The sequence below is a fragment of the Gemmatimonadota bacterium genome, assembly GCA_026387915.1.
Lineage (GTDB): Bacteria > Gemmatimonadota > Gemmatimonadetes > Gemmatimonadales > Gemmatimonadaceae > Fen-1231.
In genome coordinates this window covers 173,015-268,940 of the sequence record JAPLKS010000018.1, presented here as the reverse complement: position 1 = coordinate 268,940, position 95,926 = coordinate 173,015, and the positions used below count along the sequence as shown (strand labels likewise).

Here is a 95,926-nt window from a genome sequence, read left to right as displayed (position 1 = left end):
CGCGCCAGACGTCATCGTCGTCGCGCCCGTCGATGACCGGTGCCTTCAGTGCCCGCGTGGCCCGCGCCGTCGTGTTCGCTTCCACCACCACGGGCGCGCCCCGCGTCGGGCGAGGGGGGAGCGCCGGCACAGCAGCATTCGCGACACCCTGAAAAGCAAAGAGCAGCGTGGGGAACAAGAACGGGTGTCCTGAGTGGGGAAGAAACAGGGAGGCACACAACGGCCCAGACCAGCGCATTCACTCTACGAACCCGCGTGTCCAGAAGATTCGACACTCCTCGGCTTCAAAAGGTTGGACAGGCGATTTCGTCTCAGTTTGGTACGCCTTGGCCGGAGGGGTGTTGACCCGCGCACCCTCGGGTTACCTTCGACACAACTATTCAGACGGATTTCCAGCAGCGGCGACTTGAGGGCGGGGCCCATGCGTCCACATCCCGAACATCACGACGCACAAGCGGTTGCGGCGCTCCTCGCGCCGGACATTCTCGACCTGCTCGAGACATCGCCGAGTTCGATCGCCGCCGACACCGAGGAAATGCACCCGGCCGACTTGGCCGATGTTGCCGAAAAAATGCCGCGGGAGTCGGTGCCGCTGTTCCTAGCCGCACTTCCGGCCTCGCGCGCCGCCTCGATTCTCGAATATCTGCACGAAGAGCTCCGCACGGAGCTGTTCGAGGCCATGAGCCCCGAGCAGGCCGCGTTGCTCATTGCGCAGATGCGCCCCGACGATCGCGCCGACACCCTCGACGAGATTGACGAAGACCACGCGGAAGACATCGTCGAAGCGCTGCCGCAAGCGACGCGCGACGAAACCGAACGCCTGCTCGAATACGCGGCCGATACGGCGGGTGGTCTGATGACCACCCAGTTCGTGTCAGTCCCGGAGACCAACACGGTCGAGGTCGCCTTGGCGAGCGTGCGCGAGATGGCCCGCGCCGGACGCCGCGAAGCGATGAACACCGTCTACGCGGTCAACGAGTTCGGCGCCCTGACCGGCGTGCTCTCGCTTCGCGAACTGCTCGCCGCCCCCGAGGGCGCGCGCATCAGCGACGTGGCGTGGACCGAAGTGCGCCACGTGCATCCCACGGCCGACCGTGAAGACGTGGCCCGCCTCACCACCGAGTACGACCTCGTGGCAGTGCCGGTCCTCGACAACGAAAATCGGCTGCTCGGCGTGGTCACCGTCGACGACGTCATTGACGCCATCCAGGAAGAACAGACCGAGGACGTCCAGAAACTCGGCGGTATGGAGGCGTTCAATGAGCCCTACATGCAGATGAGCGTGTTGGGTATGCTCAAGAAACGCGCGGGCTGGCTGTCCATTCTGATGGTGAGTGAAATGTTCACCACGTCTGCGCTCCAACACTTCGACACCGAACTCAACAAACTGCCGGTGCTCACGCTGTTCATTCCGCTCGTCATGAGCAGCGGCGGTAACTCCGGTTCGCAGGCCACCTCGCTCATCACCCGCGCGATGGCCCTCAAGGAAGTGCAACTCAAGGACTGGTGGCGTGTGGCGGCGCGCGAACTTCCCACGGGAATCGCGCTCGGCTCCATCCTCGGCGTCATCGGCCTCATCCGCGTCTTCGTCTGGCAGTACTTCGGCCTGTACGATTACGGCAAGAACGGCGTGCCGTACCAACTGGTGGCGCTGAACACGTTTTTCTCGCTCATCGGCATTGTGATGTTCGGCTCGCTCGCCGGTTCGATGTTGCCGTTTGTGCTACGGCGCCTCGGATTCGACCCCGCGAGCGCATCGGCGCCGTTCGTGGCAACGCTCGTGGACGTCACCGGCCTCATCATCTACTTCTCCGTCGCTCTTCTGGTGCTCGGCAAGTACATGGGTAGCTGACCACGGCATGACATAATGTCGCCCGCACGGTCACGCTCGGGCCCTGAGTCTACGGGCGTGGGCACGGCATTCACGCTGCTGGCCGCGCTGGGGTTTGCGGCGGTGAGCACGCTCACGACCGTAGCCGTCGCCGAACAGCTCTCGCTCTACAACGTGCTGACCTGGCGCTATGTGCTTGCCAGCGTCGTGATGGTTATGTGGGTGGGATCGCGCTCGCACGCGCGCATGCCATGGCGTGAGGCGGCGCGTTTCATTCTGGTGGGTGGTGGAGGCCAGGCATTCGTGGTCGGCCTCGCACTCTCGAGTCTGCAGTACGTGTCGGCGGCCACGCTCGCCTTTTTGTTCTTCACCTTTCCGTCGTGGGTCACGCTTGTGCACGCGGTCCGGGGCGCTGAGCCGCTCACAGCGCGGCGCGTGGCGGCACTCCTTCTCTCGTTCGGCGGGACTGTGGTGATTGTCGTGTTGCCCGCCCTTGAAGCCGGTGGCGGTACGTCAACTATTGCGATGGGCGGTCCCGCGATGCGTGGCGCCGCGCTCGCGCTCGGCGCGGCCGTTGTCTACGGGTTGTATATCCCGCTGATGGGGTGGATGCAGAAGTCGCACCCTGCGTCGGTGACGAGTGCCTATGGCACGATTGGGGCGGCCATCTGTTTTCTTATGCTCGCCGCTGGCAATCGCACGTTCACCACAACCATGAGCCCGACGGCGTGGGGCGCGATCATCGCGCTGACGCTGTTGAGCACGGTGCTGCCCTCCCTGTTCTTTTCGATGGGGCTCAGGCGGCTCGGACCAGTGCGCACAGCAAGCATGTCAGCCATCGAGCCCTTTCTCACCGCGCTGCTCGGCGCCGTGGTACTGCATCAACCGATCACCGCCCCAGTGATCGGTGGCGGCGCGATGATTGTCGCCGCGGTTGTCGTGCTGCAGTTCCGTCGCGAACGAGTCGCTTAGGCGGCTGGCGTGCGGCGCAGGAGGAAGACGGCGCCGACGACCGCGATGGTCGCAAAGCTGAACCACTGCATCGCGTAGCTTCGGTGCGGCCCTTCGTCGAGGATCGGCGTCGGCATGCGAACGGGCACGGAGTCAGCGTGCAGGGCGCTGTCGGAGGTCTGCACGAGCAGATATGGCGCAATCGGCAGCCCCACGAGCCTCGCAATCCGCGCTCGATCCAAGCGGTGCACCACTTTCGTGGTGTTGGTCGCCGCGTCCGTGGCGGGGTAGGTCTCGAGGTATCCAGACACCGTCGCGGAATCGCGTTCACGCCAGCGGGAGTAGTCGATGGTGGAGGCGTCCTCGGAATACGCCCAGCCACGATTCACCATCACCACCGTGTCGCTGCCGGCGAGTCGAACCGGAGTGAGGATGTTGACCCCCGGCGAGCCTTCACGCGTTCGGGCACCCCAGGCGATCTCACGGTCGTACAGGTAGACGCCGCGCGCCGTGGCACGGCGATAGTGCCCGGCGCCGGTGTCGGACGGCACCGCCGTGAAGTCGACCGGCGGAGCCGCCAATCGTGTTTCGAGCGTCGCATTGAAGGCGCGGCGCTCGGAGAGGCGGGAGAGTTGCCACACACCCAGCCGCGCAAAGAGGGCAGCAAAGGCGAGCGGGACAATGAAGCCGAGGAGTCGTCGCGACATGCGGGGAAGTCTACCACCCATCGGAGAACCGCGCACGGGGGGGAGAAAGTGCGCACCGCGCATGTAATGTGACGCGCGTCACAGGAGAAATCGGCCTCAAATGCTTTCGCGTGAGGGGGGAAGGCCGATAACTTACGGGGTTCGCCCGCCACGGTATTTCGGTCGGGACCGACCGCCCACTCTCGTCCCGACCGCCTCGAACGCATGCGCTTTCGCTTTTCACCCCGCTACCGATTGGCCGCGCTGTTGCCGTTGTTTGGCGCCGCCATTCTGCTGAGTTGTGGCCGAGAGGTCACGGCTCCTGCGGCGGGCATACTGCGATTTGCGCGCGGGTTGTCGTTCAACACGGTGTTCCCGAGCGTCTTACAACAGTCGAATGCGACGAGCCTGGTACCGTTTACGAAAGTGCGCGTGGTGCTCCGTCGCGCCGACGGATCGGTGGCGCTCGACACGCTTGTCAATTTTCCCTCGGGCTCCGATTCTGTCACGTTGAGTTTGACGGTGCCACTCGCCTCCACTGCCCCAGCCTCTGGAGAGCCGCTCAGCCTCAATCTTGGCTACATCAACGCAGCGGGCGACACGGTATTCAAGGGCGGACCCGTCGCGGTGACGGCGACCCCGGCGGTGGCCGGTGCGCCCGCGCCGCCGCCGGTTGAGGTGAAGGTCAACTACACCGGCCCCGGCGCGAGTGCCAGCAAGGTGCGCATCGCGCCAAGGTCTGTGACGGTGAATGTGGGCGATGGATTTGCGTTTACCGCGGCGGCGCTCGATGCGAGTGGCGCGGCCGTTCCGAATACGCCCGTGGTGTGGGTGTCGTCGAACCCTGCGATTGCGGCACTGGCATCTGCGACCGGCGGCGCCGGCACTGCGCTCGCGCGCGGCACAGCGCGCATCATCGCGCAGTTACTCACCGGCCCCACCGACACCGTGGACGTGACGGTGAATGCGAAGCCAGGGTCCGTGAACGTCGTCTCCGGTGACGGCCAGAGCGCCGCGCCGAATGCGGCCTTGCCACAGCCGCTCGTCGTGCGCGTGCTCGGCAGCGATGACAAGCCGCTGGCAGGCGTTGCCGTCACCTTTGCGGTGACCTCCGGTGGCGGATCGATTGAAACGACGAGCGCCACATCAGATGTGGGTGGACTTGCCAGCACGACGTGGCGACTCGGTCCCATCGAAGGCACACAGACCGTCACGGTGTCGGCGGCAGGGATTCCCTCACCAGCACGATTCTCGGCCAGCGCGGTAGTGCCGCAGGCCTCGCGACTCGCCTTCTCCAGTCAGCCGTCGTCGGTATTGCTCGGCAGTGCGCTTGGCACGGTGAGCGTCGTGGCGCAGGACGCCGATGGAAATTTTGCGTCGGGGTTCAACGGCGCGGTGACGGTTTCGCTCAACGCCGGAAGCTCTGGCGCGACACTCAGTGGCACGACGACGGTGAACGCCGTCGGTGGCGTGGCCACGTTTACTGGCTTGACCGTAAGCGCGGTCGGCACCGGTATGCGGCTGTTGGCGGCGTCTGGATCGTTGTCGGCCGCGGTGTCGCAGACATTTGACATCACGCTAGGCGAGGCGGTGTCGCTCGCGTTTACAACGTCGCCAGGCAACGTGTCCGCCGGCGCCACACTCGCCCCGTCGCCGACGGTAACGGTGCTCGACGCCGCAGGTCATGTGGCCACGGCGTACAAGGGCAACATCACAATCGCGATTGGCACCAATCCCAGCGGCGGCGTGTTGAACGGTTCGCTCGCGTTCGTGCCGGTGAATGGCGTGGTGCACTACGACAATCTGTCGATCAACAAGGGCGGCAAGGGCTATACGCTCGTCGCGACGTCGGGGTCGCTCAAGTCGGCTACAAGTAGCGCCTTCGACATTGGGTTGCTCCCCGCGAGCTTGATCACGGCCACGAGCGGCGACGCGCAGAGCGGCGTTGCGGCAGCGGCGCTCGCCAAGCCGTTGGTGGTGCAGACGGTGGATGCGTTCTTCAACGGCGTGGCCGATGTGACGGTGACCTTCGCCGCCGCCACGGGCGGCGGCACCCTGTCGCCGACCACTGTGAAGTCCGACAAAAACGGCTTTGCGCAAACCACCTGGACGCTCGGCACTCTAGTGGGCGCGCAGAGCGCGACCGCCAAGGCCGCAGGGGTTCAGAACACCGTGACCTTCAATGCGACGGGCACGGCGAACACCCCCAAGTCCATGAAGTTCGTGCTGCAACCCGCGAGTGTCGCTGCCGGAGCATCGCTCGGCACGCTCACGGTGCAAGCAGTGGATAGCCTCGGCAATCTCGCGTCCGCATTCACCGGTGAAGTCACGCTCAAGCTGAGCGGCGGCGGCACAACGGCCGACAGCGCTGCGCTCGCACTCTCTGGCACGACGACCGCGAAGGCTGTCGCCGGCGTGGCATCATTTACGGGGCTCTCAGTTTCGCGCGTTGGCAAGAGTTATCTGTTCACGGCCACCGGCGCTGGCGTTGCCAACACGGGCACGAGCGCATTGTTCGACATCGACGCAGCGGCGGCGTCCAAGCTCGCGGTGCGCACGAACCCCGGCACCACGTCGGCGGATTCCACGCTCACGGCGCCGGTATTCGAAGCACAGGATGCGTTTGGAAACTTGGTGAGTGGATTCACTGGCGCAGTGACGATCGCCATTTCGACCAACCCGGGCAGTGGCACATTGAGCGGCACTAAGACCGTCAACGCCGTAGCTGGCGTGGTGACCTTCCCGGGGCTGAACATCAACAAGACCGGCACTGGCTACGTGCTGACCGCATCGACCACCGGCCTCACGAGTGCCGGCACGGCGGCGTTCACGGTGTCGGCTGGCGCACCGAAGGCATTGACCGTGGTGAGCGGCAACGCACAAACGGGCTCGGCGTCCACCGCCCTGTCGTCGTCGATTGTGGTATCGGTGACCGACGCCAACTCCAATGCGGTGCCGTCGGAGAACGTGACCTTCACCCCCGCGAATGGCGGATCGGCGTCGCCGACGAGCAGCTCCACCGACGCCAGCGGGCAAGCGCAGACTACGTGGACGCTTGGCAGCACCGTGGGCGCACAGACGCTCGCCGTCAGCGGAACGAGGTTAGCCTCGCTTGCGAAAACGGTCACCGCCACGGCCACCGCAAACGCCGTGATCACCTGGACCGGCACGACCAGCACCGCGTGGGGCACGGCCTCAAACTGGTCGCCCGCGACGGCGCCGACGAGCACCGATTCCGTGTTGATCGCTTCGGCGACCAATCAGCCCGTGCTTTCGATTCCTGTCACGGTGAAGTCCGTGACGATCGCATCGGGTGCGACGCTGGCGCTCGGCACCAATGGGCTGACGGTGAGTGGTTCGCTCGCCAATAGTGGCACGATCAGTGGCAGCGGCACCATCACGATGACGGGCACCGGGCAACTGCGCGGCGCAGTGCCAACGGCCGTCACGCTCTCGGGCAGTACGACCATCGCCGACGCGACCACGGTCAGCTCAATGACGGTGTCGGGCGCGCTGAATCTCGGCGTCGCCCATCTCAAGGTGACCAACAGCATCGCCACGAGCGGATCTGGCACCATCACGATGGCCGCGGCCGCCGATTCCCTCACCGTGACCGGCAACATCACCTTTGGCGGCGGATCGCAAACCAGCAAGTTGACGGCCGGCAAGATTCTATTGGCGGGTAACTTTACGCAGAGTGGAACGATCACCGACGCATTCCGCGCGAGCGGATCGCACGAGGTGGTGCTCAACGGTACGGGGACTCAGGTTGTGACGTTCGCGAAACCGGATTCGAACTTTGCACCGGCGTGCACCGCATCCTGCTTCTATGATCTCCGGGTTGCCAAGAGCACCGGCAAGGTCACGATGTCCAGCACCGTGAAGGCGACGCACGATATCACCTTCACTTCTGCCGATTCCGTTGGCGCCGGGAGTTTTGACATTCTGGCCGCGCACTACGCGAACCTCGGCAACATCAGCAGCGTCAAGGCTCGTCGCGTAGGCTACGGTCCCGGCGTCCTCACGCGCGGCGGCGGATTCACGGTGGACTCGCTCGTGGCATTCGGGGACACCGTTCAGATTCCGTTGTCGGAGAACCTCCCCACCATCACACGCGGTATCGTGAAGCTTCCGACGCGGGTGAATGCCGGTGCGAGCATCTATGCGGACAGCGGCCTGTTGCTTGTCTCCGGTAACGATACGGTGGCTGGCACGCTCAGCACGCGCAACACGGGTGCCATTAAAATTACAAATTCCGGCGACCAGCTCGTCGTGATCGGCAATGCCACCTTCGGCGGCGGCTCGACCACGGGACTCCTCACCGACGGCGAAATCGAGTTCGAGGCGGACTTCCGGCAACTCGGATCGGCCTCGTCATTCGCGCCGAGTGGGAACTTCAAGGCGACTTTCTCTGGCGCAACCCCGTTGGTGTTCTTCACCGACACCTCAGCAAGCTTTTTCCGAAACCTCAAACTGGAAGGCGGCTCGATCCCCCGGCTCACCTCGAGCGCACACATCACGGGCACACTATCCCGGGGCAATGGATCCTCGAACACGGGCTTCTCTGCCACCGGCACTACCCAGTATCTCACCGTGAGTGGAATCGACAACAGCAGCTCAAATCCGATTGTCTTCAACAATGTTGGACTCAAGGTGGTGAACGGCACCACCAGTGTTACCGCGATGGGTCCGGGAATTTTCAACAGTTTTCCCGCGAACTTTACTGGCTACATGCTTGAGGTGAACCGGACACAGGCGACCGCCATCGTGTTCTCTGGCTGGAACTTCAACAACCAGACGCTCTCGGCAGCGGGACGCTACGTCTTCAACTCCGGTAGCACGAACATCTCGTTCCCCCTCGTGACAAACCCAACCAACACCGGCTGGGTGCTCAACACGCAGTACGGCATCGGCAGCGGCGCAGGCACCGTCACCTTCCCGTGATCCTTGGTGCCGGCGCGACTTACGCGCAAACGGGGGCGGCGCTGAGCGCCGCCCCCGTTTGGCAAGTGACAGGCGCCGCACACGCTAAAACAATGGCAACTGATCGCCGAGCGCTGCTGGATCCACCACTGTCTGCCCGAGCAGACGCTGCAACTGGCGCACACTCGCCGGACTGTGCCCAGCGAAATGGTTGTTCACAAATCCATAGGCAACGCGCAACGTCGCCGTGAGCGCGGGCAACACCGCGGCCCATTGCTCGAGTTCCGCGGTGCGATCCACCTGCACGCGCGAATAGTCCACAATACTGCGGTCCGGCCCCATCCACCGCACATAGGCAAAGTCAGCCGTGGGCCGCGCGGCCAACGCGAGCATGGTCTTGCGCGGAATCCAGCGCGCGTCCACCAGCGCCAGCGCCACACGATGCTCGGTAAGCAACGCGAGCGTGGGGTCGGTGGCCCATCCGCGCTGCCGAAACTCAATCGCAAAATCGAGGTCGCGCGGGAGTGTGGCGAGAAATGCCGCGAGCGCATCCACTTCACTCGCCGCAAAATCGGGGCCCATCTGAATCAGGATGGGGCCGAGCTTCGGCCCCAGTTCGCGCGCGACATCGGTGAACCGCTGCAGCACGTCGCCCGCATGCCGCAGTCGCAACTCGTGCGTGATTTCTTGCGGCAGCTTGAGGGCAAACACGAACTGTTCGGGGGTGCGCTCGGCCCATCCACGGACGGTATTCGCGGCAGGGACCGCGTAAAAGGTACTGTCCACCTCGACCGCAGAAAATGCGCGGGCGTAGGTGCTCAGAAAATTCTGCGGCTTGGTCTTGCTGGGATACATCGGCCCAACCCACGCCGTGTAGTTCCACCCTTGGCAGCCCAAGCGGATCTCGGCCGGCATGGCTACGGCGCGCTCCGCGCGGCAAGCGCATTCGGCGCGATCACATTGAAGGTGACCGTGATAAACACGGGCGAGTTGGTGATTCCCGCCGCCGCCGACACAACAGGCACCCTCGCCAGATACGCGCCTGGCACAATCCCCGTGGCATTCACCGCGAGCGTGAGTGTGGCGGGCGCGGCGGTGGCGCTCAGTTCGGCACTGAGCCATCCGGTGGCCGCGCCGCTGACATAACTCACCGAGCCAACGGACAGTGCGTTGAGCGTGCCGTTGGCGCTGTTCGTCACCGCGATCTGCTGCGTCGGTGCGGTGGCACCGGTGGGCGTCGCACTGAACGTGGCAGACGCAGCCGACACGGCGATAGCTGGAGCGAATATCGTCAGCGACACCGTCACGAGTTGCGGGCTATTCGTCACGCCCGTCGCTGACGATCGCACCGGCAGTGTCGCCGAATAGTTGCCACCGCTCAGCGCGCTGATAAACGGCGTGAGTGTGATCGTTGACGGGGCGTTCGATGAACTGGTGGTGGTCGAGAGCCATCCTGTGGGCTCACCCGTGTTATACGCCACGGGCCCTGCCGTCACTGATGTCAGTTGTCCGCCTCCGGCATTGCTGACCACAACCGCCTGTGCGCCCGGACCAGCGCCGCCGCGCGGCCCACTGAACGACACGAAGTTGGTGGAGAGCCCGATCGCGGGGGTATTCGCATTGGGCGCGCCGCCGGGCCCGTCGAGCGGCGCGTCTGCGTGCGAGAGGCACGACGACACCCCCCACAACAGCGGGATCATACTCGTGAGACGAAACGCTCGCGCCAGCATCACGCTACGGTACGACCGGCACCGGCGTCGGCGCAATCACCTTGAACCCACCACCTCCGGAGCCCGACCCGCCCAGTGCCTTGCTCGGATCGTGTATGATCGACACCGACGCCACCCCCACCCCACCGTGATCATCCGTCGCCGTCACGAGGACGTCGTATGGCCCCGCTTGCAGGTCGGCGATCACGATCTTCGCGACCCACAAAAAACTGAGGCCCAAAGCGCCTACTGGCGTGAGTTTCATCTCCATCACTTTCCGCTCGATGGATGCCATCACGGTTGCAATAGGAAAATTGGATTTCACTCCTGCGGCCACCAAGAGCGTGTCGCCTATCGTCACCGCCGCTGATGGTTCTGCAAAGCTCACTTCAAGCGCGCTGCCGGCTGTGCCGATCACCGCGATGGTCGCCGTGCCTGTTCGCCCTTCACAGGTGGCGGTCAACAGCGCCGTGCCCGACGTCATCGCCGTGACCACTCCTTCGGCTGACACGGTGGCCACGGCTTTGGCCCCCGAACTCCACACCACCGCACGATCGGCAAGCGGACGGCCGGCACTGTCGCGCAACGTCGCCACCAGCGCCTGCGTCTGACGCGGCGTGAGATTCGCCGACGACGGCGTGACGCCAATCGACGCGATCGGAAGCGTGATCGTAAAATGCGCGGAAGCACTGATGCCTTCACTGGTCGCCGTAATCACCGCCGCCCCAGCTGCGCGCGCCACTACAATACCGGCGGCCGTCACGGTGGCCCGCGTCGTGTCAGAACTGCTCCACACCACCGTGCGCCCCGGGAGCGGTGCGTCGCGCACGTCACGCGGCACCGCCATTACGGCCTGCGAACTCCCCACACCGAGCGCGGTGACACTTGGCGTGAGCACCATACTGGCCACGGCCACGTTCAACACGGTCAGTTCCGCGTGCCCGATCTTTCCGCCGAGTGATGCGGTGACCGTCGTGCGACCAGGAGCGATACCAGTGAGACGGCCGTTCTCAAAAATTTGCGCGACTTCGTTGGATTCAATCGTCCACACGGGGGAGCCCGCACCCATAGTCGCGCCATTGGCGTCGAGGGCAATCGCGCGTGCCGACGATGCCTCACCCACGCGGATGGTTGTGGGCGCGAGGGCGACGGTGACGGTCGCAACCGTCGGCGCCGGTGGAGCAGCCGTCACGCTGTTGGCCGTTCCGCCGCCGCATCCGACTAGCAGCAACACCCCGCACGTTGCGGCGTGCGCTTTGACCGGAGTTGCTCTGCGAATGGCGGGCACCTGCTCAAACTATGCGTTCCGGCAGAGGAGGAACAGCGTGAGGCGCACGCACGGTCTCTAAACACCAGCACACGGACCCGCTCGCGCGCACCGGACCGGACTCGCACGCCCCTCTCGCGTCCAGCCCCACCCGACGCCAACTTTGCACGATGTCTTTGCTCGCGCTCTTTCCGTCGCTTCTCGCCCGCCGAAGCACCGTCGCCCTCGAATGGGCCGGTCCCGACGGCCGCGTTACCGCGTTCTCCTTTGGCGACATCGAGGACCGCAGCAATCGCCTCGCGCACGCCCTTACCGCGCGCGGCCTCGTGAGCGGCGACCGATTGGCGGTGTTCCTCGCCAATCGTGTGGAGTTCATTGACCTGTATCTCGCCTGCGTCAAGCTCGGCGTGATTTTTGTGCCGGTGAACGTGCTCTACCGCGAGCGCGAAATCCGCCACATCCTCACCGATGCGGCCCCCGTCGCCATTGTCACCGGCCCATCGCTCCGCGAGCACTTGAGCACGGACGACCGCGTGTGGCTGATTGACGACCTCACCGCCGAAGCCGCACCGCGTTCGGCCGAACGCCCCATCAGCGCTTGCTCGCACGCGACGCCCGCCGCGCTCGTCTACACCTCGGGCACCACCGGCGCCTCAAAGGGTGCGATCCTCACGCACGGCAACTTTGCAGCGAACGCTGAAAATGTCGTCGTCGCCTGGCAGATGACCAACGCCGATCGCCTGCTCTGCGCCCTGCCGCTCTTTCACGTACACGGACTCGGCAACGCCGTGCACGGCTGGCTCGCGAGCGGCTGCCATATGCGATTGGTGGAGCGGTTTGAACGCGAGACCGCACTCGACCTGTTTGCGTCGTATCATCCCACTGTTTTTTTTGGCGTGCCCACGATGTATGTGCGGCTCCTCGAGTCCGACGCCGCTCGCGCGCGCGCCGTTGGGCACACGATGCGACTCTTCGTCTGCGGCTCCGCCCCACTTCCAGCGCAACTCCTCGAAGACTTTCGCGCGCGATTCCACCACACGATTCTCGAGCGCTATGGCATGACGGAAACGCTGATGAACATCAGCAATCCGTATGACGGCGAGCGGCGCGCGGGCACCGTCGGCGTGCCACTGCCACATGTGAAAGTGCGCATCGTGAACGAAGCCGGCCACGATGTGGCGGACGGCGAGATAGGCGAGCTCCTGGTGCGCGGCCCTAACGTTTGCGCCGGCTACTGGCGCCGCGACGACGCCACGCGCGCCGCATTTACCGACGGCTGGTTTCGTACTGGCGATATTGGCGTGCGGTCGGCCGACGGCTACTACACGCTCCAAGGCCGCCGCAGCGATCTGATTATTTCCGGCGGATTCAATATTTATCCGCGCGAAATCGAAGAGGCGTTACTCGAGCTCCCCGGCATTCGCGAAGCGTCTGTGGTGGGACAATCGGATGCCGTGCGCGGTGAGGTACCGGTAGCGTACCTGGTGAGCGACGGCGAACCCGACACCGCAGCGCTCGACGCCGCACTCCGAACGCAACTGGCCTCATTCAAACTGCCGCGCGGCTACGTCCGCGTGGGCGCACTGCCCCGCACCGCGCTCGGCAAAGTGCAAAAACATCTTCTCCCGCCATGGAGTGCTTCGTGAGTTCCGCTACCACCGCCGTTCGCACGCCGCTCAATCGCCAACAGATCCTCGGCTTCTGGGCTGTCTACGCCGGATGGGTGCTCGACGGCATGGACTCCGTGATCTACGCACTCGTGATGGCGCCAGCGTTGCACGAGTTGCTACCGAAATCCGGTATTGTCGATTCGCCAGCGAATGTGGGCTACGCCGGCTCGGTGCTCTTTGCGCTCTTTCTCGTGGGGTGGGGGCTCAGCTTTCTGTGGGGCCCCATTGCCGACCGGTTTGGCCGCACCAAGGCGATTGCCGCCACGATCTTCGTGTACGCCGTGTTTACGTTTGTGGCGGCCTTTGCGCAGAACGTGTATCAGCTCGGACTCTTTCGCTTACTCGCCGGCATTGGTGTGGGTGGCGAGTGGGCGATGGCCGGCACTTACATTGCCGAAGCATGGCCTGAGGATCGCCGCCGGATGGGCGCGGGCTATCTGCAAACGGGCTACTACGCCGGCTTCTTTGTGGCGGCTGCGCTCAACTATACGATTGGCGCCACCTACGGCTGGCGCGCGATGTTCCTCTGCGGACTCGCGCCGGTGGTGGTGGCCGTGGCCACGCTCTTCAAAGTGAAGGAGCCGGCGCGCTGGAAGGCGCACGAAGCCGAGGCCAAGCAGGCGCATCCGTTGCGCGAAATTTTCTCCCAAAAGTATCGCAAACGGACCATCGTGAATGCCGCGCTGCTCACCGTGGCGATCATCGGGCTCTGGGCCGGCGCCGTGTACGAGCCCGCGGCCATCACACAACTCGCCAAGAAAGCAGGAATGGACGCGCCAACGGCTGCAAAGATGGTGAGCGTGGGCACGGCGATTCTCTCTATTGGCACTATTCTCGGTTGCCTCTGCTTGCCGCCGCTCGCCGAACGGTGGGGACGCAAGCGGACGCTCGCCGCGTACTTCGCTGGGATGATGGTCACCATTCCACTCGCGTTTGGCTGGGCGTTCTATCTGCCCAATGGTCTGTGGCCCTTTATGACGGTGCTCTTCTTTATGGGCTTTGCCGGCGGAAGTTTTGCCGTGTTCAGTATGTGGCTGCCTGAGCAGTACGACACGCGCGTCCGCGCCACCGCCTTTGCGTTCAGCACGAGTGTCGGACGCTTTGTGGGTGCGGGGGTGAACTTCGCGCTCGGAGCTGCCGTGCTGAGCATGGGCACGCTCGGTACGCCGGTCGCACTCACGGCGATCGCCTTTGGCATTGGGATCCTGATTGTGCCATTCGCGGTGGAAACGCGCGGGCAGGTGCTTCCGGACTGACCGACCGGATGGCGGCAGCTATGATGGCGGCAGCTATATAGTTGCCGCCGCACCTGATCACTGGACGCAACAAAGGGGGGAGGGCAGCGGCTTGCCATCCCCCCTTGACGTATCCGATTCCAAAGTGATATCATATTGCTACCACTTAACCCGAGCATACCACGTATGTTTCGCGAACAAGACTACCGCGCCCCCTCCGGCTTTCCGTCGCTGCTCTTCTTCCTCGTCGTTGGCGTCCTGTCGTTCGGCGCCATTCTCCGAGGGGCGGCGGGCAATATGCCGGGCGTCTCCATTCTTGGCGTTCTCGCCTTCCTCGCCTGCATCACCAGCCTCGGCGGTTTGTTCGTCGTGAATCCTGGTGAGGCCAAGGTGCTGGTGCTCTTTGGTAGCTACAAAGGCACCGTCAAAAACGCTGGCTTCTTCTGGGCCAACCCCTTCCTCACCAAGCGCACCATCTCGCTCCGCGTGCGCAACTTCGAAACCCAGAAGCTCAAGGTGAACGACAGCGGCGCCAATCCCATTGAGATTGCGGCGATTGTTGTGTGGAAGGTTGTCGAAACCGCCGAAGCACTGTTTGAAGTGGACGACTATGTGAAGTACGTGCAGGTGCAGAGCGAATCGGCGGTGCGCGCCGTGGCGCAGAGCCGTCCGTACGACTCGCACACCTCGGGCGAAGAATCCCTCTCGACGCACACCGAAGTGGTGTCGGCGGCGCTGCAGCAGGCGGTGCACGAACGACTCGCCCGCGCCGGCGTCGAAGTGATTGAAGCACGTATTTCGCACCTCGCCTATTCGCCAGAAATCGCGCAAGCGATGCTCCAGCGCCAACAGGCGAGCGCGATCATTGCCGCGCGCTACAAGATCGTTGAAGGCGCCGTGGGGATGGTCGAAAACGCCCTGGAGCTGCTCTCGCAGAAAGGCATCGTCACGCTCGATGAAGAGCGCAAAGCGCAGATGGTGAGCAACCTGCTGGTGGTGCTCTGCTCCGAGCGCGCGGCGAGTCCGATTGTGAACGCTGGCTCCATCTACTAGACCGCGCATCACAGTGGCCGAGCGCAAGTCGTTTCTACTGCGGGTTGATCGCGACCTGCTGGACGCTGTCCAGCGGTGGGCGAACGACGACTTGCGCTCGTTGAATGGTGAAATCGAATTCCTGCTTCGCGACGCGCTCAAGCGCGCGGGGCGCAAAGTGACGCGGAACGCGCGTGCGGCAGACGCCGCGGCGACGCACGTGTCGGAACCGGAGGCGTAGATGGACAGCAGCTACGGGCAGTCGCAGATGGATCGGTCGCGCGATGAGCGCCACACGTTCTGGGCCACCATCGCCGCCGTGGTGGCGGCGGTCGTTGGGCTTGGGCTCACGCTCGCACTCTCGCCGCGCCGAGCCCACGCGCAGACGGTCGTGGAGACGGGCGCGTATATCATTCGCAACGGCTCCGACACGCTGGTGATCGAGCGGTTCCGCCGTGCGCCCACGGGGATCACGAGCTCAGTCTCGGCCAAAGGCGCGCCACGCGTGGATTACGCGGTCACGCTCGGAGCGAACAACACCGTGTATACGTTCACCCTCGACGTGTATGCGGCCAACGCGACGGTTGACGACAAAGCGATGCAGCACATTGTCACCACGATGAAAGGCGACACCGCCATCGTCGAGTTGCCCAACGGCACGCAGCGCATTGCCACAAAAACGAATGCCGTGCCCTCGATGAACAACGCGATGGCATTGTTTGAAGTGTTTACCCGACGCGCGCGCGCCAACCGCAGCTGGACCACCTCGCTCGACGAACCGTATTTTTCGCTTTCCGGCGGTGCGACGGTGCTCGTGACGATGACGCGCGTCGGCAACGACTCGATCATTGCGACGATTGCGAACCAAGCGCAGCGCCTGCGTGTGGACGCCGAGGGAAGGATCTTGGGCGGAACGCTCCCAGGTGGGCTGACCCTCGAGCGCATCACCGCTGAAGCGGCGGCGAGCCTCAAAGTCGGCAAGCCCGACTATTCGGCACCGAAGGACGCGCCGTACACTGCTGAAGAAGTCACGGTCAAGGGACAAGGCGGCATCACACTGGGCGGCACACTCACGCTGCCCAAGAATGCCAAGGGTCCAGTCGGGGCGATTGTGACGATCACCGGCAGCGGGCAGCAGGATCGTGACGAGTACATCCCGGTGGCCGGGGGGTTTCGGCCGTTCCGCCAAGTCGCGGACGCGCTCGGGCGCCGTGGGATTGCAGTGCTCCGTTTGGATGACCGCACGATTGGCGCCAGTGGTGGGCAGATTGGTACGACGGCCGATTACGCAGAAGACATCAAGGCCGCGCTCGCTTATTTGCGCACACGCAAAGAGATCGACGCCAAGCGACTCGGCTTGGTGGGCCACAGCGAAGGCGGCATCATTGCGCCGCTGGTAGCGAGCACCGAGCCGACACTTGCCGGCATCGTGTTGTTGGCCGGCCCAGCCTACACCGGGCACGACATCATTCGCTTTCAGCAGCGGTTCGCGCTCGAGCACGATACGTCGCTCTCGCAGCCCAAGCGGGATTCGCTCGCCAAGGTCAGCATTGCCGCTGTGGATTCGATTGCCAAAACCGAAGTGTGGATTCGCTTCTTCTTGTCGTACGATCCGTTGCCCACGGCCCGCAAAGTAAAGGTGCCGGCGCTCGTGTTGCAGGGCCAAAGCGATCAGCAGGTGACATACGAACAAGCCGAGAAACTCGGCGCTGCTATGCGAGCCGGTGGCAACAAGGACGTGACGGTGCGCGTGTTCCCGGAGTTGAACCACCTGTTCATTCACCATGTGAGCGGCAATCCGAGCGAGTACGCGACGCTGCCGACGAACAAGGTCAGCGCCGAAGTGATGACCATGCTGACCGAGTGGCTGGTGAAACATTTGGGCGGCACGGCGGCCGCGCCGTAAGCGGCGACCGCTTCACACACGACCTCACCAACTCGTCATGCGTCCTTCACGATTTGCGTTGCTGGTTGCCGTGGTGCTGAACGTTGCGGCGTTCGCCTATTACTGGCCCACGGCGCCCGATCCGCTCGTGTCGAAGTTTGACGCGAGCGGCGTGCCGGATGGATACAGCAGCAAAGCCGCCTTCTTTGCGCTCTGGGCGATGCTCGCCGCGCTCTTTCCGGCGATCGGCGTGGGGTTCGCGATGGCGAAGGGCTCGTTGAAGGACGACAACATTAGCATTCCCTACAAAGCTCTCTGGCTCGCACCGGAACAGCGAGAAGCGACGATCGTGGCCTTCTCGGACATGATGCTCTGGCTGATGAGCGTGATCTCGTACTTCATGACGCTGGGGATGGTTGCCACGCTGCGCGCCAATGCGCGTGCCCATGTGATGCTCGATCTGTCGCCGCTGGTGTACGTCAGCGTGCTGATTGTCGGCGTGTGTGGCGTGATGTTGCCGTACTTCGTGCACTGGTCGTCGCCGCCGACGCGATAACGCGGCGGTCGGCGCGGGACCGCACCGTGCGGACGCGGGGTGAGGCTTCCTCCGCTGGTGCCATTGGCATAAAAACGATTGGACTCCCGTAAAAACGGTGGCGCCTTATGGGCGCTCCCGTGGCATCGTAGCTACCGATTGACAAATCAAACCAGTGTCATTACTGTAATGGGTAATACATATTACGCATTACGGAGGACGCGATGCCCATGTCAACAATGACCACCAAGTATCAGGCCACCATCCCCAAACAGGTCCGCGAGGCGCTCGCACTCGGTGCGGGTGATCGGGTCGAGTTTCTGATCAACCCGGCAGGCGAGGTGCGGCTCCAGAAGGCCGTGTTTGCCGATGCGGAGTTGCAGGCGCTTGAGGCCACCCTTTCTCCCGAGTGGGATTCTGCCAGTGACGACGCCGCGTTTGCTGGGCTTTAGTAGCTATAGCGCCGGGGATGTGGTGGTGGTCCCGTTCCCATTTACGGAGCGAGCGTCCGCCAAGCGCCGCCCTGCGCTCGTCTGCTCGTCGCGCGAGTTCAATCTTCACTCGTCGCATCTCGTGCTCGCGATGATCACCACCGCTACTCACACGCCGTGGCCGGGCGACGTCACCATTCGCGATCTCGATGCGGCTGGGCTTCCGGGCGCGTCGACCGTGCGCTGGAAATTGTTCACGCTCGACCGCTCGCTGGTGCTGCGACGGCTGGGCGCGCTGGCGGCACCGGATCGCGCCACGTGCCGAGCGGCGCAGCCCATCTCGCTCTGAATAGAAAGAGGCGGGCCGCGTTTCGTGCTGCGACGGCGACGATTTACTTCGCCGCTTTAAACGCGATGTCGAACTGCACCGGCACTTCGTTCTCGATGGGGTTGAGCGGCGAGTCGAAGCTGATGTTGTAGTCTTTGCGGAGCATCGTGAACGCGCCTTTGACGCGCCCGACATTGCCCTTGCGATCAAAAAACACCAGCGTGGCAGGAATGGCGACGGTCTTGGTCACGCCGCGAATGGTGAGCTCGCCGGTAATAATGAGCTTCACATTGTTCAGTTCCGCACCGGCGGCCGGCGCCGCACCCGTGGCGCGGATGGACTTGGAGCGGAAGGTGATGGCGGGAAAGGAGTCGGCGTTGAAAAAATCTTTCGACCGCAGGTGGTTGTCTCGCGAGCCGATGCGGGTGTTCACGCTCTTGGCGTCGATGTCGAGGGCAAGCGTGGTGGCCTCGAGCTTGTCGGCGTCAAAGGCGATGGTGGCCGTCCACTTATCCCAGTAGCCCTGGGCGTCGATCATGCGCGAGCTGGCGGTGAAGTTGATCTGGCTATGCGCGTCGTCGCGCACAAACGAGGACTGCGCACCAGCGGCGTTGAGCGCGACGGCCGCGGACAGGAGGGGGAGCAGGAGAGTGCGAATGGGGCGGATCATGGTGACGCTCTGAGAAAACGAGGAGGTGTGGTGGTACCCGGGCACACGAGGCGCGGTCCTTTATCTGACTAATAAGTTACTCAGTAGTGAGATATACGTCAAGTGCCCCCTCAGTTCGCCACCGAACATGGTCACCGCTTCTTGGCTTCGACGTACACGCGCGCTGCCGCCGCCACCCCGACCTGATGCCGCTTGGCCCGCACGGCGAGGGTGATGGGCCCGTCGAACGGTGACCGCGCCGTCACCTTGACGGTGGCGCCCGGGCGGACGCCAAGTGTGGCGAGGTAGCGCAGAAACTCGGAGTCGCGGTCGCTCATGCGCACCACGCGCGCCGTTGCCCCCACCGGGAGGTCGGCAATGCTCTGGAGCCGGCGTTCGTCCACCTTGCCTTCGGCGGTGGGAATGGGCGCGCCGTGCGGATCTTCGGTGGGGTGCCCGAGCGCGGCCGCCATACGTTCCACGAGCTCGGCACTCGCGGCGTGCTCGAGCTGTTCGGCTTCAGCGTGGACGTCGTCCCAGGCAAAGCCAAGCCGCGTGACGAGGTAGCTCTCAATGATGCGGTGGCGACGTATCAACTGGAGCGCCACCGTGCGGCCGGCTGGCGCGAGCCGCGCACCGCGGTAGCGCTCAACCTTCACGAGTCCGAGCCGTGCGAGCCGCTGGAGCATACCGCTCACACTCGCCGGTGCGACACCTAATGCGGTGGCAATAGCGGTCGTCGCAGCGGGCTCCCCGCCCTGCTCCTTCTCATAGATGACCTTGAGATAGTCCTCGGCTTGGCCGGTAAGGGCGCCGTGCGAGGGCTCAGCGGTGCGACGGGTGGCCATCACGCAATTCCTGCGCAGCGGAACCGATTCATCACGCCGACGGGTTCGGGTCGCGCACGAGCAGCACGGGCACCATCGACTTGTGGCGCACTTCGTTCGCGACAGAGCCGTAGAGCAGATCTTTCACAAACCGATGCCCGTGCGTCCCCATCGCAATGAGGTCACACTGTTCGCGGAGCGCGGCGGCCGCGATTTCGGAGGCGGGATCGCCGCTCGCGAGCACGGCGTCCACTTGAAATCCGTCGGCGGCGAGGCGGGCGGCGGTGGCGTCGAGGTAATCGCGATCTTTTCGAATCTCTTCGGACTCGCGGAGCTTGAGTTGGTCGAGATTGCGCGCGGCGAATCCGTCGGCGACGTGAATGAGCACGATCGCCGCACCGCAGTGGCGCGCGAGGGCGCACACGTGCGTGAGGATGGTTTCGTCGGTGCTGGAATGTTCGAGGGGGACAAGCAGGCGCCGATACATCAGGACCACCATCCGCGGAAAGTCTGCACGAGAAGCCAGAGGTTGAGGCCGGCAATCACGAAAGCCACGACCCAGGCGAGGAGTTTGAGCCACTTGGCGTTGACGAACTCTCCCATCTTGGCACGATCGCTCGTGAATTGCACGAGGGGGAAGACGGCAAACGACAGTTGGAGCGAGAGAATGACCTGGCTGAGCACCAAGAGCCGAGCGGTGCCGCTCGCGCCGGACATGGCGGAGACGATGACGGCGGGGATGATGGCAATGCCGCGCGTGATCAGGCGCCGCACCCAGGGGCGGAGGCGCAGATCGAGAAAGCCCTCCATCACGATTTGTCCGGCGAGGGTGCCGGTGAGCGTGGAGTTCTGCCCGCTGGCGAGCAGGGCGAGGGCGAACACCGTACTCGCGCCGCCTACACCGAGGAGCGGCGTCAGCAGTTGGTGTGCATCCTGAATCTCCGCGACCTCGTGGTGCCCTGTCTTATAGAAGGTGGCGGCGGCGACAATGAGAATGGCCGCATTGATGAACAGCGCTATGGAGAGCGCGATGGTGCTGTCGAGAAAGGCGTAGCGCACGGCTTCGCGTTTGCCGACCGCGGTTTCTTCGTAGCGGCGCGTCTGCACGATGGACGAGTGCAAATACAGATTGTGCGGCATGACGGTGGCGCCGAGGATGCCGATGCCAATGTAGAGCTGCTCGCGGTTGGTAAAGAGTTCGGTGGTGGGAATAAATCCGCGCGCGACATCGGCGAGCGCTGGGCGCGAGAGAATGAGCTCAAAGAGAAAGCAGGCGCCAATGGTGGCGATGAGCGCCACGACCAGCGCTTCGAGAATACGAAAGCCCTTTTGCTGCAGGACGAGCACCAGCATCACGTCGAAGCCGGTGATGAGAATGCCTGCGGTAATCGGAATATGGAACAGCAGGTTGAGCGCGATCGCCGAGCCAATGACTTCGGCGAGGTCGCAGGCAGCGATGGCGATTTCGCAGATCACCCAATGGAAGAGGGCGACGGGGCGCGAGTAGTGATCGCGGCAGGCCTGGGCGAGATCGCGCCCGGTCACGATGCCGAGTTTGCTGGCGAGTCCTTGGAGGAGGACCGCCATCAAGTTGGAGATGAGGATGACGGAGAGCAGCGCGTAGCCAAAGCGCGAGCCGCCGGCGAGATCGGTGGCCCAGTTGCCAGGGTCCATGTAGCCGACGGCCACGAGGTATCCAGGGCCGGCAAAGGCCAGCATCTTCTTGTACCACTGCTTGTGGTTCACCGAGATGGTGCGGTGCACCTCGGCGAGCGACGGGGCGTTGCGGGCTCGGCGCCAGCCGTCCGGGCGAGGGTCGGTCGGCGACCCCGACGTTGGCAACGGTGCGGCGACCGGCGCGACCGGCGCGACCGGCGCGACCGGCGCGACCGGCGCGACCGGCGCTACCGGTGTCACCGGTTGCGCGTCGGTGATGGATTCCGCCGATGCCGACGATGCTTCTGAAGAGGATTGCTGATGACTGGCCACTCATATATTTTAGTACGTACTAACTTTTATGCAAGTACATACTCACATTTATCCGGCTGGACCGGGCGCGCGTCGGGTGCGCGCCACGATGGCGGGCGCCTGTGCGCTCGTACTGCTCTCGGCGTCTGCGCTCCGCGCGCAGGACTCCACCCGTTCGCCGCGCGATGCGCAGCCGGAACGCCCCACCGTCGCCACGCACGCAGGGACAGTGGCCCGCGGGTATCTCGAAATCGAGACGGGTGTGGAACGCGACCGTGGGCCGGGTGACGCGCGCAACGTGATTGGCGCGTTCGTGGCCAAGATTGGACTCGCGCCGAATGTGCAGTTCTCGATCTACACCAATGCGTCCGCGCCGGGCAACACGTCGCTCGGCGCGGGCGACGTCGCCCTCGGCGTGAAATGGCGGTTCCTTGACGATCACCCTGTCCTCGGGGATTTCGCGCTATCGCCGTCCGTGAAGTTCGCGACGGGATCGGTGAACAAGGGCACCGGCACGGGGACCACCGACGCGTCGCTGTTGCTCATCTCGAGTCGCGATGTGGGCCCGGTGCACATCGATCTCAATGCGGGGTGGACGCATCGCAGCGGGAATGGCGAGGTGGCCCCGCGCGACGCGTGGGTGTGGACGGCGTCGTTTGGCGGCGCGGTGAGCGGGCCGTTGGGGTGGACCGTTGAGGCGTACGGGTACCCAGGAACTGGGGGAGCGTCTGGGGCGCCGCCGATCGTCGCGGTGCTGGCAGGACCCACCTTTGTAGTGCAGAACTGGCTGGTGCTCGACGTGGGGCTGATCGTGCCGGTGCAGGGCGGGCAGCCGCATGCGCTGTACGGTGGCGTCACGTACAACGTCGGCCGACTGTGGGGTGGCGGGAAGTAGTCGCAGGAACTGAACGACAGGTGCTGGCCGAGCGTAGCTCGGGGCGGTAACGTCAGTTGACCGCTTTCCCGAGCCAATCGATGCGCACTCGTTTTTCACTCTCTGCCGCTACGGCGGCCCTCGCGATCACCGCGTTCGCTGCGCATGCGCAGCAGACGCCGGTGACCGCCGCTGCGGCGAATCCGCAGGCCACCCTTCCCTACGGCGCGACGAGCGATAAGCCCGTCTCCAAATGGACGCCGCCGGCTTCCGCCGGACGACAGCTCACGCTCAACGATCTCCTCGGCTGGAAGGGGATTCGCACGCCGCAGCTGTCCAACGACGGCAAATGGTTTGCGTATGTGATCGCGCCCAATGAGGGCGACGCCGAGGCGATTATTCGCCCGACGGCGGCCGCTGGCAAGGAATGGAAGTTCCCGATTGGCAATGCCTCGGGCGCAGCGGGCGGTGGTGGTGGCCGCGGCGGCGCGGGTGGTGCGACGAGCATCGCGATTTCCGGCAATAATCGCTGGGCGGCGTTCCTCGTGTATGCGTCATCGAATACGGGCGGACGTGGTGGGCGCGGTGGACGTGGGGGTGCGGCACCTGCCGCGGCGGCGTCTGCCACGACACCGGTGAAGCTCGCGGTGGTGAGTCTGGCCGACGGAACCAAGCGTGAGTTCGAGAATGTGCGCGCCTTCAAGTTCTCTGGCGACAAGTCGGACTGGATTGCTGTGCATCACAACGCACCGGCGTCTGGCGCGAGCGCTGCGGCCGGTGCCGCTGGCGGACGCGGTGGCGCCGCTGGCGCCGCTGGCGCCGCTGGCGCCGGTGGAGCCGGTGGATCCGCCACGGGCACGACGCTCGAACTCGTGAATCTCGCGGGCGGTACCACCATTCCGGTGAGCGACGTTACGGAGTTCGCGTTCGACGACAACGGTGACTGGATTGCCTACGCGATTGGTGTGTCCGACCAACTCGGCAACAGCGTACAACTGCGCCAACTCTCCACCGGTATTTCGCGCTCGCTCGACGCGCAGAAGGCCGGGTATCGTCGGCTCACGTGGGGTGACTCGAGCGATGCGCTCGCCGTGCTCCGCGTGGTGAGCGACACGGCCACTGGGGACGAGGACGCGGTGGTGCTCGCGTGGCAGCATGCGTCGAGCAGCGGGCCCAAAACGATGGAAGTGAGCGCCAAGAGCAGCGGCGTGAGCGGCGGACTCGTGGTGAGTTCCGATCGCGCGCTGGAATGGGGCGACAATCAAAAGGTGCTCTACTTTGGATTGCGCGAACCCCGTCCGCCGCGCGCACGGGCCACGGGCGCGACCTTCACGGCACCGAGCCCCGGTGGCACAGCGCCTGGCGCTGGCAACACTGGGCAGGTGGCCGCCGCTCCGCAGACCGACGCCGAAGTGCCGTCGCTCATTCTCTGGCACTACAAGGACGCGCGCCTGCAGGCGCAGCAGCAAGTACAGGAAGCCGCCGACAAGGCGTTCAGCTACCTCGCCGCGTATCACATGTCGGCGAACAAAGTGGTGAAGCTCTCCGACGACAAAATGCGCGACGTCGCCGTGGGCCCCAAGGACACGTGGGCGATTGGCAATGACGCCGCCGAGTATGAACGGGACGCCGGGATTAAGGGGTATGCGTTTCGCGATATGTATGCGGTGAATGTGGCCACCGGTGAGCGGAAGCTCATTCAGAAGAAGTTGCCTGGCGGTGGTGGCGGCGGACGCGGCGGCGGCGGCGCGCTCGCCTTCTCGCCGGACAACGGCAAGTACGTCTACTACGATGTGGGCGAATGGAAATCGTACGACTTTACGTCGGGCGCCACCAAGACAATCACCGCGGGCGTGCCGGCGAAGTTCTGGAATACCGAGGACGATCACAATCAGGTGAAGCCGGCCGTTCCGGGCGGGCTCGTGGGCTGGTCGACGGACAATGCCAGCGTGTATGTGAAGGACAACTGGGACGTCTGGAAGCTGTCGGCCACTGGTGGCGCGGCAGTGAACGTCACGGGCAACGGCTTGAAGGATCAGATCCACTATCAGAATCGTGTGTTGTTCGATCCGCGCGACCGCGGGACGATTGATCCCGCGAAGCCGTTGTATCTCGAGACGTTCGGCGAGTGGACCAAGAAAGAAGGGCTCGCACAGGTGGACGCCGTGAAGGGCGGCGTGAAGATGATTGCCAACGAGGACGCGAAGGTGGATTACCGCCGCGCCCGCGATGGCAACACGTGGGTGTACCAACGCCAGACCGTGGTGAAGTATCCCGACTTCTATGCGGCGGACGACGGCCTCACGAACGAACGCCGCCTCACCGATGCCAACCCGCAGCAGAAGGAAGTGGCGTGGACGCCGGGCGCGCGGCTGGTGGAATACAACTGCGACAACAACGGCGGCAAACACCAGGCGGTGCTCTATCTGCCGGCCGGATACGAGAAGGGAAAGAAGTATCCGATGCTGACGTACATCTACGAAAAGCTCTCGCAGGAGTACAACGTCTACACGGAACCGAACATCACGCGGTATTCCAACCCGAGCGTCTTTACGTCGCGCGGTTATGCGTTCCTCAAGCCCGACATCGTGTATCACCTCAACGATCCAGGGCGTTCGGCCACGTGGTGCATTGTGCCGGCCGTGAAGGCCGCGATTGCCACGGGTATTGTGGATGCCGAGCGCGTGGGGCTACAGGGCCACAGCTGGGGCGGCTACCAGACCACGTTCGTGACGACGCAAACGAAAATCTTCAAGACCGCCGTCGCCGGCGCGCCGCTCACCGACATGACCTCGATGTTCGGCTCGGTGTATTGGAACTCGGGAAGCACCGACGGCTCAATCTTTATTTCGAGCCAGGGGCGTTTTTCCGGTGGCCCCAACGAAGTGCCAGAGGCGTACGCCCGCAACTCGCCGCAGACCTTTGCGCAGAATCTCTCGATTCCGTTCATGATGCTACACAACGATCGTGACGGCGCGGTGGATTTCAATCAGGGGATTACGTACTACAATCACCTGCGCGAGTTGGGGAAGGACGTGGTACTGCTCGAGTACGTGGGCGAAAACCACGGACTCACGCGCCCGGCCAACCAAAAGGATTATGCGCTCCGCATGACGGAGTGGTTCGACACCTTCCTGCGCGACCAGCCGGCGCCCGATTGGCTCAAGGACGGCGTGCCACGCTTGAAGATGGAAGAGCACCTCAAGGCGCGTCGCCCGATGGTGGATCCCAAGGTGGCGCCGGAACCGCCGAAGGTGGTGCCGTAGTCGGCGCACGCATGGAACGCGTGAGCCAGAGCGGCTGACGCGGAGTTTCGTTCAGAATATCTGCAGACAGAAACAAAGCGGCGCCTCACCATCTGGTGAGGCGCCGCTTTGTTTATTCCTTCATTCCTTGGGTTGCGACTTGGTGAACTGCATCCAAAGCCCCCACCCCACCGCCCATCCGAGGAGCGCGCCGAACGTCACGTCGCTCAGGAAGTGCGCGTGGTCGAGGAGTCGCGTGATGCCGCAGCCCCAGGCCATCGCATAGAACACGCACTTGGCGCGCGGGAACATACGCGCCAGCAATGTTGCGGCGCCAAAGGCCACCATCGTATGCGAACTCGGCGTGGCCAGTCCCGCGGTGCTCCACGGGTGCTCGCTCCAGGGGCGGAATATCCATTCGCCGTCGTAGGGCGCTGGACGTTCGCGGCGGATGACGAGTTTGAGCACTTCGCACAGCAGCCCTGCCACCGCGGGTGACCCCACGAGTAGCCATGCACGACGAGTAGCCAGCGGCGCGTTGGTCGCGCGCTCCACGAGCCAGATGGCGAGGGCGACGATCACCCACGTCGGCCAAAAGCCCATCACGCGCAGCAGCCGCGCCCAGTCGAGTGCGTACACGTTGCGATGCCAGACGTGATGGTACGTCCAGCCGTCGGCAAGCGCAGGAATCAGCAGAAACGACAGCGTGATGGCGAGTGCGACCGTGGCGCGCACCGTGAGCGACGCCTTGGCGTACTGCTTCCACACCCTCACGCGATCACCTCAGCGAACTGCTTGAGGATCTGTTCCGTCATTCCCCAGATCACGCGGCCGTCGTAGTGAATGGCGTCGCGCCACATATGAAAGCCGCGCACGAGGATGCGCGTGTTCTTGGTATTCGCAGGATCGAGGATGGCGTCGAGGGGCGCCCAGAAGTGTGCGCCGACCTCATCGCTATGAACAATGGTCACCCCCGGCTCGACGCGCGCCACGTACGGACGCACGATCACCGGTGGCAGCATGGGATTGCGCGGCCGCATTTCGTCGAGCGCGCCGAACACGGCGCCATTGGCCCGCAGATCGATGGCCACTTCCTCGAGCGTCTCACGCACGGCGGTCTCTTCGAGCGACTGATCGGTGGTATCGTAGCGGCCACCGGGGAGTGCCACCTGCCCGCTCCAGGGATCGCCCTCGCGCATGGCGCGCTCAATAAAGAGCAGTTCGAGGCCGCCCTTGGGTGCTGGCCGCAACACGAGCGCCACCGCGGCTTCCCACCATTCTCCGTCACGTTCGGCGAGCAGGGGTGGCCGCGCCTGCACGGCAGCGGCAATGCGACTGAGATGCTCCGCAGCGCGGGCGGTGTTGGCGATCACATCGTTGTCAGACGGCACGCGACGGGGTGCGGGTGGGGGAACTGTGAAGGTCCTACGGGAAATATGCTCCGTTTTCATCATCCGCGCTGGCCTCTTCGAGCGCCGACCGGTGGGTAACTCGTGCGCGGCGGGTACGCGGGATATCTTTGGCGCCATGTCGCTCGCGCTGAAAGTCTTCGTTGCTCTGCTCGCCGGCCTAGCCCTCGGGCTCGGACTCTCCACTATTGGTGGCGAGCCATTGGCACGCATCGTGCCGTTGCTCGAGCCGGTGGGCGCGATCTGGATTGCGGCCATTCGTATGACGATCGTGCCGCTCGTGGTGTCGATGCTGATCGTCGGCGTGGGTGGTGCCCCCGACCCCAAAAGTGTGGGGCGGCTGGGTGCGCGTTGCATGATCTGGTTTGTGGTGCTCCTGAGCGCCGGCGCACTGGTCTCGGTGATCATCGCGCCCCCGATCATCGACCGCATTGCCATTTCCGCTGACGCCGTGGCCGCGCTCCGGGCCAGCGCTGTGAATGCGGCCGGCGCGGCGGTGGAAGGGGCGAAAAAACTCCCGAGCGCCGCACAGTGGTTAGTGGAGTTGGTGCCGATCAATCCGGTAAAGGCCGCGGCAGATGGAGCGATGCTGCCGCTCATCCTATTTTCGGTGGCCTTTGGTGTGGCCCTCACACAAATCGCCGACGAGCGCCGCCGCGCCTTACTTCGCGTATTTGAAGGGCTACAAGATGTTTCGCTCGTGATGGTGCGCGCCGTACTCGCGGTGGCGCCGATTGGCGTCTTTGCACTCGCGACCGCGCTCGCAGCAAAACTTGGCATGTCGGCGGCCGGCGCACTGGCCGTGTACGTGGTGGTGGTATGCACCGTCACGGTGGTATTTGCGGCGGTCGTGCTGTATCCGACGGCAGTCATTTTTGGAAAAACCAAACTTTCCGTTTTTGCGCGCGCCGCATTTCCGCCTCAAGCCGTCGCGTTCTCCTCGCGCTCCTCGATTGCGGCGCTCCCGGCATTGCTTGAAAGTGCGAGTGACCGGCTTGGCATTGCGCCGAGTGTGGCGAGTTTTGTGTTGCCGCTGGCCGTGGCGATGTTCCGCTGTGGCGCGGTGATCGGCCAGGTCATTGGTGCGGTGTTTGCCGCCAAGCTCTTTGGCGTGACGCTCGGCGCTGGGGCACTCGCGACGATCGCGGTGACTTCGGTGGTCACGACCTTTTCCATTCCCGGCATTCCCGGTGGTTCAATTATTATGATGGTGCCCGTCCTCCTCGCCGCCGGCGTACCGGCCGAAGGGGTGGGCGTACTGCTGGGCGCTGACACGATTCCTGATATGTTCCGCACGGCCACCAACGTGACCGGCGATATGGTCATCGTCACGGTGATGGCCGCACGCGAGCGCGCCTCCGGCGACACGGAAGGCACTGCTCACGTACGCCCAACCGCCAACGGCCGCCAGCTCACCACGCAGTGATCGCGCGGTTCCCCCCTTCCGGTTTGCACCTCCGATGATCACGCTCTTCGTGATCGGCATGCTCACGCAGGTCGCCCCTACGCATCCGTTGGTCTGGATCATGCCGTGGGTGGTGGTGCCGGTCGTTCTGATGTGGCGCATGCGAGACTCCGTGTCGCTCGACGCGTATTCCGCCGAAGCGGCTCCCAACGCGCCGCGCGTGAGCATCGTGGTGCCGGCGCGGAACGAAGCGCGCAACATCGAAGCCTGCGTGCGGTCAATTCTCGCGTCGAGTTACCCGAACTTTGAAGTGATCGTGATGGACGACGCGTCAAAAGACGGCACGGGAGACATCGCCCGTCGTATTGCGGTGGAGGATGCTCGCGTGCGCGTGATGACCACGCCCGAGCTGATCAATGGTTGGTTCGGCAAACAGTGGGCCTGCCATAACGGTGCGCTCGAGGCCGATGGCGCATTGTTGCTGTTCACCGATGCCGACACCCGTCACGGCCCCGAGTTGCTCGCCCGCGCGGTGAATGCGTTGCAGGCGCGCGGTGCGGATCTCTTGAGTGTGGCCGGTGACCAGACGATGGAATCGTTCTGGGAGCGCGTACTGCAGTTGCACGTGTTCGCGTTCATTTTTGGGCGGTACGGCGGCATGGAAAAAGTGAGCCGAGCCACCAATCCGCTCGACAAGATTGGCAATGGCCAGTACATGCTGATGCGGAGTGAGGCCTACGACCGTGCCGGCGGACACGCGGCCGTGCGCGACCATGTGGCAGAAGATCTGCGCATGGCGCAGGAATGGTGCCGACTTGGCTTGAGCGTGCAGATCGTTCTGGGCATGGGGCACATGACCACGCGCATGTACGAGGGCCTCGGCGAGATCATGCGCGGGTGGGGGAAAAACATTTACGCCGGAGGCCGCGACACGATCAATGTGGGACCGATCGGGCAGGCGTTGTTGCGCGTGGTCTACCCCGTACCCACGCTCTGGGAGATTGTGCCGACGGTGATGGTTGTGCTGGCGCTGAGCGGTGTGGTTGGGAACGCCTGGCTCGTGTGGGGTGCAACCGTGTACGGCCTGACGACACTGTTTTGGGTGGCCGCGTACCGGTGGGCCAAAACACCGGTGTGGTATGCACTGCTCCACCCGTTGGCGAGCGTCGTGCTGTTTTACGTCTTTGCGAAGGCGGCGTGGAAGGGGAGCGAGGTGGAGTGGAAGGGACGTCGCTACACGTCGCAGTCGCCGCGCCGCTAACTTGAGTGGATGGCCACAGAGCTGCGCGCAGTGCTGTTCGACCTCGACGGCACCCTCATTGATTCGATTGGGTTGATCATTGCCTCGTTCCGGCATGCCTTTGCGGAGTTCGAAGGCCCGCGCCCCGACGAAGCTGAGTTGATTGCGAGCATTGGCACACCGTTGGTGGCGAGCCTTGGCAAGCACGCACGCAGTCCCGAAGAGTTGCAGTGGCTGCGTGACCGCTATCGCGCGTATCAGGTAGAGCACCACGACAATATGGTGAAAGCCTTTCCGGGCGCCGTGGAAATGGTGACGGCACTCCGCGCGCGCGGACTGGCCACAGCAATCGTGACGTCCAAGGGCGTAGAGTTTGCGAGGCGTGGGCTCGCGATCAGCGGGTTTGGTGACGCGTTTCCGTTGCTCGTGGGGATTGAATCCACGGTGAACCACAAACCGCATCCCGAGCCCGTGTTATTTGCGCTCGCGCAACTTGGCGTGGAGCCGGAGCAGGCGGTGTTCATTGGTGACTCGCCGCACGACATCGCGGCGGGGAATGCGGCCGGGGTACGCTCGATAGCGGTGACGTGGGGACCGTTTACGCGAGCGGAGCTCGCCGTGGCGGAACCGTCAGCCTATTGCGATGAGGTGGCGGGGCTGCTCGCGATCATCTAAGCGCGCACGTTTGGATTGCGCAGCGAAGACCGCTCTAACAGCACTCGGCGTCGCCGTGCGGGCGTCCTGATGCAAGCGATCGCTCATCGTCGCGACAGGGTGATGATGGAGCGCGCTCGCGGTCGCGGCACCTTGGGCGCGTGTCCACCATCCGCGCCGCCGCCGACATTCTCGCGACCTGCCGTTCAGCGCGAGCCCTCGACTCCCTCGCCAGCCAGTTTGGTTTTTCCGCTGCGACGCCGCTCGACGCCAACACCGCGCGGGCGCTTGGACTAGACCCCGGTGTGCGGCGTACTGCCGTGAGTGCCGGACGCGGCGCGTTGCGCGCGGTGCGCTTCGAATGTGGAGGCGCCACCGCGACGCGCGAGTTGGTGGCGCGCGTGGCGGCTCGGCTCGCGGCGGAATCACCGCAACTCCTCTGGCTCGTGCTGGCGCTTGGCGCCACGCGCGATGAAGTGGTAATCGCCGCGCCTGCGCCGGGCGGCGATCGGCGCGTGGCGGCGCTGGTGGTAGACCGTCGGCGCGTGACCGAATCCGACGCTGAGACGGTGGTGGCGTTGATCGCCGCGGCGCAGGGGGTGGACTTGCTCGTGCATCAACGCTGGCGCGAGGTGCTTGGCCGCGAGGCACTCACCAAACGGTTTTACCGCGAGCTGGAGCGCGCGGTGGGTGATCTCGCGGCCACCGCGCGCGGCGCGGCGCGTGAGCACACACGGCGGGAGCTCGCCCTGCTGTGCACATCGCGCTTGCTCTTTCTCGCATTTCTCGAGGCCAAGGGATGGCTCGACGGCGATCGCGAGTTCCTTCGCCGTCACTTCGATGCCTGCTGCCTCGCGGGTGGCGGCGTGCACCAGCGCCTGCTCGACCCGTTGTTCTTTGGGACGCTCAATACGCCGCTGAGTAAGCGTGCGGCGAGGGCGCGCGCCTTGGGGCGCGTTCCGTTTCTCAACGGTGGACTTTTTGCGCGCACGCCAGCGGAGCGAGGCGCGCGCGATCTCCGCTTTACCGACGAAGCGTTGGGCCACGTCATCGGTGGCGTGTTGGGCAAGTTTCGCGTCACGGCGCACGAGCACGCCACCGCATGGAGTGAGGCCGCGGTAGATCCCGAAATGCTCGGCCGCGCCTTTGAATCATTAATGGCCGCGCCGGAGCGGCAGACTTCGGGGGCGTTCTATACGCCCCCCGCACTGATTGAGCGCGTGGTAAATGCCGGCATGGAGGCTTCGCTCGTTGCCGCAGGTGTTGAGGAGCAGGTGGTCCGCGATGCGTTGCAGCGGGGAGTCGTACCACGGCGATCGCGCGCGCCGTTCTTGCGCGCACTCGAAGCGATGCGCGTCTGTGATCCCGCGTGCGGCTCCGGCGCGTTTCTCGTGCACGCGCTTGACCGAATTGCTGGTCTGATGGAATTGGCCGGCGATACGCGTGGCACAGGCGACCGACGGCGCGACGTCCTCACACGGGCCATCTTCGGCGTGGACATCAATCCGACCGCGGTCTGGCTCTGTGAGTTACGGCTCTGGCTCTCGGTGGTGCTCGACACGCCCGACGACCATCCGCTCGCTGTTGCGCCGCTGCCAAACTTGGACCGCCACATCCGTGTGGGCGATTCCTTAAGTGGCGACGCCTTTGCCGCGACGTTGCTTGGCGATCGGGTGCACGGTGCGGTGTTGCCTCCCATGTCGGTCACGACGACGTCTGCGGTGGCGCGACTCCGCGGCCGATACAGTCGCGCCACCGGCACGCGCAAACGCACGCTGGCTCGTGCACTCGACCGCGAGGAGCGACTTGCCGCCGTTGCACACGCGTCTGCGCGAGTCGAAGCACTCGCACGCCGTCGTCGCGACCTCATCAGCGCCATTCGCGCACGCGACTTGTTCTCAACACGCTCGGCCCCCACGGCGGAACAGCGTCGCGCGCTTGAGGCATGGCGCAGGGAATCGCGTGAGGCCCGCCGGCAGCTTCGCGCATTGCGCGCCGGGGGGAGTCTGCCGTTTTCATTCGACACGCACTTTGGGGACATTGCCGCGCAGGGCGGATTCACTCTGATCATGACGAACCCGCCCTGGGTGCGGCTGCACAACATTCCCGCCCCCGCTCGAGACGCGTTGCGAGCGCGCTTTCGGAGCTATCGCGATGCCGCTTGGCTCTCGGGAGTAATCGGCACCGGCGCGACGCGCGGCTTTGGCTCGCAAGTAGACCTCGCGGCACTGTTTGTTGAGCGTGCGATTTCGCTTGTGCGGGCAGGTGGGGTTGTGGCTCTTTTGACGCCAACCAAACTCTGGAGCGCCCTCGCGGGGGGCGGCGTGCGCCAGGTCGTGGCGCGTGAGACAACCGTGCTCCGTGTGGAAGATTGGTCCGAGGCGGAGTCGACGTTCGACGCTGTGGTGTATCCGTCGCTCGTAGTGGCGCAGCGGCGTGCCGGTGAAGTACCGACTGAGAGCGGGACTGCGCAACTCTCCGCCGCGGTGCGCCGACGCGATCAGTCACTGGAGTGGCAGATGCCCGCCAACACGCTCGCGCTCGACGCGTCGCCTGGGGCGCCCTGGTTGCTCCTCCCCTCCGATGTGCGACGCGCGTTCGATGCACTGGCGCGCGTCGGGGAGCCGCTGGTCACGTCCAGCGTCGGACGCCCGCTCCTCGGTGTGAAGACTGGCTGCAACGAGGCTTTCCTCGTCTCCGCTCACGATTCTCCGAACCCGCAGCTCCCGACGCGTCCAGTGCTACGCGGCGAACAGGTGCGTGAATGGGGCACCGTCGCTGGCACCGATCGCATTGTGTGGACGCACGACGCTGCCGGCGCTCCGCTCCGGGCATTGTCCGATCCGCTTCGCGCGCATCTCGGACCCTGGCGCCGCCGACTCGAAGCGCGCACCGATGCGCGCGGCACCACCGCGTGGTGGAGTCTCTTCCGCACCGAAAGCGCGCGCGACGATGTGGCACGCGTGGTGTGGAGCGACATCGGAAAATCGCCGCGCGCGGCGGTTCTGCCGGCTGGCGACCACACGGTGCCGCTCAACAGCTGCTACGTCGCACGTGCCGCCACGCTGGACGATGCGTTTGCCTTGGCCGCTCTGCTCAACTCTTCTGTCGCCGCGGCTTGGCTTGCGGCGCTCGCGGAAACCGCGCGGGGAGGCTATCACCGTTACCTCGGGTGGACCATGGCTCGGCTCCCCGTGCCGCACGACTGGCTAGCGGCGCGCGCACGGCTCGCGCCGGTTGGCCGAGCGGCGCACGACGGTCGGCCGCCCGACGCGCACACGCTCACGGAACTCGTGCTGCGCGCTTACGGGGTGCGACACCGTGAGATCGCACCGTTATTGGTGTGGTGCCTCCGTTCGTGACGAGCGACCGTCGCAACGCGATGCGTCAGGCCAGCACGCCTGAGACCACCGCCGAACAACTCCGAGCGGTGCGCGACCGCATTGCGCAGGCGGTTCTTCTGGGAACGTCGGTTGACGGCTGTTCACACCCTGCGTCCGCACCAGCGGTCGCGCTCGGTGAGATCCATTTACAACCGGCGCAACGGGAGTCACTCGCACGAGTTCAGTCTGCCCTGCACGAGTTTGGTGGTGCGCTCCTCGCCGACCCTCCAGGGCTCGGAAAAACTTTTGTCGCGCTCGCCGCCGGTCGCTCAGCGGGCAGCATTCTCGTGGCTGCACCCGCGGCGCTGCGTTCTATGTGGCACGACGCCGCGCATCGAGCGCGCATCGCCATCACATTCGTCTCCCTTGAGCAACTGAGCCACGGCGCTCGGCCGGCCCGCGCGCCGTTCGTGATTGTGGATGAGGCGCATCATGTAAACAACCCTGCTACACGGCGGTACCGCGTACTCGCCGCACTGTGCGCCGGCGCGCACACACTCTTGATCACCGCGACACCCGTCCGAAACCGCTCAGACGAACTCATTGCGTTGCTCGCACTGGTCGTTGGCCCACGAGCCGCGCACTTGGATGACGCCAGTCGCGCTCGGCTCGTCGTACGGCGCCGTGCGCAGGCAGGAGACCGCCCCCGCATCGCCACTACGCGCTGGAAGCGTGCGCCAAGCGGCCCTGACTACGCCGCTATGATTCGCGCGCTTCCCCCTCCTCTCGCCACCCGTGACGGACGCTCCGCACGGCAACTCGTGTCGGTGGGGTTGGCCCGCGCGTGGGCGTCCAGCGCGTCAGCGCTCGACGAAACCCTCCGGCGCCGCATCGCCCGCGGGCTCGCGCTCGACGACTCGCTCGCGGCCGGCCGTCTCCCAAGCACCCGTGAGTTGCGCGCTTGGTTGATTGGCGACGATGCCGTGCAGCTCGCACTTCCAATATTTCACCTGGATGCCGCGGCAGAAACCGACGCGCACGCGCTGGAGCAGCATCGCGCGGCCCTTCACGCGCATATCAACGCGGTGCAAGTATTGCGCGCCGAGGTCAGAGCGTTCGTCGATAGCGACGCCCGTGCCCGCGCACTTCTGCTACGCCGTATTCTTGCGCACCATCCCGGTGCGCGCGCGGTCGCCTTCACGCAACACGCGGCCACCGCGCTCGCACTCTGGCGCGAACTGCGCGCCACCGCCGGCACCGCCCTGCTCACCGGGCGCGGCGCGCGCACCGCCAGCGGCCCGCGCACACGCGCCGAGTTACTGCAGGTGCTCGGCGGTGAGCGGTCACCCGCGACGCACGACGACATCCGACTTGCCATCTCAACGGACGTATTGAGTGAAGGAGTGAATCTCACGGGTACCTCCGTGATTGTGCACCTCGATACCCCTTGGACGCCCGCCGCACTTGAGCAGCGCGCCGGTCGCGCAGCGCGCATGGGGGCGCGGCACTCGGTGGTCACCGTATATGGTATTCGGCCCCCGCGCGCCGCTACACAGCTACTGCGTCTCGATGCGTTACTCGCACGCAAACGCCGCGCACACGCTGGCGCGGTGCGCGGCGCCTCTGCGGCGGCGTTACTGCGCGACGCAGTGCGGCCATGGCTGAGTTCGGAGCACGACGAATTTGAGGGGTCGACATTGATGCCCGACCACGATGCACCACCGGCGCTGGGTTTTGCGTTGAAAGACCACCGCGAGCTCGAGTCGCTGACCGCCGCTTGCTCTGCCCGCCACGCCGGCTTTCTTGCTGTGCTTTCCGATGGCGTGCGTCACTGGCTCACGAGCTCCCGCGGGCAGCGCCCCTCCAGCCTGCTCACACTGGTACGCGCGGCACGGCACGAGCCGGTGCAGACGCCCGTGCGCCTGCTCGAGGCTGCGCAGCGTCGCATCGTTCGAGATATCAACGCGGCACAGGCGCGACACCTCACACGCGCGGATCGAACCGGATCAGCGGCACGCACCGCGCTGTTGCGTCGCATCGATGCGATGGTATCGCACGCGCCAGCGCATCAACGCGCCACGCTGGCCGCTGCGGCCGCCGCATTGCACCTCGCGCTCGCTGTCGCACACGGTGCTGGTGTAGAGGCAGCATTACGCGCCATCAGCGCAGAATCCAGTGCAAACATTCCCACGGCCATATTGCAGTGGCTCACCAAGACCACCGAAACCGTCTCCGCTCTCGCACGCCCCAAACGCCACACGGGCGCGGCGGAAGATTCCGCCGCGCCCGTGCGCCTGATGGCTCTGCTCTTGCTCGTGCCCGAGGCGCGCCCTACCCCTGCTTCGGTGCTTCCAGTGCGCGCGCGTCGGCGCGTTCCGACAGCAGCCTCGACGTAAACCGCTGCCCCTCCGAAATCCGTTCGATCTCAATGGCCATCGCGTCGATGGAATCCTGCAACTGACGGAGTTGCGGTTCCACGTTGCGAGCGCCGCTCTCCACCGCACGATTCCGGCGGTCCACGAACCCGGTCAACAAACGAATGATCGGGTAGCCAAGCACCATCATGGTGATGGACCCAAAGATGATGCCGAGCATCGGGACCACTTCGGGCGGGATATCGTTGTTGTTCACCTTGAAAGCCGGCACGGGCTGCTCGGTGCCGGCGGTCGTCTGCCCGACGGCGACCGGCGCCTTCCCCTGCACGGAACGCGCGGCGTCCCTGGCAGTCTTGGCCGTTTGGGCCGCATCCATCTTGGGAATTGGCGGCAAGGGAGCGTTCGATCCCTGCTGCTGCAGTGCTTCAGGCATGGTTAGTTCTCCGGCCGGTTGGCGCTTCTGCCGTAAACTACGGCAAGTTCATATATAAAGTGTCACGGCGGGGGGACAGACCCCGCCTCGGTACCGTCCCAACTTCCTCGCTCGTCGGCCCTGCCATCAGCTTCTCCCGTCCCGTCCGCCCCAGCTCTCCCCCCGTTCAAACCTTTTCCCCCGTCCATCCGTCCGATACAGTGAGCCCGACCGGACCTCAAACTCCCCCGCCTTGCTCCAACCCTCAGTAGCCCAGTCCGATTCACCAGATGACGTTGCCCTCGCTACACGCGGGGACCGCCGAGCCTTCGAACGGCTCTACCGGACGCACGTCAGCCGCGTGTACTCGCTCTGCGCACGAATGGTGGGAGACAAAGCCCGGGCCGAGGAGCTCACGCAGGATGTGTTTGTGCGGGCGTGGGAAAAGTTGACGCAGTTTCGCGGCGAAAGCGCGTTTGGCACCTGGCTCCACCGACTCGCGGTGAACGTGGTGCTCAACGAACGGCAAACGGAACGCCGCCGCCGCGACAAGCACGACGACAGTATCGAAGAAATGGATTCCTTGGCCTACGCCGACGTGCGGCCAACCGAAGTCCCGGGGCTCTCGATCGATCTCGAACGGGCGATCGCCACGCTCCCGCCAGGTGCCAAGAAAGTGTTCGTGCTCCACGACGTGCAGGGCTATACCCACGAGGAGATAGGCGAGATGCTCGGCGTCACCTCAGGGGGCTGCAAGGCGCAGTTGCACCGCGCCCGCATGCTGTTACGCGCACAGTTGACCCAATGACCCTCTCTGCCATGACTTGCCAAGAATTCCAGTCGCTCGTGACGGACTATCTCGAAGAAGAGGCGCTCTCCGCCGAGCAGCGCGCGGCCGCCGACGCGCACCGACTCGACTGTGCGGAATGCGCGGCGTTGGTGGCCGACCTTCGGTTGATTGTGCAGCAGGCGGGCGACTTGCCGTTGCTCGAGCCAAGCCACGATTTGTGGAGCGGCGTGGAACAGCGCATTGCGGCTCAGGTGGTGGCATTGCCCGTCGTGGGAAGTGCGTCATCGTTTGAGGCGGAGCTCGAAGGGAGCTCCGCTCCGGCTGGCACACAGGGGCGGATGGCGCACCAAAAGGCGCGCCGCGAGTGGTCACCACGCGGCTTGGCCGTGGCCGCCTCGCTGTTGATTGTGGCGACGGCCGGTATCACCTGGCGCGTGGCGAGCGATCGGTCTGCGCCGGTGAACTCCGCCGAATCGGGCAGTACACCGGCGGCCGGTAGCGCGGGGAGCACCACCCCCGCCGTGCAAGCCTCGCACAAGCCGAGCCTCGACGAAACATACGACCGCGAGATTGCCGGACTGCGCACGTTGGTGGACCAGCGCCGCGCGGAACTCGACTCCGCGACCATCACCATTCTCGAAAAGAATTTGAAGGTCATTGATAACGCCATTCGCGAGAGCAAGGCGGCGCTGGCGCAGGATCCGGCCAGCGCGTTTCTGACCGAGCGCCTCTCTCGTGCCTACGACTCCAAACTGCAACTCATGCGCGACGTCGCCACGTTGCCCACGCGCAGCTAATGCACACCACCGAGAAACCTCCCATGACACGCACCCTCCGTACGCTGCTGCTCTCGGCCTTTGCCCTGACCGTCCTCGCACCGACACTCGTGCTCGCGCAGAGCGAGCGGAGCCGAGTGGACACCCTCTACGCCTTTGCAAAAGGCGGCACGATCGACCTCGGGCTGGTGAGTGGCAACATCATTGTCACCGGCTGGACGCGTCAAGAGGCCAAGATCTACGCGTTCATTGAGCACGGCGCGTTTGACGTGTCGCTCTCCGGCACGCAGGTCTCTCTCCAAGTGCGTTCGCGCCGCGGGATTACGCTGTTCGGGTCGAACGACAGCCGCATTGAGGTCATGGTGCCGATCGGCACGCGGGTGAGCGCACACACGGTGAGCGGCGACATTCGCATCAAATCCACCGCCGGCGAAGTGGAAGCACGGTCCGTGAGTGGCGACGTCGAGGTGATCGACGCCACCGAACGGTTGGTTGTGCACACCGTGTCGGGTAATGCGCACCTCGCCAACGCCCATGGCCGCATTCGGTTTGATGCCACCAGTGGCGACCTCACCCTGGACGATGCCTCCGGCGACATCGGCGCCAAGTCGGTGAGCGGTGACGTGCATTTGACCAACGTGCGGGCCAACCAGCTGCGCGCTGAAACCGTAAGCGGCGACATCACGTATCAGGGGAGTGCGGAGGGAACGGGCTCGTTCGACCTCTCCTCACACAGCGGCGATCTTCGTCTCGAAATGCCCGGCAACACGGCGGCATCGCTCAGCTTGCAGACGTTCAGCGGGGATCTCAATAGTCAGTTCCCGATGACGCTACAGCCTGGGCAGAGCGGTCGGCGCGGCCGGAAGATGGAGTTCACGATCAACGGTGGCGGCGCCCGAATTTCGGCGCAGACGTTCAGTGGCAATATTCACATTGAGCGCGGTGCAAACCGCGCGAGCAAGGAGAACTGATCATGCGGCGAATCCTCCCTATCGTCGCGCTGGCCCTCACCGGCTGCGCCCCTGTGTTTTATCCCGCGTTCGGTCAATCGCAGGAAACCGCAACCCCTTGGCACTGGAGCGGTGAGATTCAGAAGGATCACTGGGTGTATGTGCGCAATCTCAATGGCGCCGTCCGCGTGGAAGCAGGCACCGGCGACAAAGTGGAAGTCACGGCGGTCAAGCGCTGGCGGCTTGGCAATCCGGAGGACGTGAAGATCTCCGTGGTGCAGACCGGCGCCGGCAAAGGCGACTTGCTCGTGTGCGCCCTCTTTCGTGACGGCGACAGCTGTGATGAACGCGGCTACCACTCGTCCAGAACCAACTGGGTGAACTGGGGCAACCACGACGTAAGCGTAGAGCTCACCATCCGCCTCCCCGCCGGGGCGCGCATGAACGCGAGCACGGTGAATGGCTCGTTGAACATTGAAGGTGCGACCTCCGAAGTGATTGCCCACACGGTGAACGGTGGCATTACCGCCCGCTCCAGCGGTGGCGCAGTCAGCGCAAAAACCACCAACGGCAGCATCAACGTGCGGTCCGCCCTATTCGATCACGAACACTCAGAGATCAGCACGGTCAATGGGTCCGTCACCGTGGAGCTCACAGAGGCTTTGAACGCGACGCTTGATATGCGCACCGTCAACGGCAGCGTGAGCAGCGACTTCCCGATCACGATCAGCGGTGACATTAGCCGCCGGCACGTGCGTGGCACGCTCGGCACCGGCGGTCCAACGGTGAAGTTGAGCACGGTCAACGGCAGCGTCCGGCTTCGCAAAGCGTAGCCCGGAACGGGCCATGCGCGGGCCCCCGCGGGCCCCGCACGAGGATCGGCAGGACACGGCCACCACTGCCCCACAAACCCCGCCGGGAAACATTCCGGCGGGGTTTTCGTATGTTGAGGCAACGGAGGTTCCCCCGATGACGCTGCTCTCGAACGTTCGCACCTTGCGTTGGACTATGCCCGCCGCCTTCCTGCTGTTCGGTGCCTGCCACTCCCAGGGCGCGGAGCAGCACGATCCGAACGTCTTCAGTTGGTCGGGTAGCGTGCCGGCAGCGGGCTCCGTGCACGTGCGCAGCCTCAACGGACCCATCGAAGTGAAGCCCTCACGCGACAGTGCCGTGCACGTCACGGTCGGCGCGCGGTGGCGCCGCGGCAATCCCAAACGCGACCTGCAGTTTCAGGTGGCGTCTGCCGGGAACTCAGTGACGGTGTGCGTCATCTGGGGCAAAGGCGCGTGTACCGATCAGAACTACACGATGAAAAACCCCGGCATTCTCAAGATGGGGAATGGCAATAGTGGCACTGATGCCACCGCCATTATCACCGTGGAAGTACCGGCTCGTGTGCGCGTGGATGCCTTTACGGCAAATGGCGACATCAATATCACGGCCACGGCGCCGGTGCACGTTATCAATGTGAACGGTAACGTGACGGTAGCCACCGCGGTTGGCCCCGTGGACGCCCTCACCGTGAACGGCAACGTGGACGTGCGCATGACCACCCTCGGCGACACCGGCACGGTGCGCGCCGAAACGGTCAGTGGATCGGCCGTTGCGTACGTCCCGGCAACTATCGACGGCGACTTCACATTGAAGGTGATGAATGGTCGCCTGACCAACGACTTTGGCGCGGCGCTGGACGCCAATGCCAAAAGCCAGACGGGAACGCTAGGAAAAGGCGGACGCACGATCACGGTAAAGGCACTCACCGGCTCAGCTTCCCTGCGCCGCCTGAACGCCGACGGCACCCCAATGGCCAATCCGTAGGTCGTTGGCACTACGTCAGTTACGGCGGTCCGGAACCCAATTCCGGGCCGCTCGTTTATAATTCATATTGTCCTTCCATTACAGGGAGTAAGAGCTCGATGGGTTACTCACGGTTCGCTATGCCGGAACAGACGCTCGTTCGCACGGGCGAGGAACGCGCGACGCTCGTGCGTCGCACCTACTCGCTGGTACTCACGAGTGTGGTGGTCACGATTGGAGGCGTGTGGTTTGCGCTCAACAATCAGTCGATTCTCGAAGCGTCGGCTGCGCATCCGTTCATCATGATGATTCTGACGTTCGCGCCGCTGATGCTTGCGCAGTCCACGCGGCTTGCCACGCCACAGCGCCTCGCGCTGGTGTTGATGTTCACGGCCATCGAAGGCGTGTTCATTGCGCCGATGATTTACTACTACGACAAGATGCAGCCCGGCGTGGTTGGGCAAGCGGGCGCACTCACGTTGAGTGCGTTCACGGTGCTCACCGCATATGCCTGGTTCAGCCGTCGCGACTTCAGCGCGTGGGGCGGGTTCCTCACCGTGGGACTCTGGGTGATGCTCGGCACGATGCTGCTCAACATGTTCTTCCACAACGAAACAGCCTCGCTCTGGCTTGCCGCAGTGGGCGTGATGTTGATGAGCGGACTGCTGCTGTTTGACACGTGGCGCATTCGCAACACGTTTGGGCCGGATGATTATGTGCCGGCAGCCATCACGATCTACTTGGATTTGTTGAATATGTTTTTGTTTGTGTTGTCGTTGCTGGGGGGAGGGAGGCGGCGCGGGTAACGACAACGACCGTTGACGGCCGACCGTTTTCGGTTTTCCGTTGACGACGAACTACGAAGTACGAAGTACGAACTACGAACTACGAACTACCGGCGGCCTCATGGAATATCCCTGAGGCCGTTCGTTTCTTTACACCGCTTCATTCCCTCTAGACGACCCTTTTTAGGACAGCACTATTTCGATGGTTATCGGAGCGACGCGATGTGATTTTCCCTGTACTAGCGCGCGGCAAACGCCACTATAGGTTCACAAGTAGAACACGGCTCGGTCGCAATCGTGAAGATGTGAGAGTCGTGTAGCGATCGGCGGTGGCGCCGATCAACCGGAGAAGGCCGTGGAACGTGAACGGTCACCCGTACGCCGCGTTGGGGAGCCGTGGGTGGGGCCGGCTCTCGACTGGGTCGCGCGCATAGTCAGCGCGTCAGCCATTCTCGTCGGTAGCACGGTGCTCGTTGGCTGGGCGCTCAAAAACAACGCATTGAAAAGTGTGTACCCGGGCTGGGTATCCATGAAGGCGAACACGGCGCTCGCATTCGTGCTCGCCGGACTTGGGTTGCTGATCTTTCGTCCGGCCCCCTCCACGCGTGGCTCGCGACTCATCACCGCTCGCATCCACACGGCTCGGCTTTTCACTTGGCTCAGCGGTGCGATCGGACTGCTTTCGCTTGCCGAGTACGCGTTCGATTGGAATGCCGGCATTGATCAACTGCTCTTCGCCGAGTCATTAGGCGCCGTTGCCACCTCGCATCCGGGGCGCATGTCGCCGGATGCGGCGATCTGCTTTGCGCTCCTCGCCGTCGGAGTGTCGATCGCCCAGCGTTCGCTGCCCTCTGCCAAAACACGCGCTGCCGCCCTGATAGCCGGCTCGTTGATCTCGATGATCGCGCTAAGCGAACTGTTCTCGTATTTTGCGCCCGCGCTCCGGACAGAAGGCTGGGGCGGCCTAACAAAGATGGCGGTGCACACGGCGGCGCTGTTCGCGGTGCTCGGCCTCGCACTCCTGCGGGTCGCGGTGCAATTCGGCTCACCAGAATCGACCGTGGCGGAAGACCACGAGGAACACCCACTCGACCGTGGCCGAGCTCGGCTGCTTTTCGTGTTCGTGCTTCTGGTGGTCGGAATCATTGCCACGGGGATCGCGTACTACCGGAGCTATGTCAGTCGTTTCCAGCGCGAGGTGGAACAGCAGTTATCCGCCGTCGCGGAGTTGAAAGTCGGTGAGCTGCAACAATGGCGCAAAGAGCGGATCGGGGACGCGAATATTCTTTATAAAAACCCCGCGATCTCTGCCCTCGTGCAGCGCCTCTTCCACGGGCCAGATGAGGCCGGCGCGCGGCGCGAACTAATGATGTGGCTCGGGAAATACGGCACGCACTATCGGTATGACCACATCCGTTTGCTCGACTCCGCCGGCGTCACACGATTGTCGTGGCCCGACAAATTGCCGAATGCCGCTTCCACCGTCGTGAAGCACGCGATGGAAGCGTACGGGTCTGGACAGGTGGCCCTCCAGGATTTTTACCGTAGTGACTACGACAATGCCGTGCGGCTGGCGCTGCTGATTCCCATTCTCGACGAGGGGGTTCGCCATCGTTCGTTTGGCGTCATCGTCCTGCGCATCGATCCCACGTACTATCTCTATCCGTTCATCAAGCGATGGCCGAGCCCAAGCCGGACGGCCGAGACCCTCGTCGTCCGTCGCGAAGGCAATGAAGTGGTGTTTCTGAATGAACTCCGATTTCAAAAGAACACCGCGCTCGAGTTCCGCGCGCCGCTGAGCCAAATCAACATGCCGGCGGTGCAGGCTGCGCTCGGGCGCGAGGGGGTTGTGGCGGGCATTGACTACCGTGGCGTCGCGGTCCTCGCGGCCGTGCGTTCCGTGCCCGATTCACCGTGGGCGCTGGTGGCTCGCATGGACGAGGCCGAGGCGCTTGCACCGTTGTCCTCCATCTTCATTCAAGTGGTGGTCTTGATGGGGGCGTTGTTGCTCGGCGCCGGTGCCGGCGTCGCGATTCTCTGGCAACAGCAACATGTCCGATACCTTCAGGGAGAGGCGGCATCGGCGGACGCGCTCCAGGTGGAGAAAGAGAGCCTCGAACAACGGGTGATCGCGCGAACCGCCGCGCTCGAGGCCGCGAACAAGGAGATGGAGGCGTTCAGCTACTCTGTCTCGCACGACCTGCGCGCCCCTCTGCGGAGTATCGACGGCTTCAGCCGCATCGTGCTGGAGGATTACCAGGCGAAGCTCGATGACGAGGGCCGCGACAGTCTCAATCGCATTCGCGCGGCCGCGCAACACATGGCGAAGCTCATTGATGACATGCTCAAGCTCTCGCGGATTAGTCGTGCCGAACTGCGGCGCGAGCGAGTAGACCTGAGTGCGGTGGCCCGTGACGTTGCCGAGGCGCTGACGCAAACGGATCCGTCGCGGGCGGTGGAGTTCGTCATTACCGATGGCCTCGTCGCCGACGGTGATCCGACGTTGCTCCGCGCTGTCCTCGACAACCTGCTTGGCAACGCCTGGAAATTCACCGGCCGGCGTGCGCATGCACGTATTGAGTTCGGCTCGGTGCAGCAGGACGACTTGACGAATTATTTCGTGCGCGACAATGGCGCGGGCTTCAACGAGGCGCATGCCGGCAAGCTCTTTGACGCATTTCAACGTCTGCACAGTGGCACCGATTTTCCCGGCACCGGAATCGGACTGGCCACGGTGCGGCGCATCATTCATCGCCATGGCGGCCGCGTGTGGGCGCATGGTACCGTGGACGACGGCGCGACCTTCTCTTTCACCCTGAGTGCCTGAACGCCTGAACGCCCCCCCCCGACCGGATGGAGCTATGCACGGTAAGATTTTGCTCGTGGAGGACAATCCCGACGATGTGAAGCTGACGCTGCGCGCGTTCAAGGATCAGAACCTTAGCAATGACATCGTGGTTGCACACGACGGGGCTGAGGCATTGGAGTACGTCTTCGGCACGGGCGCCTACGCCGGCCGCGATGTGGCGGACCAGCCGGCCGTCATCTTTCTCGACCTCAAACTGCCAAAGTTCGACGGACTCGAGGTACTTCGCCGGATTCGCCACGACCCCCGCACGGCGCTGCAGCCCGTCGTCATCCTCACCTCCTCGAGCGAGGAGCAGGATATGATGCAGGGCTACGCGCTCGGTGCCAATAGCTACGTTCGCAAGCCGGTGGACTTCGATCAGTTTATGGAAGCCGCTCGAGAACTGGGGCTCTACTGGTTGCTCCTGAACCAAGCGCCGCCGAGAACGTCGCACGACGTATGACGATTCCGTTACGCCTCCTCGCCGTTGAAGACTCGGAGAATGACGCGCGTCTCATCTTGCGCGCGCTTCGCGCCGGTGGCTACGACGTCACCACGGAGCGCGTGGAGACCGCCGATGCGATGCGGGCCGCGCTCGCGCGTGGGCCGTGGGATCTCGTAATCTCAGACTTCCGGATGCCCACGTTTACCGGCATGGAAGCGCTCGATGTTCTGCACGCGAGCGGCGACGATGTGCCGTTCATTCTCATATCGGGGACGATCGGCGAAGATGTCGCGGTTTCCGCTATGAAAGCGGGCGCGCACGACTACCTGATGAAGGACAATCTCACGCGCCTGGTGCCTGCGGTGCAACGCGAGTTGCGCGACGCGGTTGATCGGCAGGCGCGCCGAGTGGCGGATGCCGCGCTACGGGTGAGTCACGATCGTGCGCGCGCGGTCACCGAGTCGGCGTACGACAGCATTATTACCGCAGATGCGGCGGGCAACGTCATCAGCTGGAACGCCGCGGCTGAGCGCCTGTTTGGCTATACGGCGGCGGAGATGATCGGCCGCCCGCTCACGGTGGTCATGCCAGCGCAGCACCGCGACGCGCATAACGCGGGAATGGAACGCGTCGCCTCGGGCGGCGCCACGCATGTCATCGGCCGATCCGTCGAAGTGACCGCGCTCACCAAAACCGGAGATGAGATAGCGGTAGAGTTGTCGCTTGCGCAATGGCGCACCGCCGATGGGATCTTCTTTACCGGCATGATCCGCGATATTTCCGAACGGAAGCGCAGCGAAAATGACCTGCGCCTCAGCGAAGCGCGGTTCCGTGTCATTTTCGAGCAATCTCCCCTTGGCGTGGCGGTGATTGATTCGTTAACTGGACGATTCATCGATGTGAACGTTCGCTACGCCCAGATCGCGGGTCGCACGAGCGCGGAGCTCCGCGGCATGGACTGGATGCGCATCACGCATCCGGACGACGTCGCCGAGGATCAGAACCACATGTCCGCGATGAGCGGCGGCATGACGTCCGGATTCTCCATGAGCAAACGCTACATTCGCCCCGACGGCTCGTGCGTCTGGATCAGCATGACGATCGCACCACTCAGCGGTGGTGACCCTGAACACCCGCGGCACTTGTGCATGATTGACGACATCACGGCACACCGCGAGGCGGACGAGGCGCTGCGCGAGAGCGAGTTCCGTTGGAAGTTTGCCATCGAAGGCGCCGGCGATGGCCTGTGGGATTGGAACGTGCCTGCCGGGACCGTGTTCTTTAGCGCACGCTGGAAGGCGATGCTGGGTTACGCCGAGGATGAGATTGGCAACAGTCTCAGCGAGTGGGAGGGTCGACTGCATCCTGACGATGCGCCGCGCGTGAGGGCCGATGTGGCAGCGCTCCTCGATGGCTCGGAACCGAACTACCGCAACGAACATCGCGTGCGATGTAAGGACGGCAGCTGGCTTTGGATTCTCGATCGGGGCACGGTGCTCAGCCGGGACGCCAATGGAAAAGCCGTGCGCGTGATTGGGACGCACAAGGATTACACCCAACAGCGGCGGGACGAAGAACAGCTGCGCCTCGAAGGGGGCGCCCTCGAAGCAGCGGCGAATGCCATTCTCATTACCGATGCAACGGGTGTGACGATCTGGACGAACGCCGCCTTTACCACCGTGACTGGCTACATGGCGGGCGAGGCGATAGGCAAACGCCCCGGCGAGTTGCTCAAGTCGGGCACGCACGATGTGGCCTTCTACAAGCGGATGTGGGCGACGATCCTCAGCGGCGCGGTCTGGGCCGACGAAATCGTCAACCGTCGCAAGGACGGCACGCTCTACACGGAAGAGATGACAATCACTCCGCTCAAAAACCAGAGCGGCGTCACGACCCATTTTGTGGCGGTCAAGCAGGATATCAGCCAACGAAAACTTCTCGAAGCACAGTACCGCCAGAGCCACAAAATGGAGTCGGTGGGGCGGTTGGCGGGTGGGATTGCCCACGACTTCAATAACATGCTCAGTGTGATCCTCGGTCGCGCCGAACTCGCGCTGCGTCAAGTGGACGAGCGGCAGCCGCTCCGCGTGCATCTCCTCGAAATCGAACAGGCGGCGAAGCGATCAGCAAACTTGACACGGCAACTACTCGCCTTTGCCCGCAAGGAGGTCGTCACCCCTCAGCCTTTGGATGTCAACGCCAGCATCGGCGAAGCACTGAAAATGCTGCGTCGGTTGATTGGCGAGAACATTCGGCTCGACTGGAATCCAGCACCGGCGTCGTGGCACATCATGATGGATCCGTCGCAGCTTGACCAAATCCTCGCGAACCTGTGCGTGAATGCGCGCGACGCGATCAAGACGACGGGAACGCTGACGATTGCCACAGACAATATTGTGGTCGACGCGTCGTATGCCGTTAAAACCCCGGAGGCTGGTCCGGGCGAGTACGTACGCCTCACGGTTCGTGACAGCGGCTGTGGTATGACGCCTGAGGTGAAGTCGCACCTCTTCGAGCCGTTCTTCACGACCAAAGCCGTGGGTGAAGGGACCGGTCTCGGTCTTTCCACCGTGTATGGCGCGGTGCAGCAGAACCACGGGTTTATTAGCGTGGAGACCGAACTGGGGCGCGGTGCCACCTTTGAACTCTACTTTCCACGACTTGTCACGGCCGCACGCGGAACGCCGGCAGCGGGCATACCGGCGGTGGAAGCAGCCGGCGGTCACGAGACGATTCTGCTCGTGGAGGACGAAGCGATGGTTCTGCACCTTACCGCGACGATGCTCAAAGAACATGGCTACACGGTTCTCCAAGCGAGCGGACCGGCCGAGGCGCTGAAACTCGCGCAGGCGTCCGGCAATACGATTGCTCTCCTCATCACGGACGTCGTGATGCCGCAGATGAATGGCCGCGCACTCGCGACGACTCTTTTGGCCCGACAACCGCAACTCAAGGTCCTGTTTATGTCAGGCTATGCGGCGGGGATCGAGGGCATCACGGAGATCGGCGGCAACCCATCGGCCTTTATTGGCAAGCCCTTCACCGTCGACGCGCTCGTGACGAAAGTGCGGGAGGTGCTCGACCATGTGACGGCGTAGCAGAGAGGCGCAGCCGACGGCTCAGCCAGCCGACAGTGCTTCGATCTCGCGCGCGAGTTCTACATCCAGCGCGGTGATGCCGCCGGCCGAATGCGTGGAGAGTGTAACGCTCACCTTGGTGTACCGAATGTCGAGATCGGGGTGATGATCTTTCTGTTCGGCAATCTGCGCCACGCGGTTTACAAAAAGAATGGCCAGTGGAAATGTTGGAAAGCCATACGTCTTGACCAACGCATTCCCTTTGCGCGCCCAGCCGGCGAGCGTCCCGAGCTCTCGCTGCACCGTGATGTCATCGAGTTTGGACAGATTCACGTGGCCGACTCCGAACGAGCGGCGGTGTCCACCGCGCCACGGCGACGCGTTCCAGACCGTCGCACGGCAATCATCTCGGCGACCACGCTCACCGCAATCTCCTCGGGCGTGTCCGCGCCAATCGCGAGCCCGACTGGGGCATGCATAGCGTCGATGGCCTCCTGCGTCACGTCCCACTGACGCAACATCTTGGCGGTGAGCGCCACCTTGCGACGGCTCCCGAGCATGCCGAGGTAGTGCAAGCCGAGCGGAGCGAGTTGCGAGGCGAGCACGACGTCGTGCTGATGGCCGCGCGTGGCGATCACCGCATAGCTGTGCGCGTCGAGTTGTACAGCGCGCTCGACGTCGTGAAAATCGCACACGATGGTGCGTTCGGCAAAAGGCAGCCGACGTGCATCAGCAAAGTCGGCACGGTCATCTACCACGGTCACGCTCCAACCGGCGAGCGCGGCCACTTCGGCAATGCGCGCGCCCACGTGCCCGCCGCCGAACACCGCGAGGCGCGGCTTGCCTCGCATGGGTTCGACGAGCATATCACTCACAAAACTCGGCGTTTCGTCATCGTCACCGTATGCGGTGAGGGCGGCGTGTAGCGCGGCAGGACCCTGGCCAAACACGCGCGTGTAGGGCGCGGCGGGGTCGAGGTCAAACACGATTTCCGTGTCGCCGATTTTTTGGCTGGTGCGATGCGATCCATACAGCTTGGCGGGCCCATCGCTCCAGTCGAGGGCGGTGGCCATTACACCACGATCACCGCGTGCCACGTCAGTGGCGGCGGCCGCATACACGGCGGCCAGTGTGTCGTCGGGAAACACCGGCTCGATGAGCATCACCGCAGTTCCGCCGCAGGTGAGGCCGTAGTCGCCGGCGAGTTCGGCGTTGAGCGAATGTTCGCTCACGGCCGGTACGCGGCGTTCGATCACGTCGAGCGCGCGCTCAATAATCTCAGCTTCGAGACAGCCGCCACCGACTGTTCCTACGCGCGCGCCACCAGCGGTGACGAGCATCTTGGCCGTGGCGCTCATGGGTAGCGACCCGTGACGACGCGCCACGCTCGCCAGTGCACCGGCACCGGCCCCCGCCGCAAGGCGGGCACATTCAGAGAGAATGTTCGGGAGACTCATGTTTCTATTTTGGGCGTTTAGTGGGCGCGGCGCCAGACGGCGCGGCAGGACGCGGCACGGCAGAACGCGGCATAGCATCTTCCGGCGCGCGCCAGAGCACGCCGTCGCTCCACCACTGCACCGGAACGAGTCCGGCCATCATCGCGAGCGAATCGGGCGAGGCGGCGTCGGTGGTGCGCACATGGAACGCGAGCAATGAGCCGTGCTCGCGCGCGAGTTTGGCGCGGAAGTCTGCGGCAATCTTTGGCGTGAGCACTTCGGGGAGCTTGTGCACCGCGCGCTGTTTGTGAAACCAGATAGCCGACGGCCAGTTCGAATAGATAATGCTGCCGCCGGGGAGCGCGCCCGCGTATTCCACAATCGGTGAGAGCACCCATTCGCGCGAGGCAAAGTCGCCGCCATCTTCGCGATAGATGTTCACCCAGTTGGCGGTCTCTTTCACACTGGCCACCACCCAGCTCGCGGTGATGCCGAGTGTGAGGAGCAGGAGTCCGCGCGACGCGGCAAACCACCAGCGCACGAGCATCACGCCCACGCCAAGCGAGCCAATCACGAAGATGGGCGCGAGAATGCGTTCGTCGAGCGGAATGTCGCCGTCGGCAAAGAGGCGCGACGCGCCAATGAGGCCGAGGTAAGTGACTTTGGTGATGGCGAGCGCGCGGAGCAATCGTTGCGCGCTCACAGTTGATGCGGGAGCGGATGCGCTCGCGGTCGTGGCGGCCGGGCCTCCGGCGCTCGCGGTCGCACTCGTGCTCGCACTCGTGCTCGTGCTCGTGCTCCATACTCCGGCGAACACCGTCCGCAGATCGCGCAGCACTAATGCCATAAGCGCCATCATCACCGCCACGGCGAGTACCCAGCCGGCCGCCGCGAGATCCTCGCCGGGGGCGAACCAGTGGCCGACGGTCTGCGCCCCTTCGGTGAGTGTGGCGCCGAGTCCGTCGATGTAGAACGCGACGTGGCGGATTTGCGCGCCACTCGTCTTGGGCCGCGAGAGTGCCCACGCGCCGAGCGCGGCCACGGGGAGCACCATGGCCAGCAGCGAGCGGCGCGTGCGTTCAATGAGCGACGGCCGTTCGCGCGTGTCGGCGCCGCCCATCCACATATCGCCAATCCACGCGTCGAGCAGCGCGGCACCAATGAGCGATGCACCGGCATAACGCACGAGCGCGGCCGCCGCGCCAAGCAAGCCGAGCGCGGCGGTGCGTCCGGGTGCGCCGCGTGGGCGCGCGAGCTGCCACACAAAACAGGTGAAGAGCGCAAGAAAAAGTGGTTCGCTCAACACGGAGCCGTGCACAATCACCATCGCCGGTGACACGGCAAGGAAGAGCACGCCCAGCAATCCACCGAGGAGACTCCCCCCTTCTGCGGCGGCGAGGAGGAGTGCGATGGTGGTGATGGCCGCGCCAATGGCTTCTACGAGGCGCGCGGAATTTTGCGGTGTGAGTCCGGCGGCCACACCGAGCGAGATGGTGGCGGGAAAGCCGGGCGGAAAGTGTGCGAGTGCGGCGGTGGTGTCGGGGCTATCCCACGGTGCGAGCGGCACGCGCAGCTCGCCGGTGTGCGCGAGTGATGCGCCGGCACTCAGGTACTGCATGGCGTCGGGATCGAGTCCTGGGCCAGGCGGTTCGGTGAGTTCGAGCACCGCCCATCCCGCCGCGAGGCCGAGGCAGGCCGCGATGGTGATGGTGATGAGTCGGAGCCGGCGGAAAAGGGGCGCGATCATATAGTTGCAAATCTACCAGCCCCCCACCCCTCCCTTGCATCTTCGGGTTTTGTTCGGTATATCCATCTCCCTAGCCGGATGCTCGAGACTTTTCTCGGTTTTGCCGATGTCACTTGCCGCACTTCGCCAACAGCTCGCGCAGGTCATAGAGGGGACCAAGCCCGGCACCCCGGGGCTCGCCACGGGAATTGCCGCGCTCGACGGTGTGTTGCCGGGCGGTGGACTGCCGCGCGGCCGGCTCACCGAGTTGCTCGGCGCACCGGGGTGTGGCAAAACATCGTTGGTGCGGCGCATGGTGGAGCGCGCGGTATGCGACGGGGCGTGGGTGGCGTACGTGGACGCAACGCGCACCCTCGCGCCACGCGAGTGGGCATCGCTCGGCGCGCACGAGGGACTGTGGATGGTGCGCCCGCGGAACGCGGAGCGTGGCGCGTGGTGCGCGGACGTGTTGCTGCGGAGCGGCGCCTTTGCGCTGGTGGTGCTCGATGGGGCGCCGATGCTTTCGCGTGAGGTGGCGGTGCGACTGACGTTGCTCGCGCGGGAGAGTGATGCGGCGTTGCTGGTGCTGGGCGACGACGCCAAGGGATCGGCGCTTGGCGGGGCGTTGCGCATGCGGGTGGCGCGGGTGGGCGACGCCAAACATTCCCTTCGCGATGCTCTCGGACCGCGGTCGGGCGACGCCAAACATTCCCTTCGCGATGCTCTCGGACCGCGGTCGGGCGACGCCAAACATTCCCTTCGCGATGCTCTCGGACCGCTACGCGGTCCTGCGGCCGCATCGCGGCGGGAACGCTTGGCGCCGCCCTCCCCACGCACTGGTGCGAGGGAAGGTGCGGCGGTGTTACGCATCGCGCGCACCGCAGCGGATGGTGACGCGGGCAGTTCCCCGCTCTCGGCGCGCGCTGATGCAGCGCGGGAGGCGGACGGGCTCGCTGCAGCAAAGCGGCCGCAGGACCGCGCAGCGGTCCGAGAGCTTTGCGAAAGCGAGTCCGTCCGCCGACCAAGCGGTGATGTGCGCCATCCAAGCGGTGATGTGCGCCATCCAAGCGGTGATGTGCACCGAACGAGCGAACCACGCACGCGCATTCTCGTCACGATCGAAAAAGGTGGGCCGTACCAGACCGTCAGCATTGGAGAGGTGGACCGTGACATCGCAGTGGCGCGTCGCGTGCGTACGTATTCCGAGATTCCCGATCGGCGCGGTGTGGCACGACAGCAGCGGCGGGAGTCACCCCGCGCCGCTCAGCGCGCCGGCGCTCACGCCGTTGCCCATACCGACGGCGGTGACACCGGCGTCCAAACCGGCGCCATCAACGGCAGCACCAGCAGCACCAGCAGCACCAGCGACCAGCGATAACCCCGCACCGCACTGGGACACGCTTCCCATTGCACTCGCCGAAGGCAAACGGCAGCTGCTGCGCGCCGTCACAAGTGCCGCCGCACGTATGCACGTGCGCGTGGGGATGACCGTGCCCGAAGCCCGCGCGCGCTGCGCCGAACTCACTGTGCTTCCGTGGGACGACGCCGTGATTGTGCGCGAGCTCGCGCGCGCGAGTGCGGCCTTTCTCACGGCGAGTCCGCAGGTCACACCGGCGCATGACGCGCCAGGCACCTGGTGGATTGGCGCCGCCGGGTTCGACGCGCTCGGTGGCGAGCGTCTGCTCGCGCACACGTTGCTGCGGATTGCGCAGGTGTGGCATCCGGCAGCGCGCGTCGGTGTGGCGGACTCGTGTGTGGCGGCGCGCGCGGCCACATGGTCGGTTGGCGCGCGCGCACACAGCGAGCCGCGCATTGTGCCACCCGGTGGTTGCGCGGCGTATCTCGCGCATGCGCCGCTCGCGCTCCTGCCGATGGCCGACGAACTGCGCGCCGCACTCATCTCACTCGGCTTGCGCACGGGCGGCGCGTTCGCCGCGCTGGTGCCGGGCGACGTTGAACGCCGCTGGGGTGACGCTGGCCTTGCCGCGTGGCGCTTGGCACATGGCGACGATGTGCGACGCCCCGTGCTGGCGCGCACCGACACCACGCGCCGCGTGAGCACGCCGCTCGCGATGAGCGCCGAAACAATGGAGCCCGTGTTGTTTCTGGTGCGCGCGGCGCTCGGTCAACTGGTGGCGTCGCTCGTGCAAGACGGGCGCGCGGCCGCGTCCATTGCCATCACCCTCACCCTCGACGACGGGCGCGGCGCGATGCCCGGAGCGCCCGAGCACACGGTCACGCGTGAAGTGCGGCCGGCGCGAGCGCTCGCGCGTGTAGCGCCGCTGTTCGAACGGTGTCGCGCCTTGCTCGACACATGGACACTCACCGCACCGGTGTGCGCCGTGAGCGTGGCCGTGAGCGCCACCGCACCACTCGCCGCCGAACAAGGCGACTTGCTGGCCGCGTCGTGGCGCGACCCCGACGCAGCCGATGCCGCGTTCGAACGACTGCGCTCCACACTCGGCGCCGACACCGTGGTGCGGCCCGTGGCACAAGACGAACATCGCCCCGAGCGCGCCGGCGGATGGGTGGAGTTGCACACGGGCGCCCTGTCGTCACCCGTCAACAGTGTGACGACCACCACGGCGGCGCTCGCGCTCGCGCGGCTGCTCGAACAACCGGAGCGCGTGCAGGTGGAAGCGCCGCAAGGGATGCCGCGCACGCTCTGGTGGCGTGGGCAACGCGTGATCATCGCGCACGCACGCGGGCCGGAACGGTTGAGTGGTGACTGGTGGAAAGATCCGTTTGCGCGCGACTACTGGCGATGCGCGAGCGACGAGTTGGCGCGCGAGTTTTTGTTGTATCGCGACGGCAAGGGGTGGGCGCTGCAGGGATGGTTTGACTGACGGCGGGCGGTGGCAATCACGCCTGCGGAACGGTTCGCTACCGTGAAATTGCGATGGTGCACCGTCAGTCGTCGAGCGCCGAACGGAACAAGGCAGGCACGTCGAGCTCCAACGGTTCTGTAGCGCCGATCGGCAGCCACACCAGCGTGCGATTACACAGTTCGGGGAGTGCGTCAGTTGGGCGCCAGCGTTCGATCACACGGTCGGCGGGATTTACAATCCAATACTCCGGTACGCCGACGCGAGCGAACAGCATCCGCTTGCGCGTGCGGTCGTCGCGCGCACTCGACGGCGACAGCACTTCGACGGCGAGGGCGAGCCGCGTCACCTCATGCCATTCGCGCGGCTTGGTGCCGTCATCGTTTGACGGAACAACGAACAGGTCGGGCTGCACGAGACCGTCTGGCTCAAGCTCGAGATCGGCGGGCGAGAGATGCGTCACGCCCACACCGCACCGTTCCGTCCACGGGCGCAGTCGCAAGAGCAACTCGGCGACCACGCCTTGATGATCCCACGTCGGCGACGGCGTCACGACCAGCTCGCCATCAATAACTTCGTAGCGATTCCCGTCGCTCGGGAACGCACGCACCATCGCGACGGTCCAGGGATCTGCTCCGATTCTCGGCATGCCCATATGGTGCTCGGCTCGGCAGGAAAATTGCAAGTGGCCACGCCGCAACATGCGAAGCGAAGCGCGCGTGACCGTTATCGCGTCCATGCATCCGTCACCGTATTACCGCCGTCCCCGGCACCATAAAAACAGGGGGCGACGAAGCCATGCTTCGTCGCCCCCGTCGTTCGCGCACCGCGCTCGTTAGTGCTTGATCACAATGAACCACGCATTGATGATCGGCCGCGGCGGTCCGCCACGTCCACCCGGCGCGGGCGCCGGAGCACCTGGAGCCGGAGCGGGTGCGGGGCCGTACTCGGGCTGGAACAAGAAGGCCATGTGCTTGACCGGATCGACCGCGATGGTCTTGGCGCCGGCAAAGGTCGGCACGGTGGCGACGACGGTGTACTGATCGGGGCCGTCCATGTGCGCGACGGTCACGTTCCCCGCGCGGCCGGCGGGAATGTAGATGAGCTTTTCGCTCGCGTCATAACCGAGCGCGTCCACGCCGTCGCCGTTGGCGATGGTGGCGACCACTTTGCCCGTGGCAGCGTCCACCACCACAGAGTTGGTGCCGCAACCGGAGAAGATGCGATTGCTCTTGGCATCGAACGCGATGCCGGTGGGATGGCCGCACGGCGCGGTGGGCCACGAGGCGACAGCCTTCCACGTTTTGACGTCCACCACCTGAATGGTGTTTTTGTTTTCGTTGTTGACGAAGATGCGGCCCTTGCCGTCGGGCACGGCGCCTTCGGGGCCGTTGTCCTCGAGCTCCACGGTCGCCACAATGTCACCGGTCTTTGGGTTGATCGCGGTGAGCGTGCCAACCTTGCTGTGGTTGGTGAGGAGAATAACATCATCCGGCTCGTCGTACATAATGCCGTCGAGTCCGCCGACTTCAATCTTGATCTTCTTGATGAAGGCGAGCGTCTTGAGGTCGAACATCGTCACGGTAGAATCACCAGCATTCGTGGTGAAGCCGTGGCCCGCCTTGGGCGCGAGTCCTACGCCGTGGGTGCGTGGCGTGTCGGGAATGTCGCCGAGCACTTTGCCCGTGGGGCCGTCGACGACCATGATGTGCGTGCCGCGCGACACAAACACGCGGCCGGTGCCGATTTCGGCGGTGATGTAATCGGTGCCCCCTTCACCGCCGATATTCCATTTTTCGACGGTGAACTTCTGGGCGTGCGCGGCGCGCGGCGCCATCGCAACGGCAGCAAGAATAAAGAGCGGTACGGTGAGTGCGCGGCGAGCCATGCAGTCCTCGGCGGAAAAGGCGTTGATCCAAGCGGAATGCGGCAGTCTGAACACTACATCCAGCTTCCTGTCGGAATGATGACAGTCGAGCGTGCGGCGGCTACTTCCGAAGCACCGGCCCGTTGAACCAGATGGCGTTGGGTGCGTCGGAGCGCGCGGCCACGATATCCGGCCACCCGTCGCCGTCGAGATCGCCGATGGCGAGGCCGTAGACAGCGCCCTTGCCGTCGTTCCACGCGACTTCTTCGAACCGGGGCAGTTTGCCGCCGCCCATGTTGAAGAACACGGAACCGCGCGCTTCAAAATTGCCGACGACAATATCGAGCGTGCCGTCGCGATTCATGTCGGCAATGCCAATCGAGTAGGGCGCGTTCCCTGGCGTGCCGAGTTGCACCGGCTCGGAAAAGGTGCGCTTCCCCGCGTTGGTGTAAATGAACATCCCGGTTTTTTCGTCGCCAACCACAAGGTCAATCGTGCCGTCGTGATTGATGTCGGCGGCGGCGGCGGCGCGAATCGAACTGTGCGCGGGGCCAACAGGCACCGGTGCGGCGGCAAAGGTGCCCGTGCCATCATTCCAAAAAATCAGACTCTGCCCACCATCGCGATGCGGCACAAACAAATCGATGCGGCCGTCACCATCGAGATCCGCCGCAATGATGATGGTGGCCGATTGCGTGGGGAGCGGTTTGCACACCGGAAACGCGCCCTTGCCATCGTTGAGGCACACAAAACTCGGACGCGGATTGGCGGGGTTTGAACTGCGATTAGCGACGATGATGTCGGGGCGGCCGTCGCCGTTGAGATCTGCGACGGTGACGTAGCGCGTGGACCAGTCAGGCTCGCCGAAGGTACTCGAGACGCGGAAGTGTCCCTTGCCGTCATTGAGATACACCAACTTTCGGTCTGGGCGGTCGTTGCTCACCACAAGGTCGAGCGTGCCGTTGCCATCGAGATCGGCGAGTGCTGCGGTGTAGGTGCGGTCGGGAGTATCGCCGAGGTTTTCGGTGGTGAAGTGCCCCTTGCCGTCGTTGCGCAGGAGGAGATTGTGCAGCGGCCAGTGCCGTCCTTTGGCGAGGACGATGTCGAGCGTGCCATTACCGTCGAGATCGCCGAGGCTGACGCTGGCGGAGGTTTCGCTGGTGGTCTCGAGCAGTTGCACGCGGTCGAAGGTGCGCAGTTCAGCTCGCGGCGCCAACGACACGGGGAACAGGAACAGGCCGAGCAACGGGGCGTACCGTGCGCGCGAGAGTTTCCGGTAGGATGTCATACGGGAAAAGGTAGCGCCGCACCGCCATTCTCACGAACGAAAGACGGGACCCGTGGCACTGCCGCGAGGGTCAGACGGTCGGTTGCTCGGCGTTCTCTTCGGTGACGCCTTCTTCCATCATGGCGAGCATCGCGGCTTCGGCATCGGCGTCGCGCTTGGCCTGCCACTCGGTGACGATCGGTGAGAGCACGCTCATTGCCTGCCGCACCGTGCACTCGCAGATGTTGCGCACGTGCGTCGCCGCGTCGGTGCCCTCCGGCGCGGGTTGGAGCATCAGCAGTTCATAGACCGAGATGCCGCCACGAATCACCAACGTGTCGAGGGTGACACCGTACCGACGCCAGAGCGTGGCCGTATGCGGCACCACCAAGTCGCGTGGCACCGTGGTGCCCTCGCGCAACGGGAACAGCGTGGGATCGAGTTTTCCAGGCATGAAACAGGGGGTGCGAAGCGCGGTTAGGGAGCGGACCGCTCGTGCGGCTTGTCCTCTGAGAGTATCGGCCGGTGACCAGCCGCTGTGTACGGGTTTATGCGGGGAAAACGACCCGAATTTCGTACAAAAAGCTGCCCGCCGCACCTTGTACTTTCGGTGTTTATTCGGTATCTCATAAGGGGTGTCCGGGCGCCCGAATTCACACACGCCGCCCTCGCGGGGGCTGCGCGATCACGCCTGCGAGTCACTCTGAATGTCGTACGCCGAACTGCACTGTCATTCCACGTTTTCGATGCTCGACGGGGCCGCGCACCCGGAGCAGCTCGTGGCGCGCGCGGTGGCGCTTGGGCTTGGCGCGCTCGCGCTCACCGATCACGACGACGTCGGCGGCGTGGTGCGGTTCGCCACGGCGGCGCGGCAAGCGGAGTTTGCGGGGCTGATCGGCGTGGAGCTGAGTGTAGAGGTGATGGACCGCCTCGGCACCGCCGAGCCTAAGCCGCTGCTAACGCATCTCGTGCTGCTCGCCGAGGACCGCGTGGGGTACGGCAACTTGTGCACGCTCATCACGCGGGCGCGGCTCGATCATCCGCGCGGCCGGCCGCGCGTGAATCTCGACACGCTCGCGCGCCACGCCGGCGGATTGTTTGCGCTCACCGGCTGCCCGCGTGGCTGGGTGCCGCGACTCGTGGCCCGCGGTGCGCACGACGACGCCTGCGCCGCGGCGGCCACACTCGTCGACATGTTCGAAGGCCGCGTGGCCATTGAGTGCTGGGACCACGCGTTGCCCGAGGAGCGCGCCGTCACGCGCGACCTCATAGCGCTCGCGCGCGCGCTGGATGTGCCGTGGGTGGTCACCAATGATGTGCACTACGCCGAGCCCACAGGGCGGCTCGCGCACGACGTGCTGGTGGCGCTGCGGCATGGCGCAACGCTCGACGACATGGGCGCGCGGCTGCGCCCCAACGGCGAGTGGTATCTCAAAGGGGCTGCGCAGATGGCGCGCCGTTGGCAGGGCTACGAGACGGGACTCGCCGCCACGCTCACGATTGCCGAGCGGTGCGCGTTTCGCTTAGCTGACCTCAAACCAACACTGCCGTCCTTTCCGCTCCCGCCCGGCGTGAGCGAAGACGCGTATCTCGCACAGCTCGTGCAACAAGGTGCCGTCGAGCGGTGGGAGTGGCGCCGCACCGCGCGACACGACCGGCAGATTGAGCACGAGCTCACCCTTATCAGCAAGCTGGGGCTCGCCGGCTATTTCTTGATTGTGTGGGACATTGTGCGCTTTGCGCGCCGCGAGGGAATTCTCTGTCAGGGGCGCGGCTCGGCAGCCAATAGCGCGGTGTGCTACGCGCTCGGCATCACGGCAGTGGATCCGATCAAGCTTGAGTTGCTCTTTGAGCGGTTTTTGAGTGAAGAGCGCAAGGAAGCGCCGGACATTGACATTGATTTTGCGCATCGTGACCGCGAGCGCGTGTTGCAGTACGTGTACGATCGCTATGGCCGCGAGCACGCGGCGATGGTGTGCGAGCACATCACCTGGCGCGGGCGCAGCGCAGTGCGCGACGCCGCGCGGGTGCTTGGGTTTTCGGTGCAGCAGGCGGAGGCGCTGGCCACGTGCAGTGATCGGCACTCGGCACAGAGCACCGCGGCAGCGCTCCGCGTGGGGAGCACAACCGATACCAGCGGTGAGGCGCGCGCCTTGCTCCACCGCGCCGGTCTCGACCCGCACGACCTGCGCGTGCGAACGCTCGCCGACATTGTGGCCGGGTTGCATCAAGCGCCGCGGCATCGCGGGATTCACGTGGGCGGCTTTGTGCTCACGCACGAACCGCTGCACACGGTGGTGCCCATTGAGCCCGCGTCGATGGATGAGCGAACCGTCATTCAGTGGGAGAAGGATGACCTCGACCCTGTGGGGCTCATCAAGATCGATCTGCTCGGACTCGGCATATTGACCGTGCTGCAGGACTGCCTCAAATACATTCGCGCCACCCGCGGCGTGACGCTCGACCTCGGACAACTCGATCATCGCGATCAAGCGGTGTATGACGACCTCTGCCGCGCCGACACCGTGGGAGTGTTTCAGGTGGAGAGCCGCGCGCAGATGAACACGTTGCCGCGGCTCAAGCCGCGCTGCTTTTACGATCTCGTGGTGGAGGTGGCATTGATACGGCCCGGCCCCATTCAGGGCGACATGGTGCATCCGTATTTGCGGCGGCGCGCGGGCGAAGAGGAGGTTACGTACCCCCACCCGTCACTCGAACCCATTCTCAAGCGGACGATGGGCGTGCCGCTCTTTCAGGAGCAAGGGATGCAGGTGGCGATTGCGGCCGCGGGATTCACACCGGGCGAGGCCGATCTGCTGCGCAAGGCGATGGGGCACAAGCGAAGCCGCGAGCGGATGGCGGACATTTGCCAGAAGATGATTGTCGGCATGCGCGCGAATGGCATCGCCGAGGATGTAGCGCTGCGCATTTACCACCAGATCAATGCTTTTGCCGATTACGGGTTTCCGGAGAGTCACGCGGCGAGTTTTGCGTTGATCGTGTACGGCAGTGCGTATCTGCGGCACTATTACGCGGCGGAGTATCTCTGCGCGATGCTCAATGCGCAGCCGATGGGCTTCTATTCAGCGGGAACGCTCGTGGAAGATGCCAAGCGGCACGGCGTGCGCGTGCTCGGCGTGGACGCCACACGATCGGCGTGGGACCACACACTGGAGTGTGCAGACGGCACAGTGGTGGTGCCGCACGATGGGGTGATTGCGGTGCACGGCGCGGAGCACGGCGCGGAGCGCGAGCCGTCGCCCAGAACAGACAGGATTGGAGCGCCGCCCAAGAGTCCGAACAAACGGAAAGCCCCCGCCGTGCGACTCGGCTTTCGCAGTATTCGCGGACTCGGATCGCAGGCGCGAGGCAAACTCGAGCGTGCGCTTGCGGGCGGCGCGTTTACGGGGGTTCACGATTTTGTGGAGCGCACGCAACTCGATCAACGCGCACTGCGGTTTATTGCCGAAAGCGGCGCGCTCGATGCGTTTGTGCAGAACGAGCCGTACGAGCGGCGACGACGCATTGCGCTCTGGCGTGTGCTCGAGGCGGTGCGCGGCACCGGTGGTCCGCTCGCGCTTTTTCCCGAGGCGCCGGTGCCCGCTGGACTGCCGCCCCTTTCGCCACCGGAACTCACCGAGGGCGACTACCGGCTCACCGGCCTGTCATTGAATGGGCACCCGATGCGGCATCTTCGGCCGCTGCTTGTGCCAAATGGCGTGCTGACCGTGCGCGACGCAACGCGACAGCGCGACGGCGCCAAGGCGGGAGTGGCGGGGCTCGTCATTTGCCGTCAACGCCCAGGCACGGCCAAGGGATTTATGTTTCTCACGCTCGAGGACGAAACCGGGATGCTGAATGTGGTTGTCACACCGCAACGGTTCGAGCGGCAGGCCCTACTGATCACGCGATCGCCGCTGCTCCTCGTGCGCGGCACGTTGCAGATTGAGCAAAATGTGGTGAATCTGCGCGGCGAGGAATTCATTGCCCTCGGCGCGGGAGCGGGTGCCGCGCATGCGCGGAGCCACGACTTTCATTAGGCGTGCTGGCCGAGAATGGGCACGATCGGTTGCGGGAGCGGCCTCCCACCGGCGATACTCACGGTAGCACGCGAACGCGGCTGTGCACCGTGCGCCATCACGCCACCGGCCCTGGAGGGCCGATGCTCCCTATTCACGAAACTCCGACCGGCAGTATTCCGCGCAAACCGACCGACGCCGAGATCGACGTCTACGGCCTGTCGGACGTCGGTCGCGTCCGCACGGAAAATCAGGATCATTTTCTGGTGGCATCGCTTGAGAAACATCTCGCGATGCGCATGGGCAATATTCCCGACCCCACGCTGCGCACGCCAGACATGAACCGGTTGGCCTTCTTGATGATGGTCGCTGACGGTGTCGGCGGCGGTCAAGGTGGCGCGGAGGCCAGTCGCTTTACGCTCGACGCCATCACCGCGTACGTCACGCGCGGGATGCACGCCTACTACACCGCCGATCCGGCCGACGACGAAGCCTTTGCCATCGCCTTGCAGGCGGCCGCACTGCGGGCACACACCAAACTGGTTGAGCGCGCCAGCACCGAGCCGGCGCTCGCTGGCATGGCCACCACCCTCACGCTCTTCCTCGGCGTGTGGCCGCGGGCGTATCTGCTGCACGTGGGCGACAGCCGCTGCTATCAGTTCCGCGACGGCGTGTTGCAGCAACTCTCTCGCGACCAGACGATGGCCGAGGACCTGCTCGCGGCCGGCGTGATCAAGCGCGACGATCGTGCGCACCAGCGGTGGTCGAATGTATTGTCGAGCGCCATCGGCGGTCCGAATACGGTGCCGGTGGTCACTGGGCTAGACAACGAGTGGGGCGTCGTGCATTTGCTGTGCAGCGACGGACTCACCAAACATGTGAGCGACGAGCGGATTCGAGAACGACTCGCCACGATGACGTCGGCGCGGCAGGCGTGCGAAGCGCTGTTGCAGGACGCGCTCGACGGGGGCGGCACCGATAACGTCACGGTGATCGTCGCGCGGACGATGAAGGGGGGCGTCTGAGACTTCGGGCGTGATGCCCGGTCCTGACGCGGAGCGCGTGATGGAAACCTTGATGTCCATGCAGCATCCCACCACGTGACCCACCGAGACTCAGTATGACCACCGCGAAACCGACGTTCTTCGCGACCGCCGCCGCCTTCCGCGCCTGGCTACACGCGAACCACGCGCACGCCACGGAACTCATCGTCGGCCTCCACAAGACGGAGAGCGGGAAGACGAGCATGACGTGGCCCGAATCGGTGGATCAGGCGCTCTGCTACGGCTGGCTCGACGGCGTCCGACGCTCGCACGACGCGTGGAGCTACACCATCCGCTTCGCGCCGCGCCAGGCGAGGAGCACGTGGAGCAGCGAGAGCATCCGGCGCGTGGGCGAGCTCCGGGGGCTCGGATTGATGATGCCGACCGGCGAGGCCGCGTTCGCGCGACGCGACGAGGACCGGCCGGAGAGCACGGCGTACGACCAGCGCGGCAGCGGCCTCGACGCCGCCACCGAACGCGCGATGCGGCGGCAGTCCAGAGCCTGGGCGTTCTGGGAAGCGCAGGAACCGTCCTACCAGCGCAAGGCCGCGCATTGGGTGAAAAGCGCGACGCGTGACGCCACGCGCAGGGGGCGGCTCGAGACGCTCATCGCGAGTTGCGCGAAGAGCGAGTGGATTCCGCAGATGCTCAGCGCACAACCGGCCGACACGAAGGCGGCGGCAAAGCCGGCGCGCGGGAAACCGGCGCGCAAGAAGCCGCCGCGGCTCCCTTAGCTCGAGTAGTACGCCGCGTTCTCTTCGATGTAGCCCTTGGTGAGATCGCAGCCGTACGCAGTGGCGGCGCCGTCACCCACGCCGAGTGCGACGTCGATTTCTACCACATCGAGCTTGAGTGCTTCGCGCACGATGTTGTCGTCAAACTCCAGGCGACGTCCGCCCTGCACTACCTGAAAACCGTTGATCCACGCGTCGGTAGTCGCTGCGTTGATCGTGCAGGGCGTGCACTTGCCCACGGCCATCAGAATGCGTCCCACGTTGGGATCGGCGCCGTGCACCATTGTCTTGATGAGCGGCGAGTTCACGAGACTCTTGGCAATGATCCGCGCTTCGTCGTGCGTGGCCGCGCCGCGCACAGAAGTTCGGAGCAGATGCTCAGCGCCTTCGCCGTCACGGGCGAGCATTTCGGTCATGCGAATGCAGCCGGCGTTAAGTGCCAGCTGGAATTCAGTTTCGTCCACGGGGCCGGCGAGGCCGCTGGCGAGCATCGCGCAGGTATCGCTGGTGCTCGTGTCGGTATCCACGGACAGCATGTTGAAGCTCACTGCTGCCGCCGCGCGCAACATGCGGTCGAGCGTCGGAGCGTCGAAGGCTGCGTCGGTGAAAATGTAGGCGAGCATCGTGGCCATGTTCGGCTCGATCATCCCCGAGCCCTTGGCCACCCAAGTGATGGTCGCGTTGCCCACCGCCACGCTGATGGCTTTGGCATAGGTGTCGGTGGTCATGATGCCTTCGGCACCGACAATCGGCTGTTCCTGCAGATCGGCCGCCATACCGACGATCCCCACTTCGATTTTCTCAATCGGGAGCGCAACGCCAATCACGCCGGTGGAGCTGACGAGGACTTTGTTCGGTGTTGTCCCCAACTCAGCGGCAGCGGCGGCGGCCATGCGGCGCGCATTGGAGATGCCGGCCTCGCCGGTGGCAACATTACTGACCTTGCTGTTCGCCACAATCGCGCGGAGGATGCCGCCTTTGATTGTTTCGCGGCCGACGATGATCGGCGCGCCGGGAAAGTGGTTGCGCGTGAAGATTGCCGCGGCGGCGCAGTCCACCTCGCTCGCAAACAGCGTGAGGTCCTTGGCGGACGGCTTGAGGCCGACATTGCGGCTGGCGCAGCGGAAGCCGCGCGGAAAGATCGGAGTGTTGTGGTAGGACACGGCTGTTGGGAGAAGCGGAACGAGAAAGATATGCGGCGCCCCGCCCGAGGGCGAATGGGGTACCTTTAACTGACCCAACGTTCCCTCACCCAGTGCACCGTGGAGGCGCTCGCGTGGACCTGAAAATCATTGGCCTGAACCTTGGATATGCCGTACTTGGCGTGATCCTGATGTATGCGAGCTACCGCATCATCGACCGGCTCACCCCCGAAGTGGATTTTCCGGCTGAGCTCAAGCGCGGCAACGTGGCGGTCGCGATTTTCATTGCGGCGCTGTTTATCGCCATTGCCATGATCATCGGCCACGCCCTGAACTAGCGCCATGCGGTCGTTTGCCGTGGCGGCTTTGGCCGCTGTCATCGCGCTCACCGTCGCCGCCCCAGCGGGGTTACCGCTCGGCGCGCAAAGCGCCGTGGTGGCGCGACGTGCCACGCGCGACGAATCGCGCTACGACGGCACCTTCAAGAAGTACAGCAAACGATTCTTTGGCATTGGCTTCGACTGGCGCCGCTTCAAGGCGCAGGGGCTCGCCGAGAGCGGGCTCGACCCCGAGGCGCGTAGTCGCGTGGGCGCCAAAGGGGTCATGCAGCTCATGCCGAGCACCTTTCACGATATTCAGTCGCAGCGCTCGGACTTTGGCGCCATTGATGACCCCGAGTGGAACATCGCGGCGGGGATTCTGCACGATCGCTACCTGTGGAAGCTCTGGGCCGCGGACGTCGCGGAGGCGGAGCGCCCCGCTTTCATGTTCGGGAGCTACAACGCCGGCGAGGGGACGATTGCCCGCGCCACGCGCACCGCCCGAGATTCGTCGCTCGACCACGCCCGCTGGTCGAGCATTGAGCAAGTAGCACCCACGGTGCCACGCTGGCGCTACCGTGAAACGCTGGGCTACGTGCGGACCATCGAACAGAGCTACCAGCGGTTGACGACCAAGCGCTAGTCCGGGCTCGAAGCCAGCACACCACCCCCGCTTCGCGTATTTTCTAGGTAGAAACGCTCTCCCACCGCGTGCACTTTCAGGAGCACTTATGTCGCTGCATTCGCGCGTCGCGCCGCTGGCGCTGACGATCGCTTTCGCCCTGCCGCTTTGCGCCCAGGCTCCACGCACCGCCAAAGCGGCGGCACCAGTCGCTGCGGCTGCACCGGCCACGCTGGCCAGCGCGAACCCGCTGCTCTTCTCGGGCCTGCGCTACCGCATGATCGGCCCCGCGCGCGGTGGACGCGTGACGGCCATCACCGGCGTGCCGAGCCAGCCGCGCACGTTCTATATGGGGAGCACCGGAGGTGGCATTTGGAAAACCACCGACGCTGGCACGAACTGGCAGAACATCTCCGACGGTCAGCTCCCCGTGGGCTCTATGGGCGCGCTCGAAGTGACCGCTACCGATCCGAATGTGATTTACGCGGGCACGGGCTCAAGCAAGATTCGCAGCAACGTCTCGATTGGCCGCGGGATGTACAAGTCCCTTGATGCCGGCAAGACGTGGAGCTTCAGCGGACTCCGCGATGTGGGGCAGATTGCCACCGTGCGCGTGCATCCCCAGAACCCAGACATGGTGTTCGCGGCGGCGCTCGGCAGCCCGTTCGTGCCCACGCGCGAGCGCGGCATCTACAAGAGCACCGACGGCGGCAAGAACTGGCGCAACGTCTTGTTCGTGACGGACAGCACTGGCGCCGCCGATCTCGAAATGCAGCCTGGCAATCCCAACGTGCTCTTTGCCTCGATGTGGCATGGCATGCGGCGTCCGTGGACAATCATCAGCGGCGCACGCGAAGGCGGCATCTACAAGAGCACCGACGCCGGTGAACATTGGACCAAACTCGGCGGCGGGTTGCCGTCGGAATTGTTTGGCCGCAGCAATGTTGCAATCTCCGCAGCTGCGCCGAACCGCATCTATGCGCTTATCGAAGCCAAGCCGGCTGGCGGACTCTACCGCTCCGACGACGCGGGCGCGACGTGGACGCTCGTGAATGGCGCGCAGAATCTGTGGACGCGCCCCTTCTATTACACGACGCTGCAGGTGGATCCCAAGAACCCCGACGTCGTGTACGTCGGCAACGAAGGCTGGTTCAAGAGCACCGACGGTGGCAAGACTTTCCGCAGCGAGCGCGTACCGCACGGCGACAACCACGATCTCTGGATCAACCCCAACGACTCGCGGGTGATGATCCAGTCGAATGATGGCGGCGCCAATGTGACGCTCGACGGCGGCGCGACGTGGAGCTCGCAGTACAATCAGCCCACCGCCGAGATCTATCAGGTGGCCACGGACAATCAATTCCCGTACCGCGTGTACGGCGCGCAGCAGGACAACACCACGCTCATCGTGCCGAGCTTGCCGCTCGGCACTGGACAGGCGGAAGAGTGGCGCACTGGCCCAGGCTGCGAGACGGGACCGATTCTTCCGAACAGCAAGAATCCGAACATCGTGTACGGATCATGCAAAGGTCAGTTCTCGCGCATGAACTTGACGAGCGGCGACGAGCAGCAGTCGTGGGTGGGCGGCGAGTCGCTGTACGGCAATGGCGGCGCAACGCTCATCTACCGTTTTCAGCGTGTGAGCCCGATGTCGCTGTCGCCGCACGATCCCAAAGTGCTGTACTACGGATCGCAGTATCTGCATCGCACGCGTGACGAAGGCGTCACGTGGGAAAAAGTCTCTCCTGATCTTACGGCGTTCCCCAAGGGCGAGCCGCAGGAACCGAGTGGCATTCCGATTACGCGCGACGCCACGGGCGAAGAAGTGTACAGCACGTTGTATGCGATTCGTGAGTCGCCCGTGCAGAAGGGCGTCATCTGGACCGGCTCGAACGATGGGTTGGTGTATGTGACGCGCGACGACGGCAAGACGTGGACGAACGTCACGCCCAAGGGGCTCGCTGCCGGCGGCCGCGTACAGAACATTGACCCGAGTCCACACCGCGCGGGCACGGCGTACGTGGCCATCTATCGATTCCTGCTCGGCGATTTTGCGCCGTATATCTATCGCACCGACGACTTTGGCAAGAGCTGGACGCGCCTTACCGACGGCACCAATGGCATTGCCGCAGATGAGCCGACGCGTGTGGTGCGTGAAGACCCGGACCGCGCGAAGCTGCTATACGCGGGCACCGAGTTCGGTATGCACGTGAGCTTTGACGACGGCGCGCACTGGCAGAAGTTGCAGCTCAATCTGCCAGCCACGCCGGTGACGGACATTGTGGTGCACGCCAAGGATCTCGTGCTCTCCACGCAGGGGCGCGCGTTCTGGGTGCTCGACAATCTCACGCCGCTACATCAGATGGCGGAGAAGATGGCGAGTGCTGAGGCGGTGCTCTATGCGCCGCGCACGGCAACGCGTATGAAGATTCGTGCGAGCGGCGGCATGGGCCGTGGCGTTGGGGCGCAGTATCCCACGGCCGGCGCACAGATTGACTACTACCTCGCCAAGGCAGCGGACACCGATATCAAGATTGAAATTCTTGATGCGGCAGGCACAGTGGTGCGCACGCTGAGCAGCGCTGGCGCTGGTGCGGCAACGGCGGCGGCCGACGCTGGTGGGGATGACGAAGAAGCCGGCCCGCGCCGGCCGAGCGGCCCGGTGCGCCTTGATAAGAGCGCGGGGATGCATCGCTTGACGTGGGATCTGCGCTATCCCGGCCCATGGCAGAGCGAGCGTGTACCCGAAGGCGGCAACGGTCCGATGGCAGTGCCCGGTGCCTACGCCGTGCGCCTCACGGTCGGTGCGTGGAGCGACACGAAGAAGTTCACGCTGATTGAAGACCCGCGCGTGACGGCCGACGGCATTACGACCGCCGACTTGCAGGCGCAGTTCGCGCACAACATGAAGCTGCGCGACCTGGTGAGCGACGCCAATCGTGCCGTCTCGCGCATTCGCGCGGGGCAGACGCAGTTCCGCACCGACGCGCCGATGCTGCAGAAGGTGAATGCCCTCGCGTCGCAGCTCATTACGCCGCCCATTCGGTACAGTCAGCCGGAGCTGGCAACGCATATCACCTATTTGTATTCGATGACCAACGGCGCCGATCAGAAGGTGCCGAAGGATGCCGTGGAACGCCTTGGCGTGCTGCGCAAACAGCTCGATGCGCTCGTGCAGCAGATCAATGCGCTCCTCGGACCCCGGATGTGAGTAGATTGCTGTAGCGTCCTTTCCTCTTTCTCCCTTCTTATCGATGCGCACTTTGCTGACTTCCCTGCTCGCCTTCTCGGTCGCCGCCTGCACCACTAGCGGCGACACAGCGCCCACGACGGCCCCCGACATCACCACGGCGACGTTCGCGTCGTCGCTCGGCGTGAATCTAGCGGCGTCCATCAAGACGCCGACTGGGCTCTATTATCGCGACATCTCGACCGGCACTGGTGCGCCGGTGGCCACTGGCAAGCAAGTGACGGTGAAGTACACCGGCTGGCTCGCGAATGGTACGCAGTTCGACAGTGGTACGATTCCGTTTGTGTACGGCGTCGGCCAGGTCATTCAGGGATGGGATCAGGGATTGGGCGGCATGCTCGTTGGCGGCAAGCGCCAGTTGGTCATTCCGCCATCGCTTGGCTATGGCGCGTCGGGCTCCGGCCCGATTCCCGGCAACGCGATTCTCGTATTCAACGTCGAAATCATCAGCGTTCCGTAATAGCACACGCGCCGCATCGTAGGATCACGATGCGGCGCGCGGTACGGTCTTCGGTGCGTTCGGCGCACCGTCTCACGGGGTGGTCGATCAGCTGATCGGCGACCCCGTGAGGCTTTTCATGAGGCGATACATAAACTCGCCCGCTTCGTAGAAGCCGCGCTGCGGAATGTGTTCGTTCATGCCGTGGGCGTTGGAGTCGCCGTAGAACTGGCCGCTCACACCATAGGTAGGAATGCCCGAGGAGCGCAGGAAGCGACCATCGGTGGCGCCGGTGCTCATCGTGGGAATAACCGCGACGCCCGGCCACATATCCTTGGTGGCGCGTTCAATCTCCGCCATCACCTGCCCCGCGGCGATCGACGGAGGACTGTTCTCAGCGACGCCACGCGTCTTGGTGACTTTCACTTTGTCGCCCGCGAGGCGCTGTAGCTGGGCCTGAATGGAATCGGGATTTTCGTCGGGCAGAATGCGGCAGTTTACAAAACCGCGCGCGCGCTGCGGTAGCGCGTTGAGCGCGTGCCCACCGTCGAGCATCGTGGCCACGCAGCTCGTGCGGAGCTGCGAGTTGTAGCTCGGATCCGAGGAGATGAGCGCGGCGGCGGCCGCGTCCTTGGGGTTCGCGACGAGCGCCTTCATGGCCGGTCCGATTGGCCCTTCGGTGATCGCGGCCGAACGCTCGAAGTAGGTGCGGGTAATGTCGTTCAGATGCACCGGGAAGTCGTACTTGCCAATAGCCGTGAGCGCAGCCGCCAGTTCGTAAATGGCGTTGTCCTTGACCGGGCGCGACGAGTGGCCGCCAGGGTTGGTGGCTTCGAGCTGAAAGTTCTGCACCTTTTTTTCGCTCGCCTGAATGTCGTGTGACAGTTTCTTGCCGTTCTTGACACGTCCACCGCCGCCTTCGTTGAAGGCGAACTCGGCGTCAATCAGGTTGCGGTGATTCTTGATGAGCCAATCCACCCCATTGGCAGGGCCGCCTTCTTCGTCGGTGGTGAGGGCCACGATGATGTCGCGGTCCGGCACAAACTTCTCGGCCTTGAAGCGCATGATAAGGGCGAGATGGATCGCACCATCATCTTTGTCGTCGCTGACGCCGCGGCCGTAGAAGGTGGTGTCCTTCTCAATGAACGTGTAGGGCGGCAACGTCCAGTCTTCAGGCTTGGCTTCTACAACGTCAATGTGCGAGAGCAACAACACGGGCTTTTTGCCGAGTTTCTTGCCGCGGAGGCGCGCAATGAGGTTGCCTTTGCGCGGCGCGTTGGAGAGGACGGTGACGTCGGAGTCTGGGAAGCCGGCGGCTTTGAGGTGCTTGGCCATCGCCTCAGCGGCGGCAAGCGTGGAGCCGTTGCTCTCCTGCGTGTTGATCTCGATCATCTCACGAAACAAATCGCGGGCGACCGTATCCCAGTGGGTGAGCACGCGCGGCTTGCCGGCCTGCGCCCAGAGCGTGGCGGGGCGTACGGCACCGAGGACCAGGAGGAGCGCGGTGAGGGAGAGCACGAGGCGACGAATCATGGGCAAGGACCAGTAAAGAGTGTGCGCGGAATCTCGCGTGCCAACGGGCGCGGCACAAGGAAGTGCGCCGGACCTCCGTTCGTCGTAAGTTGGGGAATCCCCTCCCATCTGAGGATTCCCGTGATCGTTCTCCGCCGCGCGCTCGTTGCCCTCTTCGCCGCCCTTCCACTCGTAGCGCAGCAGCCCGATGCCGCGCTCGTTGCCAAGGCGCGCGCCATCCACGACAAAGTCATTGCCATCGACACGCACGTGGATTTTTCTCCTGCCGCGATGACCGTGGCATCGCCCACGTATGTCACGGGTGGCACCTCGCAGGTGGACCTCGCCAAGATGGAAAAGGGCGGCCTCAACACCGTCTTCTTTAGCATCTATACGGGGCAGCGCGATGACTTTTCTACGGCTGGCTACGCGCAGGCGATGACAACTGTGATGGAGAAGTTCGAGGCCATCCACCGCCTCACCGAACAGCTCGCGCCGGCACGCATTCAACTCGCGCTCACCGCTGACGATGTGCGCCGCATTCGTGGAGAGCACAAACTCGTCGCACTCATGGGGGTCGAGGGCGGGTACGCGATTGGCGAAGACATCACCAACGTCCGAAAGTTCTACGACCTTGGCGCACGGTACCTCTCGCTCTCGCACAACGGTCATAGTCAGCTCTCCGACAGCAACACGGGAGAAGCCGACGGTGTGTGGAAGTGGAACGGACTCTCCCCGCTGGGCAAGCAGGTGGTTGCTGAAGCCAACCGGCTCGGCATCATGATGGATGTGTCGCATCCCTCGAAGGCGTCGAACTTGCAGGTGATGGCGATGAGCAAGGCGCCGGTGATTGCCAGTCATTCGGCGGTGCGCGCGTTGTGCGATCACAGCCGAAACCTCGACGACGAACAACTGCTTGCGCTCAAGAAGAACGGCGGCGTGGTGCAGATTGTGGCGTTCACGGGCTATCTCAAGAAAGCCGTGCCCGATTCGCCGGAGCGCACCGCTGCGATGGAAGAACTCCGCAAGGAGTTCAATCTCCCCGCCGCTGGAGCGCGCGGTGGGCGTGGAGCAGCGGCTCCCGCGGGGGCCGCTGCTCCGGCCGCTGCTCCGGCCGCTGGTGGTGCGCCGGGCGGTGGACGCGGCGGCCGTGGCGGCGCGCTGGCCTCACTTGACTCGGCGCAGCGCGTGAAGTACCAGGCGCGCCTCGCCGAGGTGAATGCGAAGTTTCCTGCCGCACCGCGCGCCAACGTGAAGGATCTTGCCGATCATATCGATTACGCCGTGAAACTGATTGGCCTGGATCACGTCGGCATCAGCTCAGACTTTGACGGCGGCGGCGGCATCGATGGCTACAACGAAGCCGGTGAAGCATTCAACGTGACGCTCGAACTCGTGCGGCGCGGCTACACCGAGGCGCAGATCACCAAGCTGTGGGGCGGCAACCTGCTGCGTGTGATGCGCGAGGTCGAAACGGTGGCCAAGCAGCTCCAGAAGTCCACCAAGTCGTAACGCGCGCTAGCGTTTCTTGGCGAGAATGGTGCCGCGACAACTCGCGGCACCACAGTGGCAGGGGAAGCGTCGTTTGGCGGCCGGCGAATGCCGTTCGTCGAGCACGTAGGCGTAGTCGTACGCCAGCTCTTCACCCGGCGCGATGTCGCGGAGCGTCTCAATCCAAATGCGCCCGTCGTCGATGACGGCGTCGCAGTTCGGGTCGCAGGAATGATTGATGAAGCGCGCATCGTTGCCGTCGAAGGCCGCGTCAATAACCACATCGTCATCAATCGCAAACAAGAACGTGTGATGCCGTTCCCCAAGCACGTCGGGGTAGCGCGCCTCAGCTTCGGCGGGGGTCAGCCGCTGGCCGGCGTATTCAATAAGGCGCACCCCAGCGGGAATGGGGTGTGTGGCAAAGGCACCGAGCCCCTGCATGGGCGAGTCGCGGATCTCGAAAGGATGCACCCGAAAAAGATACGCGCCCCGCGAGTTTCGCGGGGCGCGTATCGTCTGGAGGGGCGGTGCGACTACTTCTTCTTGGCCGCGTCGCGCAGAATGGGCGTTTGGCCGTCGTAGCCGAACTTGGCGTTCGCGCCTTTTTCGAGCGCCGAGATGATGTCTTTGACCGAGGTGAGCTCGGCCGAGACGGTCACGGGGCGGTCGAGCAGATCCTTGTCGCGGACGTCGATCACGTAGTCGTACCAGCGGCGCACTTCCGGCACAATGCGGCTGACCGGCTGGTTGGTGAAGCTGATCTTGCCATCAATCCAGCTGAACGCATCCGCGACTTCTTCCGGCTTGAGCGTGGCCATCGCGCCTTCCTTGGTCACCGAAATCGCTTCACCGGCGTTCAAGGTGCGTTCCACTTTCTCAAACTTCACCATCGCGGAGCCGGTTTTCACCGACACAAAGATCAGTGGTTCATTGTTGTAGGCACGCACGGCGAAATCGTTGAGATCGAGGCCGGTCACCCGGACGGCAATCTTGCCGACGCGCACTTCAAAGGGCCGTTCGGCTTTGACGACGGCGAACGACGCCGTGCCTTCAACCTTGGCGGCGCGGAATTTCGGGCTCGCGTCCTTTGGCGTGGTGAGCTTGGTTTCCGCGCCGATGGCCACCGTGGACCCGTCTTCGAGCGTGGTCTTGCCGCGCTGACCGTTGCGAATAGCGAGCGTGACGGCCTCCGAGCCATTGACGGCCGTATTCACCGCAGCGTCGGCGCCGACTTTGTCGAGCACCAAGAAGATGATGACCACCAGCACGGCCAACACCAACACGACGCCAAACGCCGCCTTGCGCGAGCGCGGTTTGCCGACGGCGCCGATGTGCGAGGCGGCGCCGTGGCGCGCCTGCGCCACCTTTTGCCGATCGGATTCCGCGGCGTTGACCGCGGGCCGATGCAAAGCGGCGACGACGTGCGCCCAGGCATCGTCCACGCTGACTTCAGCGCGCGCTTTCCGCTCCGCGTGCGGCTTGTCTTCGTGTGCTTCGAGCCGGTGCAGCGAGCCGCGGCGGCGCTTTTCGCGAATCGACGCGGCGTGCACGGCGTCGTGAATGTAGGCGTCGAGCGCCTGCGTAGTTTCGAACGTGGCGCGCTTGTCCCACACGGAAAGCATCACGTCCTCGGCGAGGCGAGGCGCGAAGCTAGCATCCCCTAGGGCCTCCGTGGCTTCCAGAACGAGCGCGGGGTAGTCGGCGCGGAATAGTTTCTCGAGCGCAGCCTCATCACTGGCGCGGAGCGCTTTGAGGGTATCGCCATCAACTACCGGGAGCGTCACGGGCATCAGTACCTCCAATAGGGTGCAACCGTCATTCTGGTTCGGATCGCCGTAGCTTGGCACCAATCCTTCATATGCAATAGTGGGGATTCCCGCGCTTCGTTGACAGGGGTATGCCGACACCGCCGCGGGATGGGGGGTGCTGAGCCCCCCCCGAACGATGCTAGTTTCAGGGATGACTGAGACTTCCGGACGCAGGGCACTCGTGGTTGGGGCCTCGGGCCTCGTAGGGCAGGAAATCGTCCGCCAACTGCTCGCCGACCCCTCGGTGGCCCGCGTAACCTGTCTCGTGCGCCGACCATTGACGGCCGCGCCCCGCGACGCGCGGCTCCACGTCGTCCAGGCGGACCTCGCGGACGGGGGCGCACTCACCCTTGCCCCCAATCTGTTTGAGGTCGACGAGCTGTACTGCGCGCTTGGCAGCACCATCAAGAAGGCGGGGTCGCAAGACGCGTTTCGGGAGGTGGACTTTGGCCTGCCGCTCCAACTCGCCTCAATGGCACGTGCCCAAGGCGTGCCACATTTTCTGCTTGTGAGCGCCCTCGGGGCTGACGCAGCATCGCGGGTCTTTTACAGCCGCATGAAAGGCGAGCTCGAGGAGGCCATCGCGCAACTTGGATTTCCCGGCTTCACGGTCGCGCGGCCGTCTATGTTGCTGGGAGACCGTACCGAGTTTCGCTTGGGGGAGGTGTTGCTGAAGCCGCTCTCGCGCCTACTCCCCGCCAGGTACCGCGGCGTGTTTGCGCAGCAGGTGGCGGCGGCGCTCGTCGGCGCGGCGCGCGACGGTGCACAGGGGCATCGCGTGGTGGAAAACGCCGAACTTGTTCGGGTGCCTCGATGAGTAGCGTCACCGAGTGATGCGGGCCGACCGATGACGCAGCCGACGGTCTCCGATGCCGGCTCCGTGCCGACACCCGACACGCCATACGGCTCGCTCGGCGCACGGATGGTAGCCTCCGTCATTGACCTCGTGGTCGTCATACTGCTCGACTGGCCGGTGTGGTACGCACTCGGCGGACGGACGGACGGTTGGGCGCAACTCGCCCTGCAGCTGCTCCCCGCGGCGTATTTCATTTTGGCGTGCACGCGCGTCGGCCAGGGACAAACGGTTGGAAAGCACCTCATGCGCTTGCGCGTCGTGAACCGCAACGGCACGCCACTGACGTTCGGCTCGGCTTTCCTTCGATGGATGGTGGCGGTGGCCGCGGCGTTTCCGCTCTGGTGGTTGTGGCCGCAGGCGCCGGACTACCGCATGCTCCCGATGATCGGCGGTGGGCTGCTGTTGAGCGCGGTTTTGGCGGTTCTCGTGACCGACACGATCATGCTGCTCGCGTTTGTTCCGTCGCGGCGCACACTGCACGACCTGTGCGCGGGCTCGGTGGTAATACGCGCCGACGAGAGGCAGGCGCAGTCGCTACCCGCGCCGCCGCGACCGGTGCTGCTGACCGTAGGCGTTATGGCAGCAGTGACGATGGCGCTCGCGTTTCCACGATACGCGCGCATCCTCGTCCTCGCGCCACGCACCGCCGAGCTGATGGATGCCAGCGTGAGAATGCGCGCGACCGGTGTGGCGCGGCGCGTGACAGCCATAGCGACGTTCGACGCCACGGGCACCGACACGGTGTGGCGCGTGACGGCCTTGGCCGCGATGCGCGCACCGCGCCCAGCGGACGACGCGGAGGCCGTGCATCGCGTCGCGTGCGCGCTCGCAGAGCAGGCGCCGCACGCTGTGCGCGACGCAGAGGTGGCGGTGGTCGCATCCTTTCCGGGTTCTGCGATGGTGCCGGTTGCGCTCCTCTTTGTACCGGCTGACCTGAGTGCATCGGCGTGTGTGGCACGATCAACGGATGAAGACGCACCCGCTGGAGCGCTCGCGCCCACGACTCCGGACACACCGACCGCCGCACCCACAAAGCGCGCGAGGCAAGCACCATGATCGCCGCTGCGCTGAAACGCATGGCCACCGAGTTGCCGATCGGCTGGCGCACGCGTTTTGCACCCGCTCCAACGGGGTGGCTGCATTTGGGGCACGCGGCAAATGCGCTCTGCGTGTGGGGCGTGGCGCGCGCATTCGGAGGGCGCGTCGTGTTGCGCGTGGAAGATCACGACCGCGACCGATGCCGTCCGGAGTATGAGCGCGGGCTCCTCGAGGATTTGGAATGGCTCGGCTTCGCGCCGGATGAGGACGTCGCCCCGCAACGGGATCGGACAGCCGCCTATCACGACGCACTCGCGAAACTGGAACAGGCGGGACTGGCGTATCCCTGCGCCTGCTCGCGCCGCGATGTGGCTGCGCACGTCGGCGACGTCTTCAACGAAGAATCGAGATATCCCGGAACGTGCCGCACGCGTGCAGTGAACGCGGCGACCGTTCCGGCACGACGAGTGCGCATGGAGCCGGGCACCGAATCGTTCGACGACATCCTGCTCGGCCCCTGCACGCAGGACCCCGACGCGCAGTGCGGCGACTTCCTCATACGCGACCGGCGAGGCTTCTGGACGTACCAGTTCGCGGTGACGGTGGATGACTATGCGCAGCACATCGATGTTGTGATTCGCGGCGAAGATCTCCTGCCTTCCACCGGACGCCAGCTACGGCTCGCTCGCCTGCTCGGCCGCGAGACGATGCCGCGCTTTTTGCATCACCCGCTGATTCGGCACTTGGGCGGCATCAAACTCAGCAAGTCCGCCGGCGATACCGGCATTCGAGAGTTGCGCGATGCCGGGCGCTCTCCCGCCGAGGTACTCGGTGCTGCCGCGCACGCGGCGGGCTTCATTCGTGAACCGCGCCCGATTGTGGCGGCGGACGCGGCGGCTCTTTTCGGCGGCTGAACGGGGCACGGTCGCGAGGCGTCGCTGCCTCGGCGCACCGCACACTTCGCTTAGCGGTACAACACCCCCGCCCTGCGCAGTCGATCCACCGCACCCGCGAGTCGCGTTTCGTCCGCCACGAGCGACACGCGAAAATATCCCTCGCCGCCCGGTCCAAACGCGTTGCCTGGCGCCACAACAACTCCGGCCACGTCAATCAAGTGCTGTGTCCACTCCTGCGACGAAAATCCCGCAGGAACGCGCGCCCAAATGAACATCGTCCCGCGCGGCGACTCCAGCTCCCACCCGAGTGACCGCAACCCAGTGACGACCACGTCGCGCCTCGCCTGATACGTCGCGGCCACGTCGCGCGTGAGCGCTTCCGCGTGCTCAAACGCATAGGCCGCGCCGCGCTGAATAGCGACCGGCGTGCCATAGCCCATGTTGTTGCGCACCGCCATCAGCGCGGCAATCACGTCGGCATTGCCCGCGGCAAACCCGATGCGCGAGCCCGCCATGTTGAAGCTCTTCGAGGTGGAATGCACTTCGATGGCCACCTCTTTGGCACCGGCAATCTCAAACACGCTCGGCGCCACAAAACCGTCAAAGGTGAGCTCTGAATACGCAAGATCGCTCAACAACACGAGTCCGTTCCGCCGAGCGAAGGCGACTGCTTCTTCGAAGAACGCATGCGTGGCCACCGCGCCTGTGGGATTATGCGGATAGTTGAGTAAGAGCAGTTTGGCCCGCTGGATCGCTGAGGCGGGCACCACAGAAAAATCTGGAAGGAATCCACGCTCCGCGGTGAGCGGCATCCAATGTGTATGGCTCCCAGACATCAACGTCGCGCGGCCATGCACGGGGTAATAGATGTCCGGTACGAGCGAGCCGCTCGTCTCATCGGTGAAGGCCATGGACGTCTGGGCGATTGCTTCTTTGCCGCCGCTCACGCATAGCAGTTCACTCGCAGGGTCCATCGTCACGCCAAAGCGTCGCTGTAGAAAACCAGCAGCGGCGTTGAGAAAACGCTCGTCGCCGCGGAACGGCGGGTACCCATGCACACGGGGATCTGCCCACGCCTGCTGAATAGCGTCGATCACGGCCGGTGGCGTGGGGCGATCCGGATTGCCGATGCCGAGGTCAATGAGTTCGGCGCCGCGGGCGCGAGCGGCGGCCTTGAGGTCATCGAGCCAAGCAAAGACGTACGGCGGCAGTGCCGTGACGCGGGTGGTCGGGCTGGGGCGCTCAGAAGTGGCGGACATATGTGCAATCTGGCCGTTTGATGCCCTATGATCTACGGGGCTGTGACCCGCGGCACAGCGGCCGAGCCACGGACGCGCCATGTTATAGGCATGCTGCGACCCCCCGTCTGGCTGCGCGCGCGCGCGCTTGCCCTTGCCGTACCCCTCGCCGGAGCGTGCGGCAAGCACGACTCCACCTCCCCGAGCGATCCGACCGGCCAGAATCCGTTCGGCCTCACCACCACAGGGCCCGGACTGCTGTCCGTGTCGCCCATCGATACCACACAGTGGATGGCGTCCACGCCCTTGGGAAGCTTGGCGCCTCCGGGACATGTGCTACCCACGGATCATGTGTACGTGTACTTCGTAGATGCGTGGAGCGGGAACCAGCAAACCAACGATTGTAGCAAGCGCGCCGTGCGCGCCGCTGGGAGCGGCGTGGTGACGCTCGTCCTGGTGACCGAAGCGGCGGGCGACACAAAAGTCATGATTCAGATGACGAAGACGTTCGGCTATTACTACGATCACGTCATTTTGAAATCGGGGATTCAGCAGGGGACGCACGTCGCCGCGGGCGACACCATCGGCACCACCACGGGGCGCTGCCCATCCTTTGACCTCGGTGTGTGGGATCTCGACGTGACGCTGCCCGGCATCATCACACCCGTGCGCTACGCCGATCAAAACCTCCACGCGGCATCCCCATACAAGTATTTCCCTGAGCCGCTGCGCAGCTATTACTACCGGCACGTGCGGTTGATCGATGGTGTGCCCGCGAACAAAGACGGGCGCATCGACTACGGCATTGCCGGCAAGCTCTCAGGAGACTGGTTCCATTCGTCGATCGCCGTGGATCGGTTTTCCACAGGCACGTCCGACGGCTGGGCACACACCATCGGCTTTGTGTACGACTGGTATAGCGGTGCCACGCGCGTCTCGATTGGCGGCACCATCGCCGGACCAGGACTCTATGCCGTCGCCGCAGCGGACCCCGATCCAGCCACGGTGAGCACGGCGAGTGGCCCAGTGGCGTATCAACTGCACTTTCTGCAGGGGACATCCGGCGTTAGCTGGTTACTCGTACAAATGACGGCGGACGACAAGATTCGCGTCGAACCGTTTGCCACCGGCGCGAGCCGCCCGACCGCTTTCACCACCGCCGCTCAGAATTATTTGCGATAGCCTGCTGGACAGGGGAACGCCCGGACGCAGATTCCGTGGTGAACCCCTGTCCGAGGCCTCGCGTGTCTCTCCGCCGAATCGTCAGTTCTGCCGTCGCTTGCACGGCCATCGCCCTTCTCGCCCTTCTCGTCGTTGTGCCGCCGCTCTGTGCACAAGGCGCCCTCGACACGCGCGCCATCAAAGAGTTGAAGTGGCGTAGCATCGGCCCATTCCGCGGCGGCCGCACCAAGAGTGCCACCGGCGTGCCGAGCCAGCCCAATGTGTTTTACATGGGCGTGATCAATGGCGGTGTGTGGAAGAGCACCGACTACGGACGCACCTGGAATCCCATCTTCGACGGACAGCCCACACAATCGGTGGGCGCGGTAGAAGTCTCACTCTCCAATCCCAACGTGCTCTACGTGGGATCGGGTGAGGGGCTGCAACGTCCCGATCTCTCCACCGGCGACGGCATCTACAAGAGCACTGACGCCGGCAAGAGCTGGAAACACCTCGGCTTGCGGGACGCACAACAGATTCCGCGCATCGTGATTGATCCGACCAACCCCGAGCGCATTTTTGTGGCGGCGCTTGGTCATCCATACGGCCCCAACGCCGAACGAGGCGTCTTCCGCTCCGTGGACGGTGGCACGTCGTTTCAGCGCGTGCTCTTCAAGGACGAGAACACCGGCGCCGCTGAGTTGGTGATGGCACCCGATGATCCCAACACGCTACTGGCCGCGCTCTGGGAAGCACGCCAAGGCCCGTGGGAAAATGGCGCGTTCCGCGGCCCCGGCACCGGCTTGTACAAGAGCACGGACGGCGGCACGACGTGGAAGCCGATCACCGCAGGTATTCCGAGCACCGCCGAGGGCATTGATCGTATTGGCCTGTCGTTTTCGCAGGCGAACCCGAAGCGCGTGTACGCCACCATCAACGCGCAACGCCAGTGCGGCATTTATCGGAGCGAGGACGCGGGCGACACGTGGACGCGCGTCAACAATGACAACCGCATCTGCGGCCGTGGCGATGACTTTGCCGCACCGACCGCCGATCCCAAAAACGCCGACGTGGTGTATTCGGCAAACGTCGTGGCGTGGAAGTCGGTGGACGGCGGCAAAACGTGGAACGCCCATCGCGGTGCACCGGGTGGCGACGACTATCAGCGCTATTGGATCAATCCGAACAACACCGACATCCAGCTGCTCGTGAGCGATCAGGGCGGCGTGGTCACGGTCAACGGCGGCAAGAGCTGGAGTTCGTGGTACAACCAAAACACGGCGCAGTTTTATCATGTCACGGCAGACAACGCGTATCCCTATCGTCTCTGCGGCGGGCAGCAGGAATCCGGCTCGGCGTGCGTGGCGAGTCGCGGCAATGACGGTTCGATTGGCTATCGCGAATGGCGGCCGGTGGGAGTCGAAGAGTACGGCTATGTGGCGCCCGACCCGCTGAACCCCGACATCGTCTATGGCGGCAAGGTGACGCGCTTCGACCGTCGGACCGGGCAGACACAGCAGGTTGGGCCGCGCGTCGGTCGCGGTGGCGGCGCGGGTGTGAGCGACTATCGCACCGTGCGCACCGCGCCGGTGCTGTTCTCGCCAACGAACCCAAAGAAACTGTACTTCGCCTCGAACACGCTGTGGGAAACCGTCGACGGCGGCCAGCACTGGAAGCAGTCGAGTCCCGACCTGGCGCGTGAGTCGTGGGAGGCGCCAGCCAATGTGGGCAAGTACGCTGGCACGCCGGCAGCCGCGGCATCGAAGCGTGGCGTGATTTACACGATTGCGCCGAGCCCTAAGGATTCGAACACGATCTGGGCCGGCACGGATGACGGACAGATTCAGGTGACGCGCAATAACGGCAAGGCGTGGACGAACGTCACGCCCCCCTCGCTCCCAGCGTGGGCCAAAGTGTCGTTGATGGACGCCTCGCATTTTGATGCCGGCACTGCGTACGCCGCGATCAACACACTGCGGCTCGACGATTTGCGTCCGCACATTCTGCGCACGCGAGATGGCGGCAAAACGTGGGCAGATGTTGTGAGCGGCATCGACAGCGGCGCCACCGTGAATGTGGTGCGCGAAGATCCGGCGCGGCGTGGATTGCTTTATGCGGGCACCGAGAACGGCGTGTGGGTGTCGATTGACGATGGCGACCACTGGCAGTCGCTGCGATTGAACTTGCCGTCCACGTCGGTGCGCGACCTGATTATCAAAGACAATGATGTCGCAGTGGGTACGCACGGCCGCGGATTCTGGATTCTCGACGACGTGTCGGCATTGCGTCAGTGGAACAACAACTCGGCCGGCGTCACGCTCTATAAACCAGCAATCGCCACGCGCGTGCGCTATTCGATGTACAGCGATACTCCAGTGCCGCCCGACGAACCGATGGCGGAAAACCCGCCGGACGGCGCGGCCATCGACTATTTCCTGGCCGCCGACGCGAACGGTGTGCTCACCATCGACATCGTGGACGCGAAAGGCGTGCTCGTGCGCCACTTCTCGAGCGAAGACAAATACGACGCGCCGAAAGACGAGGGCAACTGGCCGTGGTACTGGTTCCGTCCGATGCATGCGCCAGCCAAGACCGCCGGCTTGCATCGCTATGTGTGGGATCTCCACTTCACGCCGCCGCCGGCGCAGAGTTTCTCGCTCCCCATTTCAGCGACCCCGTTTAATACGAAGAAGGAACCCGAAGGGCCGTGGGTGCACCCCGGCACGTACACCGTCAAACTCTCGGTGGGCGGCGCGACGTTCACGCAGCCGATCACGGTGCGGATGGATCCTCGCGTGAAAACGGCGGAGTCGGCGTTGGCGCAGCAGTATGCGCTCTCGATTGGGCTCTATGACGCCGCGCGCGAGTCCGCGGTGGCCGCGCAACAGGTACGTGCGCTGCGCGCGCAAATAGCGGACAGAAAAACCAAAGCGCCAGCGCTCGCGAAAGAACTCGACGCGCTCGACGCCTCGCTACAGACACTCGATGCGCCCGCCGCCGGTGGCCGCGGCGGTGGTGGCGGACGGGGCGGCGCCGCGCCGGCCGCGCCGGGCGCATTCGCGTCGATTGAATCGCAGGCCTTGCCGATCATGAATGTGCTGCAGGATGCGGATGCCGCGCCGACATCGCAGGTGGTCGCGGCGGCCGACGAACGCCTCCGGGCATTTGCGGTCGCGCGACGCACGTGGCATCATCTCACGAGCACCGACGTTCCGGCGCTCAATATCAAGTTGCGCGCGGCCGGAGCTGAGCCGCTCGCGATCACCACACCACGCGGACCGGGCGCCACGCCCAGCCCCGACGACGAAGACGTGCCCCTTGGAGGGAATCGCTAATGCGCCCAGTGCTACTGCTCGCGACCTGCGCCAGCCTGTTCGCGGGGGTCGCCCACGCACAGGGCGCCCCAGCCAAGCGTCCGCTCGCTCTCGCTGACCTTTATCGCTTACGCCAAGTGAGCGACCCGCAGCGGTCGAGCGACGGCCAGTGGGTGGCGTACACGGTTGCGCGCGTCGACACCACCAAGGATCGCTCCGACAGCGATCTCTGGATGACGAGTTGGGACGGCGCCACCACGGTGCGCCTCACCAACAGCGACGAATCGGAACGGACGCCGCGGTGGAGTCCGGATGGCAAGCAGCTGGCATTTCTCTCCAGCCGGCAGGGTGCCAAAGGAGGGCAGGTCTGGCTGCTCAATCGCGCCGGTGGTGAGGCAGAGAAAATCACCGAGCTCAAGGGCGGCGTTTCGTCATTCGCGTGGTCGCCCGACGGCACCAAGCTCGCGCTCGTGGTCAGCGACCCAGAGCCAGACAGTTCCGCAACGCCGAAACCAAAACCGATTGTGGTGGATCGCTATCAGTTCAAAACTGACGGCAAAGGCTATCTCGACAAACAGCACGCGCACCTGTTCGTGTTCGACATCGCCACACGCAAAGGCACGCAGGTCACGACGGGCGACTTCGATGACAGCGAACCGGCATGGTCACCCGACGGCACGCGACTCGCGTTCATTAGCGCGCGCGCAAAAGACGCCGAGCGTTTTGATAACTCGGATGTGTACGTCGTGGAGGCGAAGGCCGGTGCCACACCGGTGCCGCTCACAACCTTTCAGGGCGCCGACGAAGGGCCACTCGCCTGGAGCCCCGACGGCGCCTGGGTGGCCTACCGTCAGGCGCAGGAACCGAAGTACTTCGGGTACGGCGGTGGATTCGGCACACTCGCCTTGGCACCAGCAGCTGGCGGTCCCGTCAAACTGCTGACCGAGAAACTCGACCGTATGATGACGGGTGCTCGCTGGAGCCGCGACGGAAAGAGCCTCGTGGGCATCGTCACAGACGATCAGCGCGAGTATCTCCTGCGCGTCATGGCCGATGGCTCGGGATGGACCAAGATCGAAAGCCAACTGCCAGTCATTACGGCATTCAGTGAAGGCGCAGACGGGGCGTTCGCGGTACTCGCCACCACGCCAAGTTCGCCAAGCGAGTTGTACGTGCTCGACAAAGGCGTGGCACGTGCGCTGACGCACCAGAACAGCTGGCTCAACGAGGTGGCACTCGCCACAACATCCGTGGTCACCTCCAAGAGCGATGACGGCACCGAAGTGCACGGCATCCTCCGCCGGCCGGCGAATGCCGCCGCTGGCACCAAGCTCCCGATGATTCTGCGCATCCATGGCGGCCCGGCCGGGCAGGACGCCCTGAGTTTTGATTTCGAGAAAGAACTGCTTGCCGCCCAAGGCTGGGCCGTGATTGCGCCCAACTACCGCGGCAGTAACGGACGAGGCGCGGCATTCACCGTCGCGATTGCTGGCGACTGGTGCAATAAAGAAGTGCGCGATATCCGCGGCATGGTGGACCGCCTCATCAAAGACGGTGTGGCCGACGAATCGCGACTTGGCGTGGGCGGATGGAGCTACGGTGGCATTCTCACCGACTGCATGATCGCCGCCGATCCACGCTTCAAGGCCGCCACGAGTGGCGCAGGCGTGAGCAATGTGTTGGGGATGTACGGACACGACCAGTACATCGTGCAGTACGATCAAGAGCTTGGCCAACCTTGGAAGAACGTGGACAAATGGCTCAAGGTCTCCACGGCATTCTTCCACGCCGATCGCATCAAGACGCCCACGCTCTTCCTCGGCGGCGCCGCCGACTGGAACGTCCCCGTGCTCGGTGGCGAACAGATGTATCAGGCGCTGAAATCGCTCGGTATCGACACGCAGTTGATTGTGTATCCCGGCGAACCCCACGGCATTCGCCGCCCGAGTTTCCAGCGCGATCGCTTGGAGCGTTACGTCGCGTGGTACACGAAGTACCTCGCGGCGACGGTGCCCTGAGGTGGCCAGCAAGGTCGTACGCACTGACGTCCCGGCGCGCGCGCCGACGCTCACCGCCGCCAGCGCGCGGCGGCTGTTGCGCGCCCACGCCGATCCCGTGCGGGCGCGCCGCACGCAGGGCTATTTCAAGACCGGCAAGGGCGAGTACGGCGAGGGAGACCGATTCATTGGTGTGACCATGCCGCAGATTCGCACGCTGGCGCGCACGTTGCGCGCGATGCCGTTGTCGGAGATTGACACTCTCCTCTGCTCGCCCATTCACGAGGATCGCGTGCTCGCGGTGGTGATGCTCGGTCAGGCGTACGATCGCGGCGATGAGGAAATCCGCGACGAGGTGTTCCATTTGTACCTCGCGCGGACGGACCGCATCAATAACTGGGATTTGGTGGACATCAGCGCGCCGGGGATTGTCGGCCGTCACCTCGTCTCGCGCCCTCGCGCCGTACTCACTCGGCTCGCGGACTCGCCCGTGCTCTGGGAGCGGCGGATTGCAGTGCTCGCCACGATGTGGTTTTTGCGCGAGGGTGAAACCGCCCCGACGCTGAAGATGGCGACAAAACTCCGCAACGATCCGCACGACTTGATGCACAAAGCCGTGGGGTGGCTGCTCCGAGAAGCCGCGAAGCGTGACAAACCGGTGGTGGTGGCATTCCTGCGCCGCTACGGAGCGACGCTCCCGCGGACACTGCTCCGATACGCGATCGAACGTTTTCCTGCGCCAGAGCGCGCGCGGTTTCTCGCCACCCGTATGACCGTAATGCGCAAAACGCCCGCCCGATAATCCGGCGGGAAGAGCCCGCCCCTCTGGCGCGAAGTCCTGTCGGAGAGCCAACTTAGACGTATGTCAGCCCTTTCAGATGTCTCCCGTTTACTCGCTCGCGAGCTCGCCACCCTGCGTGACGAGCTTCTTGCGTATCCCGACGACGCATCCGTCTGGGTGCTGCCAGCCGGCATCCCAAACTCCGCTGGGACGCTGACGCTGCACCTGGCCGGCAATCTCCGTTGGTTTGTCGGCACGCAGCTCGGGGCGACGGGGTACGTTCGCGATCGTGACGCGGAGTTTGCGACGCGCGATCTTCCGCGCACGGAGCTCATCGCCCTGATAGAACGCACGTCCGATGAAGTCACGCGCACGCTAGCCGCGCTTGACCCAGCAGCCCTCGAGGGGGACTTTCCGCTAGAGGTTGGCGGGCTACGGCTCGAGACCGGACGCTTTCTTGCGCACCTCGCATCGCATTTGGCCTATCATCTGGGTCAAGTGGATTATCACCGTCGTATCGTCACCGGCAACGCGCATTCCGTCGGCGCGCTGCCCCTCCCACCGCTGGCGCGATGAATCCAGAACCGTCTCATATTCTCATTGCCGGGCTCGGCCCGTTCGTCGAAGCCATCGGCGTCGTAGCGATCGTCGCGCTGTTCACGTTGCTCCGCGGCCAAGCCGATCGCCGACCGTATTTCAAAGCGTGGGAAGAAGGCTGGGTGATGCTCGCCGTATCGATGACCGCCGGCGTCATTTACCAGCGACTCACGGAGCCCTCCAGCGTTCTGCTGAGCGAGTCGCGCGCCACGACGTGGCTGTTCGCGGCCACCTACTTTGGCTTCCGCTTGATGGCGCTGGCGTTGATGGTGCACGGGACGCGCATGTACGCGGTGGGCGATCGCAATCGTCGGTTGGTAACCGCCGCTGCACCGGTTGGCATCGCACTCACGCTCTTTGCGGACACCTTCCGTACTCAACTTGGCGGTTTGTCGCTGTACTTTGGGCCGTTCGTGGCACTCGCCACCGCCTATGCCGCGTGGCAAATGGCCTCGCTGCCGAAGTCCCGCCAAAGCGTGGGAAGTTCGGTGGCGCTCTGGTCGCTCGCGGGTGTGGCGGCGCTCTGGTCGGGCCTAGTGCTCTTCGGTATCGGCGTGCGCACTGGAAGTTCCTTTGCATCAAATCCGTGGTTCGTCCGCTTTGAGCGTTACGGCTTCTTTCTCGATCTGATTGCGCTGACGGGTGTGGCGTACGCGATGGTGCAGTTGCTGTTTGAAGACGCGCGCCGCGACAATGCGGACGCGCAGTCGCACTTGAGCGTGCTCCACGACCGGAATCGTCTCGCCGAGTTTCACGACGACGAGAGTGGGCTGCTTAACCGCCGGGCGTTCGAGGAAGCCCTCGGGCTCGACTTTGCGATGGCGAGCTTTGGCAGCGTCGCGCGGATCCGCGTGACGAACCACGAGTCCCTGGCCGCCGAACACGGTAAACAGAACGCCGACGCCATGCTCGCACACTTTGCGGCCGTCTTGTCGAGCGGGACGCGCGTGCACGACTGGGTGTTCCGGTGGAACCCCACGGATTTCTTGGTCGTCATGCCGCGTGCGGTTCCGCCCGTCGCGCTCAATCGTCTCAACTTCCTGCTCGCCCGTGCGGCGCCGTTTGCCATCTCCGGCGTGCGCGATGCCGTCCGCGCCGACACCGTCCTCGCCGTCGAACCGTTCTCCGGCGCTGAGGATCTTACCGCAGCCGCAAAACGCGTGATGGACGATCACGCGGCGCAGTAACGTGGCCACGGGAAAGTTTCCGCTCTTTCGGAGCACGGTAACGCTACTCGGCGGCTTTGCGATCTACGCATTCGCGTTGATGGTATTGGTGCTCATCACCTCCATTGCAATGGCCAAGGGTGCGACGCCGTCGCACCAGGATGTGGAGTTCGCCATGCTGGGGTCGTCGCTGGTGGCGGCATTGGCTGGCGGGTACGCCACCGCGTCGCTCGCCCCGAATCGTCAGCGTGGGCATGTGGGCGTGCTCGCGGCGATGATGCTGCTCTCGCACATCAACCGCGTGGTGCACCCGACCGCCGGTGCGTCGCCGTGGTATCCTATCGTGCTCGCTCTCGTCAGCACTGCGGCCGTCGTGGCCGGCGGGCTACTACGTCGTCCCCGTCCACCGTCCACGGAGTCCGTGTGAACCGCTCGTTCGTCGCCATCGCCGCTCTCTGCACCACACTCTTCGCCGCGCCTCAGGCGGTCGCACAGGATGCCGCCATCATTTTGCGCACCTCTGTTGCGCTCGACGGCCGCGGTGCTTCGCTGGCGAATGTGGATCTCCTGGTGGAACACGGCCGCATCACCAATGTGGCGAAGGCCATCAACGTGCCCGGCGCGCGCGTCATTGATTTGCGAGGACGCACAGTACTACCGGGCCTCATTGATGTGCACACGCACCCGACGTGGTACTTCAACCGTCAGGGGCGCTACCACACCAACGGCGACGGCGATACTCCAGTCCAAGGCATGCTCTCGGCCAGCGCCAATGCGTACGCCACACTGGCTGCAGGATTCACGACCATTCAGAGCCTCGGCTCCAACGAGGACAAGGACCTGCGCGACTGGATTAACACGCAGGGTGTGCCGGGGCCGCGCATCATTACGTCGCTCCAATCCATTTCCAACGGTGATCCGGACCGCCTCCGCCAGCTGGTACAGCAGCGCAAGCAGCAAGGCGCCGACGTCATCAAGATTTTTGCCTCGGCGAGCATTCGCGATGGCGGCAAGCAGTCCATGACCGACGAGCAACTGGCCGCCGTCTGTGGCGAAGCCAAGGCGCAGGGACTCCGCAGCGTGGTGCACGCGCATAGCGCGGAGTCGGTGCGCGCGGCAGTGAATGCCGGGTGTTCACAGGTGGAGCACGGCGTGTTCGTGACGCAAGCCGGACTCGACCTGATGGCGTCGAAAGGCACGTGGTTCGATCCGCAGTGCTCACTCGTCTTCCGCAACTATCTCGACAATCGCGCGAAGTACGACGGCATTGGCAACTACAATGCCGAAGGGTTTGCGTCGATGGAACGTGCGCTCCCGCTCGCCGCAGAGGGCATTCGCAAGGCCGTCGCCACCAAGAATCTCAAGATGGTGTATGGCACCGATGCTGTGGCCGGCGCGCACGGGCGCAATGCAGAGGATCTCCTCTGCCGCGTGCAGACCTCTGGACAAAAGCCCATGGATGCCATTGTCTCCGCGACATCGCTCAATGCGGCGTCGCTCGGATTGGGAACCACGTTGGGCGCGCTGGCTGCCGGCTACGAGGCCGACATCATTGCCGTAGACGGCAATCCGCTCACCGATATCACGGCGGTGCGTCGCGTGAGCTTTGTCATGAAGGGCGGCCGTGTGGTGAAGGACGACGGCCACCCCGGCTCCAAGTAACTGAGCCGCTCCGGTGCGCGGGTCGAGTGATGCGTTCTCCTCGACCCGCGGCGCCGTTTAGCGTTCCGGCAGCGTCGCCAGAAACTCCTTGAGATAACTGCCCCAGATGGCCGGCTGCGAGTGCGTGCCGTGCCCGCGCGTCTGCTCGGTGATTGGCAGGAGTATGAACTTGGCCTGCTTCACCTTGGCGATCAGCGGCTCAACAATGTGCAACTCCGGCGGGTTGACGAAATCGTCCGCGGAGTTAATCGCCAGCACCGGCGCCGTCACCGCCTCGAGATGCGACGACGGATCATAGGTGCGCGAGGCGTCAAAATAGTAGAGCATATTATTGGCGTCCGTCGTCTTCGACGAACCCTCCACATAGGCGCGGATGAGCGAATCAGCGGCCTCACGCGTGGGCGCCTGGCGGTGCTGCACGAGCGGCGCGCTCGACATGATGTACAGCGAACGGATAGCCGCCTTCAGTCCGAGCATCGGCGGCGAGGTGTAATCACCGTTCTTCCACTCGGGGTCGCTCTTGATGTTATCAGCGATCATCGTGCGGATGATGCGATTGCGTCCAACAAGCGAGGTCGGAGCGCAAGCGAGCGGCACCAAACCGTCCACAAAGGTGGGATGCGCGTATCCCCACACCCACGCGTGCATGCAGCCCATTGACGTGCCCATCACGAGGCGCAGGTGATTGACCTGCAGGCCGTCGGTGAGCAGGCGATGCTGGAGCGCCACCATGTCGTCGTACGTGTACTGCGGGAACTTCATCCGCAGCCCGTCGCTCGGCTTGCTCGATCCGCCGTGCCCGAGGTTGTCAGGAAGCACAATGAAGAACTTGCTGGTGTCGAGCATCTGCCCCGGACCAAAGAGCTCACCGCCAAAGTTGCGAGAGAGAAAGGCGCGCCCGGTGCCGCCAGTTCCGTGCAAAATCATCACCACATTGCGCGAGATGCCACCTGCGTCTCGTCGGAGTGTGCCGAGCGTGACGTAATGGATCTTCACCTCGGGCAGGGTTTCTCCGGTGCTAAACCGGAAGTTGTGAGCCACATAATCGCCCGGCTTTCCCTGTGCCGCGAGCGGCACAGCGGCGGGAGCGGCCATGAGCACCAAAAGAGCGAGAGCGAGTACGCGCATTGGAAGTCCAGGGTTGGTGGGTCGGTGTTAATGTACGCGCCTCCGCCCCGTTTCGTCGGGGGGCTCCTCGCGCTCTGGCGCGGGCAGGGGATCGCCCTAGCTTCCACAGAGGCAGTTTCCTCACCTAACGAGAGGCAAGGCGATGCAGGCGACCGACATTTTGATGCAAGAACACCGGGTGATTGAGCGGGTGCTGGACGCGCTCGAAACAGCGGCCGTCGCGCTCGAACGGGCTCGCCCCGTACGCCCGGCGTTTTTCCTGGAAGCGGCCGATTTCATTGCCGGATTTGCCGACGGCTGCCACCATCGTAAGGAAGAGGGCGTGCTCTTTGGCGCCATGATCGACAGCGGGGCGCCGCGCGAGGGCGGCGCGATTGATATGATGCTCGAGGAGCACGAGCAGGGGCGCGCGCTCACGCGCGCGATGCGCGAGGGTGCCCGCCGCCTAAGCGAAGGTGACCTCGATGCCGCCCGCGTGGTGGTCTCGAACGCCCGGCGCTATGTGGCGCTCCTCCGCGACCATATTGCCAAGGAAGACGAAATGCTCTTTCCGATGGCCGACGAGATCATCACCCCGCAACAACTCGCTGCGGTACTGCACGGATATCAGCAGATTGAACAGCAGGATGCCGGCGATGGTGCGCACGAGCGGTTTCTCGCGCTGGCGGGGAGCCTCGAGGCCGAGGCTCGCACCCTAGCGGGCTAATACCAGCCGTGCCTGAACGCCGACCGCGCTTCGTGTGCGCGCGGTCGGTCAGCCCGGAACGAGCACCACGCGTTTCGTGAGCCGCCCGTGGTGCGCGTCGTCGAACACTTCGTTGATGCGATCCAACGGATGGCGCTCAATGTACGGCTTCACCGTCACCCGCCCCTCGCCAATCCACTGCAGCAGTTCAGGATAGATGAGCGGATCGGCGCCCCAGTTACCGCGCACGGTGGCGTCATAGGCCATGAGGTTCGAGAGACTCACCTCGACCCGGTCCATGGTAAACCCAACCACGGCGAGCGACGCGCCAAAGCCGAGCAGCGAATAGGCCGTCTCCTGGCCGGCGCGCGTGCCTGACATTTCAAAAATCTTCCATAAGTGTGCTGGCGCACCGAGCGACTCGGCGAGCGAGCGCACTTGTTTGCGCACGTCTTTGGTAGCCATGTCGCGCACATTGAGCACCGCCCCCGCTCCTGCCTCTCGCGCCTGGGCAAGCTTGCGATCATCAACATCGAGAGCGATCACCTTGGCGCCCGTCGCCGCCGCGATCTGTACGCCGTACACACCGATGCCACCAATGCCAACGATCAGTGCGGCTTCGCCTGAGGCGAGCCCCGATCGCTTGACCGCTTCGAACGGCGTAGCGACCGCGTCCGACACCACGCTCAGTTCCCATAGGTCATGCGTGGCCAGCGCCGCTGCCGGAACAGGGCAGAGAAAGCGCGCCGGCACCACAACGTGCGAGGCAAAGCCGCCATTGCCGTCGTTGCCTGGCATCACCTGACGCCGGCAAATCGTGCGGTGACCGGCGCGGCACAAATCACATTCACCGCAGGGGAGAACGGCTGGCACCACCACGGCTCGGCCGATCAGCGCGACATCTACTCCCTCGCCGACTTCGCGTACCACACCGCTAATCTCGTGACCCAACACGAGTGGAAGCGCGCCGCGTGTTTTGACGCCGTGATGCAAGAACGAGACATCGGTGTGACACACGCCGCAGCCAGACACCTCCACGGTCGCTTCGCCCGCAGCAGGAGGACGAGGCACTAATGACCGGTGCTCAAAGGGCGCGCCAGGCGCCGTCATCATCCACGCATCCCACATTCCGTCGCGTCGGGTCGTCATCGTCAATGGCTCAATTGAGTGGGTTCTGCATCGGGAGCATCGCCAAACACGAAACTCCCACAGGAATGGCATTGGTCGAGCGAACGTTCAATCCCAGCAAAGCAAGCGCGATCGTCCGGCTTCAAGCGCATCACCTTCCGCAAGAACCGGCAGTCACAGTCCGCGCTCGGCGCATACACTGCTTCCAGATATTCCTCGGCGTGCGAGAGCACATTCCGCACCCGCACTTTCATTGACGGAGTGAGCTCCTCATTCTCAATGGAGAGCTCCTTGCTGATCACGGCAAAGGCCTGAATCCGCTCGTACCTCACCGGATGATCATCGTTGAACGCGAGGAGCGTCGTGCGCAACGATTCCTTGACCACGCGCTCCGCCGCCTCACGGTCATCGCCGAACTGCTCTGAGATTCGGAAGTAGTCGGGGAATATTAGGGCAGCGAGGAATCGCTCCCCCTGCCCCGCGACGATGACATGGCGGATGTAGTTGTTCATCCCCGCCAAACGGTTTTCGATTTCGGTGGGGACAACTTTTTCGGCGTTCAACATCTTGAAGACACGATCTTTGCGCGCCACAAGCTTCAATCCCGCGCCCACAAACTCCCCGAGATCGCCGGTGTGGAACCAGCCATCGCCCGGAAGCGCCTGCGCGGTGGCCTCGGGGTTTCCGAAATAGCCACGCATCACATTGGGGCCGCGCACCAATATCTCGCCATCCTCGGCAATGCGAATAGTCACGCCAGGAATCGGATATCCCACCATTCCTGGCACGGTCCGCGGCTGCGCGAGATCGGTGAGCGTGCAGCACGGGGACGTCTCGGTGAGGCCCCAGCCCTCAAGGACTGCCACGCCTTTGGAGGCGAAGTACGCCGATACATTTGCCGGCAACGGGGCGGCCGCGGTGAAGACAAAGCGCAGGCCAGCGTGAAAGATGCTGCCTTCGTCTTCCGGACGCGACTGCACGTGCGCCACCAATTGCTGATATACCTGCGGCACACTGAAGTAGATCGTCGGTCGAACCGCAGCCCAGTTACGGCGCAGCACTTCAAAGTCTTTGCCGCGCGAGGTGTCAATGTGAATGGTCGCGCCGTTGAACAGCGCAGAGTACTTCTCAAAGATTCCACCGAAGCTGTGATGCCAAGGCAGATACGACAGGAACCGGTCGTTATGAGTCACCGACCAGATCGCCGAGAGCGCACGTTGCTGCGACAGGATGTTGTCGTGGGTGAGTAGCACGCCCTTGAGCAGGCCGCTCGTTCCTGAAGTGAAGTTGAGCAGGCACGGCTCGTTCGGATCGACGCGCGTCGCGCTCGCCGCAAAGGCGGCGCACCGCACCGTATCGCTGGCCCCAGCGGCGAGGGCGTCGGCGAACGTGGTGTAACTGGCCGTCGATCCCTTGACGATCCCCTCCACCACGGTCGCGTCTACCGCGTCGAACGACACCAGGGCGCGCGCCGCTGCGCCGAGCGTGACGCCGGCCATCTGATCGCGGCCAGCGACAATGACGACGACGGGTTGCAACTGGCCAAGCAATCCTTGCACTTGTTCAGCAGGATAGGCGGAGAAGATGGGCGCGTAAGTCGCACCCAGTCCCATGGTGGCAAACTCTGCGACGAGCATCTCGCCGCGGTTGGGCGACACCATCGCCACCCGTGTGCCCGGGCCGACGCCCGCCGACGCAAGGAACGAACCGAACGACGCCACGTTTCGCGCAAAATCAGTCCACGACACCGCGCGGTATTCACCATCGCGCAGTTCGCTGAACACCGCGTGATTGCCAAAGCGCGCTACGTTACGCGAGAGCAACCCGCCAATACTTTCGGGCACTCCCACCGGCTCCAGTTGGGAGCGGATGATATCACCCTCGCGAATGGCGGCGAGTGCGTGCTTCATGGCGCCCGGTGCGCCGTCCGTGTGGTCAGTCGGCATCGTCACCTTCCGTCGGCGTCGTTGTGCGAGGTGCAGCCGGCACACTGCCTGGCCCCACCGACACCGCGCCGTCACGAGCCGCGAGCGCCGCGCCAAAGGCGCCCATTTCCTGCGGATGTGGTGGCACGATCACTTCGGTCCCCGTCGCCTCTGAGAGTAGCGTCACCATGGTAGGGTGATGCGCGACGACGCCGCCGGTCGCCACAACGCGCCCCTCAAACACATCCATCGCGATGACGCGCTTCATCAGCGATCGGTACGCCGCCATCGCCAAGTCGGCGGGACGTCGGCCCGATCGAATGAGTGTGAGCAGCTCCGTGCCAGCAAACACCGTGCAGAAACTCGAGAGCTCCAACTCTTCTGTGGCGCCCGCTGCCAGCGGGTCCAACGCGGCTGTGTCGATGCCGAGCCGGAGGGCGATTTCGTCGAGAAAGCTTCCCGTGCCTGCGGCGCACTTGCGATTCATCCGATGCGAAAGCCGCTGCCCATTCGCATCAATCCGAATCACCTTGGCATCTTGTCCGCCAATGTCGATCACCACCAGTGGTCCCTGCACATGAAACGCCGCGCCACGGCCATGGCAGTCCAGTTCTGTGCGCGATCCATTCGCAAATGGCACGGCATTACGCCCGAAGCCCGTAGACCACACCGCAGACACATCAGCCGCCGAACAGCCAGCGACCGCGAGCGCTTCGGCATAGGCCCGCTCCGCCGCCACGGTAAGATCGGCGCCGGAGCGCACCACGCTGGTGCCGAGCACGTGGCCCGCGTCGTCAATGACCACGGCTTTCGTGTTCCACGACCCGCTGTCCACGCCGGCAAAGCGCGCCATTATCTCGTCGCTCGGCTAGCGTGGGTGCGCGCGTCCGCGAGTTGCTCCACAAAGCCTTCGATGTTCGTACGCGCTTGCTCGTCGGAGAAACAGCGCAAGTCGTTGACGTCGCCGTCGAGTACGAGTGTGGGGATGCCAAGTTTTTCGGACAACCGACGTGGCATGCCGTAGCGCGTGTTCGTGTTATTGGGGCAGGTTCGGCAGTCGTGAAAGACGATGCCGTCCACGCCGTACAGCTCCACCATGCGTTCTATGTAGCGCTCCTTCGGGCCATCGGAGCGCGCGATGAACAACTCCACCGATGCGCGCGCCATCGAGCGCCAAGGATCGGCAGGGTCGAGCATCGAGAAGATCCAGCTATTGCAGTAGGTAGACGCGACCACCGCTGTGTGGAACTCAGCGAATGTCGTGGAGAGCGCACGAAGCCGTCCCCACACCGGCATGCCATCCCAGTACAGCCGCAGCGCTTCGCCGGGCACCGACTGCACGCCGCCGCGTACGCGCTCCTCGAGCTCCGCGAGCAACACGTGGTAGTAGGCCGCTGCCTCTGGAGCACCGCGGAGTACTACCGCCGGCCCCATATGGATGGTGCCATCGAAGAACGTGAACGGGGACGGCTTGTTCGCTGCGGTTTGTAGGCAGCGTTCCCAGAGCTCGGACGCTTCGCGCGCGGCCTTCATCGCGGCGGCAAGACGCCCCCCATCGAGCCGAACACCGGCCACCGACTCCAGCACGGGGACGAGCGCTTCGAGCTGCGCTGTGACGTCGTCGACTTCTGCGTCGGTCACATCTCCAACAGAGCGCGGCGAGTTGACGCCTACCACCGGTGCGTTCCACTGGCGGCCATACCACTCAAACCAGTCGCGCACGTCGCGGCACTGATTGGTATTGAACACGAGCACGTCCGCACGCGGCACACCGGAGAGGCCAAATGCTGCGAGCGGCGACTCGCCGGCGAGATACGCGCCCACATCGCTCGTGAGATACGAACAGATATCCTGCGAGTAGCCTTGTGCGTGTGCCACGGGGAGGTACTTATTCGCCGTGCGTCCCGCACCGAGCATTGCGGCGTGATTTTCGGGAAAGTGCACGGCAAACCCAAGCGCGCGCAGCAACTCCGCCGGTCCAACGCTCGTGCACCACGCCACCGGCGCCGATTTGTGCGTGACCGCGTCGCCGAGCTTCTTGTAGTAGGCACTCATCGTGTCGCGTAGCGCCGCCGTGCTCCGTAGTTCCGTGCGTGCTTCCGCCATTAACTCTCCTGCGCTTGCTGGAAGACGCTCAGCGACGCTCCGAGCGCAGCGGTAAAGATCGCATCGGGAACTGCTTGGACGCTCAAGCCAGTTTTCGCTTCGAGTGCCGTGAGCACTCCAGGGAAGTACTCCACTACGCCACCGCAGACTACCACGGGCGCGTCAAAGCCCCCAATCTCGACAATCCGCTCGGCAATGGAGTGCATGCATCCCAGCGCGATTTCTTCACGCGTGGCGCCTTCGCGCAGTCGTTCGAGTACCTCCGACGCGGAATACACAGAGCAGTAGCTGCTCACGCGCGCCGGCCGGTCGCCCGCAGCGGACGCCAACTCCTGGAGCCTCGTGGGGCTGACGTCGAGATGCCGGGCGGCGAACATCAGGAAACTGCCTATTCCAACCGCACAGCGACGCGCTC

The 95,926-nt window shown here is 64.4% G+C and carries 78 protein-coding genes (1 of these 78 only partly in view); 49 read left to right on the top strand and 29 right to left on the bottom strand.

From position 1 onward, the window contains the following. The first annotated feature begins 421 nt into the window (after positions 1–421). Positions 422–1,852, top strand: coding sequence for a magnesium transporter (gene mgtE / locus NTZ43_13115; GenBank protein MCX5768153.1), 1,431 nt, complete (start codon positions 422–424; stop codon positions 1,850–1,852). A 57-nt stretch (positions 1,853–1,909) separates the two neighbouring features. Continuing rightward, the gene (locus NTZ43_13110; protein MCX5768152.1) at positions 1,910–2,803 is read left to right on the top strand and encodes a DMT family transporter; all 894 of its coding nucleotides are present in this window, start codon (positions 1,910–1,912) and stop codon (positions 2,801–2,803) included. Here NTZ43_13110 and NTZ43_13105 read toward each other — a convergent pair. Beyond that, a complete protein-coding gene (locus tag NTZ43_13105) occupies positions 2,800–3,489 on the bottom strand; it encodes an SURF1 family protein (GenBank protein ID MCX5768151.1) in 690 nt (229 codons plus the stop codon). The two genes, NTZ43_13110 and NTZ43_13105, sit on opposite strands and share 4 nt — an antisense overlap. Before the next feature lie 204 nt (positions 3,490–3,693). Between NTZ43_13105 and NTZ43_13100 the strand changes: the two genes are divergently transcribed. After that, positions 3,694–8,412, top strand: coding sequence for a hypothetical protein (locus tag NTZ43_13100; GenBank protein MCX5768150.1), 4,719 nt, complete (start codon positions 3,694–3,696; stop codon positions 8,410–8,412). 84 nt (positions 8,413–8,496) lie between these two features. On the opposite strand, the gene NTZ43_13095 is transcribed toward NTZ43_13100, so the two are convergent. From NTZ43_13095 to NTZ43_13085, 3 genes are read right to left on the bottom strand one after another with little or no spacing between them, the layout of a single operon-like run. Then, entirely contained in the window at positions 8,497–9,306 is an 810-nt protein-coding gene (locus tag NTZ43_13095; protein ID MCX5768149.1) for a DUF72 domain-containing protein, read from the bottom strand. A gap of 2 nt (positions 9,307–9,308) precedes the next feature. Further along, positions 9,309–10,091, bottom strand: a complete 783-nt coding sequence (locus NTZ43_13090; GenBank protein MCX5768148.1) for a hypothetical protein — start codon at positions 10,089–10,091, stop codon at positions 9,309–9,311. Positions 10,092–10,125: 34 nt separating this feature from the next. After that, positions 10,126–11,334: an Ig-like domain-containing protein gene (locus NTZ43_13085; protein MCX5768147.1), complete on the bottom strand. Its 1,209-nt coding sequence runs from the start codon at positions 11,332–11,334 to the stop codon at positions 10,126–10,128. 203 nt (positions 11,335–11,537) lie between these two features. Here NTZ43_13085 and NTZ43_13080 point away from each other — a divergent pair, with 203 nt between their 5' ends. The 8 genes from NTZ43_13080 (at position 11,538) to NTZ43_13045 (ending at position 18,504) form a co-directional block, all read left to right on the top strand. Beyond that, positions 11,538–13,013 carry an AMP-binding protein gene (locus NTZ43_13080; protein MCX5768146.1) on the top strand — a complete coding sequence of 492 codons (1,476 nt, stop codon included), beginning with the start codon at positions 11,538–11,540 and terminating at the stop codon, positions 13,011–13,013. Further along, positions 13,010–14,293, top strand: coding sequence for an MFS transporter (locus tag NTZ43_13075; protein MCX5768145.1), 1,284 nt, complete (start codon positions 13,010–13,012; stop codon positions 14,291–14,293). Before NTZ43_13080 ends, NTZ43_13075 begins: the two co-directional genes overlap by 4 nt. A gap of 165 nt (positions 14,294–14,458) precedes the next feature. After that, positions 14,459–15,325, top strand: coding sequence for an SPFH domain-containing protein (locus tag NTZ43_13070; GenBank protein ID MCX5768144.1), 867 nt, complete (start codon positions 14,459–14,461; stop codon positions 15,323–15,325). A gap of 13 nt (positions 15,326–15,338) precedes the next feature. Then, complete coding sequence (locus NTZ43_13065; GenBank protein ID MCX5768143.1) at positions 15,339–15,545, top strand: Arc family DNA-binding protein; 207 nt, start codon at positions 15,339–15,341, stop codon at positions 15,543–15,545. Continuing rightward, complete coding sequence (locus tag NTZ43_13060; protein MCX5768142.1) at positions 15,546–17,210, top strand: alpha/beta fold hydrolase; 1,665 nt, start codon at positions 15,546–15,548, stop codon at positions 17,208–17,210. Between the two features lie 37 nt (positions 17,211–17,247). Beyond that, positions 17,248–17,745 (top strand): DUF1648 domain-containing protein, encoded by a 498-nt coding sequence (locus NTZ43_13055; GenBank protein ID MCX5768141.1) that lies wholly within the window; start codon positions 17,248–17,250, stop codon positions 17,743–17,745. 203 nt (positions 17,746–17,948) lie between these two features. After that, positions 17,949–18,176 (top strand): type II toxin-antitoxin system PrlF family antitoxin, encoded by a 228-nt coding sequence (locus NTZ43_13050; GenBank protein MCX5768140.1) that lies wholly within the window; start codon positions 17,949–17,951, stop codon positions 18,174–18,176. Next, the gene (locus NTZ43_13045) at positions 18,148–18,504 is read left to right on the top strand and encodes a type II toxin-antitoxin system PemK/MazF family toxin (GenBank protein ID MCX5768139.1); all 357 of its coding nucleotides are present in this window, start codon (positions 18,148–18,150) and stop codon (positions 18,502–18,504) included. The genes NTZ43_13050 and NTZ43_13045 overlap by 29 nt, the downstream gene beginning before the upstream one ends. Positions 18,505–18,547: 43 nt before the next feature. On the opposite strand, the gene NTZ43_13040 is transcribed toward NTZ43_13045, so the two are convergent. The 4 genes from NTZ43_13040 to NTZ43_13025 all read right to left on the bottom strand — a co-directional run bounded on the left by NTZ43_13040 (position 18,548) and on the right by NTZ43_13025 (position 21,801). Beyond that, positions 18,548–19,153, bottom strand: coding sequence for a YceI family protein (locus tag NTZ43_13040; GenBank protein MCX5768138.1), 606 nt, complete (start codon positions 19,151–19,153; stop codon positions 18,548–18,550). A gap of 131 nt (positions 19,154–19,284) precedes the next feature. Then, positions 19,285–19,980: a metal-dependent transcriptional regulator gene (locus tag NTZ43_13035; protein MCX5768137.1), complete on the bottom strand. Its 696-nt coding sequence runs from the start codon at positions 19,978–19,980 to the stop codon at positions 19,285–19,287. Positions 19,981–20,011: 31 nt separating this feature from the next. Next, positions 20,012–20,458 carry a universal stress protein gene (locus NTZ43_13030; protein MCX5768136.1) on the bottom strand — a complete coding sequence of 149 codons (447 nt, stop codon included), beginning with the start codon at positions 20,456–20,458 and terminating at the stop codon, positions 20,012–20,014. Further along, entirely contained in the window at positions 20,446–21,801 is a 1,356-nt protein-coding gene (locus tag NTZ43_13025; protein MCX5768135.1) for an Nramp family divalent metal transporter, read from the bottom strand. Before NTZ43_13025 ends, NTZ43_13030 begins: the two co-directional genes overlap by 13 nt. A gap of 175 nt (positions 21,802–21,976) precedes the next feature. Between NTZ43_13025 and NTZ43_13020 the strand changes: the two genes are divergently transcribed. Next, entirely contained in the window at positions 21,977–22,822 is an 846-nt protein-coding gene (locus tag NTZ43_13020; protein MCX5768134.1) for a hypothetical protein, read from the top strand. A gap of 80 nt (positions 22,823–22,902) precedes the next feature. Continuing rightward, positions 22,903–26,067: a prolyl oligopeptidase family serine peptidase gene (locus NTZ43_13015; protein ID MCX5768133.1), complete on the top strand. Its 3,165-nt coding sequence runs from the start codon at positions 22,903–22,905 to the stop codon at positions 26,065–26,067. Between the two features lie 120 nt (positions 26,068–26,187). Here NTZ43_13015 and NTZ43_13010 read toward each other — a convergent pair whose 3' ends face one another. Both NTZ43_13010 and NTZ43_13005 read right to left on the bottom strand, forming a co-directional pair. Further along, positions 26,188–26,820 (bottom strand): phosphatase PAP2 family protein, encoded by a 633-nt coding sequence (locus NTZ43_13010; GenBank protein ID MCX5768132.1) that lies wholly within the window; start codon positions 26,818–26,820, stop codon positions 26,188–26,190. Next, the gene (locus NTZ43_13005; protein ID MCX5768131.1) at positions 26,817–27,437 is read right to left on the bottom strand and encodes a CoA pyrophosphatase; all 621 of its coding nucleotides are present in this window, start codon (positions 27,435–27,437) and stop codon (positions 26,817–26,819) included. Before NTZ43_13005 ends, NTZ43_13010 begins: the two co-directional genes overlap by 4 nt. A gap of 136 nt (positions 27,438–27,573) precedes the next feature. Here NTZ43_13005 and NTZ43_13000 point away from each other — a divergent pair, with 136 nt between their 5' ends. The 5 genes from NTZ43_13000 to NTZ43_12980 all read left to right on the top strand — a co-directional run bounded on the left by NTZ43_13000 (position 27,574) and on the right by NTZ43_12980 (position 36,473). Continuing rightward, entirely contained in the window at positions 27,574–28,881 is a 1,308-nt protein-coding gene (locus NTZ43_13000) for a dicarboxylate/amino acid:cation symporter (protein MCX5768130.1), read from the top strand. Positions 28,882–28,915: 34 nt separating this feature from the next. Next, positions 28,916–30,121: a glycosyltransferase family 2 protein gene (locus tag NTZ43_12995; GenBank protein ID MCX5768129.1), complete on the top strand. Its 1,206-nt coding sequence runs from the start codon at positions 28,916–28,918 to the stop codon at positions 30,119–30,121. Between the two features lie 9 nt (positions 30,122–30,130). After that, positions 30,131–30,775, top strand: coding sequence for an HAD-IA family hydrolase (locus tag NTZ43_12990; protein ID MCX5768128.1), 645 nt, complete (start codon positions 30,131–30,133; stop codon positions 30,773–30,775). 140 nt (positions 30,776–30,915) lie between these two features. After that, positions 30,916–34,116 (top strand): hypothetical protein, encoded by a 3,201-nt coding sequence (locus NTZ43_12985; protein MCX5768127.1) that lies wholly within the window; start codon positions 30,916–30,918, stop codon positions 34,114–34,116. Beyond that, a complete protein-coding gene (locus NTZ43_12980; GenBank protein ID MCX5768126.1) occupies positions 34,101–36,473 on the top strand; it encodes a DEAD/DEAH box helicase in 2,373 nt (790 codons plus the stop codon). Before NTZ43_12985 ends, NTZ43_12980 begins: the two co-directional genes overlap by 16 nt. Here NTZ43_12980 and NTZ43_12975 read toward each other — a convergent pair. Next, on the bottom strand, positions 36,409–36,885 hold the full coding sequence (locus NTZ43_12975) for a hypothetical protein (protein MCX5768125.1): 477 nt from the start codon (positions 36,883–36,885) through the stop codon (positions 36,409–36,411). The genes NTZ43_12980 and NTZ43_12975 overlap by 65 nt on opposite strands. 232 nt (positions 36,886–37,117) lie before the next feature. On the opposite strand from NTZ43_12975, the gene NTZ43_12970 reads away from it, so the two are divergent. The 9 genes from NTZ43_12970 to NTZ43_12930 all read left to right on the top strand — a co-directional run bounded on the left by NTZ43_12970 (position 37,118) and on the right by NTZ43_12930 (position 48,353). After that, complete coding sequence (locus NTZ43_12970; protein ID MCX5768124.1) at positions 37,118–37,672, top strand: RNA polymerase sigma factor; 555 nt, start codon at positions 37,118–37,120, stop codon at positions 37,670–37,672. An 11-nt stretch (positions 37,673–37,683) separates the two neighbouring features. After that, a complete protein-coding gene (locus tag NTZ43_12965; GenBank protein ID MCX5768123.1) occupies positions 37,684–38,451 on the top strand; it encodes a hypothetical protein in 768 nt (255 codons plus the stop codon). Between the two features lie 23 nt (positions 38,452–38,474). Beyond that, a complete protein-coding gene (locus tag NTZ43_12960; GenBank protein ID MCX5768122.1) occupies positions 38,475–39,401 on the top strand; it encodes a DUF4097 family beta strand repeat-containing protein in 927 nt (308 codons plus the stop codon). A 2-nt stretch (positions 39,402–39,403) separates the two neighbouring features. Beyond that, entirely contained in the window at positions 39,404–40,213 is an 810-nt protein-coding gene (locus tag NTZ43_12955; protein MCX5768121.1) for a DUF4097 family beta strand repeat-containing protein, read from the top strand. Between the two features lie 136 nt (positions 40,214–40,349). Next, a complete protein-coding gene (locus NTZ43_12950; GenBank protein MCX5768120.1) occupies positions 40,350–41,198 on the top strand; it encodes a hypothetical protein in 849 nt (282 codons plus the stop codon). Positions 41,199–41,296: 98 nt separating this feature from the next. Further along, a complete protein-coding gene (locus NTZ43_12945; GenBank protein ID MCX5768119.1) occupies positions 41,297–41,983 on the top strand; it encodes a Bax inhibitor-1/YccA family protein in 687 nt (228 codons plus the stop codon). A 334-nt stretch (positions 41,984–42,317) separates the two neighbouring features. Next, complete coding sequence (locus NTZ43_12940) at positions 42,318–44,789, top strand: ATP-binding protein (GenBank protein ID MCX5768118.1); 2,472 nt, start codon at positions 42,318–42,320, stop codon at positions 44,787–44,789. A gap of 34 nt (positions 44,790–44,823) precedes the next feature. Next, positions 44,824–45,273, top strand: a complete 450-nt coding sequence (locus NTZ43_12935) for a response regulator (protein MCX5768117.1) — start codon at positions 44,824–44,826, stop codon at positions 45,271–45,273. Beyond that, positions 45,270–48,353 carry a PAS domain S-box protein gene (locus NTZ43_12930; protein MCX5768116.1) on the top strand — a complete coding sequence of 1,028 codons (3,084 nt, stop codon included), beginning with the start codon at positions 45,270–45,272 and terminating at the stop codon, positions 48,351–48,353. The genes NTZ43_12935 and NTZ43_12930 overlap by 4 nt, the downstream gene beginning before the upstream one ends. A 21-nt stretch (positions 48,354–48,374) precedes the next feature. On the opposite strand, the gene NTZ43_12925 is transcribed toward NTZ43_12930, so the two are convergent. From NTZ43_12925 to NTZ43_12915, 3 genes are read right to left on the bottom strand one after another with little or no spacing between them, the layout of a single operon-like run. Beyond that, on the bottom strand, positions 48,375–48,659 hold the full coding sequence (locus NTZ43_12925; GenBank protein MCX5768115.1) for a 4a-hydroxytetrahydrobiopterin dehydratase: 285 nt from the start codon (positions 48,657–48,659) through the stop codon (positions 48,375–48,377). Positions 48,660–48,661: 2 nt separating this feature from the next. Further along, positions 48,662–49,789 (bottom strand): XdhC family protein, encoded by a 1,128-nt coding sequence (locus NTZ43_12920; GenBank protein MCX5768114.1) that lies wholly within the window; start codon positions 49,787–49,789, stop codon positions 48,662–48,664. Between the two features lie 4 nt (positions 49,790–49,793). Next, positions 49,794–51,515 (bottom strand): hypothetical protein, encoded by a 1,722-nt coding sequence (locus NTZ43_12915; protein ID MCX5768113.1) that lies wholly within the window; start codon positions 51,513–51,515, stop codon positions 49,794–49,796. 106 nt (positions 51,516–51,621) lie between these two features. On the opposite strand from NTZ43_12915, the gene NTZ43_12910 reads away from it, so the two are divergent. Continuing rightward, the gene (locus tag NTZ43_12910) at positions 51,622–52,872 is read left to right on the top strand and encodes a hypothetical protein (GenBank protein ID MCX5768112.1); all 1,251 of its coding nucleotides are present in this window, start codon (positions 51,622–51,624) and stop codon (positions 52,870–52,872) included. After that, positions 52,781–54,340, top strand: a complete 1,560-nt coding sequence (locus NTZ43_12905; protein ID MCX5768111.1) for a hypothetical protein — start codon at positions 52,781–52,783, stop codon at positions 54,338–54,340. The genes NTZ43_12910 and NTZ43_12905 overlap by 92 nt, the downstream gene beginning before the upstream one ends. Positions 54,341–54,404: 64 nt before the next feature. Here NTZ43_12905 and NTZ43_12900 read toward each other — a convergent pair whose 3' ends face one another. The 4 genes from NTZ43_12900 to NTZ43_12885 all read right to left on the bottom strand — a co-directional run bounded on the left by NTZ43_12900 (position 54,405) and on the right by NTZ43_12885 (position 57,907). Then, entirely contained in the window at positions 54,405–54,968 is a 564-nt protein-coding gene (locus tag NTZ43_12900; GenBank protein MCX5768110.1) for a Uma2 family endonuclease, read from the bottom strand. Positions 54,969–55,154: 186 nt separating this feature from the next. After that, positions 55,155–56,207 (bottom strand): hypothetical protein, encoded by a 1,053-nt coding sequence (locus NTZ43_12895; GenBank protein ID MCX5768109.1) that lies wholly within the window; start codon positions 56,205–56,207, stop codon positions 55,155–55,157. Between the two features lie 100 nt (positions 56,208–56,307). After that, complete coding sequence (locus NTZ43_12890) at positions 56,308–57,474, bottom strand: VCBS repeat-containing protein (protein ID MCX5768108.1); 1,167 nt, start codon at positions 57,472–57,474, stop codon at positions 56,308–56,310. A gap of 70 nt (positions 57,475–57,544) precedes the next feature. Beyond that, positions 57,545–57,907, bottom strand: a complete 363-nt coding sequence (locus NTZ43_12885) for a hypothetical protein (protein ID MCX5768107.1) — start codon at positions 57,905–57,907, stop codon at positions 57,545–57,547. 253 nt (positions 57,908–58,160) lie between these two features. Here NTZ43_12885 and NTZ43_12880 point away from each other — a divergent pair, with 253 nt between their 5' ends. The 3 genes from NTZ43_12880 (at position 58,161) to NTZ43_12870 (ending at position 63,249) form a co-directional block, all read left to right on the top strand. Beyond that, entirely contained in the window at positions 58,161–61,493 is a 3,333-nt protein-coding gene (locus tag NTZ43_12880) for an error-prone DNA polymerase (GenBank protein MCX5768106.1), read from the top strand. 122 nt (positions 61,494–61,615) lie between these two features. Next, complete coding sequence (locus NTZ43_12875; GenBank protein ID MCX5768105.1) at positions 61,616–62,497, top strand: protein phosphatase 2C domain-containing protein; 882 nt, start codon at positions 61,616–61,618, stop codon at positions 62,495–62,497. A 95-nt stretch (positions 62,498–62,592) separates the two neighbouring features. Beyond that, a complete protein-coding gene (locus tag NTZ43_12870) occupies positions 62,593–63,249 on the top strand; it encodes a YdeI/OmpD-associated family protein (protein ID MCX5768104.1) in 657 nt (218 codons plus the stop codon). Here NTZ43_12870 and argJ read toward each other — a convergent pair. After that, positions 63,246–64,412, bottom strand: a complete 1,167-nt coding sequence (argJ, locus tag NTZ43_12865; GenBank protein ID MCX5768103.1) for a bifunctional glutamate N-acetyltransferase/amino-acid acetyltransferase ArgJ — start codon at positions 64,410–64,412, stop codon at positions 63,246–63,248. The two genes, NTZ43_12870 and argJ, sit on opposite strands and share 4 nt — an antisense overlap. 113 nt (positions 64,413–64,525) lie before the next feature. Between argJ and NTZ43_12860 the strand changes: the two genes are divergently transcribed. The 4 genes from NTZ43_12860 to NTZ43_12845 all read left to right on the top strand — a co-directional run bounded on the left by NTZ43_12860 (position 64,526) and on the right by NTZ43_12845 (position 69,043). Continuing rightward, positions 64,526–64,729: a DUF350 domain-containing protein gene (locus NTZ43_12860; GenBank protein MCX5768102.1), complete on the top strand. Its 204-nt coding sequence runs from the start codon at positions 64,526–64,528 to the stop codon at positions 64,727–64,729. A 4-nt stretch (positions 64,730–64,733) separates the two neighbouring features. Further along, positions 64,734–65,354, top strand: a complete 621-nt coding sequence (locus NTZ43_12855; protein MCX5768101.1) for a transglycosylase SLT domain-containing protein — start codon at positions 64,734–64,736, stop codon at positions 65,352–65,354. A gap of 88 nt (positions 65,355–65,442) precedes the next feature. Further along, positions 65,443–68,544 (top strand): hypothetical protein, encoded by a 3,102-nt coding sequence (locus NTZ43_12850; protein MCX5768100.1) that lies wholly within the window; start codon positions 65,443–65,445, stop codon positions 68,542–68,544. A gap of 43 nt (positions 68,545–68,587) precedes the next feature. Next, a complete protein-coding gene (locus NTZ43_12845; GenBank protein ID MCX5768099.1) occupies positions 68,588–69,043 on the top strand; it encodes an FKBP-type peptidyl-prolyl cis-trans isomerase in 456 nt (151 codons plus the stop codon). Positions 69,044–69,130: 87 nt separating this feature from the next. Here NTZ43_12845 and NTZ43_12840 read toward each other — a convergent pair whose 3' ends face one another. After that, the gene (locus NTZ43_12840) at positions 69,131–70,555 is read right to left on the bottom strand and encodes a M20/M25/M40 family metallo-hydrolase (GenBank protein ID MCX5768098.1); all 1,425 of its coding nucleotides are present in this window, start codon (positions 70,553–70,555) and stop codon (positions 69,131–69,133) included. A gap of 120 nt (positions 70,556–70,675) precedes the next feature. Here NTZ43_12840 and NTZ43_12835 point away from each other — a divergent pair, with 120 nt between their 5' ends. Next, positions 70,676–72,046 (top strand): dipeptidase, encoded by a 1,371-nt coding sequence (locus NTZ43_12835; protein MCX5768097.1) that lies wholly within the window; start codon positions 70,676–70,678, stop codon positions 72,044–72,046. Positions 72,047–72,052: 6 nt separating this feature from the next. Here NTZ43_12835 and NTZ43_12830 read toward each other — a convergent pair whose 3' ends face one another. Continuing rightward, the gene (locus NTZ43_12830; GenBank protein MCX5768096.1) at positions 72,053–72,496 is read right to left on the bottom strand and encodes an SET domain-containing protein-lysine N-methyltransferase; all 444 of its coding nucleotides are present in this window, start codon (positions 72,494–72,496) and stop codon (positions 72,053–72,055) included. 62 nt (positions 72,497–72,558) lie between these two features. Beyond that, positions 72,559–73,815, bottom strand: a complete 1,257-nt coding sequence (locus tag NTZ43_12825) for a FecR domain-containing protein (protein MCX5768095.1) — start codon at positions 73,813–73,815, stop codon at positions 72,559–72,561. A 169-nt stretch (positions 73,816–73,984) separates the two neighbouring features. Here NTZ43_12825 and NTZ43_12820 point away from each other — a divergent pair, with 169 nt between their 5' ends. The 3 genes from NTZ43_12820 to NTZ43_12810 are packed head-to-tail and all read left to right on the top strand — an operon-like array spanning position 73,985 to position 76,641. Further along, positions 73,985–74,650, top strand: coding sequence for an NAD(P)H-binding protein (locus NTZ43_12820; GenBank protein ID MCX5768094.1), 666 nt, complete (start codon positions 73,985–73,987; stop codon positions 74,648–74,650). Positions 74,651–74,680: 30 nt separating this feature from the next. Next, positions 74,681–75,745 carry an RDD family protein gene (locus tag NTZ43_12815; protein MCX5768093.1) on the top strand — a complete coding sequence of 355 codons (1,065 nt, stop codon included), beginning with the start codon at positions 74,681–74,683 and terminating at the stop codon, positions 75,743–75,745. After that, complete coding sequence (locus NTZ43_12810) at positions 75,742–76,641, top strand: glutamate--tRNA ligase family protein (protein MCX5768092.1); 900 nt, start codon at positions 75,742–75,744, stop codon at positions 76,639–76,641. Before NTZ43_12815 ends, NTZ43_12810 begins: the two co-directional genes overlap by 4 nt. A 50-nt stretch (positions 76,642–76,691) precedes the next feature. Here NTZ43_12810 and NTZ43_12805 read toward each other — a convergent pair whose 3' ends face one another. Then, the gene (locus NTZ43_12805) at positions 76,692–77,882 is read right to left on the bottom strand and encodes an aminotransferase class I/II-fold pyridoxal phosphate-dependent enzyme (GenBank protein MCX5768091.1); all 1,191 of its coding nucleotides are present in this window, start codon (positions 77,880–77,882) and stop codon (positions 76,692–76,694) included. Between the two features lie 90 nt (positions 77,883–77,972). Between NTZ43_12805 and NTZ43_12800 the strand changes: the two genes are divergently transcribed. The 8 genes from NTZ43_12800 to NTZ43_12765 all read left to right on the top strand — a co-directional run bounded on the left by NTZ43_12800 (position 77,973) and on the right by NTZ43_12765 (position 88,539). Further along, positions 77,973–79,043 carry a hypothetical protein gene (locus NTZ43_12800; protein ID MCX5768090.1) on the top strand — a complete coding sequence of 357 codons (1,071 nt, stop codon included), beginning with the start codon at positions 77,973–77,975 and terminating at the stop codon, positions 79,041–79,043. Positions 79,044–79,105: 62 nt separating this feature from the next. After that, positions 79,106–82,357, top strand: coding sequence for a glycoside hydrolase (locus tag NTZ43_12795; GenBank protein ID MCX5768089.1), 3,252 nt, complete (start codon positions 79,106–79,108; stop codon positions 82,355–82,357). Further along, positions 82,357–84,354, top strand: coding sequence for a S9 family peptidase (locus NTZ43_12790; protein ID MCX5768088.1), 1,998 nt, complete (start codon positions 82,357–82,359; stop codon positions 84,352–84,354). The genes NTZ43_12795 and NTZ43_12790 overlap by 1 nt, the downstream gene beginning before the upstream one ends. Position 84,355: 1 nt before the next feature. Beyond that, complete coding sequence (locus NTZ43_12785; protein ID MCX5768087.1) at positions 84,356–85,135, top strand: DNA alkylation repair protein; 780 nt, start codon at positions 84,356–84,358, stop codon at positions 85,133–85,135. 60 nt (positions 85,136–85,195) lie between these two features. Next, positions 85,196–85,690: a DUF1572 family protein gene (locus NTZ43_12780; protein ID MCX5768086.1), complete on the top strand. Its 495-nt coding sequence runs from the start codon at positions 85,196–85,198 to the stop codon at positions 85,688–85,690. Continuing rightward, a complete protein-coding gene (locus tag NTZ43_12775) occupies positions 85,687–86,898 on the top strand; it encodes a GGDEF domain-containing protein (protein MCX5768085.1) in 1,212 nt (403 codons plus the stop codon). Before NTZ43_12780 ends, NTZ43_12775 begins: the two co-directional genes overlap by 4 nt. A 1-nt stretch (position 86,899) precedes the next feature. Beyond that, on the top strand, positions 86,900–87,304 hold the full coding sequence (locus tag NTZ43_12770; GenBank protein MCX5768084.1) for a hypothetical protein: 405 nt from the start codon (positions 86,900–86,902) through the stop codon (positions 87,302–87,304). Next, entirely contained in the window at positions 87,301–88,539 is a 1,239-nt protein-coding gene (locus NTZ43_12765) for an amidohydrolase family protein (GenBank protein MCX5768083.1), read from the top strand. The genes NTZ43_12770 and NTZ43_12765 overlap by 4 nt, the downstream gene beginning before the upstream one ends. A gap of 57 nt (positions 88,540–88,596) precedes the next feature. Here NTZ43_12765 and NTZ43_12760 read toward each other — a convergent pair whose 3' ends face one another. Beyond that, positions 88,597–89,667: an alpha/beta fold hydrolase gene (locus tag NTZ43_12760; protein MCX5768082.1), complete on the bottom strand. Its 1,071-nt coding sequence runs from the start codon at positions 89,665–89,667 to the stop codon at positions 88,597–88,599. A gap of 142 nt (positions 89,668–89,809) precedes the next feature. Here NTZ43_12760 and NTZ43_12755 point away from each other — a divergent pair, with 142 nt between their 5' ends. Then, positions 89,810–90,373, top strand: coding sequence for a hemerythrin domain-containing protein (locus NTZ43_12755; protein MCX5768081.1), 564 nt, complete (start codon positions 89,810–89,812; stop codon positions 90,371–90,373). Between the two features lie 48 nt (positions 90,374–90,421). Here NTZ43_12755 and had read toward each other — a convergent pair whose 3' ends face one another. The 5 genes in view from had to NTZ43_12730 are tightly spaced (at most 2 nt apart) and all read right to left on the bottom strand, a layout consistent with a single transcriptional unit that may run on beyond the window. Further along, entirely contained in the window at positions 90,422–91,501 is a 1,080-nt protein-coding gene (gene had, locus NTZ43_12750; protein MCX5768080.1) for a 6-hydroxycyclohex-1-ene-1-carbonyl-CoA dehydrogenase, read from the bottom strand. A 2-nt stretch (positions 91,502–91,503) separates the two neighbouring features. After that, entirely contained in the window at positions 91,504–93,426 is a 1,923-nt protein-coding gene (locus NTZ43_12745; protein ID MCX5768079.1) for an AMP-binding protein, read from the bottom strand. Further along, a complete protein-coding gene (locus tag NTZ43_12740) occupies positions 93,416–94,258 on the bottom strand; it encodes an acyl-CoA dehydratase activase (protein MCX5768078.1) in 843 nt (280 codons plus the stop codon). The genes NTZ43_12745 and NTZ43_12740 overlap by 11 nt, the downstream gene beginning before the upstream one ends. Beyond that, entirely contained in the window at positions 94,258–95,511 is a 1,254-nt protein-coding gene (locus NTZ43_12735) for a 2-hydroxyacyl-CoA dehydratase family protein (protein MCX5768077.1), read from the bottom strand. Before NTZ43_12735 ends, NTZ43_12740 begins: the two co-directional genes overlap by 1 nt. Further along, positions 95,511–95,926 carry the 3' portion of an acyl-CoA dehydratase activase gene (locus NTZ43_12730; protein ID MCX5768076.1) on the bottom strand. It continues 382 nt past the right edge of the window, so only the last 416 of its 798 coding nucleotides appear in the window; its start codon lies beyond the right edge, outside the window — the gene reads right to left on this strand; it ends in the stop codon at positions 95,511–95,513. Before NTZ43_12730 ends, NTZ43_12735 begins: the two co-directional genes overlap by 1 nt.

What these genes read in the sequence shown, in the direction of transcription:
- mgtE (MCX5768153.1), top strand. Translation starts at nt 422, where the DNA reads ATGCGTCCACATCCCGAACATCACGACGCACAAGCGGTTGCGGCGCTC.
- NTZ43_13105 (MCX5768151.1), bottom strand. Translation starts at nt 3,489, where the DNA reads ATGTCGCGACGACTCCTCGGCTTCATTGTCCCGCTCGCCTTTGCTGCC.
- NTZ43_13100 (MCX5768150.1), top strand. Translation starts at nt 3,694, where the DNA reads ATGCGCTTTCGCTTTTCACCCCGCTACCGATTGGCCGCGCTGTTGCCG.
- NTZ43_13095 (MCX5768149.1), bottom strand. Translation starts at nt 9,306, where the DNA reads ATGCCGGCCGAGATCCGCTTGGGCTGCCAAGGGTGGAACTACACGGCG.
- NTZ43_13090 (MCX5768148.1), bottom strand. Translation starts at nt 10,091, where the DNA reads ATGATCCCGCTGTTGTGGGGGGTGTCGTCGTGCCTCTCGCACGCAGAC.
- NTZ43_13080 (MCX5768146.1), top strand. Translation starts at nt 11,538, where the DNA reads ATGTCTTTGCTCGCGCTCTTTCCGTCGCTTCTCGCCCGCCGAAGCACC.
- NTZ43_13070 (MCX5768144.1), top strand. Translation starts at nt 14,459, where the DNA reads ATGTTTCGCGAACAAGACTACCGCGCCCCCTCCGGCTTTCCGTCGCTG.
- NTZ43_13060 (MCX5768142.1), top strand. Translation starts at nt 15,546, where the DNA reads ATGGACAGCAGCTACGGGCAGTCGCAGATGGATCGGTCGCGCGATGAG.
- NTZ43_13055 (MCX5768141.1), top strand. Translation starts at nt 17,248, where the DNA reads ATGCGTCCTTCACGATTTGCGTTGCTGGTTGCCGTGGTGCTGAACGTT.
- NTZ43_13050 (MCX5768140.1), top strand. Translation starts at nt 17,949, where the DNA reads ATGCCCATGTCAACAATGACCACCAAGTATCAGGCCACCATCCCCAAA.
- NTZ43_13040 (MCX5768138.1), bottom strand. Translation starts at nt 19,153, where the DNA reads ATGATCCGCCCCATTCGCACTCTCCTGCTCCCCCTCCTGTCCGCGGCC.
- NTZ43_13035 (MCX5768137.1), bottom strand. Translation starts at nt 19,980, where the DNA reads ATGGCCACCCGTCGCACCGCTGAGCCCTCGCACGGCGCCCTTACCGGC.
- NTZ43_13030 (MCX5768136.1), bottom strand. Translation starts at nt 20,458, where the DNA reads ATGGTGGTCCTGATGTATCGGCGCCTGCTTGTCCCCCTCGAACATTCC.
- NTZ43_13020 (MCX5768134.1), top strand. Translation starts at nt 21,977, where the DNA reads ATGCAAGTACATACTCACATTTATCCGGCTGGACCGGGCGCGCGTCGG.
- NTZ43_13015 (MCX5768133.1), top strand. Translation starts at nt 22,903, where the DNA reads ATGCGCACTCGTTTTTCACTCTCTGCCGCTACGGCGGCCCTCGCGATC.
- NTZ43_13000 (MCX5768130.1), top strand. Translation starts at nt 27,574, where the DNA reads ATGTCGCTCGCGCTGAAAGTCTTCGTTGCTCTGCTCGCCGGCCTAGCC.
- NTZ43_12995 (MCX5768129.1), top strand. Translation starts at nt 28,916, where the DNA reads ATGATCACGCTCTTCGTGATCGGCATGCTCACGCAGGTCGCCCCTACG.
- NTZ43_12990 (MCX5768128.1), top strand. Translation starts at nt 30,131, where the DNA reads ATGGCCACAGAGCTGCGCGCAGTGCTGTTCGACCTCGACGGCACCCTC.
- NTZ43_12975 (MCX5768125.1), bottom strand. Translation starts at nt 36,885, where the DNA reads ATGCCTGAAGCACTGCAGCAGCAGGGATCGAACGCTCCCTTGCCGCCA.
- NTZ43_12965 (MCX5768123.1), top strand. Translation starts at nt 37,684, where the DNA reads ATGACTTGCCAAGAATTCCAGTCGCTCGTGACGGACTATCTCGAAGAA.
- NTZ43_12960 (MCX5768122.1), top strand. Translation starts at nt 38,475, where the DNA reads ATGACACGCACCCTCCGTACGCTGCTGCTCTCGGCCTTTGCCCTGACC.
- NTZ43_12955 (MCX5768121.1), top strand. Translation starts at nt 39,404, where the DNA reads ATGCGGCGAATCCTCCCTATCGTCGCGCTGGCCCTCACCGGCTGCGCC.
- NTZ43_12950 (MCX5768120.1), top strand. Translation starts at nt 40,350, where the DNA reads ATGACGCTGCTCTCGAACGTTCGCACCTTGCGTTGGACTATGCCCGCC.
- NTZ43_12945 (MCX5768119.1), top strand. Translation starts at nt 41,297, where the DNA reads ATGGGTTACTCACGGTTCGCTATGCCGGAACAGACGCTCGTTCGCACG.
- NTZ43_12935 (MCX5768117.1), top strand. Translation starts at nt 44,824, where the DNA reads ATGCACGGTAAGATTTTGCTCGTGGAGGACAATCCCGACGATGTGAAG.
- NTZ43_12930 (MCX5768116.1), top strand. Translation starts at nt 45,270, where the DNA reads ATGACGATTCCGTTACGCCTCCTCGCCGTTGAAGACTCGGAGAATGAC.
- NTZ43_12920 (MCX5768114.1), bottom strand. Translation starts at nt 49,789, where the DNA reads ATGAGTCTCCCGAACATTCTCTCTGAATGTGCCCGCCTTGCGGCGGGG.
- NTZ43_12915 (MCX5768113.1), bottom strand. Translation starts at nt 51,515, where the DNA reads ATGATCGCGCCCCTTTTCCGCCGGCTCCGACTCATCACCATCACCATC.
- NTZ43_12910 (MCX5768112.1), top strand. Translation starts at nt 51,622, where the DNA reads ATGTCACTTGCCGCACTTCGCCAACAGCTCGCGCAGGTCATAGAGGGG.
- NTZ43_12900 (MCX5768110.1), bottom strand. Translation starts at nt 54,968, where the DNA reads ATGCCGAGAATCGGAGCAGATCCCTGGACCGTCGCGATGGTGCGTGCG.
- NTZ43_12895 (MCX5768109.1), bottom strand. Translation starts at nt 56,207, where the DNA reads ATGGCTCGCCGCGCACTCACCGTACCGCTCTTTATTCTTGCTGCCGTT.
- NTZ43_12890 (MCX5768108.1), bottom strand. Translation starts at nt 57,474, where the DNA reads ATGACATCCTACCGGAAACTCTCGCGCGCACGGTACGCCCCGTTGCTC.
- NTZ43_12885 (MCX5768107.1), bottom strand. Translation starts at nt 57,907, where the DNA reads ATGCCTGGAAAACTCGATCCCACGCTGTTCCCGTTGCGCGAGGGCACC.
- NTZ43_12880 (MCX5768106.1), top strand. Translation starts at nt 58,161, where the DNA reads ATGTCGTACGCCGAACTGCACTGTCATTCCACGTTTTCGATGCTCGAC.
- NTZ43_12875 (MCX5768105.1), top strand. Translation starts at nt 61,616, where the DNA reads ATGCTCCCTATTCACGAAACTCCGACCGGCAGTATTCCGCGCAAACCG.
- NTZ43_12870 (MCX5768104.1), top strand. Translation starts at nt 62,593, where the DNA reads ATGACCACCGCGAAACCGACGTTCTTCGCGACCGCCGCCGCCTTCCGC.
- NTZ43_12855 (MCX5768101.1), top strand. Translation starts at nt 64,734, where the DNA reads ATGCGGTCGTTTGCCGTGGCGGCTTTGGCCGCTGTCATCGCGCTCACC.
- NTZ43_12850 (MCX5768100.1), top strand. Translation starts at nt 65,443, where the DNA reads ATGTCGCTGCATTCGCGCGTCGCGCCGCTGGCGCTGACGATCGCTTTC.
- NTZ43_12845 (MCX5768099.1), top strand. Translation starts at nt 68,588, where the DNA reads ATGCGCACTTTGCTGACTTCCCTGCTCGCCTTCTCGGTCGCCGCCTGC.
- NTZ43_12840 (MCX5768098.1), bottom strand. Translation starts at nt 70,555, where the DNA reads ATGATTCGTCGCCTCGTGCTCTCCCTCACCGCGCTCCTCCTGGTCCTC.
- NTZ43_12825 (MCX5768095.1), bottom strand. Translation starts at nt 73,815, where the DNA reads ATGCCCGTGACGCTCCCGGTAGTTGATGGCGATACCCTCAAAGCGCTC.
- NTZ43_12820 (MCX5768094.1), top strand. Translation starts at nt 73,985, where the DNA reads ATGACTGAGACTTCCGGACGCAGGGCACTCGTGGTTGGGGCCTCGGGC.
- NTZ43_12815 (MCX5768093.1), top strand. Translation starts at nt 74,681, where the DNA reads ATGACGCAGCCGACGGTCTCCGATGCCGGCTCCGTGCCGACACCCGAC.
- NTZ43_12810 (MCX5768092.1), top strand. Translation starts at nt 75,742, where the DNA reads ATGATCGCCGCTGCGCTGAAACGCATGGCCACCGAGTTGCCGATCGGC.
- NTZ43_12805 (MCX5768091.1), bottom strand. Translation starts at nt 77,882, where the DNA reads ATGTCCGCCACTTCTGAGCGCCCCAGCCCGACCACCCGCGTCACGGCA.
- NTZ43_12800 (MCX5768090.1), top strand. Translation starts at nt 77,973, where the DNA reads ATGCTGCGACCCCCCGTCTGGCTGCGCGCGCGCGCGCTTGCCCTTGCC.
- NTZ43_12790 (MCX5768088.1), top strand. Translation starts at nt 82,357, where the DNA reads ATGCGCCCAGTGCTACTGCTCGCGACCTGCGCCAGCCTGTTCGCGGGG.
- NTZ43_12780 (MCX5768086.1), top strand. Translation starts at nt 85,196, where the DNA reads ATGTCAGCCCTTTCAGATGTCTCCCGTTTACTCGCTCGCGAGCTCGCC.
- NTZ43_12775 (MCX5768085.1), top strand. Translation starts at nt 85,687, where the DNA reads ATGAATCCAGAACCGTCTCATATTCTCATTGCCGGGCTCGGCCCGTTC.
- NTZ43_12760 (MCX5768082.1), bottom strand. Translation starts at nt 89,667, where the DNA reads ATGCGCGTACTCGCTCTCGCTCTTTTGGTGCTCATGGCCGCTCCCGCC.
- NTZ43_12755 (MCX5768081.1), top strand. Translation starts at nt 89,810, where the DNA reads ATGCAGGCGACCGACATTTTGATGCAAGAACACCGGGTGATTGAGCGG.
- had (MCX5768080.1), bottom strand. Translation starts at nt 91,501, where the DNA reads ATGACGACCCGACGCGACGGAATGTGGGATGCGTGGATGATGACGGCG.
- NTZ43_12745 (MCX5768079.1), bottom strand. Translation starts at nt 93,426, where the DNA reads ATGCCGACTGACCACACGGACGGCGCACCGGGCGCCATGAAGCACGCA.
- NTZ43_12740 (MCX5768078.1), bottom strand. Translation starts at nt 94,258, where the DNA reads ATGGCGCGCTTTGCCGGCGTGGACAGCGGGTCGTGGAACACGAAAGCC.
- NTZ43_12735 (MCX5768077.1), bottom strand. Translation starts at nt 95,511, where the DNA reads ATGGCGGAAGCACGCACGGAACTACGGAGCACGGCGGCGCTACGCGAC.